The following is a 104,113-nucleotide window of genomic DNA, read 5'->3' on the forward strand; positions in this document are numbered from 1 at the left end:
ATCCAAATGCGCATTGCGTCTTCGGAATCGAATCGATTATGTTTACCACTGATGGGATCGTGTACGCACCAGTAGTTCCCTTGTTTGGTTTCTTTCACCCAAATGCGTAACTGATCTCCTTCAGTCAGGGATTTCACTAACCATTGACCAGCTGAATGCAGCCATTTGCTGGATGTTTGTCTGATTTTTTGGATTGGGGTAGGCTGCCACAGTCGCTCTAAGTACCGACGTTTAACTTCAAGTTCTTGCAAATTGGAGGGGTAAGTATTCATGGAAGCCTCCTAATGGAGTAGCGATTGCATATCCCTAATCTATGTACGAAATTTTGAATCATCAAAGCATAGGATAGATGGGAACTATCTACGAAATTAATAGCGGTGAGTATTGGGGCTTAATGATGGTCTCTGGCAGTCTTAGGAACTATGCAATCAATCCAGGTATCTGCCGTTCATCCTGTAAAATACTGGGCGGCCCATACTCCATTTGTAATGAGAAAGCTTTATTTTCTCCTGCCTGGAACTACTCGTACGTTTTACTGTGGTGGTCTTTTTGCTGAACTGAATACTCTGCAATTAGCTCAACAGATTTGTGAGGCTGACGTGGTTACCTATCGGCAGCGAGAAGACGCTTATCCCTTGCTTGACGATCTTTTACAGGAGAATGATCTCAGTCGTTTTATTTTTGTTGTTAGCTGGGGGTTTGATGTTCCTAAACAACTTAAAAAACTTTCTCATTGTCATGTGGTATATCATGCCCATAGCTCGGGGTATGGTTTTGTATTACCGCCTCAAGTGCCGATTCTTTCTGTGAGTCGTAACACTATGGGGTATTGGGGGATGCGATCGCAAAATTCCCTTATTTACTGGCTCCCCAATCAGTTACCTGCCAATGTTGTTAATCATCAGGTTAATCGAGATATTGATATTCTAGTGCAGGCAAGAAAATCGTCAGAATATTTAACTACTCAGTTAATTCCTGAATTACAAAAGAGCTTTAATGTTGTTGTGATCGACTCCTTTGTAGATGATTTAATGGCTCTCTTTAACCGAGCTAAGGTTTATCTCTACGATTCAGCTGAATACTGGGCGCAGTATCGCTTGACCGAAGGCTTTGGTTTGCCGCCTATGGAAGCATTGGCCTGTGGTTGTCAGGTCTTTTCCAGTGTCAATCATGCCCTGGCCGATTATCTTGACCCTGGGATAAACTGTCACAAAATTGCAGGCTATGCCACAGGCTATGATTGCCAGCGAATTGCAGCCGTGCTAGATAATTGGCAGCCTAATGATTTACCAGATGCCTTTTTTAACCCTTACCGTACTGAACAGTTAGTCCCTCGCATGGAAACTATTCTGATCGAACTCAACCAATTCTTTGACTATCGGCAAAAACAGCCATCAGATATTCCTGGTCTGACTCGCAAGCGACAACTTTACCTTTTTTACAAACGCGTGCAAGCAAAACTGGCAAAGCTTCAGACAAGGAGATAAAGCGGTTTTGAGTTCCTAGTTTTGAGTTGATCACCCGTTGTCAGGAATTTCTTAGTCAAAGGCTACTCATTCAAAAATCAAAACTGACTTGTGCCACATTTCTCCTGCATCTTTCTCATCTGATTCACAAGATAGTCTGTGCGTCCTAATTTAGCTTTTTGGTAGAGGCGTTCAAATTCCTGTTTGAAATGTTGTGCAACAGTGGCGTTTTCGATGATGAGGAGATTTTCATCATTTTTGTTGTTAGCGGCTTTACTCCAGTTATGAGATCCAATAACCACTGTGCGATCATCAATCAGGGCAAATTTGTGATGCAGCTTATCGCCGTCAGCTAGGTGTGGATAACCGACGGTTTTGATGGGCACATGCCACGGTTGATTATCTTTTTCATACTTGCAACGGTGATCGGGTAAACTCAGGCCGAGCATATCCAATGCCTCACTGTGGTAGCGATAGATGAAGCTGCGATCAATCAGGGTGCGGAGTTGAATTTTAGGGTTGGCAGCTAGTGTATTGGCAATGCCTTGATCGGTCAACACAAACAAAGCTAGATCAGCGGACTGTTGTGCTTGACTAAGGGCTTGGGCAATGATGCCATTGGTCGTCTGTTCCCTGGGGGTATCAGCTCGGTGTGGTGAAAACTGCACTGTGATTGTGCTGCCTGGAAGAGAAACTGTTTTTAGAGATCGCATTGGCTTTGGAGATCCAAAGAGACTATCGGGTTGCCCTTCAGGACCGTCACCCCACATCAGATTAAATTCATCTGTGTAGGCAGTGGCGAGCTCTGCACTATTGATGTGTAAGAGTGCATTGGCATTGCCTTGGCTCTCAGGAATTAACCAGTCTCCATGAATGCCTGACAGGGTAAAGTTGGCAGAACCGGTGACTACCGTGCGATTGTCCACCACGATAAATTTATGGTGCATGAGGCCGCTGCCTTTGGTGCCGTCGGCAGTATCGTCCACGATGGGAATGTCAGCCTGGTGCAACATGAGGATGGCATCGCGTTTAGCTGCTTCATCGGGGGAAACGTGTCCGTCTGCATCTATGTCACCAAATGCAAACAAATTTTCGTATTTGCCTCGGCTGTAACTATCTTGTTGACGAATCCAGTTGCGATCGCGCCCGCTCCAACCCTCACTATATTGATTATCTAGAATCACCCTCACCGCTATTCCAGCCTGAGCCTTATTGATCAAGGCATTTGCCACATATGGCAGGTTTAGTTCTTGTACAGCCACATCAACCGAGATATTTGCCTGGTCAATGGCATCAAGCAATACTTGTTCTAAGTTTTCACCAGACCGTCGAATTTGACGATAGGGATCCTTATATCTATGGGTTTCTGCTTGATTAAAAAAAACTTGAACATAGGGGTTTTGCGGTAAAGGGCTGGGATCTCTATTACTTTTTTTCCAGCCTAGATAAGCTAATCCAAGGCTGCCAAGGGCAAGGGCAAGTAGGCCAAAATGTCCCACTTGAAATCGGTTGAGCATTGCACCTGATGAATTCTTTAGACAGTCTTTAGTGAGCCCTGCCAAGCTGACCAATTAGCAGCAGATTGCTGCCTAATGCCCACGCTCAAAAACGTGTCCACTGATACGATTAATCACGTTATGCTGATTACACACAAAAAGCGCTAGTTTGCTATGCCAACTCCCGAATTTTTCCTAGAGGCAACCAAGTGGATGGGCCTCACTACGTTAGCCTTTGCGGCTCTGGCAGCGCTGGCGTTTATAGTCCAGTGGGGTATTCGATTCAGACTAGTAGGGGTTACTGGGTTTTGTGGTGTGCTGACAGCAGGTCTGTTTGGTCTGAGTTTTCAGCCCTTAGTGTCGACTACGATTGAAGGCTCGGTCTCCTACACAACTGTTTATGATTCTGGGGCAGCTCAGCTTGTTATTTCAGTTCCTGTAGATATTACAGAACCTGAGTTGGAAGCGACTTTGCGGCAGGCGGCGGTCAATTCGTTTAACCCTAGTCGTTTAGGTGGTGGACAAACTCCGATGATCCGGGCTCGTACGATTGTGCATCGTGACCCAGGTATCTCAGACTTGTTGTATCTGGGTAAGATTCAGCCAGATGTTAAATCAGAATCTGGCTATGCCATTACCCTTTCTCGTTCTGATTTGGCTAGGGCGCGAGCGGCACTCCAGAACAGTTAGCTTGAATTGGGATGCCGTCGCTGCTGTTCTGGAATAACTGGATTTGATCCCTGGTATGTAGCTCTCCGTTACAGATTATTTTTGTAGCTGCTGCTAAATCTCTTAGGACTTTTATCGATTTGCTGAGAATCAATTATGTCTACGATATCGACGCTGATGGTGGCACCGTCTCAGGTGGTGCGCGGCTCCGGGATTTTATCTGGCAGTGGGTCACTGGTCGCCAGATTGGGGCAACGGCCATTATTAGTGGGGGGTGATCGCACCCTACAGGCGGCAGCTCCCTTTTTGACTGAGATGCTTCATGGTCTGAAGGTAGTCCAAGCGTCCTACCGAAATGACTGTTGTGAAACATCATTGGCCCAATTGCGTCAGGCAGTGACGGATCATGGAGCTGACCTAATCATTGGTGTCGGTGGTGGTAAAGCCCTTGATGCAGCTAAACTGTTGGCCCATCAAACACAGTTACCCGTGATCACGATCCCCACTTCGGCGGCGACCTGTGCTGCTTGGACTGCACTATCTAATGTGTATTCTGACCAGGGGGCCTTCCGTTATGATGTCGGGCTGCCGGTTTGTCCTAATCTATTGTTGTTGGACTATGAACTCGTTGCAACCGCACCTAAACGCACACTTATTGCGGGGATTGGGGATGCGATCGCAAAATGGTACGAAGCCTCTGTCAGCAGTGGCCATTCTTCTCAAACCTTAATTATTGGTGCAGTGCAACAGGCTCGGGTCCTGCGAGATATCCTTTTCCAAAAATCAGCGGCTGCTTTAGAAAATCCTGGTGGAGACGATTGGCGGGAGGTGGTCGATGCTTCGGTGCTGATGGCTGGTGTGATTGGTGGTATTGGGGGGGCTCAATGTAGAACTGTCGCCGCTCATTCGGTTCATAACGGTTTAACCCAGATCCCATCAAGCCATAGTATGCTCCATGGCGAAAAAGTAGCCTATGGTATCTTAGTGCAACTGCGCTTAGAGGAAATGGCAGCGAACAATGCCCTAGCTGTAGCTGCTCGCCAGCAATTGCTTCGGTTTTATACCCAAATTGGGTTACCAATGACCTTAAACGATCTGGGTTTAGAAGAAATGTCTGTCATGGAGCTGCGGCAGGCTGCCGAGTTTGCTTGTCAGCCCCAATCAGATATTCACCATTTGCCATTTGCTGTCAGCCCTCAGCAGGTAATGGCTGCCATGGTTTCAACCACAGCCCCCTGTCGCCGCAGTCCGCCCGAGGCATCCGTGTCCCCATTGCCCAGCAAAGCCCAATCACCGTCACGCAAGTCATGAGGAGGTAGGCCATGACCCTAGCTTGGATGAAAAAAGCACAGAGACTTGAGCAGTTACCTCCCTACGCCTTTGCGCGTCTGGATGAGCTGAAGGCCAATGCGCGAGCCCAGGGCCTTGATTTAATTGATCTCGGGATGGGAAATCCTGGTGGTCCCACACCTGCTCCAGTGGTAGAGGCGGCTCAGCAGGCCCTGGCTGATGCTAGCCAGCACGGCTATCCTCCCTTTGAGGGGACTGCCAGTTTTCGAAATGCCATTACAGCTTGGTACCGTCGTCGTTATGGTGTGAACCTTGATCCCGAGGGAGAAGCGCTGCCCCTGTTGGGTTCTAAAGAAGGTTTGACACACTTGGCGTTGGCTTATCTTGATCCCGGCGATACGGTGCTAGTGCCGACACCTTCGTATCCGGCTCATTTTCGGGGACCTGCGATCGCAAACGCATCTATCCATCCCCTGATGCTAACGCCAGAAAATGACTGGCTGATCGATATCTCCACCATTCCAGAAGCGGTTGCCCGTCGGGCCAAAGTTCTGTATTTCAACTATCCCAATAACCCAACAGGAGCTACCGCTCCCCGCGCCTTTTTTGAAGAGATCGTAGCCTTTGCCAAGCACTACGAAATTATGTTGGTGCATGATCTATGCTACGCCGAGCTAGCTTTTGATGGGTATCAGCCCACCAGCGTTCTTGAAATTCCCGGTGCTAAAGAATTCAGTGTCGAATTCCATACGTTATCTAAGACCTACAACATGGCAGGTTGGCGTGTAGGTTTTGTTGTCGGTAATCGCCACATTATTCAAGGATTACGTACCCTCAAAACCAACCTCGACTACGGTATTTTCTCCGCCATTCAAACTGCTGCGGAAACGGCCCTTAATCTGCCTGACTCCTACTTGGAAGAAGTTCGGCATCGCTACTGTACCCGGCGAGACTGCCTGATCTCAGGTTTGGCAGAATTGGGGTGGGATGTACCTAAAACCAAAGCTACCATGTATCTGTGGGTGCCGTGCCCTCCCGATATGACCGCCGCAGATTTTGCGTTCTATGTGTTGCAAAATACTGGCGTAGTCGTCACCCCTGGTAGTGCCTTTGGTGAGGGTGGAGAAGGATTTGTCCGCATTAGCCTGATTGCAGAAGAAGATCGCCTGAAGGAGGCACTCCAACGCTTGAAGGATGCGGGTGTACGTTACCCATCGTCAGTGACTGTCTAGGGCTAGTTTCACTAGTGATTTTGGCGCTGGGCATCCACAAGGGAGTGCCCCTACAGGACTGATGCAATCGCCTGTGCCGCTTGCAAAAATATACATCCTCTCTAAGCAACCAAGCGTTTTTGAGGATCTGCTGTTGTTTCCAAAATGGCTAGCTCAAAATTTCGAGCTAGCCTTAGGTGTATATTTGCCAAATCTTGAGCTTGACTAAAGTCAGTTTCTTTGACATCGGCTTGACCAAAATAAGTCTGATTAATCAGACTGTTCGTTAAGTTCGCTTTTTCTAGGTTTGCATGCCCAAAATAGGCCTCCGTCAGGTTTGCCTGGGACAGATAGGCATGGTACAAATTGGCATTCGCAAAATAGGCCTGGGTGAGATCAGCACCAATCAAGCAGCAGTGGCTAAGATTAGCTCCCTGAAAATTGGTTTCACATAGATTGGCTTCAAAAAGATAGGCGCGACTTAAATTGGCACCACTCAGGTAGGTGAGTCGTAGGTTAAACCCTGCTAAATCAACTCCTTGTAAGTCAGCGGCTCTCAAATTTGGTCGAATTTGAGCATTTTTCTGACGCCAGCGGTTCCATGCTCTGACACCGCTTTGCAAGATGCCTAGGTGTTCTGGGTGGGCCATATCTGTGACAGTGTAGACGGTTCATAACTGATTACAACGCTGGTGACATGGCTGTCGGCCAGGTTGTTATTAGGAACACTACCGTTGCAATAATAGACAAAACCCCAGCAATCACGTTTCCCAGTAGAGAGCTGACCACGATTGCCAAACTTACCTTTGCACCCAATTTGCAGCGTGCGGCTAAGGCTAAATCACGGCGGTATAACATTTCGCCAATAAAAGCCCCGATCATGGAGCCAAAAAGAAGACCAAAGATAGGACCGCCTACGGGAAGGGCGGGTAGTAGCCCCAGCAGTCCGAGAATCATACCGATGATGGCTCCAATTTGACCCCAATTACTGGCTCCAACCTTTTTGGCCCCTAGGTAGCCGGCCAAGTAGTCAATGGCGGTAGTGATTAGAAAAATCGCGATCGCAACGCCCAGGGCAATGAGCACAGCTTGACTGAAGCCTGAAACAGCACCCCAAATTGCAATAGCTGCGACAATTAACCCAATGCCAGGAAATGCAGGAACAAATGCACCGACAATGCCAGCTACCATGACAATGATAAGGACCCAATAAAGAACCATCAGCCCTATAGTCATATTTGCTTATCTATTCAAAAGTGCACGCCTACTTTTTACTCTAGCGGTCGATTGATAGACATGACAACGGTTTTTGTTTCGGGGATACCGTAATGTGTTGTTCTCTATTGACTCAAAGCACGCAGGAACTTTTGCACTTCACCCAGTAAACTCTTCTTGGGTTTGGGAGCCGCCTTCCCTTCGGTGTCTTCGCTGCCGTAGAGAATTTTTTCTAAGGCCTCGCTAGATGGGCGTTCAGGCAATTCAGCTTTAAGCTCGTAGTCATCCCCGACGTCTTGCCAAACTTGCCAACCTTGGGGATGGCGACGCAGTACAGCAGAATCGGTCATGGGTCGGTAGTAATAGCACGAGGTCAGGGTGCTTAAAAATCGTTCGCGTAACTGACGCGCAGCATAGCCAATGCCGACAATACTGACATCTTCTAACTGAGGATTAAGCAGAACAACAGGACGATCTTGCGCCTCATTACAGAGTTTTTCCACATCCTGAACTTCCACCGCTGACGGATTGACAATTAGAAAGGCTTCATCATCGGGCGTAATAGCGGCTTGAATTTCGTTGATGCCACGGATGGTGAAGTCTGGGTTGTCCCAGTCGCGTCTAGCGAGGGCGGCTGCACCAGCATCAGGGAAATAGACTTTGAACTGCAGACCCAAGTCTTGGAAGAGGGTTAAGAAGCGTTCTGCGATGGGTTGTTGCTTGAGTTCTGGAATGACCATTTCTACCTGTAGGCGGATGATGCCATCTTCAATGGCTGCCTTGGTAGAGGCAATGGCTTGCTCGATGGTTGCTTCAAGGCTACTCGGCAGGTCAGACATGGTTGGATTTGTCGTTTTCAGAAATCAATCACCCTCTGATTATCTGCTTTTTTGGCAGCCTAGCATTTGAGTTTAATGATGGGGTTACCATTGACGTCCTTTTTATAAACGTCATCAACGTTCTCGTGGGTGGCTGCAAGCGTTGGAACTGATGGCTTCGTTATTTGCCCCCTACTGATGGCTTCGTTATTTGCCCCCTACTGATGGCTTCGTTATTTGCCCCCTGCTGTAACCAGCTGCCTCATCATTACCCGTTCAATAATCTGTCTTACCACCATTGCTGTCCAATCTACATCAGCCTCCGTAGTCTGATGTCCAAGGGTTAAGCGAATGCCTGTTTTAGCTGCTGTATTACTAAATCCCATGGCCTGCAGAATCGGACTCGGTGTCAGTTTTCCGCTATGACAAGCCGATCCTGCGCTGATGCCGATTCCCGCCAAATTCAACTGACGTACCAGGGTTTTACCAGAGACCTGCTCCCCATTGGCATTGGGCAGATAGAAGCTGACATGATGCGGTAGCCGCTGCTGTGGATGTCCCGTCAGTAATAGTTCAGGATGACATTGCAACTGCTCAATTAAGCGATCGCGCAGTTTTAGCAATCGTTGTTGTTCTTGAGAGAGTTCTTGCCTGGCCAGCTCCGCGGCTACACCAAAACCCACAATGGTGGGTACTGCTTGAGTCCCTGAGCGCAAGTGATTCTCTTGACCACCCCCGTTAATTAACGGCATCAAGTCAGTGCCCGGTTTCACATACAGTGCTCCCGCACCTTGTGGGCCGTAAATCTTATGGCTGGATATGGAGAGTAAATCTACACCCAGTTTTTGTACATCAATGGGCAAGCGCCCAGCTATCTGCACAGCATCGGAGTGGAAAAGGGGTTTAGAAATATGCTCACTGGCTTTAATTATTGCCGCAAGCTCAGCAATGGGCTGTATGGTACCTACTTCACTTTGTCCGTAAATAACAGAGACCAGTACCGTATCCTCTCGCAGTGCTTTGGCTAAATCTATGGGATGTACCTGACCATAGCAATCCACAGGTAACCGAGTGATTTGCCAGCCCCACTGTTCGAGAAGCGTGATGGGTTTTGCGATCGCAGAATGCTCCACCGCCGAAATAATCATATGGCGAGGCTTACGATACTGCTGCGCCACCCCCATGACGGCCAGGTTATTTGCCTCAGTGCCACTGGCTGTAAATACCACAGCATCTCCAGACGCACCCATTAGATCCGCCACCTGCATCCGTGCCGTTTCCATGACCGTAGCCGCCCGACTACCCCAGTTATGTAAGCTCGATGGATTCCCCCAGCTACTTTTCATAGCCGAGCCCATCGCCGCCATCACCTCAGCTCGCGGTGGCGTAGTAGCGCTGTAGTCTAGATAGATCTGCATAACATGCCCTGTCCTGCCTGCTTATGATATGCCGTCTTTCGACTGGTCAGAGCCCAGTTAAGTAAATGCCAGCATTGCTCACAAATTCGCCTTATGGCCCCCTGGGTACCTACAAGGGCTTCATGGCCCAAGGGCACCCACAGGGGGATGTCCCTACCTAGATCTCCTCTGGCTCTTTACCCGAAACCACCGGAGCCGTCTTACTTAACGCTAGTTTTGGATGTTCTCCTTCCACTTGCTGACAGTTCCACTCATTGCGGAATAGCAACACCGGACGTCCATAACTATCCTTAACCGTTACTGTATTAAACAGCCGACCTGCATCGTGTAATGCGTCCCAGCCACCCGTCACCCAGCGAGCCACACTATAGGGCAACATTTCTATCATCGTATCGACGTTATATTCATTTCTCAGACGAAACTGCACCACCTCAAATTGCAGTTGACCTACAGCTGCCAAAATTGGATCTCGCTTTGACTCGTCTGCTGAGTACATAATCTGGACAGCGCCTTCTTCTCGCAGCTCTGTTACACCTTTGCGAAACTGCTTGAACTTAGAAGGGTTGGGGTTTTTCAAATAGGCAAATAACTCAGGCGAGAAAAATGGAATGCCTTCATATTCCAGCTTTTTGCCTTGGTAAATGGTATCGCCAATGGCAAACACACCAGGGTTATTGAGACCAATAACATCGCCTGGATAGGCCGCATCTAAAGACTCCCGTCCTTGGCCAAACAACTTTTGTGGATGGGATAGCCGTACATTTTTGCCGGAGCGAGCATGATTAACCACCATGTCCTTTTCAAAACGGCCAGAGCAAATGCGAACAAAGGCAACGCGATCGCGATGTCGTGGATCCATATTGGCCTGGAGCTTAAACACAAACCCAGAAAACTCTTCCCGGGTGGGGGGGACCAAGCCTACGGTACTTTCCCGCGGACCAGGCTGTAGGGCAAAGTCTAAGAATGACTCTAAAAACAGTTCCACGCCAAAGTTCGTCATAGCACTGCCAAAGAACACAGGGGTCATGTCACCTGAGTGCACGAGTTCCAAGTCTAGTTCGGGACCCAGTTCATCGAGCATTTCTAGTTCTTCTAAAAACTGACCGTAGACATCATCATCGCCAATCAGTTCTTCAATGCGGGGATCTCCCCATTCCAGAACCGTTTCCGTCGCAGCCTTACTACCGTGAGCCGAACGCTCAAACAAATGCACTTGTTTCTTGCGACGATCAAAGACTCCCTTAAATCGATCACCCATGCCAATGGGCCAGTTAACGGCGTAGGTAAATAGCTCTAGCTCTTTTTCAATTTCATCCAGTAGTGCCAGCGGTTCCTGACCAGGGCGGTCTAATTTGTTGAAAAAGGTAAAAATTGGCAGCCCACGCATCTTGCAAACCTCAAACAACTTACGTGTCTGTGGCTCCAAACCTTTAGCCGCATCTTCCAACATGACCGCATTATCTGCCGCTGCTAGAGTCCGGTAAGTGTCTTCACTAAAGTCTTGGTGACCGGGTGTATCCAGCAGGTTTATCCGATAGCCACTGTAGTTAAACTGCAGCACCGTCGAGGTAATGGAAATACCTCGCTGTTGCTCTAGCTCCATCCAATCAGAAACTGCATGGCGTTGAGCACGACGAGCCTTAACTGAGCCCGCTTCATGGATAGCCCCTCCATATAGAAGGAGCTTTTCAGTCAGGGTCGTTTTACCGGCGTCGGGGTGGGAGATGATGGCAAAATTTCGGCGCTGCTCAACGGCAGCATCGATATTTGCTGGAGACGATAGGGTGGAGGTCATGGAGATGTTTCAGCTCAGTGAGCATTGCGCGATCCCCAAGCTAAGGCACTGGGGTATCCGTCATTGTACTGTCCGGGGCCTATTGTCTGGGAGGCTACCAGTCAGCATCGTGGTGCTCAATTATCTCTCCTTGGGTGGTCACTATCGTTAAAGGGAGATCTGCTTCTGACTCATGCCGAGCAAACTGAACCACTTGCATGCCTTGATTATCGGGTTCCACAGTCATGATGTAGCGATCATCTTGCCACTGTAGATCGACGACGTGATGATGCATTAACCAGGCTTCAGCGAGGGTACCTCCGTTAATAGCACTGCCTTCATCATGGCTATAGCAGTTTGCCCACACTTCATCTGCCACGGACCACAGGCCTGACAAATTCACGGGCTCCATACGGGCACTGAGACCATAAGTGGTAAAGCTTAAAACATTATGCTGCCAAAACTGATTGGCAAATTGCTGAAATTCTTTATCCTGTAACAGATCGCTATAACGCTCGTCGGTAGCTAGCTGCTTTTGCTGTTGATCCAGACTGGGGCGTTGCCAATCAGTTGCTTCACTACAGACTGAAAACTCTGCTGTATTTTGAATGGCCGTAGATGTCGTCTGGGGTTGAGTCACGACAGCGTCAGCCACATTGATAAATTTACTTACAGCTTTGATGCCTCCCATCAGGCTGACCATTGCCATAATCAGCAGCCCTTGCTTACCTAGCTGCTTGAGTTTAGATGCCACCATAGCCAATTGCTGATTCGCCCCTCTAACAAATTTTCTCTAAAACAAAGTGACGATGTCTAAAGCGCTTGGAGACAGGCTATAAAAATAGCTTACCTCCGAATGGGATAGCCGATCCCCTCGAATACGGGAACAGATCGGGGTAAGCATACGCTTTAAAATCCGATCAGATGCGATCGCGAAGTCAGAGCGTCACTTGCATCTCAATGAGATGTGCTTGACACGAATACGACCTGCCTAAAATTAGCGATCTTCCCGCTCTAAATAGCAACCCCCGGATCTTTTTGAGGTTTTTTGACACAGACAGTGCCAGTCACACTTGGGTAAAACCTCAAATTGTCAGAAATCAAGGGCTCAACCAGACAACATCTTGCTTGGGAATACTTAAGGTGACAAGCACCCAATTCACGCCTTCAAGACTTTCAAATTAAGCCTAGTTGATGATTGCCGCTCAAGATCAAAACAATGTTTTGCTGCTCTGAATTCTGAGCCTGTTCCTTACGTACACTTTCGCCAAAATTATGTCCCTATTATGAGGTAATCCTTGCTGTACGTAAGTATCCCTAGGACAGTTTTTAGAATTTGTAATGACTGTCCCCAAGAATCATAGGGAGGCCTTAAGATTTAAGAGATCAACGGATATTTTTCAGGTTTTTTGCCGATGCAAACTTGTCAGACTTGTCCTGAATCTATAGAACAATCAAAACTGATTGAAATCTCCAACAATTGAAATCTCAAACAGTCAAAACCGATATAAGTCTGAGTCAAGTGCCTGTTCTCTCGAATTATCCTGGCATTGCCCTAGCTTTTCTGCTGCCGTCGGGCCTGCTGCTGTGAACTGAGACTATTTCTTTCCCAGAAGTAGCCACCAGCATATCCTTGAATATTACGTTGTGTGTTTGCTATTTCCAATCGCTTTTCAGCGATGCAGGCATAATCCTCATCCAGTTCGATCCCAACATAGCGACGGTCCAGTTTCTTTGCGACGACTGATGTTGTCCCTGAGCCTAGAAAGGGATCAAACACCATGTCCCCAGGTTGACTACTGGCCAAAATAAGTTTCGCTATCAGCTTTTCTGGCTTTTGGGTTGGGTGATCAGTATTTTCAGGCATTGACCAGAATGGAATAGAAATATCTGTCCATAGGTTAGAGGGGTGGGTAATGCGAATTTTGCCCTGCCCTGTAGTTTGCCAATCCTTGGGATTGCCGTTGCGATCGCGATATGGAGCTAGTACCCGACGTTTCAGCTTAACGGCCTCAACATCAAACCAATAGTCTTCGGATAAGGTGCCAAACCAGATATCCTCCGATGAATTTTTCCAATTTTGTTTGGATCCCCGTCCCTTCTCCCGTTCCCAGGTGATACGGCTACGCACAATAAAGTAACGCGAGAAAACACTGTACACCGCAGGTGATGATTGCCAATCACAGCAAATATAAGCAGAGGCATCCGGCTTGAGCAATCTGATCAGCTGTGACATCCAGCTATCTAACCAGGTTTCGTAATCCTGTAGGGAACGATGAGCAAATGTGGACTGATTAAAAACCTTGGAGCGATTGTAGGGCGGATCAACAATTAACAGATTGACAAAATTATTGGGCAATAGAGGCAAGGCTGTGAAGGCATCTTGCCAGATAGTAATATTTTCAAATGGCAGGTTTGCTATGGGTTTGGTGAGGTTAACGAGCTGCTGACGATATCTGCGATGATCCTCTGCGCTTAAGACCAACGTACGATTATTGGGCGCTCGTTTCTTGTCACCATTCATCCGTTTGCAATTTGCATCTACAGCAGCATAGCAAGTGTTTGTCGGTTGGATATTCGGTAGACGGGAGCAAAGCGATTAGTATGGAACAATACTCCGGTTAATCGATTTCCCTTCTTCCCATGTTTGAAGCCCTCTCAGAACGATTTGAATCCGCCTGGAAGACCCTGCGCGGTCAAGATAAAATCTCTGATTCCAATATCAAAGAGGCACTGCGGGAAGTTAGACGTGCATTATTAGAGGCCGATGTCAGCTTTAACGTTGTCAAAGACTTTGTAGTTGATGTTCAAGAGAAAGCTCAAGGTGCTGAAGTTGTTTCTGGTGTTGCTCCAGACCAGCAGTTTATCAAGATTGTCTACGATGAACTAGTTGCCTTGATGGGGGACGCCAATGAGCCCCTAGCTGATGTTGAAAGTAAGCCTACCGTGGTGCTCATGGCAGGTTTACAAGGAACCGGTAAAACCACTGCATCGGCTAAATTAGCCCTTCATCTGCGTAAGCAAGAACGTTCAGCCATGCTGGTGGCTACAGATGTTTATCGTCCAGCCGCCGTCGATCAGTTAATCACCCTGGGTAAGCAAATCAAGGTACCCGTTTTCGAAATGGGTACAGACGCAAATCCTGTTGATATTGCCAAAGCGGGGATCGCCAAAGCCCAAGAAGACGGTGTCGACACAGTGATCGTGGATACTGCTGGGCGATTACAGATTGACCAGGACATGATGGCTGAGCTGGAGCAAATAAAAACAGCCATTAGTCCTGATGAAGTACTGCTGGTAGTAGATGCCATGACGGGCCAGGAAGCAGCCACCCTGACCCAAACATTTCACGAACAAATTGGCATCACGGGCGCAATCCTCACCAAAATGGATGGTGACTCCCGCGGTGGTGCAGCTCTGTCGATTCGCCAGATTTCAGGCAAACCAATTAAATTCATCGGCATCGGTGAAAAGGTAGAAGCGCTTCAGCCCTTTTATCCTGACCGCATGGCTTCTCGCATTTTGGGTATGGGAGATGTTCTCACCTTAGTCGAGAAGGCCCAAGAAGAAGTCGATATTGCAGATGCAGAGAAGCTTCAGGCCAAAATCTTAGAGGCACGGTTTGATTTTAATGACTTTCTCAAGCAAACCCGCTTGATGAAAAATATGGGTTCCTTAAGCGGGATCATGAAATTGATTCCGGGGATGTCCAACAAATTATCGGCAGACCAACTGCAACAGGGAGAAACCCAGCTACGCCGCTGTGAGTCCATGATTAATTCCATGACTAAGCAGGAGCGGGAAGACCCTGATCTGCTGGCCAACTCTCCTGGTCGTCGTCGCCGAATTGCTAAAGGCTCTGGCTACAACGATAAAGATGTCAGTAAGCTAGTCAGCGATTTCCAAAAAATGCGCTCCATGATGAAACAAATGGGGCAAGGGGGCATGGGCGGTTTCCCTGGCATGGGTGGTATGCCGGGTATGGGGGGTATGCCGGGTATGGGGGGCGGCATGCCCGGCATGGGTGGTATGCCGGGTGGTGGTCGACCTGGTTTTCGTGGCTACAACGCAGGATCTAAAAAGGGTAAGAAAAAGAAAAAGAAAAAAGGCTTTGGCACTCTTTAGAAATTGCATAAAGAGTATGTTGACGGGCTTAGGGAGGTCACCTAGCTGGGAAAGCTAATCAACATACGTTGAAATCACAATGGGATCTATGAAAAACCGCATTGCTTTGGGGCTATTGGTTCTAGGTGTTAGTTGGCCGAGCATTTTATCTGCTGGCCCCGGCTATGGGTTACCTGGGGACTCTGTCAATGAAGTGAAAACCTGGATGCAAGGACACCCCACGCTGCGGGCCAATAGCCGTGAGGGTTTAAGAGTTCATCGGGCTGATATTCCCTCCCGGCGGTTTACATTTCAGGCCAGTGTTTTTCCTATAGGTGGTTTTCAACGCCCTGAAAACAATGCTGTTTGGTCCTCAGCCAACAGACAGCGAGACTTAAGTACCGTACGTCGTGAAGAATTTATTTTGGTGGATTACGATGAGCCGGTAACCATTGCCCGATTAGAAGAGTCCTTGCGAACCCTTTATGGGCCAGATACCTACGCTGACTATCGTCGTGCCCCGTCCGTTTATAATTACACCTCCGAGACTAACACCATTCAAGGCGAAGTCCGCTTGGGTAATAATTATGCCTATTGGGTTGAAGTGACTCCCGATATCCATGGTGTGATTACCACCGGCAGACTAAATGTGATTTTGTCTGAAGATGTTGACCGTTTGCAAAACTATCTGCAGCGACAGTTATCTGTTCAGTAGAGAACGGTTCAGTGTGAGTCCTATTTTGTTGAGTTCCTTTTTAATACTGCGCTTTGCCATGAAAAAAGGGCTAATGAGGCTAGCCGTGTATAGAGTGAGCTCACAGGATGCAACATCATCGTAAATAACCTCTTGGCGATAGCGGAGGCAGTGGCGTAGTATCTTGCGGATATCATTCATCACATACAGGCACAGCATAGTTGGGCGCTGCCATGGTGAGGTGCTCAGCATGCGAGTCCGATAGCGACTGAGACCGATCCCACGACATAGTTTTTGCAAGTATTGTCGCGTCAATCGAGAACTAGGAATTTGATGCTGTAAACGCATTTGGGGGTTGTACCAGATTTCCCAGCCTGCTCGCTGAATGTGCAAAATCGATTCGGTATCTTCTCCAGTCAGCATGCTGGTACCTGTACGGCCTGTGAGGACAAGTTCTTCGGGTACATTTTCTAGCCATGCCTGCCGTCTAACCACCATTCCAGCTGATGGTGGAATTACTTTCTGTTGTGGAACATACATCAGTGGTTCCGAACCACGTTCAGTCAGGGCGAGTAGGGCAGCTATCCGCTCAAAATTTTTAGGGGGCTTCGTTTCAAAACTTCCTCGAATACGGCTGGCAATGACCCCAGCTTCTGGGTGCTTTTTGGCAAAACGATAGGCCGAGCTCAGCCAGGTCATATCAGGTAAGGTATCGTCATCTAGAAAACCAATTAGTGGACTAGTGGCGATTTTGATGGCCTTTTGCCGTGCATAGGCAGCCCCTTGCTTCGACTCAAATGCATAACGTAGTGGTGCTTTCTGGTCCCATTGCTGTTGATACTTTTGGACGATATCGGCAGTATTGTCTGTACTGTTGTTATCAACAATAATGATTTCCCAGCTAAGGTCATGGGCATTTAACTGCCAGCGTAATGACTCCAACACAGGAGCTAAGCGCTGAGCTCCGTTATAGGTGGGAATAGCAATGGAAAAATCGAGACCGACTTTTTCAGGGAAGAAGCGACTGAAGATAGGTCGTAATCCCACTAGGCGATCAACATGTTCCAAAACATTAGTCATTTAATCAAGAACCTAGAGAAGAGCGGCATTGCATTGCCCTAATTGCCTCAGGTCGAAATTAAGGTCAGCAAATGTTGCTTTCAGCATTCCCCTCAATGAGTTTGAAGTTGCAAATTATACCTGTATGTTTCTGTATGAGCATGTACTTATTATGCTGATGCAGCTTAGGTTATGACTGCTTTTAGGACAATGAGTACCTGGATTAGTTGGCTGCTACTTATGGAAACTCAGATGTATTAATTAGCACTTGGTTGGGTATTCTTGGCTTTGGTACAGGCTTAGGGATAAGTGCTGTAGACCTTGCCATCAGGCGATCCCCGTTGACAGTCCAAAGTCGGTTAGCTATATTGTTTGGCCACACCATAGGTTGACTCACCATGAAAGCATCTGACTGGCTAGAAAACCTACCTGATAGATTAATCGCGGCTAGAAAGCTCGTATTTCCAACCATGACTGATGCTGCTAATGCACTTGGTGTTAGCAAACAAGCTCTGGAACAACGCGAGCGTAAACGTTATAAGGGCGCAAAGATAGAAACCTTGATCACGATGCTGAAACTGCTGGAAGAACAAGCTATTATTAGCCCTCCTACTGAACGTGGTCAGACTCTGGATTGACTATGTAAATATGTCTTGTCGCGTAAATGCCAGTTACAGGTTGAAAGTAGCGTCTTTTCCCAACCAAACTTCTATTGACTATCAAGCAACTTGCCGGTTGAAGCAGTAAATAGCTGGCTTTCTAGGCTGCTTTGTAAAGAGTAATTGTTACAGTTCGTCAAAAGTTCGTCTGTTCTAGAACATTGAATAACCTTCTATGAAGTATTGAAGGTCTGTTTAGGGAAATCTATTGGAGCAACTGTAGTGAAAGAATAGGCGGACATACTGCCACTTATTTCACATTATATTAACCATTTATAACAAAACAGCCCCCGGTGTTCTATGAACTGGGGGTTATTTATTGGAGCGATTCTAAAGTATCAACGGACCCTACTGGATTCGAACCAGTGACCGACCGCTTAGAAGGCGGTTGCTCTATCCACTGAGCTAAGGGTCCTCAACATAACGCAACAGGCTGTACTAGGATAGCTGACATTGACCGTTAATTTCAGGACAAGATGCAGCCTGATCACTAAGTTTAGGCGATCTTAGCCAAAATCTATCATCGCTATGAATTACCTAGAATTTTTGCTGTGTCATTGCAGAATGGCGAACTGGGTACGCTGGGGTCACAAAATGGTTTTAATCAACGGTTTTTCTACTATCGTATTTCTACTATCGTAGTGAGTTAAGTTCATCTTACCCACAGTACAGAAAAGCAAATTGACAGGCTAATGGTTTACTTGCTCAAGCTAGTAGCGTGGGCTCCTCGGGTTAGCATTTATCAGTGGCACCATGTTCATCTTAAAGCGCCAGGATGTAGAAATCGGTAGTTTTCAGCATCCGTCTAAAGAGCAAAAGATTCCAATCTTGTCTTATCAAGGGCAGACATTTCGCTTGCTGAGTGTGTTTAATGCTGCCCAGGAAGAAGAGGCTCGTATCCTCTGGCGAGATCTAACGGATAACCGAGGTAAGGCTTGTGTCCTGCTTGAAGAGCCTGAACGTTTTAGTGTGTGGGGCAAGATTCAGCTTGAGCAGGTGTCAGGAGAAAGCGCTGCGGCTGAGACTACAACTGCCAATGGCGTCAGTGCTGTATTTGTGAAAGCGGGTGTGCTGATCATTCAGGCAATGCATGAAGATATCGAAGATTTAATGGGGGGCAAGCAGGCCAAGCGTTTTGCAGGAGACTTGGCAGACATTGGTGAGCAAATGCGTTTGCCTCAAATGACATCCGCTGAATTAGTGGCCGGGCTGCTAAAACTAGATCCCTTTTCTGCCTCATTGCCACCATGGCAGACTAATCATCTCAATACCATATTCAAAGAACTGCATCGTATTGGTAGAAACTATTTTGGGCGTTCTAACTTTACGGAGCGTGCCTTAGAAGCTTTAGATGACCTATCACCCACAGAACGGGATGCTTTTTTGACTTGGCTGAAACAGTTATCTAGTGGCCAACTTTGGCAGTCTTGAAAATGCCTGATTCTGGATTCATTTGGCGTTTCTTTTTTTTGCGAACCGGTATTTTTGATTAGCATTGCGGGTATGCTTGCGGATGCGCAAAACAAGTTCCTGATTCAACTTGATGGTTACCATTGGATGGTTTCAATCGCTGTAATCATGTGGGTTAAATCATATGAGTTAAACCGTGGGAGGATTCTTTATAAGAACCCCTCATCACTAACGTATAGTTACTTACTCGTTGTGGTTAGTCATACATGGGATAAAGTTTTGTCCCAGTGCTAGGTGGGTCAACAAAATAGCCTACGGCATTATCTTTGGTGTTATCTCATTAGGGAGTAGAGCATTGACTCAGTCCTCCAAGGCTTCTCCAACCAACTCAGCCCAGTCTACTTTGATGCTTTGCCTTGGTTGGGGCATTGTGTCTATCCTTTTCTTCTTACTTTTTGGAGCGTTGGCACCCGGAGAAGATTCGCGGCCAGACTGGTTTTTAATCTCAATTAGTTTTTTAGAGATTTTTGCATTTCTGTTAGCAGCTCTCCTATGCTTTCGTAATTCTGGCAGTTCGCAGATTATCAGTGGGCGTACTGTCTGGCTGTGGTTAGGCATTGGTATGTTGGCCTATGTAGCGGGTAATATCTTCTTTTTCCTATGGGGTACGGTTTGGGGGTTAGATCCGTCGGTATCTTTGGGAGATGGATTTTATTTTATTAGCTATGTTGCCATGGTGGTTGGCATGTTGCTGGCGGCGTTGCCCCGACGGATTGATTTGACTGTGTCGCAATGGAGCATGATTTTTGCCATTGGTGCAGTGGGTGTTGTCCTTGCCTGTGTTTTGAACTACGGTCTACCGTTTGCGACAGCCCAGCTATCGCCACAGCCAGTAATGGCTGCTGAGATCCAGTTAACTCAAGCACCACCGGAATCTGAGCCAGTTGTAGAACCTGTGGAAGAGGCGGCTGAACCTGTGGAAGAGGCGGCTGAACCTGTGGAAGAGGTCGTGGAATCTGAGCCTAACGAGGTTGACGAAATAGTGGCTGGAATGGTGCCTGCTCCCGGATGGGCGCAGGCCTTAGATGCCACCCTTGAGCAGTTTGCTGATCCCGTGGCACTCATGTATGTTGTAGCCGATTGCTTTTTGGTGGTGATTGCGGCTACCCTATTAGTCGCGTTTTGGGGTGGGCGTTTTTCGCAATCGTGGAGATTAATTGCGATCGCAACCTTCTGTCTATACATTGCCGATATGGCCTTCGCTGCTGCTGGGGATAATTACATTGAAGGCGCTTGGTGGGAGACCTTTTGGACATTATCCGCGCTTTTCTTTGCAGCGGGAGCGGCCATTGAATATGACGTTTCTAAACGGTCACGTCGGGGATCGCGTCGTCGCGCATGACATCAGGCCTAAACCTGGCATACTAGAAAAACATTTTTAACCTACCCTTTGGGCTGTTGCTAGTATGGCACCGCGAAAACTGTCTGACGCCGATAAGCAAGACGTAATTGAAATCTATCGGCAACCGGGAGAAACAACCTCGACCATTGCCAAGCGCTATGGTGTCAGTACCAGTACAATTAGTCGCATTCTGAAAACACAGCTGCCCGAAGACGAATATCGGGCACTGATTTCTCAGAAGCGTTCGGCACCTGCTGAGAAGCCGGCAGTTTCTCCTCCACAGCCGGTTAAAGATGAAAAAACGACTACACCTGAAAAGCCGGTGCGTCGTGCTCGTAAACGTTCAAGGATCGTAGAGGCTAGTCCTTCCCAGGCTGAAGAAGATGGCCAACTAGAGCTTCTGGCTGCTTCTGAAGAGGTAAATGACACTGCAGATGAGAGGTCCTCTTCGGCACAAGATGACGTGTCAGCTGTGGCTACTGAGTTGCTTGAGCACTCTTCGGATCATGACGACGATGATTTGGGCGAGGATCTAGATGATTTAGATGATTTAGATGAAGATCTAGATGATTTGGACGAGGATGAGCTCGATGGTGAATTTGACGATGATGACAGCATTGACAATGATGCTTCTCTTCTAGGAAATTCTGTCGAAATTATGCCTATTGCGGATGCAGTCTTTCCACGCACCTGCTACTTGGTAGTGGATCGTCTATCTGAATTAATTACGCATCCCCTTAATGAATTTGCCGAACTTGGTACAATCCCTGTCGATCAAGCATCAGCTCTGACGCTGCCGATTTTTGATAACCATCGTGTGGCGCGAAGATTTTCACGGCGAAATCAGCGGGTCATCAAGGTACCTGATGGTCAGCTAATCACTAAAGCGACGTCCTATCTTCAGGCAAAGGGAATTACCCATTTGCTAATTGATGGCAATATCTATTCTCTGTTGGGCTAGGGATATTGGGATGATGTAGTGGCGTTCCGTGGAACGCCACTACATCCGTGATTACACCTACAAATCAAAATTGAATCCCGTTTTTTGGCGCTCCATATATTTAGCCTGGTCAAACTGATAGAGCTGCGCTGCGCGGTGGGTCACATTGGTTTCTTTTTCGTCTAGAGGTATGAGGATATTCAGTTTAAGCAACTTTTTACGAAAGTTACGCTTATCAAATGGGCGAGCTAGGACAATTTCGTAAAGTCTCTGGAGCTGGGTCAGGGTGAACTTTTTGGGCAGCAACTCAAACCCAATGGGCCGATGACAGATGCTGGCTTGTAGGGTTGCGATCGCATCCTGCACAATTTTTTCATGGTCGAATGCTAATGACGGCAGCTGCTCCATTGGCCACCAGCGAGCCTGCTTAGCATCAGTTGCCGCTTTAATCTGATAACTCCAAAGATTGACCAGGGCATAGAACGCCACAGTAACTGTATGTCCCCTAGGGTCTCTATGGGGTTGGCCGTAGGCTTTTAGCTGTTCTAAGAAGAGACCACTAATGCCACTCTCTTCCTGGAGTTCACGACGGGCAGCCTGTTCTAACGCCTCGTCTAACTGTACAAAACCACCGGGGAGAGCCCACTGTTCGACAAACGGTGGCAGCCGTCGTTGAATCAGTAGCACTTGCAAAGAATTTGTTGGATCCAGACCAAAAACTACACAGTCTACTGTGACCGCTGGTCGAGGATAATCATAGCTATAGGTCATGGGTTGCAGTTGACGTTTCAGAACGCCTTGGTTATAACCAAACTACACCTTAGTGTAAAAAGTACACAATTAAGCTTTTCTGCTACTTTTCCCTATGCTCGGCGCAATCACAGGCGACATTATTGGCTCTGTCTACGAGTTTGACGGCCACAAGACCAAGGATTTTCCTTTATTTACAGACGAAAGTATTTTTACTGATGACACGATTCTGACGGTGGCTGTGGCTTCAGTGTTGCTCCATGGTGGCACCTATACTGAAGCTTTCAAGCGTTATTACCAGCTTTATCCCAATCCCTGTGGTGGCTATGGTGCACGCTTTCAGGCTTGGGCAGCAGCAGATAGTCAGCCTTATAACAGCTGGGGCAATGGAGCCGCTATGCGCGTGAGCCCAGTGGCCTATGTCCACCAAGATTTAGCAAGTGTTCTACAGACGGCAGAGCAGACGGCCATTGTGACCCACAACCACCCTGAAGGTATTAAGGGGGCCCAAGCTACGGCTGCGGCTATTTTTTTAGCTCGTCAGGGTGAGTCGAAGGCCGCTATTAAAGCGTATGTGGAAACTAAATTTGGCTATGACCTGAGTCGTAGCCTTGAGAAAATTCGACCTGCCTACCGGTTTAATGAGTCCTGCCAGGAAACGGTACCTGAGGCCATCATTGCCTTTCTGGAGTCCACAAGTTTTACAGATGCAATCCGTAATGCAGTTTCCCTGGGGGGAGATGCCGATACCCTAACTTGTATCACCGGGAGTATTGCTGAAGCCTTTTATGGAGAAGTGCCGGGGGCAATTGTCGATCGTGTTTGGGGCTTGCTGCCGGATGATTTAAAGACTGTGATTGTACAGTTTAAGGCCAACTATATGCCCGTACTCAAGGCATAACCGCCTAAGAAATACCCTGGAGAAATAAGCACTATGTCCCATTCCGTGCCAATTCCTGAGTTTTTCGCCCCGAATCGTGTGGGTGATGTGTGGCGTGTGCCCTATGAAGAGCGTGCGGTTCAGGCTCAAGCTTGGGCTCAAAGCCACGGTATTAAACCTGCAGACACCGATCGCCCAAGGCTGTGTCTGTTGGCAATCGATGTGCAAAATACCTTTTGTATTCCTGGGTTTGAGCTATTTGTAGGTGGTGCTTCAGGGCAGGGGGCTGTGGATGACACTCGCCGTTTGTGTGAGTTTATCTATCGTAATTTGGGCCAAATCACAGAAATTGTGCCCACGATGGATACCCATCGGGCCATACAAATTTTTCATGCCGCTTTCTGGGTGGATGCGGAGGGGCAGATGCCTGCTCCGATGACCATGGTGAATTTAGACGATGTGCAGAGTGGTCGATGGCGGGTAAATCCGGCAATTGTCCCGAGTCTGAATGCGTCTCTCGAACAGCTAGAGGCCTTTGCTCTGCATTATGTAAAACGACTCAGCGATAATGGTAAATATCCGTTAACGGTGTGGCCTTACCATTCCATGCTGGGAGGGATTGGCCATAGTCTAGTCTCTGCGTTTGAAGAGGCTTGCTTCTTCCATAATTTGGCCCGGCAGTGTCAAACACGATTTGAGCTGAAAGGTAACAATCCATTAACGGAAAATTATTCGGCACTGCGGCCAGAGGTGTTGGATGATCCCAAGGGTCAGCCAGTGGCGAAAAAAAATCAGGTGCTGATTCAGCATTTGTTGACATTTGATGCGGTTGCGATCGCCGGCCAAGCCAAAAGCCATTGCGTCGCTTGGACTATTGACGATCTGCTGAATGAAATTCAGCAAGTGGATGCTTCTTTGGCCCAGAAAATATATTTGCTCGAAGACTGTAGTTCACCCGTGGTAGTGCCTGATATTGTAGACTTTTCAGACGCTGCGGATGCTGCCTATCAAAAATTTGCTGCTGCTGGTATGAATATTATTCAGTCAACTAGCAATATCTCTAGTTGGTGGTCCAGCAGCTAGATTGTCGGTAAAGATGAATGCATTCCATGGATTTTCTCATTGCTTTCTTGAGATAACTCAATATTGAGATAGATATTTATTAGTGATAGCTTAAAAATACTTAGATCTGAACGTTTATTGATGTTGCTAATTATTATTAGACTCTCTTCAGAAGACGGTTCGTTGTTTGTTAGTCAGTATTGTAGAGTTACAGACTATTAACTCGATGGGGTCGTTAATCAATTTTCTAGATGAAAATTAGAGCTTTGTGGAGAGTAGTCAATATCGGGAGCCTTTAATGGATATAATTGGCTGGAAGCCTTTTAATTTAAGGGCTCTTTTGTTTAATTTATTTATCAAAATTATTTAATAAAGATGATTTAGTGAGCTAAGAAGCATGTTTTTGTCTCTTCCTATTACCTGCCATAAAACTTAGCTACTTATCAAAATGTGGCAAAAATATCATTATTCTGCCACCTCTTGAATAATTCAATTACAGTGAAGTTAACGTGGTTAACTTGATGGTGACTTCACAAGTTTTTTGAAGTATTGAGCTGGTGCTGTTCACGTTAATACGTTGTTTTATCTATCGTCAAAGCCATTTAATCAGGCCCCTGTTATGCATTGCCCTTGTTGTCAGACGTCCACTTTAAAACGCATTCGATTAGATGAGTATTTGGCAGCTCATGCCTGTGAAACCTGTGAGGGGCAATGGGTCTCTTCCTATGACTATTGGCATTGGCTAGAGTGGCAACCAAGTAGTGGAAAAATCAAGCAATGTGACTCTCCAGAGTTAAGAGAGTCGGTTGTCGATAATCGTCGCGCGTCTTTCTGCCCTGAATGTAATCATTTGATGCGACGTGCCAAGGTTGGTCATGGTCTGAAATTTTATCTAGACCGGTGCTCCCACTGCGGCGGTCATTGGTTTGACAAAGGGGAGTGGGAAATCTTGCAAGCCCATAATATACATGACAAGGTGCATCTGGTATTTTCAGAGCCTTGGCAGTCCCAGCTCCGCCAGGCAGAATTTAATCGTGTTTTAGAAGAAACCTACCGTAATGCCCTGGGAGATGACGACTATACTCAGGCATTGACGATCAGAGCTTGGCTTGAGCAGCATCCCCATCGAGACTACATCTTATCTGTCCTGAACCACCTACCCCCTGCTACGGATGAATCGCGTTACATCCCTGTACAAAAGCCATTGCCTCAGAATCCCGTGCCTAAGGCGCAGGCAAATCATTGCCCTGTAACCTATGGGCATGGAGGGCTATCTCAGAACTGCGACTATCCCAAACCGGCGAAGTAATTGCTTTAAGCCTCAAGCTATCTCAGTTATTTTCATAGGTAGTAAGCGTCAGCACCTGAGGTGGTGTAGCGTCGGGGGGATATAAAAATTGAACTTCTACGGAACGTTCTTCTCCAGGCTCTAGGGTTAGCTCTACTAGGGGTGAACCTAATTGTCCTCGCCGTTGCACCAGATGAATGTAGTCAGCTCGCCGCTCATCCTGGTCGTTTGTGTATAGAAACAAAACGGTCCCGCGAAAGAAAATGCGCGAGTCGTGGGCAGTCAAAAAGGTGAGTGCGTTTTTGATAGTTTCGTTTTGTAGTGGGGTTTGGACAGATAGGGCAACAGTTTTTGGCTGATCTGTGGGGTTATGAAGCGGCAGGGTTAAATCGTATTCAGTGCCATAGTTACCATGGGCTCGATATGCTGTATCGCTATAACGTCTAAGCATTCGGGCGCTTTGGATTTGGCCTGTACCGAAGGTGTTGTGATCAACGGTGCTAATGGCATAGGAAATTTGTTTGCCCGTTTCGGGAATTTTGAGCCTTGATGAGCGTCGATCGCTCAGGCGAGCTTGCCAACTGGAACCCTGGCTGACACCGGCCACTCGGCCATATATAAAAGGGTTGGCCTGACGACCGGGACGTGTAGGCTTGAGGTCTCGAGGAGTGGCAAGATTACCATTAATAAGAACCTGCAACCATTCATCTGTCGTAGGGACCCGCTCACCCCCACTTTCCGTTAGGGGAGCGAGCATTGTGAGGCTGGCTGCATACACCGGACCATCGCTAGACAGGCGCAGCAGTGTGGACCTGGCATTGCTGCGATTACCGTTGAGGTTGCTAGGCAGCGGTGGCAATAGCTCGCTACCAGCTGGGACACTACCATCAGTCGCTACCGATAACCTCCGTACCGGCAACGGTGCATTCAGAAGCAGGTAGCTTGCTTGGGGAGGGATGACGACATCATTGGGCCAAAATGATTGGCGACGATCTCGCAGGATTTCATTCATCAGGCGGCTGCCTGGTCCTGAGAATTGATTGCTAGCTAAGTTAAATTCCACATCATTACGACCATGCCAAGGGGCTTCTTGGCTAAGGTAGCTGGCGGCCTCGCGAAATTTGAGGGTGACAGGTCGGCGACTGGGGTTATGCAGCAGAATTCCTAAGTATCGGGTGCGAGTGTCACTATCGTCTCGAGCCCTGACAACATGGTGGTCAAAAATATCAAAACGTCCCTCAAAGGCATAATCCAAGTGTGCTGATGGTTCAGCCTTACCTTGAGAGGGAAAGGTGGATAGAAGAATTCCTTCAGATTCAATGAGTTCGGGGCTATTGCTGTTAAAAACAGGCACATTATCCAGTCTCCCCGGTAAAGGGCGAACTTCCTGGATTTGTGGAATGATCTCTGGAGCCCTGTTTTGAGCAATTGCTCTGTGGTTAGAGAAGTCTGTTGCTGAAACGTCGATTGTTTGGTCTGAGGAGGTTTCCAATTGCTGCTCTAACATCAATGGTGAAAATAATGGAGCAGCTAAAAGCGCAATTAAAAACGGCAATAGACCCATGGAACTAACAGTTACTCAAATTTCTACGGCAACAGTCGCATGACTGTCGCCTAACCTACCATTCAAGCGGTAGCTGATGTGACTGACTGTGCCGTTCAGGTGACTGGTTCCTGGAGCTTGTTAGCATCCTTTAGGTTTGATCAAGGTTTGAATTTTTCCGGCAGTTAATTGCTCCACATGGGATAGCACTATGGATGCCCCTGCTTCTTTTAGGGTATGGCTATAGCGATTTTGGTAGCCGGTGTCCGTTTGTACGTGAGGAGGTAATACCCCTACTCCTAGCCAGACGCGCTCAGGGAATTCCGCTTTAGCAGCCTCGATAGTGGCCATGTCAGCCACCGTATCTCCGGCATATAAAACCGGTAGTCCGGCAGGGGTGCTTTTTTCTAATTGCTCCACAGTCATGTAGAGTCCTGTAGGATCTGGTTTACTCGGAGCATCTGCCATGGCAATGAGTATGGGCTGCACTAAGCCAATCCGTTGTTGCAAGATGTAGTTGGCTGAGCCTCGAGTTGCCCCACTAAAAAAAGCAGAGGGTACGCCACCGCTGGCTAGCTTAGTCAGATAGTCAACAGTCATTAGAATGGGTTCTTGAGTGATATAGCCCGTCCATTGACTCGGATCGTCACCAGAACCCCGGTAGCGTTCTTGAAAATACTCCACAACAGCATCATAGTCACTGCTGTACGTCTGTCCTGAGGCTAGACCGTGGCGATGGATGAGTTCTTGGGACGCTTTCCAGTCGTTGTTCCAGACGCCTTCGCTTTTGAGCTGGTCAATATCTATGGGGCTAGGTCGATAGTGCCCTTGTGTAAAATGCTCCACTGTATCTGCAATGGCTCGACGATATGAACCACTGACGTCACGAACAACGCCATCGATATCAAATACAGCTAGGGCGATAGGGATAGACATTTTTTACGTAGAAGAGACTAATTTCGATGTGCTTAAAACAGCAAATGCGATAGAATTATAGACCGTGTAGTTTTGAAGCCAAGAGGCGTACAGCGGAGGTTTGCATTGTCTCGATTTATCTTAAAGGTTCTCTGGCTCGACAAAGATGTGGCTCTTGCCGTAGATCAAGTAGTGGGCAAGGGATCGAGTCCGCTGACCTCTTACTTTTTCTGGCCTCGTAATGATGCATGGGACCAGATGAAGCTAGAGCTTGAATCCAAAACTTGGATTGCTGAAGAAGAGCGTATCGATCTTTTGAACCAGGCAACAGAGATTATTAATTACTGGCAAGAGGGTGGAAAAGCTCAGTCTATGCAAAAAGCAGCTGAGAAATTTCCTGACGTAGCTTTTACTGGTAGTTCATGATTTAGGTTTAGTCCATCGTAATTTCTCAAAGAACCGACCCGCCCATTGAGCGAGTCGGTTCTTTATGGTTGATCGACTATTTCTGCAAGAAAAGAACTGGGAGACATCAAGGTCTCCCAGTTCTTTTCTTGTGTAGTCTTCAGTGTCTAGGCGCTGCTCGTCGACTAGATGCTGCCGCCAGCAGCTTGAACACGAGCCCGTGCTCTCTTCAAAGACTTTCTTGCCTGGATAACGGCTTGCTTATCGTCGGAAGAAATGCTATCGGCTTTTGACTTTGCAGAGGTATATTCTGCTTCAGCTTCGGATAGGTCAATGCCTTCACCGCGCTCGGCACCGTTTACCAAGATGGTAACTTCGTTGTTTTCCACTTCGGCAAAACCGCCCATTAGTGCGATCGCAACCCAATCCTTGTCAGCCCGTACCCTTAATACGCCGATATCAAGAGCTGTCAGCAGCGGAGCGTGACCACTCAAAATACCCAATTGACCAGTCGTGCTAGGTAGCACGACCTCTTCTGCCTCAGCATCCCAGACAGTTTTGTCGGGAGCTACCACACGAACTGCTAATGACATAAAACTCAAGAAGTAAAAATGAATTGTGAATCGTGAACTGTGAGTAGTGAGTCGTAAGACCTGAAGATCTTCTTTGACTCACTCAGAGCTAACTGGTTTAACCACTCACTACCCTTAGACAAGCTCAGGGCAAACTCGCAACTCACCACTCACAAAGCTGTAATCTGTGCCACAAGAAATAAGCGACTGCTTAGCTCTCAGCCTTCATCTTTTCAGCAGTCTCAATTACTTCATCAATGCCACCCTTGAGGTAGAAAGCCTGCTCAGGAATATCATCCAGCTCACCAGAGAGAATCATGTTGAAGCCCTTAATGGTGTCCTCAAGACTAACGTACTTACCAGCCAGACCAGTAAAGATTTCCGCTACAAAGAAAGGTTGAGAAAGAAACTTCTCAATCTTACGAGCGCGGGCAACCGCGAGACGATCATCTTCAGAAAGCTCATCTAGACCCAAAATGGCAATGATGTCCTGTAGTTCCTTATAACGCTGCAGGATAGATTGAACTGCACGAGCAGTTGTGTAGTGCTCACCACCAACAACGTCAGGCTGGAGCATAGTGGATGTAGAATCCAGAGGATCCACAGCGGGATAGATACCCTTAGAAGCCAATGCACGAGAAAGTACAGTGGTCGCATCCAAGTGAGCAAATGTAGTTGCAGGTGCAGGATCAGTCAGGTCGTCCGCAGGAACGTAAACTGCTTGAATAGAAGTAATAGAACCCTCCAGAGTAGAGGTAATGCGCTCCTGAAGGTCACCCATATCAGTACCCAGAGTGGGCTGGTAACCTACCGCAGAAGGCATACGACCTAGCAGGGCAGATACCTCAGAACCGGCCTGTACAAAACGGAAGATGTTATCGACGAACAGTAGAACATCCTGTTTATTAACATCACGGAAGTACTCAGCCATCGTTAGCGCAGACAACGCCACACGCATACGAGCACCAGGGGGTTCATTCATCTGGCCGTACACTAGAGCAACTTTGGACTGCCCCAGGTCATCAGCGTTAATTACACCAGAATCAATAAATTCGTTGTACAGGTCGTTTCCTTCTCGAGTACGCTCACCTACACCAGCGAACACAGAAACACCACCGTGCTGTAGAGCGATGTTATTGATCAGCTCCTGAATCAATACGGTTTTACCCACACCAGCACCACCAAAGAGGCCGGTCTTACCACCCTTACGATAAGGTGCTAAGAGATCAATAACTTTAATACCCGTTTCAAATACTGAGGGCTTTGTCTCCAATTCAGTTAGCTTGGGAGCAGCTCGGTGAATGGGCAGTGTGGTGGACATATCCACATCACCCTTCTCATCCACGGGCTCACCAAGAACGTTAAAGATGCGACCCAACGTGGGAGGGCCAACAGGTACGTTGATAGGTGCACCCAAGTCAGTGACCTCCATTCCCCGTACCAATCCGTCGGTAGAACGCATCGCTACGGCTCTTACCTGGCTGTCTCCTAGTAGCTGCTGTACCTCACAAGTAACAGAAACAGCCTGACCAGCGGGGTTAGTGCCTTCAATCTTGAGGGCGTTATAAATGCTGGGCAGCTCGCCAGCGGGGAACTTAACGTCTACAACAGGGCCAATAATCTGAGTGATATAGCCAGTATTTGTTTTCTCTGCAGTGGTGACCATGCTTGCGCCTTATCCTAAGGGTATTAGCTACTGCGGCGACTTTTAATTTTATTTTTACTTTCAAAGTGCCATGTAAAAGATTATCACTAGATGTATCACCCATGGCACTGGTATTTGCTATAGTCGGGGTTCTTTTGCGTTTTCACCAAGATTGTATTTGTGCTGCTCCAAGACAATAGGTTTGGTTAATTTGGTGACTTACGCTGGTCTATTGATTTACTAAATAGCAGAGCTAACACGCCCATAATGACCGTTGATGGTTCAGGAACTGCTTGAGGTAAGGTCACAGGTTGGGCTTGGGGGGCGAGAACCTTGGGTGGTGAAACACCAGGTTGAGGTGGCACAGCTGGCGCTGGTGTAACCGGTGCTGGTATAACCGGTGCTGGCGTAACTGGCTGAGGTCTTTTCAGAATGGGTTGGGGAGCTTTGATAGGTCTGGGGTTGGTTGGCTGAGTCTTAGGGCGTTGTGGTGAAATGACGGGTGTCTGTGTGGCGTTGGTCCGGTAGTCGGGACGCTGTCTGATATAGAACCGCTGATTGGGAATCGTATCGGTAATGAAGTAGTTAAAGCGGACCGTTTCGCCTGGGTTTACTCCATTCCCCCGATAGAAGTTAATAAAGTCGCGTACATCCGTAATTTCGTCAGCTCTTTGATAGTGACTAGATGTGTAAGGACGAACAGGACCTATAGCTTGGGCAAAGGATAGGCCATCGTTTTCGCCACTGGCGTACCCTGCCGTCTCTTGCAATTCATGGTCATAAAACCGCCAGAATGCCCCTGTCAGGTTGCGCGACACAATACTAATTGCAAAGCCTGGCCGATTAAAAACTGAATGCTGTGGAGCATTGGGTAAATTGCTGACGGCCAAAGAGATGTCTAGGCCCCATACATCTTGGTAGACCACAAATGGGTTGTTATGGGTACCTCTGCCGGTCACATTCGTGATTCTAAATTTGGCTGATGCTTCGCTAAATATGAGGCCATTTTGACTACAACGTCCCGGTAGGCAAGCGGCTTCAGAGGCGTCACCACCAAGTGCTAATAATCCGATACTCAAAAGGCTTGCTGCACCAACTTGTGGAGCAAAAGTAAAAGGTATTCGCATGGGTAAAGTTTCAGGATTTGGGCAATACGATACTTTTGGTTGCCGAGTATCAAAAAATACTGATTCTATGGCGCACCATTGATGTTTCGAAGAGATTTTGTTGAGGGGGGTATAGTCTCTTTAAACTTTATTTTTAGGGGTTTTTCCAGAGTGACACTTTTTCTTGAGAAGCTCCTTGAAAGTACGTAAGCTTTATGAAAAATACACATCAATCTTGGTTGAATTCAGGTGGTATTACGGATATGATGCATGCTTGATGGAGTCTGTTTTTGACGGATCTGCTTGCTAAAAAAAGCGGGTCGTTAAACTAACGACACCGCTATGTGGTGTATTCAATTGCTGAACTGATTGAGTGGGTCGGGCTGCTGTAGCAATGTGTTTATCGGCTGACGGCTGGTCGACGCACATCCAGTGAGTTGCCTGCATTAATTGATATGTCACCATCTAAATCTGATGAGGCCCCATCTGCGGTTGCTTCACCATAGAAACGAACAGTGTCACTAGCCCATACGTTAATAACACCCCCGTTGGCCTCTGATGAGTCGACAGAAAGCTCAGAGCTACGGTCAATTAAGACATAGGTAGCACTGAAGGTATCTACAACGGGCATGCCACCGATAGAGATGGTGCCTGCTTGGTCGACGGCATTGGCATAGATGCTGCCTCCAATGAGGTTGATCTGATCTCCAAGGATATTGACCTGACCTGGGAGTCTATTGGGGGCAGGTATGGCGCTGTCGGAAATATCCACAGTGCCGCGAATTAAAACTGTGCCTGCGGTTGGTGTTAGGGGTGGGGTGTTGTTTAAGACAAAAGCACCGTCAGCAGTGATTGCGAGTTGAGTTGCATTATTATCTTCACCACCGGTCAGCATTTCCGCTAGATTCGCGGCTGGTAATAGGGTTATGGCGGACTGTGCTTCAGTAGAAGCGATGGTTTGGAGAGTGTCGGCCGGAATTACCTCCAGGCCGAGAATATTACCTGGTTGGGTGAGTCTCAGAAGGTTGTCTCCAGAGGCCGCGACTAGATTGACATTGCCACCGGGGGCAGTCAAATTGCCGTCATTTTGAATGTATTGGCCAATTAAGGTGATGGATGCTTGGGGAGGGACTTGAAGGGTGCCTTGGTTTTCGATGCTACCTGTAGGCAGTGCGGTGGAGAATGGGGCTGATATTTCTGAACTGGTTGATCCTGTGAATAGTAGATAGCCATTAGGGTTACCAACGAGATTCCTAATGCTGGGTGTTCCTGAATGGTGCTCAGATTGGTGGTCTGAGAGAGCTATTTCACTAATGGATCCATCTACAGATAGGAGATATCTATCGTTAAATAAAAGACCGGAACTTGTGGTAGCAGTCAGATTTGCAGGCAGGTTCAGGGTGACATCTTGCCCAAAAATAATGCCCGCCGGGTTGACTAGAAAAAGATTGGCGTTGCTTGGCAGGTTTGGATCATCGCTAGTGATTTGGAGTAAGCCATCGATAGCTGAAGGCTGAGTGCTGTTGATCAGGCTGATGACGTTGGCAACATCTGGGGCAACGATGAAGTTGGCGGCATTGTCAGAACCTACATCAAACTGGTGAAACTGATGAACTAAATTAGGCTCAACCCCGCCTGAAGACTGCCCACCTAAAATATTGAGCTGATGATTAGACTGCCTAACAACGCTTGTGTCGGACGTTGCTGGTTGGATATGGGTTGGTGCTGTAACGGATGCTTCTGATGATGGTGAGACCTGTGCAGAAGCTACTCCCTGTAGACCGATTATCCATAGTGGCAGGGCATTTAAGAGCAGGGAAAATTTGAAATTCATGGGACTAGCAATTGCTAGACAACGTGTCAGCATATGCACTAGGTGAAAATGTATCAAGAACTACAGATGGCACCCATTCATTTAAATAATACGAGGAATTTTTAATACAACCTGAAGCAGCTGTGAAGATCACTGTGTTGAAACCATAAAGTTTGCTAGGAGTTTTGAGGAATCACTAAGTTCGGGAACCCGTACCCCTCTATCTGTTGCGATCGCTTCTCTTCAAGCGATAAATTAGCACTCGGCAATAGAGAGTGCTAAACCGTGTTCAGGTTGCGGCTCCTTTCCCTATCAGATCCTTCAGTTGGAAAAAGGGACTGCTCAGGCGAACTGATATCGCCTTGGTGCAATTGCCGAATGATTGATCTATCAAAGTTCGGAGAAAACTATGGCAGCCATTTCTTTGAGTGTTTCAAGTGTCACTCCCCTAGGTGATCGCGTTCTGATCAAGGTCAGCGCATCTGAAGAGAAGACAGCTGGCGGCATTTTGCTACCTGATACCGCTAAGGAAAAGCCCCAGGTTGGCGAAATTACTGCAGTGGGTCCTGGTAAGCGTGGCGATGACGGCAGCCGTCAAGCTCCCGATGTAGAGGTTGGTAACAAGGTCCTCTATTCCAAGTATGCAGGCACTGATATCAAGCTGGGTGGTGAAGACTACGTATTGCTTTCTGAGAAGGATATCCTTGCAGTCGTTGGCTAAGCACCAGCTCAGTTATGAGTTTTAAGTTTTGAATTTTGAATTAAAGGTATTCCAAAAAGTCAGAGGTAGTTGACTTTTTGGTGGGTGACATAAAGCCTAAAAGCCTTGACTAAGAGCCCAAAACTCAAAAATGCAAACTCAAAGAAGCTTGCTTCTTGTACCCACCCCAGATCCCTCTCAAACGTTCTGAAACATAGGTTGATTCATGGCTAAGCGCATCATATATAACGAGAATGCTCGTCGTGCCTTGGAAAAAGGCATGGATACTTTGGCTGAGGCCGTTGCTGTTACCCTTGGCCCCAAGGGACGTAACGTCGTTCTTGAAAAGAAATTTGGCTCTCCTCAAATCGTTAACGATGGTGTCACCATCGCTAAGGAAATTGAACTAGAGGACAACATTGAAAATACAGGTGTTGCTCTGATTCGTCAGGCAGCTTCTAAGACTAACGATGCGGCTGGTGACGGAACTACCACTGCAACCGTATTGGCTCACGCCATTGTTAAGGAAGGTTTGCGTAACGTGGCGGCTGGTGCAAATGCGATCGCACTCAAGCGCGGTGTCGAGAAAGCAACTGCTTACCTCGTAGAGCGGATTGCCGAGAAAGCCCAGCCCGTTGGTGACTCTACTTCCATTGCCCAGGTAGGTACTATCTCCGCTGGTAACGATGAAGAAGTCGGCAAAATGATTGCTGAAGCCATGGAGAAAGTTGGCCGCGAAGGCGTCATCTCCTTGGAAGAAGGCAAGTCTATGACGACTGAGCTGGAGATCACTGAAGGTATGCGTTTTGATAAGGGCTATATCTCCCCTTACTTCGCCACCGATACTGAGCGCATGGAAGCGGTTCTAGATGACCCCTACTTGCTGCTCACTGACAAGAAAATTGCCCTGGTACAGGATCTAGTTCCCGTGCTTGAGCAGGTTGCCCGCTCCGGCAAACCGTTACTAATTATCGCTGAAGATATCGAGAAAGAAGCCCTGGCGACCCTTGTGGTTAACCGTCTGCGCGGTGTGCTTAACGTAGCTGCTGTTAAAGCGCCTGGCTTTGGCGATCGCCGTAAGGCCATGCTTGAGGACATTGCTGTTCTAACTGGTGGTCAAGTCATCACTGAAGATGCGGGTCTTAAGCTCGACGGTGTCAGCATCGACATGCTGGGTACCTCCCGTCGCATCACCATTACTAAGGACAACACTACCCTGGTAGCCGAAGGCAACGAAGCCGATGTGAAGGCACGCTGCGAGCAGATTCGTCGTCAAATCGAAGAGTCTGATTCCAGCTACGACAAGGAGAAGCTACAGGAGCGTCTGGCTAAGCTTTCCGGTGGTGTTGCTGTCATCAAAGTTGGTGCAGCGACTGAAACTGAGATGAAGGACCGTAAGCTGCGTCTAGAAGACGCCATCAACGCAACCAAGGCTGCCGTTGAAGAAGGTATTGTTCCTGGCGGTGGTACTACTTTGGCCCACCTGGCTCCTGGTCTAGAAGAGTGGTCTAATGCTAATCTCACTGGCGAAGAGCTGACTGGTGCTTTGATTGTCACCCGTGCTTTGACTTCTCCCCTCAAGCGCATTGCCGAGAACGCTGGTCAGAACGGTGCTGTTGTCGCTGAGCACGTCAAGGAGAAGGACTTTAACATTGGCTTCAACGCAGCAACTAACGAATACGTGGATATGTTGCAGGCTGGTGTTGTTGACCCTGCTAAGGTAACTCGCTCTGCGACTCAGAATGCTGCGTCTATTGCTGCGATGGTATTGACGACTGAGTGCATCGTTGTTGATAAGCCTGAGCCTAAGGAAGCTGCTGGTGCTGGTGCCGGTATGGGTGACTTCGACTACTAAGCTGCTCCTACAATCCATTAGTCGATGCTTTTGAGTGTCGATAACTGTGAACTAAAAGCGGTTGGTGTTTCTCACCTGCCGCTTTTGTCATTGGTGATTGAGGGCATGCACCGATATCGCTCTACGGGGCTATAACTACTACCATGGCATCAGGAGTCTGGGATGGTGCAGATTGCAGAGACTGATTTTTGGGTCTGCGTTGTGGTCTGAGTCATGGCTGAGCTGTCACCGCTTAACACTTAAAGGAACATACCTGAACTAATGCAGCCACTCATTGAAGGATATCAATCAGTCAATGGTTTGGAGGTGATTTAGCGGGGCAAACTCATTTTGAAGGAGCACTTAAATTATTGTAAGCAAAGGTTTTTCCGAAAACCTGTGTAATTTAGTCAATTGCCTCTACAATGACAGCAAAATTTTGGTTTAGTCGCTGGATAGCTTTGCTAACCCAGTCAATGCTTTGTAGGAGCAAGTAGCCTGAAGATGGGCTAATCCATATGAATTTTTAAAGGGTGGCTTTAGCAAGTTAAGCCAAAAGCGATATTTACATCCCTGACGGCTCGCGTTAGAACAGTCAGACCCAGTGTGGATATTGTTCCTTCCCATTGATTTTTTCCCGATTTTTTCGGGGGAGACCTATCCGTTAATGGCCTGCACTGTCTGGGACGCTGTTGCTAATGACTGCTACGCCTACTGATCCACAACAATTTAATTCATCGCCCGCAGACTCTACGGGGAAAGACTTGGTAAGTCTTGAGGGTAGACGTAAATCGAGAGGGCGACAGGCTTGGTTCTGGTCAAGTGTGTGGTTGATGTTGCTGGTAGCATCAAGTGCTCTGGGTCTATGGGCGGTCGCCTTGATTACCCGTTTACCCCCTTTGCCCAACTGTGATCGAATATCTGTATTTAGTGCTGACAGTGAGCGACTTTACTGTGCTAGGCAATCGGCAGTATCGGGGGCTGAGCAGGATTTGGTGGCTGGGATACAGCTAATTTCTGCTTGGGATGAGACCCACCCTCTTTATCAAGATTCTCAAGAGGTGGCTAATCGTTGGTCTAAGGGGTTATTGAAGCTGGCACAACAGCGCATGCAGAAGGGGCATATAGACCGAGCGACCCAATTGTTGGGCTATATTCCACCTCGGGCTGAAATCTATGCAGAAGCCCAGGTCGCTTCAGGGCGTTGGCTGCAAGAATGGGCGAAGGGTGAAGAAATTTCGGCTGTGGTGATAGAAGCCGTGGGTAATCAAAATTGGAGTGGTGCCCGTCAGCAGCTACGAGACATTAAGCGTTTGACCAGTGATTATTGGCTCAAAGATCGGCATCGCTATCTGGGGCAGCATATCCAACGCGAAGAAGATGCTCGTCGTACCTTAATCAAGGCACAAACTCTGGCTAGCGATGGTCAGATGGAGAGTCTGGCAGAGGCGCTGACCTTGATCCGACAGATTGAGGTGCAAAGCCATGCCTGGCCTGAGGCTAAACCGTTATTGACGGACTGGGCTGATGTGCTACTGACCTATGGATTGCAAAAGTGGGAGCAGGATGATTTAGCTGGAGCGATCGCAATTATTCAAAAAGTGCCAGCGGACTTGGCCACTAAGTCAGAAGCTCAAGATTTGGTTCAATTTGCCCATGCTCAGCGGTTAGCCGCATTCCAGCAAGATTGGGAGCCCACCTATGGAGATGTCCTAAATTTGATGGATGCTATCCAGGCGGTGCAAGACATTGGTCGTGAGAGTCCGTTTTATCAAGATGCCCAGGCAAAGTTAGAGCTATGGACGAAACAGCTCAGCGATCTACAGCAGCTCTATGGAGCTACGCTCATGGCTCACCTTAATCAAAAGGCTTCCTTGAAGCTCGCTATAGAGCAGGCGCAGATCATTACGACCGACCGACCCCAGCGTCAGCAAGCTCAAACCTTGATATCCCATTGGTCCAAAGAGATTCAACGCATTGAAGATCGGCCTGCATTGGTTCGAGCTCAGCAGCTGGCGGACAGTGGAGATAAGGCGAGTTTACAGGCGGCCATTGTTGAAGCTAGAAAAATTCAACAAGGTCGAGCGCTACGGATCGATGCTCAAACAAAAATTGCCCAATGGTCTAAGCAAATCCAGGTCTTAGAGGATCAGCCCCTCTATAGCAAGGCGCTTGATTTAGCGAGTAAGGGCAAGCTACGGGATGCGATTACGGAAGCTCGCAAGATCCAAAAAGGACGAGCTTTGTATAGTCAAGCACAGGACTCGATTAAGAACTGGACTAATCGGATTCAAATTGCTGAAGATCGACCAATTTTAGATGAAGCTGAGGAGCTAGCTTATCAAGGTCGGTTGTCGGATGCGATCGCATTGGCTGCTCGCATTGCCTCTGGTCGTGCTTTATATCGTGAAGCCCGAAATGCAATCTCTATTTGGGATGCTGAACGCGCTTATATTCAGTCGCTACAGCAACCAATAGATGATGACTACTACGAAGAAGATGGCCATTCCGATCATGAATAGTCATTCATCCATATCCTAGGCCTGTGAGGGATACTAGAACTGATTAAACCGATAAAACGACATCAGGCGGCATGAGTGAACGGCCCTTGCAATTAATGCTGGTGGATGAAGATCCCACCTTTCGATTGGGGTTACGGGTCTGGTTAGAGCAGTTACCTGGGTTTCAAATTGCAGCTGAGGCGGCTAATGCATCTGAAGCCATGGGGATTATTCGGAAATATGCCCGCACCCAAGCTAATGCATTTACGGACCCCACGCTGCGTGGACAACGACCCATTAATTTAGTCATTGTAGACTTGGGGTTAGGTGCCAGTGATGCCAGCACAGAGCCCGTTAGCAGTTCAGGATTACAGTTATGTAAATCCATTAAAACTGAGTTCTCAAATCTTCCTGTATTAGTGCTGAGCGCTCGCGATGAGCCTGTGTTAGAAGCGGCTGCTCGTCAGGTCGGAGCCGATGGTTATGGTACCCGCAGTATGCCTGTGCGCGAACTCGCCCAGCTGATTCGTACAGTCGGTCGAGGGGCTAGTAAAACCATAGAATCCAGTTCTAAATCATCGCTTCAGATTCCAGGACCGCTGACAGCGATGCGTTTAAGCATGCGGCTGTCGGGTTTAGAACAAATCGATCAACAGTTGGCCAAAACATCAGCTGAACTGCGTCGTCCCCGCCTGTCCTGGTTAGAGCGCCAAGTTTTAACTGGCAAAATGCGTGAGCTCAAAGCAGCTCGTTGGTTGACTAAGCAGCTGTGGGCCACTCACAAATACACCGATGCTGGTTGGGTGAAAAAGAATGTCAGACTGCAGAGACGCACCAGTGCGCCCATGGCATCACGACCACGCCCCAACTCTGTCGGGGCGGCGGCAGCAATTACTGTCCCAGGGCCCAGTTCTTTGAGCCTTCGCAGTGGTGATGTTCAAAATATGGTGTTTGAAGCTGTTTTTGCGAAGCTTCAGACTGGTTTAGAAAATACAACATCGGAGCCGCTGGAAATTGACATCCTCCGCCTCGATAAAAAACGGGAACTGCTGTTTATTGTTCTTCGCCGGTTTGAAGATTTATTGGATGATCTGCGGCAATCGTCCCTACAACCAGGGCAGCTACGTTTTAAATTCCCTCAGCTTTTGCGGGATCTGTGGGTAGCTACCATCGAAGAATTTTTTGGCCGCTATTACATGGTGCCTCTAAACGGTGTTGAACAAGAACTGGTGGCAGTGCTGTATCAAGAAAAAGATAGCGTTGAACAGGAAATCCTCAATCACATTCCATTAGTCCCAGAACTGCTGAGCCATTGGCTATTTCAAGATGCCATGGTGATAGATGGAACGAGTTATATTGCCACCACGCCTGAGGCTTTAGCCCATAGTGAAAAACTTTTAGAAAACCTGCTGATCCAAATCGGTAATGCAGTCATGCAACCCTTGCTTAATCGCTTGGCAGATGTGGAGGCGATCAAAAAGGGATTGTATAGTCGTCGGATTATCTCTACTCGAGATATTGAACGCTTTCGTAATGACCTCTCTTGGCGCTATCGCTGGAATCGTTTAGTCGATGAGCCAACGGCCATCTTTGAGAGCCAGTATCGTTTATATACCTTAGGACCGAGGGGTATCATCAGCTCCTCTATCTATGCCCCCCGTCGCCAGGAGTTAGACCAGCTTTCAGGGTTACCCTGGGCCATGACTTTATTGCTTGAAACCCGTGATGCCCTTAGTCCAAGGGTACGAGCGTTAGTTTCCTTGGTGGGTAGCAGTGTAGTTTATGTACTCACTGAAGTGGTGGGTCGCGGCATTGGTCTCGTGGGTCGCGGTATCTTGCAAGGCATTGGTAGTGCCTGGCAAGATACCCGTCGCACGAGGCAACGGCAGGCTCCACCGACATTTAATGAGTGGGAGTAGAGTTTTAATCTGCTCAGTTTTAGAGAGAATTGACTGCTGGAAGCGATAAGCTTCCAGCAGTCAGGTACTTACTTCTTAGATCTTTAACCAGCCAAACCAGGATAGGATGACGGCCAAGATTCCGCTGCTTAGGACTATAGCGCCTGCGATTGTAATAACCGCACCGACTTTTCGCAGTCCTTCGGGAGGCATACCATCGCCAAAGAGGAAGTCGCTGCCAGTGGCAGAAAAGTCATTACCTAGGGCAGTGAGCTGTTCTAAATGATCGCTACCGTAGCGAGGCATGCGTTCAAAGGGAACTTCACCCATGGCTTGCTGAGGTAGAATGCGTCGCCGCTGATAAGGCACAGTCTCTTCACCAAAGTTATCCAGGTACTCATCGCTGTTTAGCAATGCGTCAACAAATCCTTGGATACCCTCGGTGGCTAGCACAATTGACCAGGCGAGAGTTTCGCGCCGATCGTAAACCTGACGCCCCAGCACCCGCTGAACACACATGTCAACAAAGCGATAATTGTTGCTGCACTCGTAGTTCAGTCGTCTAAAAGATTCAGAAAGTAGCAGGCCACGAATGAATTCTCGTACAGATATTTGGGAGCTACGCAGCTGAGATTCTAAAAAGCGATCGCGATGGCAGGCTAAGAGCTGCTGCTCATTAAAAATGCGGCGGTAGGCCGCAAGAATCAGAATGTCAACTTCCTGGGCATCGGGTAGCAACGCGGTGGAAAAAATACGGGGCTGCTCATCACCGGGGATTTCAAAACCGCTCACACGCTGGTTTTGGCAACTGGTGGGATAGCTTAACAAAGGTAAAGTCATCAGGGTCAAGTCCTTTTGCGTTTCAAATCCTTGTTATGGGCAATGCCAGAAAAAAAACTGCAGGGTAGCCATTGAGACCACCCAAATGCAGTTATATAAGGAGTTCTCGTCCTCCATTCGTTATTTATCCTATGGATATGAAGGGAGTAGTCAGAAAAACACGTACTGAAACGCAATTAAACACAACAAAAGTAAATAATTTACTAATTAACCGTCGAGGCATGCTATGGATAGCGTTTGGTTTTATATATGAACAAAAACGCTGAGTTCGTTAGGCCTAAGTAAAAATACTTATTTAATCTACGGGCAAAATATATTATTTGGTTTCTGAGTGGGAGAGGCTCGTAATATGAAAAGCTGTAATATTCCGTTACCTTTATCGGCGACGCAGCTTGCTCATCATTTTGCGAGACCAGCGCAGCTGTAAGTCTTCTTGGCTGGCCCAGTCTTGGAGGATGCGAAAGAAAATTTGGCGGTCGTTGGTTTGTAACACAGCCGTTTGATCAGCGGTTTCAATGGCGTAGGGGTAGCCGCCACCAACGATAATTTCAGCCCGTACCCAGTTAAGGACGCGGTCGATAATGCCAGCTTTATGGAGCCAGCGGGGCATTTCAAGGCGGGCTGGAGGGCCCTGGTTGGTTTTGAGATAACTGAATATGATGCGGTCAGAGTAGTCTTTATCTCGGGTTTTGTATTCAGCAAGGATGCCGGTGCGATCGCACTGAAAAATCGGCGTACAGTCACCCCATTGCATGTATCGATTCAATAGCTGAGCATCGGTCACCTTCGGAATGGCTGCGACGCTGGCAGAATGATGCTCTAGCAATGTGGTCAAATCGTGGGCAGAGCTAGTGTCTACATAGCCCACCAGCGGCACACGGTATTCTTCGCTAGCCTCCAATAAGCTGATTAAAGCCTCGACATACTCTTTACGATCCTCATCTTCATAGGCATCGGCAAACGTGGCGACCAAAGCCCCATCAAAAAACACCAGACAGTGTTCAGGATCGCTGACCTGTTCGATGTACTCCACCAAACGCCGAATTTCCATCCTAAATCGATGTTTATTGACCAACCGATCTAGAGGTTTTGATGTATCCCCCAGTTCTAAATCCCTGGGAGTCATCACATCGAGCTCAATATCTTTGGTGTAATCTGCTGCTGAGGTATGGGGATTTTCAAACCAGCCAATTTGTACCAGAGCAATGGGAGGGGACAAATCCTTGCTCGGAAAAATCTGAGAACCGTCTACGGCAAATGTGGTGATGCCTTGCAGGTGTTCATTAACCCATTGCAGACTGTGTTCTCGATTTCCCCACTGCAGCCTACTACGATGAATGCCTTGCTCTGTATCACTTAGAGATGCCAAAGGCCTTGCACCAATGGTGCCATTCTGACGTGCTAGCCAGGCGTCTAGCTTTTTTTTAGGTGTCTCGCATAATGCCTGCCAGGCCGTTTGGTAAATATCCAGACTCGATTGTTGCCTCTTTTCAAAGGTTTCAAAATGGGTGCGTTTATTTTGCAGAATTGCCTGGATTTGAGACGGTTTGATGGCCATGGCACCATAGGGCATTTGTACTGCTATTGTGCCATGGGTTGATTATTTAGAGACGTTCCATGGAACGTCTCTAAACATGGCGTTATCGACGTGATTGCAGCTTCCGATAGACGTCCTTGATATCTACGTTGTGATGGGCCAGAGCGACAAGGGTGTGATAGAGCAGGTCGGCAACTTCTCCGGCAATATCATCAGGCTCGTCATCTTTACAGGCCATGACCACTTCGGCAGATTCTTCGCCGATTTTTTTGAGGATTTTATTGTCGCCACCTGCGAAAAGTTTGTTGGTATAAGAGTCAGGTTGAGGGTTGACTTTGCGATCGCAAATCACCCCATACACCTGAGATAGCGTATCCGCTGCCGGTGGTGTAATGCCCCCATCCACCTGGTGGAAACAGCTGCGTTCCCCTGTGTGGCAGGCGATATCGCCGACTTGCTCAATGGTTAGCAACAGGGCATCACTGTCGCAGTCATAGCGAATAGCCTTTAGTTTTTGTAAATGACCGGAGGTGGCTCCCTTATGCCATAGCTCCTGACGGGAGCGGCTCCAGTACCAAACGTCGCCTGTTTCCAAGGTTTTTTGTAGGGATTCTTGGTTCATCCAGGCCATCATGAGCACGGTGCCATCTAAATAGTCTTGTGCGATCGCAGGTACCAGGCCCTGGTCGTTGTAGCGAATTTTTTCAGTGGGGATAGCGCCAACAAAAGAAAGCGGGGTACTCATGATCCGTGTTAGTTCAGTATCAATGCAGCTCAGTGCAGCTCTATTGTCGCAGTTGGCGAGCTTTTACTGTTTTGCTACATTCCTTAACATATTGCAATCGGTGTAATCACAAACGCTACGATTGAGAATACTGCGATCTTCGCCATCCTGATTAATGCCGCTCTGAGAGGCGCAATCAGTTGCCTGACGAGGTATCCATCCAAATTATGGATTCAGGCATTTCACTCGTATCCTTTCACAATGGCAGCCATGTAAGGTTGTCATCCTAACCCTTCGACAAACGACTTTTAACCATAAGGAGAGCCCGTTGGTTACTACCACATCTTTAAAAACGACAAAATCAGATGAGATTTTCGCGGCTGCCCAAAACTTAATGCCTGGGGGCGTTAACTCTCCCGTGCGTGCTTTTAAGTCCGTTGGCGGCCAACCCATTGTATTCGACCACGTTAAGGGCTCTCATATTTGGGACGTTGACGGCAATGAATACATCGACTATGTCGGTACTTGGGGGCCTGCTATTTGCGGTCATGCTAATGACGAAGTGAATGCAGCCCTGATGGAAGCCCTACAAAAGGGAACTAGTTTTGGAGCACCCTGTTACCTGGAAAATGTGCTCGCTGAGAAGGTGATTGCCGCCGTTCCCAGCATCGAGATGGTACGCTTTGTCAACTCTGGTACCGAAGCCTGTATGTCGGTATTGCGAGTGATGCGGGCATTCACCAAGCGTGAAAAAGTGATCAAGTTTGAAGGATGCTATCACGGTCATGCAGGTATGTTCCTGGTTAAGGCAGGGTCTGGTGTAGCCACCCTGGGTCTACCGGACTCTCCTGGTGTACCCAAGAGCACCACAGCAGCTACATTGACTGCGCCTTACAACGATCTTGAGGCTGTCAAAACCCTATTTGAGCAGAATCCCGGTGAAATTGCTGGTGTTATTCTGGAGCCCATCGTTGGTAACTCTGGCTTTGTGACGCCTGATGCTGGGTTCCTTGAGGGGCTGCGTGAAATAACTCAAGACGATGGTGCATTACTCGTATTTGACGAAGTTATGACTGGTTTTCGCATTGCCTATGGTGGTGTGCAAGAGAAGCTTGGCGTCACTCCTGATTTGACCACCTTGGGTAAGATTATTGGCGGTGGTTTGCCCGTGGGTGCCTATGGTGGTCGCCGCGAGATTATGGAAATGATCGCACCTGCGGGTCCTGTGTATCAGGCTGGTACCTTGTCAGGTAATCCTCTGGCCATGACTGCCGGTATCAAGACTCTGGAAATTTTGAGTCGCCCTGGTGCTTACGAGCAGCTTGAAGAGAAAACCAACAAGTTGATCACAGGCTTGCTAGAAATTGCCCGTGAAAATGGCCATGCTGTCTGTGGTGGCAACATCAGCGCTATGTTTGGCCTATTCTTCACTGAAGGACCTGTGCATAACTATGACGATGCTAAACAATCTGACTTAGCTAAGTTCAGCCGTTTCCACCGTGGCATGTTGGAGCAAGGGGTATACCTGGCACCTTCTCAGTTTGAAGCTGGATTCACGTCTCTTGCCCACACCGATGATGACATTGCCAATACGTTAGCTGCAGCACGTACTGTTTTGTCTGCGCTCTAAAAAGTAAGGGTCGCTTTCAATAAGCGGCCCGCTATTAAAGCCGCCCGCTGTCAAGGCGGTTCGAGGTCAATTACTTTTTATAAACGCATGCTGGGTAATGGTTCATGTGGGCCATTACCTAAGTTTTATTCCTTCCTCTTTCAAACATGGACGATATAGATGCTCTCAAAGTTTTAGAAACTGAGGTCGGCTTAGAAACACCTATCGATCCTTTAGATGACATTCCGTTAGAGGACGATAGACCTCGCTATAACCCTGACCAAATGCTGCCACTGCTAGAGTCAGATGACTTGCAGCAGCGGATGTTGGCAGCCCGTGCGTTCTATAAAATTCAAGAGCCCCGTGCCATACCTCGTCTGATTGACCTATTAGGTGACGAAAGCCCTCTGGTACGAGTCAATGCGGCCTATGCCCTGGGTCGAAATCCCAGTGAGACGGCTGTGGATGCTCTGATTGCGCAATTGCAAAATGACTCCCATGGCTATGTGCGTAAAGCTGTGGTTTGGGCCTTAGGTAACTGTCGTAATGAGAAGGCGGTTGTGCCCCTGGTGGAGGCCATTGAGAATGATATGTCTGTGGTCAGGCTCTGGGCGGCCAGTGCCTTAGGCCAAATGGGAAAAATCAGCTTTGAGGCGATTTTGAAAGCTATCCCAGCCTTGGTTAAAACCATGCGCAATGACCCAATTGCCATTGTGCGTAGCAATTGTGCCTGGTCCATTGGTGAACTGTGCAAGGACTTAACCTATAACGTGGTCTATGCAACGGCCATTGATGCACTGATCGAAACCTTTGCCGACGATGAGGATTTAGGTGTGAGGGATGATGCCCGAGCTGCCATACTCAATTTGGGTGATCCGCGTGGTTTACAAGTCGTCGAAGAAATTGAACAAGAACAAGATTTTTAGCCCGATTGTCAGTCGGTACCTAATCGCCTGCAGTCCAGCGAACATAGGGATACTGGCCGACAATTTCCTGATGAGTAATAGTCGCAAAGTACCAGTTTTCATGAGGCTCCGGTGCAATTGGACTGATATCAAAGTGAAAATAAACATGTCCTTCCTCAAACCAAAGGCTGTATAGAGGTCGGTAATGTTCTTCGCTTTCGCCAAGTTTGCCAACGCAATTATAAAATTCCGGCGCAAGGGGTGTTCTGAAGGTAACAGAGTACTCCTGGCTATCGATAAATTCGGTTTTTCCTCGGCTGACGCTGGAGACATCAAGCATAATGCCACTATTCTCACCAGCTTCGAAGTTGCGATGGGTTTCTTTCCAAAAGCGAACTTCTTGGGGACAACTGCCTGATGTGGCCTCGATTGGAATAATCAAATCGTCTAGTCGCTCAAAGTCATCACGGCTGGAGGGTGAAAGGCCTTGTGCGAACTGACCAGTCAGCGCTTGCGCAAGCGCAGCTGGACCCATGAGCAACAGGCTACCCACAAGCAACACAGGGGTACGAAACATAGAGAGAGCTATTAAGGAATTCTGGAAACAACTTCAGTAAGTGATTAGGCATTTTCGTATTGCATGGCTGCGAAGGGCGTAAGCTTCACAAAAATCGTCAACCTATCAAAATTTCCCGGATGAAATCATCAGGTATCCAGGTCGTACATTGCTTAACGCCCTTTTGCGACAGTTGATCACCGTGTGGGATGATTTGGGCTGTCGCTTCAGAATCTCCAATAGTTCACACCCATGCTGCTAATTGATTGGCTGATTGTGTTGGCCTATCTCATTTTTACGATGGTGTTAGGCGTCTACTTATCGCGTAAAGCCTCTGGAAGTTTAGTTGACTTTTTTGTCTCGGGTCGGTCATTGCCATGGTGGTTAGCGGGCACAAGTATGGCTGCTACCACATTCTCCATCGATACTCCGTTATATGTGGCAGGTGTGGTCGGCTCCCGTGGCATTGCTGGTAACTGGGAGTGGTGGAGCTTTGGCATTGCCCACGTCGTGATGATTTATATTTTTGCGCGGCTGTGGCGACGGTCTGAAGTGGTGACCGATGCTGAACTCACAGAAATTCGCTATGGCGGCAAAACGGCTGCCTTATTGCGAGGTGTGAAAGCATTTCTGTTTGCGGTACCCATTAATTGCATTGGTATCGGCTATGCCATGTTAGCCATGGTCAAAGTGGTGGATGCTCTTGAACTTTGGCAAAGTTTGGGCATTGAACCCAATCAGAGCATGAAGCTCTGGAGCGTGATTGTTGTCAGTATTTTGGTGCTGTTTTACGCAGGCTTTTCGGGGCTGTGGGGGGTGGTCGCTACGGATTTTTTCCAATTCTTCCTGGCTCTCTTTGGAGCGATTGTGGTTGCGATCGCATCCGTCATCTCCGTTGGTGGCATGCAAAACCTGATCAATCAGGCCCAAACCAATACTGATTTCGATATTCTTAGCATCTTACCCATCACCTTTAACGGTGGCCTTGGTTGGAGTACGGTCGCCGGTATTCCCGCCAGTGCCTTTACAGCCTATGTCTTTTTACAATGGTGGGCCTTTCGTCGTAGTGATGGGGGTGGAGAATTCATCCAGCGTCTGGTTGCCGCTAAAAACGAGAGTGAGGCTGAGAAAGCGGCCTGGTTTTTCAATATTTTGCACTACGTCATTCGCACCTGGCCCTGGATTATTGTGGCGCTGGCTGCTGTGGCCATTTATCCAGACTTGGCCGATCGCGAATTGGGATATCCCAAGCTCATGCTCGACTTTTTACCTCCTGTACTGCTGGGCTTAGTGGTCGCATCGTTGATTGCCGCTTTTATGAGCACGGTGTCAACGCTCATTAACTGGGGGGCTTCATATTTAACGAATGATCTCTACGGTCGCTTTATCAATCCAGACGCTACCCAGGCTGAATTAGTCAATGTTGGTCGCATGACGTCAGTAATGGTGACGGCCCTGGGAGCCACAGCAGCCTTTTTTGCCTCAGATGTGGCGACTGTTTTCCGCCTGGTGATTGCCATTGGCACCGGTCCTGGATTAGTTCTGATTTTGCGCTGGTTCTGGTGGCGGATTAATGCGGCAGCAGAGCTAAGTTCGATGGTTGCTGGATTCCTGATTGGTTTATTGACTAGCAGTGCACCTTGGTTTCAAATTGATGATTTTGGTTTGCGTCTACTCGTCACGGCTGGTATGACTACTGTGATTTGGGTGATCGCTATGTTTGCTACCCCCCCAGAATCAGACGAAACCTTGGACAACTTTTATCGTCGTGTCCGACCCGGTGGTCCTGGTTGGCAAAAACAGCGACAGCGTACAGGGGTAAGACCGTTGCAAAATCTGGGTTTAGAGTTTAAGCGGGTAATTGCGTCACTACTACTGCTTTTTGGTGCCATGTTTGCCGTGGGCGGTTTCTTATTGCTCAATTCTTTAGGGGGCTGGCTATCGCTAATTGTGGCCGTAGCAGGGTGGTTCTGGTTACGCCACTTAAATCGGCAACCCATCGTACCGGTGCCTCGCCCAGGGTTAGACGACGATGATATTTTGCCGTAGCCAGTCAGGCTTACCCTCAACAAAACGTTACGATACTTAATAGATAACTGTTAACCCACTCTGAGACTCGGATCTAAATCATGTCCATCATTCGCTCCTACGTTATTCCGTTTCTGATTTTGCTCGTCTTTCTAGTGGCGATGGTGGCTGTTAGTGCGCGAATCTGGCTGCCGAGCGACATGCTGGCCCCAGCTCCCATGGATGGTGATGACCTGGCTATGATGGGTAAAGCCCTACTGCTGAATGGATTTGGAGTTTGATTGGCCCCCAGGGTATCGCTTAGTTCAAGGATCTAGTTTGGATCGGGCAAGGTTGCTTGCCACCATGGGTAATGCCTATGCAGAATTAGGTGCTACCCAGCTAGGCCATTTGACGAAAACCGTTGAACTATATCTTGAAGGCCCTTCAGCCCTGTGGTGGTTAGAGAAGTCGGAGAGCGGTGCTCGTGTCGGTTTCACGGCTACTACTACGGGAGAATCCTTGGGCTGTCTATGGTTAGGGCAATCTATGAATCAGTTAACCGGGGCATTGCAGGCCTATATTTATCTGGTCTATGTCTCCCCTGGCTACCGCCGCCAAGGCCTGGGTCGTCAGCTGATGCAATACGCCAAAAACTGGGCCAAGGCTCAAGGCTATGACCAGCTTAGCCTTCAGGTATTTACAGATAATTTAGCTGCCCTCAGCCTTTACAACAGCCTAGGTTATGAGTCTAAGGCGACGCTGTTAACATTAGACCTATAGCGTAAAAGCTGCTCTTTGAGACTCTACTATGCCCGTAGCCTAACGATAATTTTGGAATTGCAAAGCAACGGGCCAATCTTCTTGCTTAATTAGCTGAATTGCATTTTGCAAATCATCCTTGGACTTAGCTGAAATTCGCACTGCATCCCCTTGAATCGATGCTTGAACCTTTTTCAGGTTGTCACGAATCATCTTGGAGATTTTTTTTGCAACCTCCTGGCTTAAGCCCTTTTTCAACTCAATATCCTGGCGCACACGATTGCCACTGGCCGCATCAATATTGCCAAAGTCGAAAATCTTCATAGATAGATTTCGCCGGGCGGCTTTGGTCTGAATCAGCGTATGCACTGCTTCAAGGGTCATTTCACTGGCGGTTTCAATGGCAATATTGGTCTCACCTAAGTCCAGCGTGGTTTTAGTATCTTTGAGGTCGTAGCGGCTTTTTAGTTCACGACGTACCTGATCAAGGGCATTGACTAGTTCTTGACGGTCAAAATCGCTGACCACATCAAATGAATAGGTAGAAGCCATTAGCAAGGTGAATGGAGAGTATTAGGCCGTAGGGTGGGCATTGCCCACCATCTAGAGATGGAAAGCGCGAGGCTAAAAACTATTGTAGCCAGATGGTTTTACAACTCATGAAATAGAGGCTGAAGATGCTGAGACTACCGATGCCAAACATTAGCGATCGCAACGATGCCACATTCAGAATGTAAAATACCGAAAACAGCAGCCGAGCAACTAGATAAGCGACAACAGCTGATAGCGCAGCCGTACTGTCTTGCCCTGTAATGTAGGCCATGACAGCAGCTGGAGAATAGATAATAAATGACTCAAACGAATTTTGATGGGCCCAGTTAGCCCGCATCGCATAGTTCGGTAGCTTATCCGTATAAAAGCGTGGACGAGCCAAAGCCTCTATGGGATCGTCCATAGATTGAGCTAACTTAACTCGCTCTGAAGCCACCACCAGGTAGGGCACATAAATTAGAAAGGCCGCCACTGGCAGACTATACAAAAAAAGATTAGGCAGGGATAGTAAGCTCACAGATCCAGTGTTCTAGCATTAATAAGGAAATGATTCAGGTCATAAAGCTTCAGATTCATGACCAACGACTTACCTAGAGATAGTCATCTATAGACAATTGGATAGGACCTCACCGTCCTAATCAAAATAGAACAGCGTTACAATCTTGCGCTGTTCCTCAGCATCCTTACAGGTTTGCAACAGTGTATTACTGTCATGAAATGCAAAACAGATCAGTTGTTGACAGCGGGAAATAATTTCTTGGTTGCAGAGTGAACTGGCCTCTGCCAGCTCTAGTCGATCATTAGCCGAATTTTCAACCAGGTGAATCACTGAATCCAGCTGTTCACGAGATTCACGCGGTTGACGTTCTAAACTTTGCGGCAGAATAACCGTCAGCAAGTTCGGATCTGCCTTCATTGCCCCACGGATGGCTGCGGCATTAGTCCCAGTCGCCCCAGAGGTCAACAGACGATTGCCGCCAAGTACCAATGCGTAGCTCATGAGCTCAATGAGGCGCAAATGGGTAATAGGTACATGTCTGGAACCCAAGATAGCAATGCGCTTAGAGCCAGACTGCTGAATGGCAGCAAGCTCCTGCAAAAAATCATCTACCTTAAGCGATTCGATGGGAGTATCAAGGGACTGACTCAAGGGTTTATATAGTTTTAATGAAGGGACTGGCCAATTCTACCAAACCCTTGTCCCCAAGCCTTGATATCCATAATTTCTGACTGACTTCTAATGGCTTCCTAGGTCAGCCTTAAGCCGTTACCGCCGGTGATGACAAATTTAACTCAGCCATGAGTCTATCTACATCAAAGTGTTGTTCCATCAGTAATTGAATGCATTGCACCTTAATAGGCTCCTGCAATCGAACTTCCTGAAATGACTTCTCAATGATTTCGACCGTCGTCAGGGTATCTAGGTCAACTGACAAGATGGGGACTTCTAGATCTTGAGCACGGCTAGTGATATCTGGGCGCGGAGCAATATGTCCTGTCAAGATCAGGCACTGGGTCGACGTTTCCAAAGCAGCCAGCTGAATATCAGCCCGGTCACCACCCGTAATAACGGCCATATTGTCAGCTTTGCGGAAATACTTGAGGGCCGAGTTGACGTTCATGGCTCCAATGCTTAAGCTCTGCACCATCAGATCCATACGCTCTTCACAGCAAAGGACCTCAGCTTTGAGTTGATGCACAAGCTCTCCGACACTGACGCTGCGCATTAGCGGAGTGCTGGGTAAAATACCCAAAACTGGTATCCCATGACGTTCGAGACAGGTCTTAACGTTGGTGTTTACATCCTGCAGTTGATCCATGGGGACATCATTAATCAAAACACCCATGAGTCGATCACCGAGCTTTTGCTTAGCAGCCAAAAGACCATCAACAATCAACACAGAATGAAATCTTGCCACCAGCATGACTTGAGCTTCGGTTACCTTCGCTAGCTGAGTGAGCGACAAGCCAAACAACGTCCCTTCCTCGAGGGTGCCTGGTCCTTCAATCAGCAATAGATCTTCCCCTTGACCACCTAGATATGTAGCCATTTGTTGGGGGTCGATCGCAGAGTTTTCTTCCGTCAACTGTTTCTGGATTGTCTGCGCATCCAGAGATAGCAGCGTTGGACGCAGCCGCGATGTCGGTAGCTCTAAAATTTTGGAAATGAATCGAACATCTTCATCGATACCAGCCTCATCGCTAGGACAAGTACCAACGGGTTTGGCATAGGCGATATCAATACCGCGATCCTGAAGCTGCAAGGCCAACCCGGTTATGGTGGCCGACTTGCCGCTGTAGGGCTCTGTTGAGCCAATCAGCAGGTGCTTTGATGGATTGGGCACACTATAACTCCTAACTACCAATAGGGCTACCCCCCATTGTGCCATGGAGAGCTGTTCGCAATTGGACAAAACCTTAACTTTTACCGAAGTGTTTTGATTAGGTGCTTAACATGTTCAGGGCCTAAAAATAAGCGTCGTGCAGTTGACTACAGTACTACACGACGCTTATTGGTATATGACTTAAATCAGGTTGAGGGCTTAGTGAACACCGAACTCATTAGCGGTGCCATAACTTACTCATCCATTCTTAGCAGCCTGCGGTAAAAGGATTTGGAAAAGTCAGGAGACCGCTTTAGACGCATAGCAGTCACTACATCGATTAGAAAATCAACAAATTCAAAGGTGGCCATGGTGATTTCATAGGTTAGTTCGGCATCACCATCAAATTGCATCCGACATTGAGTTAAGTCAGCAGGCAACATTGACACATTCCAGGTTGCTAAAAAGGCAATGCTTTCACCGCCTTCGATCCGGCGCTCCCCTTCAAGGTTTCCACGTTTATAAAGGCCAATGGCATAGGGGAGAGCCTTACGTTTATTGCCCTGGTAATAGGGCATATAAACACCGACATCTTGTTTGGGAGCGGGCTGAATGTCTGCAATAGGCATGGCGTTTAGCAGTGGAATCTGTCTCAAGACATAGTGAACTTAGGCAAATAGAGGCGTCAAGTAAACGCCTCTAGGTCTGGCTAGACCTTGGTTCTTATCTGTTGCAGGGGCGCAGCGCGTCAGTAACCAAGATGTCTGCAACTTAATTCTGCCGAGCACTAGTGTACCCACAGAAACCTTTGCCTCAAGCACCTCAAAATAAGAGGATTTCAGAGAAGGTGTGTCTAAAGAAGATACTGTGTAACAGATTTTAATAAGATATTAATAACCTGTAACCCAACAACCCTATTACACGGAACCTATGGCGATTGAAACGGTATCTGATGTTTTACTGGATGATCTTTCGGAGGGACGTCGCCTGAAAGCTTTGGCTGCTTTAGTGTTTCTGTGGAGTGTAACGGTGATGTTGCACTGGGCAATGTGGGGCGCGCAAGTGGTTTGGGCCGTTACTGGGCTGGTTGCACTTTATATGGTGCGCATTGTGAGTGCTAATGCTACTTATGCCATTAGCCCTAATCGGGCTGCCGTACCGTCTGCATTGGCTGAACCGGACTGTCCGCCTGTTTCCCTGCTAGTGGCCGCTAAAAATGAAGAGGCTGTCATTGCCCATTTAGTGGAGTCTCTCTGTAATTTGGACTACCCCGAAGATCGTTATGAGCTTTGGGTAATTGACGATAACAGTGATGATGATACCGGCAGAATATTGGACGAGTTAACCCATGAGTATCCCAGGTTAAGGGTTCTGCACCGTGGCCCAGAGGCAACTGGAGGCAAGTCTGGTGCGCTTAACTTGGCTTGGCCAAGGGCTACCGGAGAAATTTTGGCTGTATTTGATGCTGATGCTCAGGTCCCTGCTGATTTATTGCGTCGAGTGGTGCCGCTATTTGCCAATGATCGCACTGGGGCAATTCAAGTGCGCAAGTCCATTGTTAACAGTGCCACTAATTTTTGGACCCAGGGGCAAGCTGCTGAAATGGCTTTAGATCGTTACTACCAGGAGCAAAGGTCAGCCCGCTGTGGCATTGGAGAACTGCGGGGCAATGGTCAGTTTGTGCGCCATACGACCATCGCTCAATGTGGTGGATGGAATGAAATGACCATTACCGATGATTTAGATCTGACCGTTCAGTTGCATCTACATCAGTGGAATATTGGTTTTTTGGATATGCCAACTGTGGGTGAAGAAGGGGTGACTAGCGGTGTCGCTCTCTGGCATCAGCGTAATCGCTGGGCTGAGGGGGGCTATCAGCGTTATTTAGATTACTGGCGGTTACTTGTCCGCAATCGGCTGGGCTGGAATAAGTCCGTTGATATGCTGATGTATTGGATATTGCAATATATGTTGCCGATTGTGGCACTGCCAGACTTTATTGTTGCGATCGCACTGCGCCAGCCACCTGTGTTTGCTCCCCTAACGACTTTGGCGGTTGGTGTATCGTATTGGGGAATGACCATGGGCATATACCGCACTCAAAACGTATCATTACCCATGGCAATGGTGCGGGCAATTAAAGGCACCTTATATATGACCCATTGGGTTGTGGTTATGGCTTTTGCAACGACCCGTATGGCTGTACGACCAAAGCGGCTGAAGTGGGTCAAGACTATCCACGCTGGTGAAACGGCCAGTGCCTAATGGGTGAAGCCGACTTTATAAAATAAAGACTGGCGTAAAGACTGGCGTTATGAGTCTAAAGAAAACGTTGCAATGCTTATATCGCAACGTTTTTTCACGTTTTTTACTGACTAAATCGGTTAGCGTTGGGACATACCCATCTATTATCTGGTTTAATCCATGACACATTTCACGTTGTCGCTACCCAAGCTGTCTCCACGACAGTTTGCTTGGGATAGTGCTGTTCTCTTTCTTGCAGTTTTTTGGATTGGTGGTAGCCTGATTCTCGATTTTGTGGTCATGCCGATGCTTTATATGAATGGCATGATGACTGCTCCGGGGTTTGCCAGTGCTGGCTACAGTTTATTTGAGCTCTTCAACCATGTGGAAATGCTTTTATCAGGGTTGATCTTAACTGGGGTGTTGGCCATGCGCCAGGCCCATGCTGAATACTCCGTTGAGGTTAGCGGCAGCCGTAGCCGATGGGCGTTGCTGTTGGCGATTAGTTTGGTCGCGATCGCTCTGACCTATACCTATGTATTGACTCCCTACATAGGCTCTATTGGCATTGTTTTGGATATGCCAGGGACCATTCACATCATTCCCCATGCCATGGTCTGGATCCATGGAATTTACTGGGGTTTGGAAGCTATCAAAGTATTGATTCTTGGATTTCTATTGCGTCTGTGCTATGTCGATATTGCTGCTCAGTTTAGTGAGTAACGTGAGTCAGCCTATCCGTCGGTTTCCCCATCAGGCCACAGTAAGCGGATTGCTAGTAGTGCAAACCCAATAGCTGCAGCGCCTTTAACAATTTGCGTTGGTAATATTTGTGCTGTGCCTTCTCCCAATAAAACCCCTAGAAAGCTAGCGAACACCAGGGCACTGGCAGTCCCCAAAAATACGGCCTTAGGTGATGACGAGCTACCCCCTAAGGCAATGGCTGCCAGCTGACTCTTATCACCTAATTCTGATAGGAAGACGGTGATAAAGCTAACGCTGAGTAAGTTCCAATCAAATGACATGATGGCAATAATTCTCTAAAGACCAATAACTTCAGCCGTTAAGCCGACGGAAATAATTAGGAGTAAAATCCCAGCTAAGGTGTCCAAGGTTTCAGGGGAAATCCGACGCGCTAACCATTGGCCCACTATTACTCCCACGAGGCTCGTTGAAATCAAAGCTAACGCTGCTCCTACAAATACCGTAAGTGGCTTGTGGGATTCAGCGCTAATTAACAAGGTTGCAACCTGTGTTTTGTCTCCCAATTCCGCCAGAAAAATTGTGACGAATGTTGAAAGAAAGACGCCCCAAAAGCTTGCTTTGGCTTGGGGCGTCTTTTTTGTGGGCTGCTCAGTGCCCGTAGGCTGTATGGAGGTGGAGGATGTCACAGAGAAGTCTTTCATATTTGCTTCATTATCTGTCAGGAAGATTGCAAGAGCAAGGGTTAGGAGAACTATGAGCTATGTTTTTTAGCTGTCTAAAGTGGCATGCATGCTCACATGCCCCCCTTAAACAGCAACTGAACGCTCAAAATAAAACCATTACTTTTTTCAGTCTTCTATGCCGACAGCAGCTACAAACCTATCCAGTTCTTCACTTTTGTTGCCATAGACGCCACTAATTTGTTCTTGACAGCAGTCGATGGCAAAGTCATTGAGTGCATCCTCAGTGACCCCAAACATTTGCTCAAACGTGTCCGCCTGTACACGGCAAAAGCTGGGACGCTGGTCGTAAATCTTACATACACGCTGTTCTGTGTCGTAATTGATGCACCAACCGTCTGGACCCACCAGGCCCATATAAACTTTTAGCTGTTCTGGCGTGAGATAGTCGGCTAAATTCGGTCGATCGGCTGGGGTGAGATTGCAGCAAGCACCACAGGTTTTTACACATTGCCACGTGGCCATATTGTCTTTGTCCTTAGCGGGATGAGGCTTATACAAGAATAAAGGGCCAGGGGATTAGACGTCTGACCAGGTTTGTTATCAAAGTTTTTGGAATTTTGTAAACTTTCTTAAAAGCGGTGGGATCGAACCAGGTAAAATGACGGTGCGCTTGTGTGCGCAGAGGTCACGGTTAGTTGATTATCGGAGGTTCAATGGGTCTTCTGGGTATCTTGGGTCTGGGTTTTCTCAGCAATATTGATTTTCTGGTAGTGGCTCAGCTCACTGTCTTGGCAATGGTAGTTATTTCTGGTCCAGCAATCATCTTTTTGTTGGTTGCACGAAGCGGCGATCTTTAGTCATCATCAAGAACCCGGTTTATGTAGCAGATAAAATGCTCATGATTTCAAATTTGCTAGAAACCGGGTTCTTGATGGTTAAAGGCGCTGAAGTAGAATAAATTCTGCGATCGCAAGATCCATAGGTGTAGTCACCTTCAAATTAGTTTCTTCTCCTTCCACAATGTGGACATTGAAGCCACATTTTTCAAATAAAGCAGCATCGTCAGTGACAGACCAACCCTGGGTTTGACCTTTTTGGTGAGCTTCCTTCAGTAGTGCAACATCAAATCCCTGGGGAGTCTGAGCCGCCCACAGATGAGAACGATTGGGGGTGGCTTCGATGATGCCAAAAGTATTGACTTGTTTGATGGTGTCCTTGACGGGCACCGCTGCAATAAATCCCTTGCAAGTTGCAAACGCTGCGGTACAGCGATCAAAAAGCGCTGGAGTAGCGAGGCAGCGAGCTCCATCATGAATTAGCACCTGTTTTGCGTCCTCAGGTAAGGCCTGTAAACCATGGCTGACCGATGCCTGGCGAGTATCTCCACCACGGATGAATGATACTGGCTTATCTATTTTCAGTTGAGTAACAGTCTCTTGAAACACCGGCTCATCCATGGCTTGGCAAATAATGCCGATCCATTCAATACTGTTGGCAGCGACCGCAGCCTTTAGGGTCCACCCCATAATTGAATGATCGAGCAGGGGTAAAAGCAGTTTGTTGCCGTCAGCACCCATGCGTTTGCCACTGCCTGCTGCCGGTATAAGTAGGTGCATTACTGTCTCCAAAAAATATTTTAAGGACGCATGTGAACGTTGCCTGTTGAGGTGAGAGATGCAAATTTTTGTCACCCCATCGGTGTTTGTCACCCCCGGTGTTTGTCACCCCATCGGCACCCTACATCCTCTCAAAAATCTTAACCAAGGAATAATTTTTACAATTTCGCGGTTTAGTGACCTTTCTTCAGCATTAGCGCTGCCAGCTTAATCTAGAATGAGTAGCGAAGTATTCTCCAAAGTCCATGCACGTCCTGGCTTTAGTTCCTGGTGGAATTAGCGATCAGCTTCAGTTTTTTCCAACGTTAGCAACTATTCAAGAAATTTATCCCAGCGCTGAAATATCAGTGGTCGTGGAGCCCACGTCTAAATCAGCTTACCGGGTGTCTAAGGCTGTTAGTGAAGTCATTCCGTTTAACTATCGAGGGCAAAATAGTCCGGCTGATTGGGCTAATTTGTTGGGTATTATTCGCGATCGCGAATTTGAATTGGTTCTCTCAGCTAGTGATCGTTGGGAGGAAGGTGTGTTGCTTTGGCTGAGTGGTATTCCCACTCGAGTTGGCTATAGCAACGCCCAAGCTCCATGGCTTTACACCAATACCGTGACCGCTGACAAAGAGCCGTATCAAGCCAGTCAGTACCAGGCGCTTTTAGAAGGCCTGGCAGAACCCTCTAAATCTGCGCCCATTGCCCTCAATGTGCCAGCAGGGGATATTGCCTGGGCTGATGAACAACGTCAAGGCTTGAATTTGTCGGGTAGCGGCGGCTACGTGGTTGTGTATCCTGGCCTGAACGTGCAGGCAGATGCCTATCCTTTAAGTAGCTGGCTTAGCATTGTGGATGATTTTCAGTCTAAACAGCCACAGATGCCGATTGTGCTGTTGGAAACTCTCGATAGCGAAGAGTTAGTTGCCACGCTGAGTCGTCAGCGTACGCTTAAGGCCGTTAAGGTGGAAAATCTTGGGCAGGTTGCCGCTATCCTAGCTGGCGCTGATTTAGTGATTACTCCTGATAGCTATATCAGCCAAGTATCTATGGCTCTTCAGGTATTTACCCTCGTACTGCAGACAAAACTGAGCCAGGCCTTACCAGTTGTTGAGGGCGAAACACGGATCCTAGGTGTGCAATCGGCGACAGAGCGGCTAGCTGATCTAAAGCCAGGGGATGTTTTACAAAAAGTTTGGGGTGGTTAACCTTGGGTATACTCAAGAACGTTTGATAAAGCATTGCATCCTATAGCAACGATGACTCGTCTTTCGAGGAGAAAGCTTAAGACTATCCACCATGTCTAACGGCACGTTAGATATCTTTCGATAGGATGACCCTACTGAGTGGTAGTCAAAGAATAGTTTCATCAAGTTTTTTATAAATCATTTAGATGAGGTAAAACCATGGATCGCGTTAAGTCTCAAGCTGCTGTGGTGTCTCAACTACTTTTTGATCCCAAGACGGCAGACACGTATAAGAGTGTTTTTGTATTGACGGGGACCATCATTAAGGAGTTAGCTCTTTTAGTTTGGTTAATTATATGTTCTGTATTTGTATTTTTTGCTTGGTTTGGCGATATAGCTCTTAACTCCGGACAGAAAATGCGAGCATGGTGGGACACTCAACAGGCAGAACCAGTGGATGGTAACCAGGCTGCTGCGGCTACTGGTCAAGCATTTTTGGAAGTTAGCCAAAATGGAGCTAATTTTCTATTAGATAAAGCGCGTGAGCAGCTTGGTCTAGAAAAAATTGAACGTCCTGCTAAAGCCGATGTAACTGTTAAGTCTCCAGCGAAAGCGGTTGCTAAGAATGTCTCAACTACGACTAATGCTGTTGCAGGCGGGGGGGCTGCTGTTGCCAAAGATGCTCAAGCGGTCGTTGAAAAAGAAGCACCGCAGTCAAAAGCAGCCTCGGATACCTCTGTGGTTGAGAAGCATTAGATGCCAATAGCTGACTATTAACAGTGATGGATAAAGGTTGAAGTTACTGTTGTTTATGTATAAAAAAGGCTCGCTTCAAAAGCGAGTCTTTTTTATGGGGTGACATTGTTCTCCAAACCAGATGGCTTTGCAGGGATGGCTTCCAAGGTTCTAATATCAGTCGCTAAATAATTTAATGACTCGGCGACAGTCATAGCTTCTTTGACCGTAAGGTTACTGCAATCGCCCTGGCCATAGTCTTGGGCGTTTATTAAACCGGCTCCTATTAAGCGGTAGAAGCCGTCCTCACCCGTTAGCCAATCGGTAAATAAATCGGGCTCTGGTAATTCTCCACTTTCACCATTAGGAAATTTACCGTGGTAAAGACGATAGCCTTCTCCAAATAGCATACTGTCCAAGGGCTCTTGATTTTCTAGAGAAATATCATTGGTTCCACTGGCCGCATATTCGATGGCAAAACAACGCTGTTGGTCGTCTCGATATACCAACCAATAGTAGGGTGTGCTAGTTTCTGATGTTTCACCGACTCCATAGCTGGCCAAGGTCATATTGGGTGTTAGATATGTAGGGATCACGATATTTACACCGAGATTGACCAGCTGATTAGTCACGTCAGGCGGTATCTGTGCCAAATAGGAGTTAGACGGTGGCGGTGGCGGTGCCTGGGTCTCTGGTGGCGGTGGGGCAGATGGATTTTGTACGTTGGGAATGTCCGTAGCTGGTGGTGTGCGTTGGCAACTGGCTAGCAGAACGCAGAACGGCAAAATTTTTCTGACTATCCAGCTAGGGTAATCCCTATGGGCAGATTGTCTCAAACCAGCCTTCGCCAGTCCCTTCGTTAATTGCATTGGTTATCTGTCGAAGGTAAAGGTCTCGTATATCAAGGGTTTTACCATAGCTTGTGGGCACCTCAGTAGGGAGCACCGCTACGGTGGGTGAAACAGTAGCCACCTCCATCTTTAGGTTGGGCTAACAGATCATCGTCGGGATATTCTGCGCGGTCGCCAGGGGTGCGATCGCCAATTTCAAGGTATGTTGCGATCACACCCGAGTGATTAATTAAATGGTGACCATCGGGCACCCCAGCTGGAAACCCAGCCATCATGCCCGGTGTGAGTAATGTTTCTCCAGCCTCAGTTACTAGTGTGAGTTCTCCTGAAACCATGTAAATAAATTCATCTTGGTGGCTGTGCCAGTGCCTCAGGGCTGACTGCGCTCCGGGCGCTAACGTGGTCAAGTTAATGCCAAAATTAGTCAGCCCAGCCACATTACCCACGCGTTGCTTAGAGCGTCCTGTCACAGCAGCCTTGAAAGGTTCTGGATACCCAGTACCCTGGCTAGCGGACACCTTAGAAAGGTCGATGATCATAGGGCCAATACATATAAACAAATCTTAGGGGCGTTGCATGCAACGCCCCTACGACCAAATCTAATCGGCAACTTCAGCCATTTCAATGATTTCGCCATCATAGTCTTTGACCAAGAAATTGAGGGGTCTTTCACTCCGAATCTTATGGCGCACTCTGTTGGCCTGCACCTGCATGAGTAAAAGTTCGAGGCAGTCTCGATCAAAACAAACGTGGCGTTGACGATCTTTATGGCCACGGCTGGCACCTGAGATAACGTGTAGCTGAGTATTTTTTTTCAGCTGATACCAGAGGCCATCAGGGCTGTTGCCCAGTTCTGTGGGACGAGGCATAGAGCCCATGCCCATCATTGGATCTAGTCCTGTCCCCATGGTTTGCTCGTAATTGTAATAATAGTGGAGCGGCACATCGGCAGCAGACAGGCCTAGCATCCCTTCATAAAACTGTTGGGCAATATTTAAGTCAGAAACCATCACCGTATGCACCTTAGGGGCGCTGGTGAGAAACATCCACATCGCGCCTGCATAGGCCACCAGCAGCATCACCATAATGCCTTGGGTAGAAACGAGGCTATCGAGGGGTAGCCCTTGCCAGATGGAGGCCAGTGGTGATGAAAAAATGATGGCGCAAAAATCCATGGGCAGTATTCGGAAAGAGGGTGCTGTTAGCTTAAGTAGAGTTAGGACACTGGGATTGACCTTAGTTTATCAAGGCTCAAACCGACTAGCTGTTAGAAAGATGCCGGGTTAACCGATCCTTTACCGTAGTCTGATGGGGCAATTTACGGTAGGTGTTCACTAGTGTCAGCTTGGGATTTATCTCCGAATCTTTAAGATTCGACGGATCCTGGGTATAGTAGTTGCTATTTATACGGTAGTCTCAGTTTGGTTAATGCCAGTCTGTCTATTCTGCCGATGATTGGCAAGAGCGCCGTTTTCAGTACTGTGGATATTCCTAATTTTCCTGAATGTGATCATGCTGTCGTCAAGTCGCTTTTTGAGTACAGTGACTACGACCTAGTGCAGCAGCTTAAGCTGCATCCCGAAGACGGCAAGTACTTTACCGCTGTGTTCTGTCGCTACAGTCCGGTGGTGTATACCCTGATTCGTCACTCGGCTCGCTCTACAGTGCAATCAGAGTATTTGTTTGCACTGACATGGCGGCATATTCTGTATGAATTGAGTGGCCTTGACTTGCCAGCTAAGCCTCCAGAAAACTTTTCTTTGCAAGCTTGGCTCGTGAATTTGACAGCGGCCTGTATTAATCAAGCTGCTTTGCCTGATGTTGAAGAGATTCACTACAACTTGCAAGAAGCTTCGCCCCCACTCTGGTGCTATGTTACTCAGGCACTTGAGCAGCTTCAGCCTCTACACCGTTTGGTTATTGTCATGGCGCAGACATTTCGATGGAGTGATACTCGAATTGCTGCCTATTTACAGGCTGAGGGGCAGCGTATTTCCCCTAAATCTGTGAAAACCTTGTTGACAGATGCTCAACAATCTTTGAGCAAAGCGTTACCACGTGATATTCAGGTGATTTACTTTGGGGATACTGAAACTGTAGCGGAGGAGAATTTGGCAGAGGATTTGTCAGAGCTATTGGATGTATCCGATCTTGACTTAGAACAGCCAAATCTAGCTTCTGAAGCTTGATCGCTCTAGTTTTTGGGCGCTAGTGTTTTACATAGGGAGAGATCTGGTCGTGCACTGCACAGTTCGATTTGGTTACGGGTTAGTGCTGACGGCGTTGCTGGGTATGTCAGCAGCCTATGCCCAAGGGACGCTTGATGACCAGCTGCGACAGCCGGTTAACCGAGAGGCCATTAATCAGCAACGCGACGTGGCTGATCAGTTGTTCCGTTTGGGGGACCGCCAGGCGGAACAGGCAGACTATCAGTCGGCACTGCGTGCCTGGCGTCAGGCCGTAGAACTCTACTATGAGATTGGCGATACCGCTTCCATGGAGCAGGTCTATGGCAAAATTGGCAGTGCTTATGCCCAGCTGGGTGACTATACCGGGGCTGAGACGGCTGTGCGTCGCCAGCTTGCGATCGCCCGGGACAATCAAAACTTCAGTACCCAAATATTTGCTTGGAATACCCTGGGAACCTTGCGATTGCAGCGGGGGGGAGTGGAGTCTGCCATCCAATCCTATGAAGAAGCCTTGAACATTGCCTACAGCATTCAAAACTTTGAAGGCATTGGTTTGTCCCTCAGTAATCTAGGTTTATTGGCCTTTGCCCAAGGAGAGTACGACGCTGCCATTGAATATTACGAACTTGCTGGCAACTACCGTATTCGGGCCGGCAACTTGGTAGGCCGTGCCAATACCAGCAACAATCTCGGTGATGCCTATTTAGCTCAAGGTATACAGGGTAAAGCTATTGGCGCGTATCGTCTAGCCCTAAGCTATGGACGTGATAGCAATGATGTCACATCACAGCTCCATGCCATTGATGGTCTAACTGATGTTTATAGCGCTAGACGTGATTGGAACCAGGTGCGTACTTACCTGGATGAACGTATTGCCCTGACGAGCAATAGTGATAATGATTGGTTCAGATTAGTCACCTATAAGCGTCTAGGGGAGTTTTATGAGGCTACAGGGGAGCTAACGTTAGCCCGAGACCAGTATGAGCGAGCTTATGAGTTGGCACGTTTACTAGAGCAAACTAATCTCGAAGTGGAACTATTTAACCGGTTGTTGAATTTTTAGAGCCTGGGGGCAGTAATAATTAATGCGATTTGACCTGATCAGTTTATTTCCCGACTTTTTTACATCACCCCTCAACTCTGGACTCATCGGCAAGGCACTACAGCGGGAGATTGCTCAGGTTCACATCACCAACCCTCGGGATTTCACCACTGATAAGCACCATAAGGTTGACGACGAACCCTATGGGGGGGGCGTCGGGATGGTGATGAAGGTTGCTCCAATTGTGGCAGCTCTTGAGAGCCTACCCCAGCAGGCTCGCCGTGAAGTGGTGCTAATGACTCCTCAGGGGGAGCCCATGACTCAATCTCTGTTGTGGCAATGGTCAACGAGTCTTGATCAACTCGTGATTATCTGTGGCCATTACGAAGGTGTGGATGAACGCATTCTGAATGTAGTCACGCGGGAAGTGTCCCTGGGCGATTTTGTCCTCACCTGCGGTGAAATTCCAGCCCTGGCATTGCTCAATGGTGTCATTCGATTGCTGCCAGGCACTGTGGCAAAACGAGATTCTTTGCATTACGACAGTTTTGAGTCTGGTTTGTTGGACTATCCCCATTACACTCGACCGGCTGAATTTCGAGGCTGGACTGTGCCAGATGTGTTGCGCTCCGGTAACCATGCTGCCATTGCCCAATGGCGTCGCCAGCAACAGATCGAACGCACTCGTGAGCGTCGCTGCGATCTTTATGAGCGTTGGCAGCAGCAACAGTGGGAAAATAAAGATAATTAAAGGCTGCTGCTGTCTGCTTCCGCATTGATAGTCACTAAGGAGTTTTCCATGGGTGTTCGCATTGGTAATGGCTATGACATTCACCGCTTAGGTCCAGAGCGACCCTTGATTTTAGGTGGTGTCACCATTCCTCACACGTTAGGGTTGTTGGGTCATAGCGATGCTGATGTGCTAACCCATGCAATTATGGATGCCATGCTGGGGGCCTTAAGCTTGGGTGATATCGGTCTCTATTTTCCCCCCACTGACCCTAAATGGAAGGGCGCTGATAGCTTGATGCTGTTGGACCAAATTTACCAAATGGTAAAAGAGCGAGGGTGGAGCATTGGCAATTTGGACACAGTGGTGGTTGCTGAAAAGCCTAAGCTGAAGCCACATATTGCGGCGATGCAACAATCTTTGGCTGCACGGTTGGCAGTCGCAACCGACCAGATTGGTATCAAAGCGACGACCAATGAAAAACTAGGCCCTACTGGACGTGAAGAAGGAATCGCAGCCTATGCTGTAGTACTGCTTGTGAAGGCCTAGGGCGCAGTTGTGTTAAAAAGTTTCTAGGAACACATAATCCACCCTAAGTATTTTCTAAAATTTATAAGCGAGTGTTATCCGGATTCTGCAAAATTGTTATGCGTTAATGCACGCTTCAGCGCTTTTCATTAATAGCCTGGTGATCGAGGTGCATAAGAAAAGCGGATGCAACGTATTTGATGGTAACCAAGTAGGGTGTCAAGGTGGCTTATGAATGGCGTGGCTGTTGTAACTACTCTAGGTGGCGGATATAGGACCTGCGAGCTATCTGATAGTGAAGTTGGTCGATGTCGTTGGTTCTCTTCTATTCCACCAGAACGGATCGGTTTGCATGGGGAGTTTGATTATTATGGTTTATCTAAGCGAGTGTCCCACTGTCTAAGCAACTATGTGGATAATTCTGTAGAACGCTTGAAAGTCCGCCAGCGTGGGCGCGTTGTGGTTTTAAGTGGTCAACTAGGCTCTCCGTATAAGCTCAGTAAAATTGTTGACTTAGCCCTCTCTGTCGATGGTGTGGATGCGGTAGAAACCAGAGGTGTTGCTTTTTCTGAAGCGTTGTAGAGTTTTAAAGTAATGTCTTTGTATCTTGTTCGGGAGCGATGCGAAGTCGGATAAGAGACAGGGTCAAGATTAGGATGAAAAGTACCAAGCCAATAGTGCAGGCATAGCTCATCTCGAGGTCTACAAACGCTTGCTCATAGACGTAGTAAACGACAGTTTTCGAGCTACTACGGGGTCCCCCTTGGGTCATGATGTAAATTTCTTCGAATACCTTAGTCGCTGATATAGCGGAAATCACTGCCACAAGAAACATGTAGGGACTCATTAGTGGCAGAGTGATATCCCAGTGTTTTTGCCAGCGGTCAGAACCGTCGATGGCAGCAGCTTCGTAGAGATCTACTGGAATGCCCTGTAGGCCGGCCAGGTAGATCACCATGTAGTAACCTAATCCCTTCCAAATGGTGACTGCCATGACGCTAAATAGTGCCAGATTAGGGCTGGTCAACCAGGGAATGCGGATAGTCTGCCCGATTAAGCTGGACAGTACCTGATTAAATAGTCCGGTTTCGGCATAGAGCCAGCGCCAAGCGATGCCAGCGACCACCATAGAGATGACGACTGGGGTGTAATAGGCTACGCGAAACCAATTCATGCCCTTGAGTTTCTGGTTGACTAGAATGGCTAGGATCAGGGGTGCGATCGCAAGTATGGGCACTACGCCAATCAGATAAACCAATGTATTACCCAGGGTTTGCCAAAACGTTTCGTCCTGCCATAGACGCACAAAATTAGCCCACCCGACCCATCGGGGAGGCTGAGTGATGTCATAGCCATACTCAGTAAAACTTAAGTAAAACGCCTGTAGCGCTGGCCAAAAGACAGTCAAACCGAGCACCAGTAACGCTGGTGTTAAAAACGCATAGGGAATAAACCAACGGGGAAACGGACGCTGCACTTAGTCTTATAGAAAACGTCGATAGTCTTGTCCTAAAAATAGGGCCCTCTCAGCATTCCGCCGCCGAGTTAAACCAGCCAATACTCTACCACCAGCACGATTCCAACGAGGGAACTCGTTAGCAGCTCCATAGATATCACGACGATTAAGCTTCTTCAGCAAGGTAGAGCTCCGCAGAGCGCCAGAGCCCACGTTATAGGTAAACGATACAATGGCTGCAAACTGATTGTCATTAATTGATACGCGGACGGCTTGATTAACGGCTTTCTCAAATCTGTCTAAATCAGTTTTAAGTAATGCCTCGGCTTGTGCCTCAGTAATTTCCTGCCCTGGTTTTACACCTCGGGTGGTGCCATAGCCAATGGTCCATACGCCAACAGCATCTTGATAGGCCTTGAGCCTTAACCCTTCAAACGATTTGATCAAACCTACACCGCTGGCATTCGTTTGTCTTGTGCTGCTACCGCCGCCACTGGTGGGGGGACTGGTGGGGGGAGCCACTTGCCTTGGCATGGGCTTAGGCTCCGGTCCAGTTTGGGAAACTGTCATTCCTCGGGGGGAATCAGCTCGTCTAAACCACGATTTCATGCCACTAATATTGAGCACTTTTTCGTTAGGGTTTGACTTAGAAGGATATTTGGAGATTTTGGAGATGTAGTACCCCCCCTGCATCAGATAGATAGCCTTATCCGTTTCCTTGATCCAAGTGCCCATAAAAGTTTCCCTTGGTTGTTTTTACCCAGACTTTACTGTATCTAGATGACTAGAATAAAAAAATAGAAATATCACGAAATTTTAGCTTGCCCATGGTTACAACGTCGGTTTTCTCTGAAATTACTAATCAACCCGTTGTAAAACGCTTAGCTAATGGTCTAACGATTATTGCTGAGCAAATGCCGACGGCTGCTGTCAACCTGAATATTTGGCTGGGGGTAGGTTCTCGGGTAGAGTCTGATGCCATCAATGGTATGGCTCATTTTCTGGAGCACATGATTTTCAAGGGTACGCCTCAACTTCAATGTGGAGAATTTGAGCGCTTGATTGAGGAGCGTGGGGCAATTACCAATGCTGCCACCAGTCAGGACTATACTCATTACTACATTACGACGGCTCCCAAGGATTTTGCGAAGCTAGCTCCGCTCCAGGTGGAACTTTTGCTCAATGCCAAGCTGCATGACGGCGATTTTGAACGTGAGCGGCCCGTCATCTTAGAAGAAATCCGTCGCTCAGAAGATAATCCCAGGCGGCGTGTATTTCAGCACTCCATGGCCTTAAATTTTGAGCAGCTTCCTTATCGGCGCACTGTTTTAGGGCCAGCATCAGTGATTGAGCAGCTATCTGCTGAGCAGATGCGAGATTTCCACCGGCGTTGGTATCAACCTCAAAATATGACGGCTGTGGTTGTGGGCGATTTGCCCACCGATCAGCTAATTTCTATTGTGGAACAGAGTTTTGAGCAGGCTTTAGCGAATCGTCGTCAACAAGCTTTGACAGGCCCCTTGGAAGGTGTGCCAGCCAGTACGCCTGAATCTCCCTTTGAATCGATTGCGCGGGTTGATTACGCCGACGCAACGCTACAGCAGGCTCGCTTAGTAATGAGCTGGCGCGTACCCGGGTTACGACAACTGTCTGAAACCTATGCATTAGATGTTCTAGCCTCAATCTTGGGTCAGGGGCGCACCACTCGCTTGGTTCAGGATTTACGGGAAACTCGAGCCTTAGTGAATAGTATTTCCACCAGTAACATTACCTATGGTGAGCAGGGAGTGTTTTATATCTCTGCTAATTTGGCGATTGAGCAGCTAGATACGGTTGAAGCGGCAATCTTAGAACATATTCAGTGTCTTCATGAGGAACCAGTCAGTGGGGCTGAGCTCAGCCGAGTGCGGACCCAGGTAGCTAATCGTTATGTGTTTGGTAATGAAACCTCTAGCGATCGCGCCAGCATGTATGGCTATTACCACGCAATGACAGGCGATATTGAAAATGCACTGAACTATCCAACGGCTATTAAAACAATTAATGCAGAGACCGTTCAAGCTGCCGTACAGCGCTATTTGCCCATTGATGCCTATGGCGTGTTGAGGTTGTATCCAGAGGCTAATTAGATAATAAATGCGTTAATAAGTGCGTTCGCTGCGCCAGGGAGTAGGACATTCACTGGGTATTGTCTTGGGGGTGTAGTTAGGGATTGAGGGGGCTGACCTTAACCATTTGCTTGGGTGGAGAATAATTGTAGTGTTTCGAGATAGAGGGTATGGCTGAGGTGTGGTCTGAGATTGCGGCTCAGATTAGTCGCGTGACTGGTCAGTCCTTTCGGGTAGAGCGGACACGATCTGTTGGCGGAGGGTGTATCAACCAGGCCTATGGTTTAAGCGATGGCCAAACTACATTTTTTGTAAAGTTGAATCAGGCTAGCAAACTGGCCATGTTTGAGGCTGAGCTGGATGGCCTCAAGGAAATGTATAACAGCCAGACTATTCGGGTACCGCAGCCAGTTTGTTGTGGATTGGCCGGAGCAAATTCCTACATTGCAATGGAATGGTTAGATCTGGGGAGTCGTGGCGCAGCCTGGGCAACCATGGGGCAACATTTGGCAGCCATGCATCGCATATCTAGCGACTTGGGGTTTGGCTGGCACCGTATCAATACCATTGGTGAAACTCATCAACCCAATGACTGGCAGGAAAGCTGGCTAGTGTTCTGGCGAGATCAGCGGTTGGGGTATCAGTTTCGTCTGGCTCAACGACGGGGGAGGGCTTTTCCTCAGCAGGATGCGCTGCTAGCGGCTTTGCCTGAGCTGTTGGCTGGTCATGATCCCATGCCATCGCTGGTGCATGGAGATTTGTGGTCTGGGAATGCGGCGATTACAACGGCAGGTGAACCGGTGATTTTTGACCCGGCTACGTACTATGGCGATCGCGAAGTCGATCTGGCAATGACAGAGCTGTTTGGCAGTTTCCCAAGGGACTTTTACGATGCCTATGAGGTAGTTTATCCGCTGTCAGAGGGCTATCCCACACGTAAAATTCTTTATAACCTTTATCACATACTCAATCACTTCAATCTATTTGGCGGTGGTTATGCATCGCAAGCCAACCGGATGATTCAACAGCTGCTTGTTAAAGTGAGGTGATATTTGTGGACCTACTTTTCTTGTTGTAAAAGAAAAGTAGCCTTTAATGGCGAATCTAGGTTAGAACGCGACGAGAATTTGATATATTTAAGTTCGGCAATTCGGCGGCATGGCCAAGTGGTAAGGCAGAGGATTGCAAATCCTTTATCCCCAGTTCGAATCTGGGTGCCGCCTTTAACGATTCAAAACTCCTATACCTAGCCTAGTCCACGTCGTAATAGGTGGCATTAGCTCGTTTAGGACGAACGGGCGGTGGTAGAAACTCTTGCTCGTAGTACCGATAGCCAGCGGGGGGAACGGGCATTTGGAAAGGGTATACCACTGGAACGGTGCGTTCCTCACGGCGACGTCCCGAAATTAAAATCATGCAGAGGATAATGACGCCCCCGCCTGCAACCATTACTAGTAATAGGCCACCACCAATCCATAACAGGGTGGTTTGAATATTATTACTACTATTGGATGTGTTTCGCTCAGACTGGGCCGCAGCTAGCTGACCATTTTGGAAAGAAAGGGTATCGACCGAACGCTGATATTCCCTGAGCTGTGACAGAACTGCCCGTGTTTCTTCCTGCTGCTGCTTGAGTTGATTCTCTAAGTTGCGAGCCAGCATTTCTTGCTGCACTAGCTGGTTCTCTAGCTTGGCGGTTAAGTCGCGCTGTCGATCTAGCTCTTCTTTAATGTCTTCATTGAGACCCTCATTAACTGTCTGTATCGGTGACTGAGGGACCGGAACCACGTCCTCTAACGTCGTGGAGCTGGATTGTGTTTCGGGGGAGGATGTCTGAAACCCAACTCGTGCTAATAGCAATACTAAAACGGCTACCCCGGTCGTTGCACACCCAGCAACGAACGCAGTGGTATCAGTCATAGATGATTTGGGTGACATTAATTAACAACTGCCCCCGACAGTTCACGACTATTATTGAGCTCTGTCACGGCCTACGGCATCGGTTAAAACTAACGTTTGCGGTCTATTTCCGTGTTTAAACATCTTGCTGGACGACGTTCAAACATCTTGCTGGACGACCCTACACCCATAGAGGTTATCTAGGCTATGGTGTCAAGGTCTACCTATACTACCGCACGCGATTAAAGGAAAACCTTTATTCGAAAATGGTTTTCTTAAATGCGTTTAGTAATGCAACACCCCTGATCAAATCCACTGACTGGAAATGTACGCTTCAATGTACATTATGGCATGGGTAGTATACCCTATGAATTCGATAAAGGCGTACTAAAAACGTAATTGAAATCTAATTATTAAGTACTTTATTAAGTACCTGATAACCGTCTAAAAGCTATATAGCTGGTGACAACCTTAATATCAGGAAGAAATGCACCTGGGAAGTGTACTTTCGCTACAGTATGGCACGGTTTCATAGAATCTCCCCGTTTTTATATAGATCACCTGACATTGTGGGGAAAGTGTAAAGAACAATAGATTAAAATCTAAGATTTTTATTTCATCTCTTTATGATTTCAAACTTGACAACAAAAGGTTAAATCAATAAGTAATAAGCTCTCTTCATTGGTTAGGCGTTCTTAGGATGAAGGGGTTATTTGAGGATTTGCTAGCTCATGGATATTGCTCCAGAAAAAGTAGTGCATTTATCAAATCGGGTCGATACCTTGCATCAGCTCCTTGAGCAAATAGACTGCAAAGTGTCGAACCTGTTAGTGCACCAGGATGCGGTTAGCGATGGCAGTAGTCGGCCTAAATTTGGTGTTAGTCCTCCTGCACGGATGGTGGCTAACGGCTTAGACGAAGCCTTTGACCATAAGGACATTTTGAATGATGAACCCCACTTCGGTCTTGATCAGTTGACGGGTAATCAGTCGCTATCTCCCGAGATTCAAGTTCAGCGGTTGACGGCTCAGTTAACGGCTGCTTATAACCGTATTGCTGCGTTAGAGGAACAGCTGTTAGCCTATCGGGCACATTAAATCGTAGTGAATGCTATGGGTAGGGTCGGAAGTTGCTAGGTTGAATGAGATCGCATCACTGAGCCGTGGGTGGTGGTGCGGATATTTGAAGGCAGCTTTCTAGCAATGCTTCCATAGCGTTTAAGGTTTGAGCTTGTTGCCAGGATTGATATAAATGTCCTGCAATTAGACAGCCCCCTGCTCCTACACCTTCCTTGACATACCCTTGTTCAAACAAGTTGAATTGCTGGTAGCGTGATTGTTTGAAAGAGAACTGACTACTCATGATGGGGGGTGTTGGAACGGTGTGGGCTAGTGTCAGAAATTTACTAGTCGCATCTTTCACGATCCACTGAGTTGTCCCGATAACGACATTGTTTAAGTTCCATGGGTATTGATGGCCTAGCTTTTGTAGCATTGTGTAAATAGCAATCATTTGGCTGCCGCCAGCGAGCAGCACACCGCTGTGGTGGCTGGCGGCTATGGTCATTCCCAAGACAAATGGCTGCATTGGATCGCCGACAGCTGCGATCGCATCCCATATACTCCACTGCTCACTGTCCAGAGGTTTTGCCATCAAGCCTGTTTTAATCAGTGCAGCTTTTTGATCGTGATTACAGGTCAGGTGGCTGCTCCCCATCAATCCAGCAACATTAAACCCGAGTGCTGTTAACACGGCTTGGGCGGTTGTGGTGCCTGCCACAACGCATTCGCCAATGATGAGATAACTATGGGCAAAGCGACGTCCCAAGGTTTCACCCCATTTCAGCCCCGCATTAAAGAGTGACCTGACACTATCAGGTGGGAGGGCCTGCCCAGAACTAACACAGCGAGCAATAGCTCCACATCCTAAATCTATGTGAGGAACGCTGGGAGTATGGGGCAGCCCCGCATTAAATAAATACACAGGTAGGGTCTGACCTGTGATCACTGCCCGTGTGAGTAAGGCTGGCGATACGCCTGCCGTCAGCGGAGGTAGCGGATACTGGGGAACTGAACTCGGTCCTTCATAGATAAATTCAGCATCAGCTACCGCTGTCATCATCCGTGCTTGAGGGCTATTACCCGCTGCTGAAATGCCCGTAACTAATGCTGTTTCAGTAAATCCTAAAACACATATATAGCAGGGCCTTTGTCCTTGATATCGCCGTTGCCACTGCTGGGTAATTCCAGTGTTGCTGTGGTGGGCAATTAGGGGGTAAGAATGGCACGAATCAAGCGGCATGGTAGGAGTGTAAATCTACTCCTCAAGAATTTGCTGTACCCATTGGGGAGGTGAGGGTATGGCGATCCCCATCCGCTCTAGCAAAAGCCATGCGGTCAAATGTACGGTAAAGAGATAGACAATGCTACTAAAGAACACCATAGATATGGCCACAATTTGAATAATGCCTGGGCTTAGTTGGCCGCTAGCTCCAAATCCTAGCAGGCCAAAATCTAGTAAGCGATTAGTAATCCAGTCAGTCAGCTGGATGACCTGAGCAACAAGATATCCCCAAAGGTCCTCACCAGCCATCCATGACAACAGCCAGATCCGAAAGAAAATACCTAACGTAACGATGAATGCTCCTATGGGTAGTGAAATTAACCATGAGGTTTGATGTCGCCAGTGATACCCCAGCTGCACACCTAGTAAACCATAAGGAATAACGTATAAAAGACTGCGGGGCGGCCCAAGCAAAATCGCGAGTAGTAAACCGGATACCAATGTCGTCATCCATGCAGAGCGACAATTCTGACGCAGGTATACGATGGCAATCGGCACCGGAAATAAAATGCGCAGCAATGGACCGGGTGGAAAATAGAGATTGATCAACCACATCAGGCTGGCAGCACTTGCCAAAAAAGCAGTTTCAACCATGGCAACAGGCCCTTTATCACTAGGGGGCGTCATGGCTTTCCGCATGATAGGAGGAACACGGGGTTCATCCTCATCTTCTATCCAAGGGCTATCTAGATCAATGTCGTCAAAGTTTGTGGAGTTGCTGTTTTCAGGCAAATCCGGCGATTGTGCCTCTGCCTGATAATCCTCTGGCTGCCCCATAGTGTTGAGAATGAACTCCTAACCAAAATTTTAATCGTTAGATAAGCAGGATGGCTAGACAAGTAGGCGGTCTAGGGCATCGATCGAAGGGATACGAATCACGTCCCGTTCCCGATTAATCAGCCCCTTCTTTTCAAGTTTGCTGAGCACACGAGTTACAGTTTCCCTGGCTAATCCGCTCAAGCTGCTGAGCTCACGATGGGGCAGGTTAGGAATTTCTACCCCCTGGGAGCCGAGGGTCCCCTGTCCGTCTGCCAGAAACAGTAAAACATCGGCAACGCGGGATTGGCTATCGGATTCTCGCAATCGCAGTCGACGGTTCACCTGACGTAACCGTCGTGCCATTAACTTCGCTAGCCGAATGCCTGCTTGAGGCTCAGTGTTAAGTAGGCTAACAAAATCTTGGGCTGGCATGCTGCCAATCATCGTGGTTGCCAGCGTAATAACATCTGTCGATCGTGGCACTTCTTCTAAGGGAGCCATTTCACCAAATAATTCACCTTTACCCAAAATGTTTAAGGTGACTTCTTTCCCATCAAGGTTATAAGTGCGAATTTTGACCCATCCATCCAAAATGAAATAAACCGAGTTGCCCCAGTCATTTTCCAACAGCAACACTTGGCCCGCAGGGTGGCGGCGCGTCACGATCTGGGCGGTTGCTTGTTTAACCGTAGCTTCAGGTAAGTCCTTGAAAAAGGGGGCCGCTACAATCAGACTTTCGCTAGCTGAATTATCTCGGGCACCGTATCTACTATCCATAGGGGGAGAAGCCACGGTTGGGTGGACTCAATTATGACGATAAAAAATCAACGGTAGAGGCTAGTTTTCTGGCTATAGACCAGTTAGTTGCAGGCTTTGGAAATTCTTAGCTTGCTAAGAGAATGGCTAAAACCCGCAAGACCTCAATGATATCTGGGAATATTCAGTAAACACTAGAGGCTACGATCCCAGACGCTAAAGTTTTAGGCTCTTTATATCAACCCATAGCTTAATCGTTAAAACGTTACCTTACCGAAACATGCAGGATTAGTTTGTTTTTAATTTGACTCTGGTTTGCCTAAATTAGGGTACAGCACGAATGCACCATCCCCCTAACGTCAAAAAACGGTTAACGTAACTTCACAACTGGGGCGTTAGGTCTGGGTGCATCGATTAGGATGGCATCCATCTGTAGGTGTTACAGCCATTTTGATATACATAAGCCACGATGGCTTCGTCAGGATTTTTCCCTATAAGTCTGTAGATAGGAGGAAATTGTGATTTTTAAGCCAGCCTGCTTTACACTTTGGGCATTCCGTTGGTAGAAGCGGTTCTGTTCGTATTCGAACTGAATATTCTCCACCCTGCAGAGTTTGTTGTTGAAAGGCCGCACTGTGACTTCTCAAAAGGATCAAATCCAACGTCTTATTACTGAAATTGAAGCTACCCTGGCCAAACCAGCTTCCCGTTTGCCGTTGGGTTTGTCAGGAGAAGCTGAGCGGCAGCGCCAGCTTCTGAGTAAGTTGTTCAGCTACTTACAATCCCTGCAGCAGACCTTTGATTCGCCAGGGGGGTGGGGGCCAATTGACCCAGAAACCGGTCAGTTTGTCTCGCCACAGGCTGGCTCCTCAGATGTGGAGGAGTCTGCGTCCCAAGTGTTGCAAGGACTCCTGCTGGAGATGCGCTATCTCAGAGACAACTCTCTGAAACCTATGCGTCAGGAGTTAGAGACACTTCAGCAGAAGCGGGATAGTTTGCAGGCAGAGATTAACGTTTTAGAAGCGCAACGGGTTACGACTCCATTACAGTCCGAGGAGCAGATTGCTGCATTTTTAGAGACCTTAATGCAGCGTCTACAGGAGCAGCTATCAGCGCAGATGGTGCAGAGCTTTGCTGCTATGGAAGCGGCGACCTTGGAGCAATTAGCAACAACGGATGAACCAGCACCCTTATTAACAGGGCAGCGGCTGGAACAGGTGCGATTGCTACAGGCGCAATCGGATCAGCTGCTACTAAAGCTAGATAGTACTTTGACAGCGGTATTTGATTCTCTGCAAAAGAGCGTTGATAGCTACCGTGAGTCCCTGGAAGATGGTCTGGATCAAATGCATGGGTTAGGTCGGCAGGGTGAAGTGATTTTCCATGCCTTTGTGAATCATCTGGCTCAACAGCTGGGGCAGGATGCGTCGTCTTACCTGGCTGGTGATATCGCCGATGCTGAACGCCAAGGAATGTTGCAAGACCCAGAGGATTCTGTAACAACTGAGGTTGATTTAGATGCTGTCCAGCTAGATGAGTTGGATCAGGCTTTAGAGAATTTGTCACTAGAGGAAAGCATTGCCGAGGATGCAGTGACTGTTCCCCTGGAACTTGATCCTGACTTGGTGTTACCTGAGGATGCGATCGCATCTGAAGCAGCAGACGACTTTGACGACGACATTACGTTGATCCAAACCGATACCTTGTCTGAGCAAGCCTTGTTGGAGGAGGCTATGGCCTTTCATGGGGATATTGACGAGGATATTACCGTTATCCAAGCCGATAACGAATTGGTTGCAGATATTCAGGTTGATCTGGATGAGGAAATCACGTTGATTCAAGATGACGAAACCTCTGAGCTAGGATTTCTAGAGCAGGCAATCTCATCTTCCGAAGAGGCCCCTGAAGCCACATTTGTCGATAGTGACGACGTTATAGAGCTAAGCGAGGATTCAACATCTACAGAAGCAACGCCTGCAGCGGCCTCTGACGATGCAGGGGTAGACATCGGCTCTGACTCACTGAACCTGGACTTGCCCCTAGGTGATATTGATGAAAATCTTAGACTGTTAGCTTTAGGCGCAGACAGTGGCGAACTAATAGACAGCGACAAAGCCAGTGATGAACTCAATCAAGACGGATTGGCGGCTGCAGAGGCTGAAAACGAACTCTTTAGTTTTGATTTTGATACAGACCTCGACTTAGGCTTGGAAACCGACGAAGAGGAGGCCGAAGCCGAGACTGTTGATCGCTTGGCCGCGGCCTTGTTTCCAGAAGAACCAGTTGAATCTGACGTAGTTGTGGATGAAGCCTCAGAAGAGGAGACTGTTGATCGCTTGGCAGCAGCACTATTCCCAGAGGAGTCAGTCGGCGTTGACGATGTTTCAGGGTCTGAGGCCTTCGATGATGTACCTACCTTTGACCCAACGACCATTGCTATTCCGGAGCCTCCCTCATCTGAGACAGATATGTCGGCTGCCGGTCAGTTAGTTGATGATTGGCTATTTGCCCGCCCCTCACCTGAGGGTTCCTCGACTGAAGGAGACGATAGTGCTGCAATACCTTCGGAGCTATTGGATAACCTAAGTAGCGATGAATCAGCGATGACCAGGCCCATGGAAGATAGCCAAGAAGCTACTCCTGAGGTAACTGTCGAAACGATATTTGGCGATAGCCTGGTTGATGATGAAAATGATCTGAACGACGAAGGGCCTGATGACAATACGGTTGCTTCCTTGTTCGATCTATTGCCCGATGAGCAACCCTCAGGCGCTGTTGAAGAGTTCCCAGAGAATGTTCCAGATGATGTATATATTGCGGCCTCAGCGGATGAAGATTTAATCAACCTGGTGGAGTCGGGGGCTGAGCAGCGCCTATTAATCGATTTTGATGATGGCAAACTAGTGGAGCAGCTGGATGAGGATCTACAGAAACTGGCAGGGGATAACTTTGCCAATGACTATGGTGTAGAGGAAGATGACTCTCTTGAACCCTTAGATCAAGCAACGTTAGAAACCATTGTTCGAGATCTAAATTTAGAGGATTTAGATTTTGATGCTGACTCCGAGGCTGGTGGCGAAGATGAGCCAGTAGCTTCAATAGATATAGAGGCGTCAGAGCTTTCAGCATCCAGTCTACCTGATGCTGAAAGTGTTGATGAAGCGGCTGCCTCGCTGGTGCAACCACCCAGTGACGAAAGGTCAGGGTTTGACCTATTTGAGGGGTTTGCCACAGATGATGATGTTGACGATCCATCGGCCAATGAGCTAGATGTAGCTGCCATCACCTCATCTACAGCCACAGGTTCTGAAGCTAATTCTCAAGATTTAGATCTCTTGGGGCTAATGGCAGAGCCCATGACCGATGATTTGAGTGATTTTGACGATTTTGATGATGGATTAACTGACTCTCTTGCTGATGAGCTGGGTGGTCTTAGCGAACGCTCTAATGCTTTATCCCAAGAACCGATTACGGATGAGGTGGTTAATCAAATCCTCTCAGATTTGGAAGAGCCTGTCATTCAGCCAGATGACCCCTTAATCGTGCCTACTGTAGATTCCACGGAGCCGCATCTAGATTCAGCTTCGATGCCAGATTTACCTCCGGATTCTTTGGATGATGACGATCTAGATGCGGTGCCACCGGTTGACGATGACTTTTTACAAGAGGAACAGGAAGCCTTTTGGCAGACTATGGCTGACGAGGAGCGCCCTCAATCCTTGGCGGCTCAAGTGGCTGGTCCGGAGGTATCGGATGCAGACATTGAAGAAATGTTGGATGAACCTGAGGAAGCGGCTGATGTGACTGATATGCCGTTGGATGCTGCTTCGATATCTTCTGTGGATGATTTAGATGGCTTACTCAGACTAGATGAGGAGTTGCCTCTGCCAAGTCAGGAAATGGTGGCAGAGGAAAGTCTTGATTTAGGTGGCTTAGATGAGCTGTTTGGAGAGTCGGTGCCCGAGTTAGAAGCGCTTGATCAAGCCATGCCGGGGAGCGAAGAGGAGGAGGCGACGGTTGACCCATTAGCGGCATTGGGTCTAGATGCGGATATATCTCCTGAGACATCCCCTGATGTATCCCCTGAGGGTCTGATACCAGAAGTGCCAGAACTTTTAGATGTGGGCATGACGATTGACCCCATTGCTGACTCGACCATTGAGACGTCAGAGGCGGTTGAGATGCCAGAGGCACCCATCACTATGCCTCCCGAGCCAGTGTCTGCAATGGATCTGGAAGGGCATTGGTTCTTGGGACTGGATGTGGGCTCAACCGGTCTGTCTGCGGTGCTCATGAACCGTCAAACTGGTCAGGTTTATCCCATTTATTGGCAGGCCCAAGGCGCTGATCCAGAGACTAAGCATTTTCGGTTGCCCGCCATGGCGGTTGTGACGGCAGCTCAGGAAACCGTGGCTGTGGGCTATAACGCCTTGGGAGATTTGGAGGGGTTGCTCAATCAATCTGGTGCAGAATTGGTGGGTCTTAATCGTCTCAAGCCATTGCTCAAGGTGGCCGTAGGCCATGGTCAAACTCTCCCTAATTCTGATCCTTGGTTACGCTGGTCCGATACGGTTGAGTTACCTATGCTGCAGGTTTTACAGGCGATGGTGGCGCTCCTGAAATATGTTGTGGATCAAGGCCAGGCTGTCGGTTTAGAGGATGAGGGTCTCGCGCAGATTTGGCAAAAATTGCAGGGAGTCATCGTTGGTTACCCTACCAATTGGCCGGATACTTACAGCTTTAATCTACGAGAAGCTGTGTTGGCCGCTGGGTTGATTGACCAACCTGAGCAGATTGTGTTTGTTGAGGATGCGATCGCAACCATTCTTTCTGGCCTGCCAGACCCCAAGGAAATATCTTTAACAGAAACAGTTTCGCTATCGCGCCAACCTAGCCTGTACAACTGTAAGTGGCAGGAAGGTACCGTGGTCATCAGCGGCGGAGCCGTTATGACCGAATTAGGCTTAGTTAGCCTCCCTAAGGATCTGACTCATCTCAACTATGCTGATTTTGCTCTGCGCGGTTTTGCCTATGCAGGGGATGCCCTGGACCAAGATATTGTCTGTCAGCTTCTATTGCCAGAAGAGCGTTGGCAACCTTTGTCTGAAGCCGATGCAACCATTGCCTGGGATTGGCAGGGCCATCTGGCAGAGGATGCGGACTGGCAGCAGTTCGACAATCTAACGCTACCGGCGGTGGGGCATGTTGATTGGGCTCAGCGCTATAGCTTACAGCAGCGTTTGTTAGGCTCTAGTTTAGGCCAGAGTTTGCTAGCGGCGGCACGTCATCTCAAGCTGACCCTACAGCAGCAAAACCAAATGCAAATAACCCTGGCTGGGAAGCACTGGTTAATTAAACGCCGTCATCTTGAGAACCTCATCTTTTTGCCTTACATTCAGCGCATTAATCGCTATCTGAATGTTTTATTGAGTCATCATAGTGTTGATAGCCAAGGCATTAAACAGGTGATTTGCACTGGTGGTTCAGCATCTTTGCCAGCCATTGCCCGTTGGCTGCGACAAAAATTCCCCAATGCCACGATCATTCAAGATACCTATGCCAGTGAGCTCCCCCATAGCTGTAGCCGTGTTGCCTATGGCTTGGTGAATCTGGCTCGCTATCCCCAGGTGCTCAATGTCACGCGCCAGCAGTACAGCGATTACTTTTTGCTTATGGAATTGCTACGGGTCTTTCCACAGCAGCCGTTGCCTGTCGGAGCCATTATGCATTTGCTAGAACAGCGCGGTATCAATACCCAAGCCTGTCACTTGCATATCTTGGCCCTGTTAGAAGGCCACTTACCTCCTGGGTTGGTGCCGACAGCGGCAGATCGAGGGTTGATTTGCGATCGCACTGCTGATTTACCTACCTATCGTGCACTGCTACAAACTCCGCTATTTAGTAAAACTGTTACTGAGTCAGGTGGGCAGATGTATATTCCTAATGAAGTGCAAGCTGAACAGCTGCGTGCTTACGTCAATCGCTTACTGGTTAATAAGGTACAAACCCTTGACGAGCCGTTGATTGCTCATCTTGAAGTCTTGGCTTAAACCGTCCCTGATCGCAACAGCAGACGGTAAGAACAGCAGTCATTGAGCTGATTGAATACCCCTTTCCCAGCTATGGCAAGCAGCTATGACGGGTGTAATAGTTTGTGCAGGGTAATGATTTTATCTTGACTATTTCAACTTTTTAGATAAAAACAAGCATCTGGTCTCAAAATCTGTAGAAATGTTTTTTGTGCTTGTAATCCTAATAAAAGAAACGGAGTAATTAGCTAATTACTCCGTTTCTTTTGCTAAATATTTTGCAAACTGTTAAACAGGTGTATGCGGTCGGATACGAATAACACTGAATACACGCCTAGATTCTAATTTAAACCTATGCTCAATGCTTAATCCTCATCCTCATCATTTTCATCCTTATTATCACCCAACTGAATCAAGTGGATATGCTTATAACCCAGCTTGATTTCAAACTCGTCTCCTGGCTTTAACCCCATTTCTTGGGTGTAAGTAGACCCAATAACAATTTGACCATTTTTGTGTACACTCACTCGATAAGTCGGTTCACGTCCGCGACCATCCTTAGTACTTTCTGGTCCTAGAGGAATCCCTCTAGCAGCTAGTAAAGCATCATAAAAATCAGTCAGATTTACCCTGACTTGATTGTCCTTAGTAATGCTGTAGTACCCGCACTCCTTAGCTTTCTCTCGCTTTGGTAGATGGGTGATTTCCTTCATTTTCTGAAGCAGCGCTTTCCCTGTCAGTGGCGTGGTTTTAGTATCAGCCATCGGATTTGAAGAATTAATGGTTAGATCTAGAAAGAGGCGATGTCGGTGAATTAATGGGATTAGAACTATATAACTCTCAATATTCGAGTTGTGTAGATCTCATTATTAGTGAGAGGACCTGATTATAACAGACGTAAAACCTGTTTATCTAGGAGTACTTAAACCCCAAGCTCCATCTAAATTGAAACTCTGAGTTTTCTCTACAAAAAACTACAGTTCTGACTACAGTTGCATCTAATATGCAAACTCTAGTGATACTAACAAATTATTGTCATTGTATATTCTTTGCATCTTACCTCTGATAGGTTCTTGACGTGAATTTTTTAACTGTGTTGTTCTAAAACGTATTTATTCTATCTAGAAAAAAACTAGTTTGGCTATGTCTAATTTTGGCTAAAAAGCTTTAATCTAATTTTTGCTAAGAGGTTGATTGGATTTTATTAAAGATATAAACGAAGCCTATCAACTGTAATAATGTGCTAGCTGTTAATAGTTCAGCAACTAATTTCTCTACCCTACAAAGGTAATTGATTTGTAGCTACACTAGTGATAGTTACTGGGTGCTATGGAATTGGCTATCATTTCGATAGAATGGTGAAGCTTTTTGACCAATGTTTTCTAGATTTGTAGCATTGGCCTTTTGTTTGTTTTTTATTTTTCTGATTGTGATATGTCTAAACCACTAGAGCCCGATACGTCACAATCGACTCCAGAGACATCCAACGATGCGCCCGGTTTTGGTTGGACTGCTTATGCTGAACGTGTTAATGGTCGTTTTGCAATGGTGGGTTTTTTGGCCCTATTGTTGCTGGAGTTATTTACACGCCAAGATTTTTTTACCTGGATAGGGTTGCCTTAGAGTCTACTGAACTCTCATTTGATATTGCCCCTGTCCAGTTTGGTCATAAGCATTAACAATTATTCGATACTCACCGGTATAGGGTAGTTTTATCTGAATCGCTGCATCGCTGTTGTTTTGTGCCGTGTCGTCATTCTCAGCGATTTTGTTACCCTGCTCGTCAATGAGTAGTAAATATGCATCAAAATCTTGACTTGTGAGGGTAATGGTCACATCTTGTCCCTGTTGACCATTGAAATAGTATTCATCATAGAGACTGTTGTCCGTCAGCCGATCATCCTGCGTGCTTAAGCTCCCATTCTCGCTCAATAGATAGGTATTGCTATGGCTGGTTCCATTATTTGTCAGATTGCTAATGCTTAACTGATAGTCTCCTTGCTCACTGGCTCCATAAGAATTGGCGAATACAAAATAGGTGCCATTGGCGGGGAGGGTAATATCTAAACGGGCGTTACGACTATTGCCAGCGTCGTCGTTTTCGCCTAAAAATTCTTGATTTGGGCCATAGAGTAACAGGTAAGCGTCAACCTGATTGCTACTCATGGCGATGCTAATGCGCTGACCGGCTGTGCCCTCAAACGTATGGGCATTGAAATAGCTATTGTCCGGTAAAAGATTACTGTTGCTATCAAGGCGACCTAGCACCGCCCTGCCGTCAATGGCAATGGGTGAGGGCTCTTGCATCGTTCGATTTTGGCGAGATGCAGTTGTGTTAGCCGTGCCATTTCTAACAGCCGCAATGAAAGGGGTGATTTGGGGTGTTGCGATCGCAAAACCAATACCAATACTGCCTGCGTTTTCCCCCGTTGTAAAAATAGATGTATTGACGCCAATGAGTTCGCCGTTGCGATTGAGTAAAGGGCCACCTGAGTTACCGGGATTAATGGCCGCATCTGTTTGAATTAATCCGCGCTCTGCGTCGATACGGCTGACGATGCCCACTGTAAACGTTCCTTGTAGCCCAAAGGGATTCCCAATTGCAAACGCTTGCTGTCCTACTTGAGCATTGCTATTAGCTAAAGGAATAGTGGGAAATGTTGTATTTTCAACGTCAATTTGAATAGCGGCCAAGTCCAAATTCTCATCAGCATATCCAATTACCCGACCTGGAAACTGACGCCCATCTGCCAGGCTGACAGTAACTTGGCTGGCAGTGCCAACCACATGGGCGTTTGTAAGTACTAAACCGTCTTGGGTGATAATGCTGCCACTGCCAGTACTGTTGCCTGCATCAATAGCCACGACTGCGGGACTAGCTTGTTGATATACCCGGACATTCGTTTCTTCATTAAATCCTTGAGCCTGTGCTGCAGGAATCCCTTGGTGCAAGGTAAACGGTGTGTTTCCAAGAACACTTAGACCCAGGGTGCAGGCTAAAACACCTGAAAAGGATTTCAGAAAAATGGATGTCATTGCTTTTTCAGCAGAAGGGGAAGTTTCCTATAAGATACTCGTAACTATCAAACGATTCCGGTAACCCCAGATAAGATTTCACAAGAGCTTCCCGACCGCTTACGTAAACATTACTAACTAAAAAGGGAGCAACTTAAGTTACTCCCCTTTTTAGTTAGTAATAGAAGCTGTTGAGTGTATGACCTTAGGCTAAACCAGTATTAGCTCCAGGCTTACCAGTTGCCAGTTCTACCTTAACAATCTTGCCGCCCATCTTTTGAATTCGCTGCTGCTCGCGAAACCAGCTGTCGTAGGGAACGAGCTTAGTAAAAAAAGTATTCTGTAGCTCGCGCTGGGTGCGAATGCGAGATTGACTCGGCACACAGGCAGTAATCCGAAACATACGCATAGCAGAGATGTCTCCTACTCTTAAACAAAAACTAATTTTTCAAATCAATTGCGAAAGGCCCATTAACTGGAGCAATGTTTATTTTGCTTTAGATTAATTGGGCTAACTATCAGCTGAGTGAGAGTCAAACTAGCACTGCTTAACGTTGCTAGGTGTTCAGTCTCAAACTGCCCAAATAGATGGATGTGTCTATGACTTAGTCCTTAGGATGTTTGTAACAAGAACCCAAATGCTAACCATAGAGTTAAAAATTCGGAAGTCCGATAACCAATGACCAGCTGTCATAATCCCTCAGCATAGACAGATTGTGATCAGCTAACACTCGCTTCAGACTTCCGAAATAGCGCTAGATTGGTTTTACCAATCTAAACCACATGAGCTTGACCTAGCTAAGGCCAGAGCAGATGTAGTCAAAGTAAATACCCATTTCCTTACCAGCGTCAGCGCCAACAAGGCTAGCAGTTACTTCTTTCATAGCCTGAATAGCTTGGACAGTCGCACCTACGGGTACACCTAGAGAGTTGTAAGTCTCCTTCAAACCGTTAAGCACACGCTCATCCAGGATGGAAGGATCACCAGCCAACATAGCGTAGGTGGAATAGCGTAGATAGTAGTCCAAGTCGCGGATGCAAGCAGCATAGCGACGAGTGGTGTACATATTGCCACCAGGGCGAGTGATGTCAGAGTACAGTAGAGCCTTTGCTACAGCATCCTTAACGATTTCGGAAGCATTTGCACCGATTGCAGTAGCTGCACGAACACGCAGCTCACCAGTCTGGAAGTAAGCAGCCAGCTTATCCATGGAAGACTGATCAAGGTACTTACCCTGAACGTCCGAAGAATTAATTACAGAAGTAATCGCGTCTTGCATGATTTGAATTCCTTAGTGAAATTTGACGATGTGGCTAAATAGCGTAATGGGAAAACCGAGTCGCTTAACCCAACATCGCGCCAACAACGTAATCGAAGTAAGAAGCGGCTTCAGCAGCATCATCACCAGATAGCAGAGAAGATGAAACACCCTTCATAAAGCGAACTGAATCAGCTACAGCAGGAATGGATGTACCTAGAGAGTTGTACATCTCCTTAGCACCTACTAGACCAATCTCCTCAATGGGAGTCACATCACCAGCAACAATACCGTAGGTGATAAGACGTAGGTAGTAGTCCATGTCACGTAGACAAGTTGCGGTCATTTCTTCACCGTAGGCGTTACCACCGGGAGAAACAACGTCAGGACGCTTTTGGAAAAGCTGATCACCAGCCTGCTTGATGATGCGCTCACGGGACTCAGTTAGAACCTGAGCAATGCGGAGACGACGCTCACCAGAAGTAACGAATCCCTTGATTCGATCCAATTCACCAGGGCTAAGGTAACGGGCCTCAGCATCGGCATTCACGATTGATTTCGTGACAATACTCATCTATGGATTCCTCCGAAAGAATATATTCAGGTGAAACTATCACTGTTCACCTTGAAAAAACTGATATCACCTTTTTAAAAAGTAACAGCAGTCTCATTTCCACTCTAAATCAAATCAAGCAGGCAACCTATGGGCCGATTCAATGCTTAATTCGACGATTGAAGCATGCCAAATATCAGCTTAGATTTCGAGAAATCTTTTATCAGCTTAGCTACCTTCCGAGAGTATTTTCCGGTATTCGGCTGACCTTCTTAGGGAGTGCGTAATATTTTGTAATAGTATCCCTCAGAATTGCTCTATGTTATCTAACATCAAGCTATCTAAAACTAATATGACACCCACCAACAGCCAAGCTTTAAATCGGCTTAGCTATTGCTGGGTGTTCTTAGACGCTGCTTAATGGGACCTACGCACAAACTAACTAGGTGTCAATAGATGCTGTTGGTGAGACTGAAGGCGCAAAGCTGGGAACGACAACATCATCATTTTGACGAGTGAGCTGCTGATATAAGCGCTCAGTGTTGGGGAAATTAGCTGCTGGCAATGTTGGGAAGCGACGATAGGGGACCGTATCTTCGCCAAAGAATTCAGCATATTCAGGCGTTTCGACCATGGTTTGAATAAAGCCACGGATGCCCTGGGTTGCCAGAATCTGGTTGTATTTCCGAATCTCTATCTGATTTAGAGGAGCACGCCCTAGGAAGTGCTTGGTGCCTAGCTCAATCACTTTAGTGTTGGGATAGGGGGCATAGAACTCTTTCTGATAGAGATCAGAGCAGCCTAGGCCTTCAATAAACTCCTTCATGTTGATCTCACCGTTGCTCAGCTGACTCTCAAGGGAGGTGAACTCGGTCTTGATGACATAGGGAGAAATGTCACGCTCAAAGACCTGACGGTAGGCTGCCTGAGTGACCAGCTTGATATTGGCCTTGTCATACAGGCTAGTGAGCTTGAAGACTTTGGACTGAACACGACGTAAATTAACGCCTTGGCCCATGCGCTTGTTAACTTCGATATCGCCTCGAGAGGAGTTAACGGCACCTAGTTCAACAAAGCGGGGAACCTGGGGCTTAGATACAGGCTTAAGACCAGTAGCATCAACGGTCCCAGTACGGAAGGACCTGAGGGATTGACCCGCTGGAGTCACGTAACGCTCGTAGGGAATGGTGTCATCTCCGAAGACCTCGGTGTACTCCGGGCTATCAATCAGCGTATCCACCAGGGCATAGAATCCTTGCCTAGCACAAATGTCGAAGTACTTGTTGGTTTCTTGACGACCGTAGGTGGGGCGGCCTAACAAACGACGATGAATATATTCAACAGCCTTCATAACATAGAGAGAAGACCAGTAGGTCTTGCGGAAGGCTTCTGATTTTGCGATCGCACGCACAAAGTCGCGCATACAGATGTCACCATTTTCGAGGCGATTCTCAGCGGACTTAAGCTCTTGACCCGCATAAACATCTCGACCAAATACCTGACGATAAGCGGCCCGAATGATTGTTTGGGTGGAGCTTTCAGCAAACTTGATATTGGCCCCATTACCCGCTGGTATCTGGTCTAATTTGAATACCTTGGGTCCTAAGCTCCCTGGAGATTTAGGACGAGCACCAGGATTGCTCACCTGACTATCAATACCGGCACCCCGACGAATTAGGATACGACGGGTATCTTTGCTGAAGGGAGCAGGGCTGCCGCTGGGATTACGAGTTTCCTTAGGAAAGATCGCACCAAACTGAATTTCTAGCGGGTCGTTACCAGAGCCATAAGGGTGCTGATCGGGTAAGGGCTGATCATAGGAGGCAAACGTCGTCAAAAACTCAGGGTTTTTGCGGAAAGGTGCACTGTAGTTCAGCAAGTTTTGCTGAGGTCCCCAGTTGCGACATTCCTGCGCTTCCTGGCCCAAACCCCGGAGATACGGTACCGTCTCTTCCCCAAAGTAGTCGCCGTACTCATCAGAGTCGATCAGAGCATCTACGAGTTTGGGGAGACCGCCTTCAGAAACGATGGAGAAATATTTCTGAACTTCTTCACGGGAGCCGGGACCACGGCCCAAAATGTGACGAAATGCTAATTCTAGAGCACGACTGTTGATGTAAGGCTCAAAGAAGTTCTTGCGGTATAAAGGCGACTTCGCTAGGCGACGAATAAACTCTTTCATCGCGATTTCGCCATTTTTAACCTGAGATTCCAGATTAGAAATGTCTAAGGAATAGGCTCGCTTAATATCGCGCTCAAAGACCTGACGATAGGCCGCTTTCACCACTGTATTTTTTTCAGCAGTTGAGAGGCCCGGCTTCATTACGAACTTGGGGCGACGCTCAGCCGCATTGAAATAGATTTGGGGTAGTTGCAGACCTTGCAGATCCTTGGATGGACGCTGACGTAGCTTATTGGAGGGGGCGGGAGCCTTAAATTCATCAATCAACAGATTGAAATAGGACCGAATCAGCTCTTGGGCTTCGGTGTCCCCTCTGAAGTAGCCGATGCTTGCCGCGCGCATAGTTTGGAGAGCGACCAAGGTAGCTGCGGAAGAACAGGCGTCTTCGATGATTTCCCGCAATCCACGAACGTTAACCGCAATGATGTTAGGGTCGCCAGCAACGATGGCATAGGTCAGGTAGCGCAGGAACCAGCTCATGTCTCGTAGGGACTTTTGCATGTTGCTGGGACCGTAGCGACCTACGTTGATGGGGCGAAATCCAGGGGGAATTGGACCAAGGTCGCCAGCACTACTAACCAAGCCCCTTAATCCAGAAAACAGACCACCACTGTCCCCCTTTTCAATGTAGGTTTCTGTACCTGAATCTCCTTGAGCTGCCATAGCCATGTCGACCGGCTCAGGTGCAACTCTCTCCAGGTAAGACAGGGGGGAGCCCCCAGTAAAGATACGGTTGGCGGCTTGAGAAACGATCAGCTCGGAATATTGAGTAATAATCTGTGCGATCGCAATACGCTTCCGACCCGACTTAAAGAAGTCAGATAGTTCAGATAACTCACCCCGCTCCATGTAGCGGTCTTGCTGCTCGGCCTGAGTAATCGCGGTAACCGGCAAGGTTTGATAAAGTTGTGGCCGCACTAAGGAGCTTCCACCACTAGCAGTTACAGTCATTCCTTTTCAAAGGCTCCCTTCTAAAATTTGATTGCAATAGGTGATTGCATCAGACCCCTCCCTCAGCGCCGAGCAACTCCAGATCTTAAAAATGATCTAGAGCATTGGTTAATACCATCAGGCAGCGCGATGGGCCGATAGGCTCTTGTGACAGTTCCAGATTAAATCGATTGCGGACACTAAGATGCCTGTCTAAAGACTGTGTAACATCTTGTTATTAGCCCACTGAGTCATCATAAAAGAAGGCGTGTAAGTGGATGAGAATAAAGATAAGTTTTGTTACTTGAATTTACGAAGCATTTCTCGAAAAGTGTCACCCTTAAAGGGTTAGAGTTTTGAGTTTTGCGTGCCTAGGTTTGAACTCTAGGTATTTGCGGTGAGGAAACATGGCTGGGTAGAGCTATGGAGTTTGACGCATTCAAAACTCGAAACTGAGAATCCTAAACTATGTCTCCCATGACTTCCGAAAACGAAGCTGCTGTTAGTGCAGCGGTTGCCAAGCTGTATGACACATACCCATTTCCACCCGAACCCCTGATTGATGAACCCCCTCCTGGTTATAACTGGCGATGGTATTGGCCCACGGCTTACAACTTTTGCACCGGCCGATTACCTGAAACTGAGCAGGTCAGGATTCTAGATGCAGGCTGTGGTTCTGGTGTAGGTACTGAATATTTGGTTCACCTAAACCCTCAGGCTCAGGTTACCGGAATTGATCTGAGTGCTGGCACGTTGAAAGTGGCTCGTGAGCGTTGCCAGCGTTCAGGGGCTGATCGAGTAACGTTTCAAAATCTCAGCATCTATGATGTTGACCAGATTGCAGGACAATTTGATCTGATCAACTGTGTAGGTGTGCTCCACCACATGCCCGATCCGATAAAGGGCATTCAGTCGTTAGCTGCTAAGGTCGCGCCAGGCGGTTTACTGCATATTTTTGTCTATGCAGCGTTAGGACGATGGGAAATCTCCTTGATGCAAGAAGCGATCGCCATGCTTCAGGGCGAAAACCGTGGCGATTATCGTGATGGCGTATCTGTTGGCCGTCAACTCTTTGAGGCGTTGCCTGAAAACAACCGCATCGTCAAACGTGACAAAGAGCGCTGGGCCTTAGAAAATCATCAGGACGAATGCTTTGCTGATATGTATGTCCATCCCCAGGAGGTGGACTATACCATCGATACTCTATTTGAATTGATCGATGCTTCTGGATTAGAGTTTGTGGGATTCTCTAACCCTCAATATTGGAGCCTAGAACGTCTGATTGCTAAAGCTCCTGACGTGATGGAACGTGCTCAAAAGTTAGATCGGCGAGCCCAATATCGATTGATTGAGCTGCTTGATCCTGAACTTACCCACTATGAATTTTTCCTGGCTCGTCCCCCCCTCCTTTGCATGGACTGGTCCGATGATCAGCGCCTGCTAGCTGCTTATCCAACGCTGACCCCCTGTCTGTCTGGTTGGCCCAGTCGGTCATTTTTTAATGCCGATTATCAGCTGATTCAAGTCAGTGATAGCGAATATGAATTTTTGCAGGCTTGTGAAGCAAGTGCGGGCAAAAAAGAAACCGTAGCCGATGTGTTGGCAAAATCCCCCTTAGAGCTGTCGGAAGTGCGCTCATTACAATCACGACAACTGATTCTGCTAGAACCATCCGAATAGCATCAGGATAGGAACGCCGATACTTGACTCAACTAGTTGAGTCAAGTATCGCTTTTGCTAAATATTATTTTTATATATGAGTGGTAAAAAAATGCTTACCTGTGGTACGCCAGGGGATTCGTATTAAGTATTGTTAGCTTTAAATGATATGATTGACCTCGGCTTGCAGGAAGGACTTCGGCCCCTATTGCAAGTTTGCCTAGGCTAGTTTGAGTGATTTCTGTGAATTTGCCAGACGAACCTCTTAGAGACTCATCTATGGATGAAAATGATGGTGCAACGGATGTTAATTCCGAAGCCTTGGTGACTGGAGAAGTTTCTCCAGAGCCTCACTCTTCTATGGAAGAGTACTACCAACTTCAAAACGAGTTGTTTTTGTGGACACTCTTGCTGATGTTGGTAACCTTCATTTCGGTTTGGATGGCCTACTCCCTCAACACAGCCCTAAATTACTTAATTGGGGCATGTTCGGGCGTGGTTTACTTGAAGTTACTGGCTAAAAGCGTTGAGAAACTTGGTAGAGAAAAATCTAAAGTGGGCAAGAATCAGCTTGCTCTTTTTATTGGGTTAATAGTAGTTGCATCCCAGGTGGATCAATTGCAAATCGTCCCAATTTTTTTAGGTTTCCTAACCTACAAAGCTGCCCTCATCGCATACATGCTCAAGTCATTGTCAACGACCTAAACAGTCTGTGATTTTGCCCTGGCTGAATTAGCCGCTAATCATTTGGCCTACTGTCTTTTTGGTCAACCTAACCTGAATTAAGATGCTAAGTTTGCTGCACTTTGATGTGTTGCCGTTAGCGGAGCTAGAGGTAGGTCATCACTTCTATTGGCATCTGGGAGGACTTAAACTCCATGGCCAGGTCTTTTTGACCTCTTGGTTTGTGATTGGACTGCTTCTTATAGCTTCTGTTCTGGCTACCCGAAATATGCAAAGGGTGCCTCAGGGTATGCAGAACCTGATGGAGTATGTCTTTGAGTTTGTCAGAGACATTGCGAAGAATCAGCTCGGCGAAAAGGAATATCGTCCTTGGCTGCCGTTTGTAGGCACATTGTTTCTGTTTATCTTTGTGTCTAATTGGTCGGGGGCACTTCTCCCTTGGCATGTAATTGAAATTCCTGAAGGAGAGCTTGCTGCTCCAACCGGTGATATCAATACAACGGTTGCTCTGGCTTTACTGACGTCCTTAGCATATTTTTATGCAGGATTTAAAAAGCGAGGTTTAGGATATTTCGCGAAATACATTGAGCCAACTCCAATTTTGCTACCGATCGCAATTCTTGAAGACTTCACCAAGCCACTTTCACTGAGCTTCCGTCTCTTTGGAAATATCTTGGCAGATGAACTTGTAGTTGCCGTTCTGGTGCTATTGGTCCCTTTGTTTGTCCCCCTGCCCGTTATGATGTTGGGGCTGTTTACTAGTGCCATCCAGGCATTGGTGTTTGCTACTTTAGCGGCAGCCTATATTCACGAGGCTTTGGAAGGGCATGGTGACGAAGGTCACGAGGAGCATGCTTAGCCCCTATTGCTAGAGCGCTTCTAACCTGCAAGTGGCTTTGTTTACTTGCTTTTACTGACTCTCAGTCTTGTTTGTTTCGTATATACCGAAAAGGAAATACATTATGGATCCGTTAGTTGCTTCTGCTTCAGTTATCGCCGCTTCTCTAGCAGTTGGCCTAGCCGCAATTGGCCCTGGTATTGGTCAGGGTAATGCTTCTGGTAAAGCTGTCGAAGGTATTGCTCGTCAGCCCGAAGCAGAAGGTAAAATTCGCGGTACTTTGCTGCTGACTCTTGCATTTATGGAGTCTCTTACCATCTACGGTCTGGTTATTTCTCTGGTACTTCTGTTTGCAAACCCCCTTGCTTAAAGAAGGTTGGCTTTAGGGGCGTTATCTGTGTTCATGGTCCGCATAGGGATTGAACCCTTTGCAGGTAACGCCCTAGTAACTACATTGTGTTGGATTACACCTGAGTTGGGCCAATAACTATTTGTTTCTTCAACTTTTTTGAATGTTGATGGGTTCTCAGGTTTAGGGAAATCGAAAAATGTTTGATTTTGACGCAACGCTGCCTTTGATGGCTTTGCAATTTGTGTTACTCACGTTTCTTCTGAACGCAGTTTTTTTCAAGCCGATTTCAAAGACGCTTGATGATCGTGATGGCTATATTCGAACTAGTAAGTCCTCTGCTGTAGAGTATTTAGAGGCAGCTGAAAAGCTTGCTAAGCAATACGATCAGGAGTTGGCCGACAGTCGGAGACAGGCTCAGCAGTTAATTGCTCAGGCCCAGGCAGAAGCAAAAGAGACTGTTGATAAACAGATCGCTCAGGCTCAGGCAGATGCGCAGCAGCAGCGTGAGCAGGTTCAGAGGGAGTTGGATCAGCAGAAACAGGAGGCTTTGCAGGCTCTTGAGGGGCAAGTTGATTCTCTGAGTCAACAGATTTTAGGCAAGCTTTTGGGTGCTTCGGCTGCTTAGGCTGAATTATTTTGTCCTTCTGACTCGCTTGAGTTTGAGAAGCTGCATTTATAAAGGGATTATTGGCGCGCAGTGATAGCTATGGTTGAAAATTTTTGGCTACTGGCGACAGAAGAGAGTGGGTTTGGTTTAAATTTCGATATTTTAGAAACCAACCTTGTTAATCTTTCTATTCTGATTGCCCTAATTGTTTACTTCGGACGAAGCTTTTTAGGCTCCATCATGGCTGAGCGTCGCTCCAGCATTGAGGCGGCCATTCAAGATGCTGAAAAACGGTTGAAGGAAGCTTCTAAGGCGCTGGGTGAGCAGCAGAAAAATTTGGCCGAGGCTCAGGCAACGGCTGTTCAGATTAAATCTGATGGTGAGGCCGCCGCTAAGGTAGCCAAAGATAATATCCTAGCTCAGGCGTCCAAGGATGTTCAGCGAATGAAGGATGAGGCTGCTCGAGACCTTTCTTCCCAAAGGGATCGTGTGGTGCTTGAGTTGCGTCAGCGCATCTCGGCCCTTGCTGTTGAGAAGGTGGAGTCGCAATTACGCTCCCAGGTGGATGACGGGCTTCAGCAAAGGCTAATTGATCAGAGTATTGGTCTTTTGGGGGGTAGCTTGTGAAAGATAGTGTAGTGATTGAGGGCTTGGTTGCTCCTTACGCTCAGGCATTGTTGTCTGTTGCACAAGACGGTGATTTGGTTGATCGCTTTAGTCAGGACTCTTATGCGTTGACTGAGTTGTTGTCGGCATCTTCTGAACTAAGCCAGCTACTTGAGAATCCGATTATCAATCCTGATATTAAAAAGAATGTTTTGCGCCAAGTGGCATCAGAGCAACTGCATCCGACGATGCTGAACTTTGTTATGTTGCTGGTTGATCGGGGACGCATCGCATTTTTAGGACGTATTTGTGAGCGATATCAAGAATTAGTGCGGGAAATTAATCAGACTGTTCTAGCTGAAGCTACCTCTGCTATTGAGCTCTCTGATTCCCAGAAAGATTCGATTCGCCAGAAGGTGATTGCTATGACCGGTGCTCGTTCTGTCGAGCTTAAGACAGCTCTGGATCCAGAGCTGTTAGGGGGGGTGATTATCAAGGTTGGTTCCCAGGTGATAGATGCCAGTTTGCGGGGTCAGCTGCGGCGTATCAGCATTCAGTTGAGTAGCGCTTCTTCTCGCTAGGGTGTTTGGCACTTGAGCGTTTATCAAGTGTTAGAGTTCGATTTGGTTGAGAATGCTTGTTTTTAGCACCAATCTTATATCGAACATTGTTTAGATGATTTTTTGTTGATATCTGAGTTAGTAGAGCAACTCCAATGGTAAGCATCAGACCTGACGAAATCAGTAGCATTATTAAGCAGCAGATTGAGCAGTATGACCAGGATGTCAAGGTATCCAATGTCGGTACTGTGCTGCAGGTAGGTGACGGTATTGCCCGAATTTACGGCCTGGACCAAGCAATGGCGAGTGAGCTGCTTGAGTTTGAGGATGGCACTGTCGGTATTGCCCTTAACCTTGAAGAGGACAACGTTGGTGCGGTTTTGATGGGTGACGGTCGCAACCTAAGTGAAGGCAGTACTGTTAAGTCAACTGGCAAGATTGCTGAGGTCCCAGTGGGCGATGCGATGCTAGGTCGCGTAGTGGATGCCCTGGCCCGTCCTATTGATGGTAAGGGTGATATCGCTACCACGGATAGCCGTCTGCTAGAGGCACCTGCACCTGGCATCATTGCGCGGAAGTCGGTTTATGAGCCTATGCAAACCGGTATTACCGCAATTGACGCCATGATTCCTGTGGGGCGTGGTCAGCGTGAGCTTATTATTGGTGACCGTCAGACTGGTAAGACTGCGATCGCAATCGACACCATCCTTAACCAGGCGGACCAAGACGTTATTTGTATCTACGTTGCCATTGGTCAGAAGGCAGCTTCTGTCGCCCAGGTAGTTGGCGTGCTCGAAGAGCGTGGCGCTATGGATTACACCATTGTTGTTTCCGCCAATGCTAACGACCCTGCCCCTCTGCAGTTCTTAGCTCCCTACACTGGAGCAGCCCTAGCTGAGTACTTTATGTACCAGGGTAAAGCGACATTGATTATCTACGATGACCTGACTAAGCAAGCCCAGGCCTATCGTCAAATGTCCTTGCTACTACGTCGTCCACCCGGTCGTGAAGCCTATCCTGGAGACGTATTCTTCATCCACTCTCGTTTGCTAGAGCGTGCAGCTAAGCTCAGCCCTGAGCTAGGTGAAGGTAGCATGACAGCCCTGCCCATTATCGAAACCCAGGCAGGTGACGTTTCCGCCTATATTCCCACCAACGTCATTTCCATTACCGACGGTCAGATTTTCTTGTCATCTGACCTGTTTAACTCGGGTCTACGTCCTGCCATTAATGCAGGTATTTCAGTCTCCCGAGTCGGGGGTGCAGCCCAGACCAAGGTAATGAAGAAAGTCGCCGGTAAACTCAAGCTTGAGCTAGCTCAGTTTGACGAGCTACAGGCCTTTGCCCAGTTTGCGTCTGACTTAGATGCAGCTACCCAAGCTCAGCTAGCCCGTGGTGTACGTCTAAGAGAACTTCTAAAACAGTCTCAATACGCTCCTCGGTCCTTGCACGAGCAGGTAACCGTCGTCTATGGCGGCATTAATGGTCTGTTTGATGATGTACCGGTGGAGAAGGTTGCTCCTTTAGTTGCTGAGCTATGCAACTACATCAATACCAGCAAGCCTGAGTTGGTTAAGGAAATCAACGAAGGTAAGAAACTAACTGACAAGGTTAAGGAATTGGCAAGTGAAGCGATTGCTGAGTGCAAGCAGTCCTTCATGGCAGCATAGGAGGAGGTTGGCCTGTCCCTGGTTGACTGATTCAGTCAACTAGGGACATTAGGCTGAGAACAACATATATGCCTAATCTCAAACTGATTCGTGACCGGATTAAATCGGTCAAAAACACTCGTAAAATTACCGAAGCGATGCGCCTGGTGGCCGCCGCGAAGGTGCGTCGTGCCCAGGAACAGGTTGAAGCAACCCGCCCTTTTGCCGATCGCTTAGCTCAGGTGTTTTACGGCCTTCAGACTCGATTAAAGTTTGAAGATGCTAACTTGCCCCTGTTGCAAATTAGAGACGTTCGCAATGTTGCTTTGGTTGTTGTGTCTGCCGATCGTGGTCTTTGCGGTGGCTACAATGCCAATATTATTCGTCGTGCTGAGACCCGTGCGAAGGAACTCAAGGCTGCAGGTATTGGTTATCAGATGGTGTTGATTGGTCGTAAGGCGATTCAGTATTTTCAGAATCGTGATTACCCCATTGATTCAACTTTCGATGGCCTGGAGCAGATTCCGACAGCGGAAGAGGCCTCTAGTATTGCCGATAAGGCTTTGTCGCTGTTCTTATCTGAAGAGGTAGACCGAGTAGAGTTGATTTATACAAGGTTTGTATCCTTGGTTAGTTCTCGTCCTGTCACTCAGACGTTATTGCCTCTGGACCCCGAAGGTCTGGATAAGGAAGATGAGATCTTTCGCCTAACGACTCGCGGTGGACAGTTTAAGGTAGAGCGTGAACCGGTTGAGACCCAGCAAGTGCAGTTACCCCAAGATATGATCTTTGAACAGGATCCGGTTCAAATCTTGGATGCACTGTTACCGCTGTATCTGAATAACCAGATCTTGCGAGCTCTGCAAGAGTCCGCAGCGAGTGAGCTTGCGGCTCGAATGACTGCAATGAACAACGCCAGTGACAATGCTAGTGAGTTAGTTAAGACGTTAACTCTGGACTATAACAAAGCTCGTCAGGCGGCCATTACCCAAGAGATCCTTGAGGTGGTTGGGGGTGCTGCTGCGTTAGGATAAGCAGTCATACAGTTGAGTTGCTCTCAGATTTAACCCCATATGTACTGGCAGTGCGTAGCACTGCCTTTTTTTGCTTGGTAGGGGCGTTCCATGGCACGATCCTGCCTCTATATTCAAGATTTAAGGAACCCTGTACATTTTTTAGAAAAAGGCTATATCCTGTAAACCAATTGTCTCGGACAGAGCCCATGGTCAACGAAGTATCTCAGTGGCTAGCGGAGATTCAGACATTACAGCAGCAATTGAATGTTCTAAATCAAGAGCGTGATCAGGCCTATGCTAGTGCAGCTAACTGGCGAAGGTTGTATGAGTCAGAATCCGAGCAGCGTCGTAACGATGCTGAGAGAAGTCAAACACGGATTCGGGTATTGGCCAATGAATTAGAAAATTTAAAACAGTCACCTGCTGACGGTGAAGTCTCTCGTGATTTGCAAAAGGCTTTGGCCCAGGTTGAACATCTGGAGTCGGTAGATGAGTTGAGATCGCAGTTAACTCAGGCTCTGACCCGATGTGCTCAGCTGTCCAGTACCCTTAAAGCTGAGCAGGTAGCCCACGAAGAAACTCGCCAAAGCTTGACCACAGCCCTTGGAGATACCATTGACTTGTTAGCTAAAGATCAAACGTCCCAGAGCGATGAATCGTTAGATTCTACAGAGTAGTTCAAAACGTATTAACCTGTCGTTCATCTGTTTAAAACAGAAGATTGACTCTATGTCCCTACAGAGTCAACCTCAAAAGAATTTAGCCATACCGTAGTTCAGTGTTGTCTTTGTGGGATGCTTGCTGAATTCTGGTCCTGTCATCCTCGACAACCATCAGTTTAATGATCCCTCTGGCATGTGCAGGCGTATTTGGCCTAGCTCAGATTTATCCCTTTACCGGTGTGCTAATATCAGTCCTGCATAACGGGCCTGCTAGCGCAGCCACAGCCGTGTCTGGAGCCCCCCTAGAAAGCCCATTAGCGATACGGTGGATGTTCTTGGGGGCAATGTGCAGATGTGGTCAACCCACACTAAAACCTGGATGACCATAATATTTCTTGGTGTGGAATTTTTAGCTTCATAGTCCCCAAAGCCTATAACCCTTTGTGTAAAAGGATACTCAGGCTTTTACTGGGTGACTTAAGGTCTAGCCAATGCGTTATGCATAGGAAATATCAAGGGATAGATTAAATATTGGTATCTTTTGATTAAGTTATGGTGGGAACTTTTGGGTTAAAATTCCGATGCTACTTCGCTGAGTAGTTCTTACTAGCGACATAATTATGAAAACTGTTTCTAAAACCAAGGCGATTTCTGAGTCTGTGCCGAGTAAAAGCGCTTCTACCCGCGAGACTCAGCCAGCGTCTGACGATAAAAAAATCTACCTCGCTGAATTAAAATCTTACCCATATCAGCCGGACATTCAGGTTGAAATCTTGCACTTACAAGCCGAGGCAGATGCTTTGCTATTACAGCTCAAAGCTATGGGCTGCCAGTAATTTTAGCGATATGCCCATTGTTGATTTGGGGCGGTGCTCAGGGCTAATGCTTGGGTCAATAGCTGTTCATTAGGGCCATCGTGTTAAGGCATATTGCTTAGACGATGGGTGCTGTGTTAAGAAAAGCAGCGCATTCGATTCGGACCTCGTCGAAAACGCATACGTTAGGGAAATGTTGATCCATTCGTATGCATTTCATGAGCTACCAGCGCTATCCTTTGTCAACTTTCAACCCACCGTCTGACAACTCGCTGCGTACACTAAACTATCATGACACCTACAAATGCCCGGTTTGTGGTCATGGTGAATTGTCAGAGCTGACATTGACAGAAGCATTTGCCTGTAACTTTTGTCGACATATTTTCTCGGCTAACTTAGAAGCTCAGTCTGTTCAAATGGTGGACAACGTTCAGCCTATGGTTTGGTTTTGGACGGGGGATCGATGGCGTCATAACCGTCACTCTGATGGCCATGTGACAGCTGTTGTCTGGAGTTTTGCCCTGGCTATTGCTTGTTTGCCCGCCTTGCTGATAATGGTGTCGAACTATATGTTTCCACCGATTGATGGTGTTGGGCTGAATCAGTTTTCTATTGTTTGGACGGTAATTACCCTGTTGGCTCATGCCACTATTGTGCTGTGGCTAATTGCTGAACATTATCAGTGGCCCTGGTATGTGACAGCAAAAATTAAATTAAGTCGCTGATGGGAGATTGACTACAAATCAAACATTCGTTTCAAACGCTTTCTAGCCCAGATTACGGGATTAGCATCGTCCTCGCTGGAGTCAACTAAGTTGAGCGATCGCATTTCCCGTTGGCGTTTTGCAAGTTCGTCTCGATGGTGTGCCATGGCTTGCACCACTTGGTTTGAGAGGTCGGGATATCGCCGCAGTAAATCAGAGAAACTAGGCTGATTAATAACGAATAGCAGGGCGTCTTCAGAAACTCGTGCCATGGCGGTGCGGGGTACCCCCAACAGCAATGCAACTTCACCAAAAAATTGTCCTGGTCCAAGGGTGGCGAGATGACGGTTGAGTTTTTCAGCTAAGATGTCGACTTTGCCCTCCAGCAAAATGTAAAACGAATTGCCAGAATCTCCTTCATGAAACAGAGTGGTACCGGCATGGCTGCGCTGACGATGGCCAATCTCAATGAGTTGTCGAATTTCTAGGTCGTTAAAGTTAGCAAAGTAGCTCACCTGGCGCAGCATGTCTTTTAGGGTGATGGGGGTGGGTGAGACAACAGGGCGATGCTCTAGGGCAATTTGTCGATTAAAGAAGGGCGGCTTGCTATCCCCATTGTTTTGGGGGGCTAAGTTTCGAATCCATACATCTCGCTGGGGGAAGGCAATTTCAACATTGTGCTGGCGTAAATTATATTCAATGGTGAAATGGAGCGAGCTTTGCACGTTGAATCGCTTATTCACATCCACCCAAACCCATAACTCAAATTCGAGGGCATCTTCGCCAAAGGATAGAAACATGGCTTTGGGCATCGGTTTACTGCACACTGCCGGCTCCATATGGGCGGATTTTAGCAACAGTTCAGTCACCAAGATAGGGTCGCTGTCGTAGGACACCCCTACTGGAATTTTGAGACGGGCAATGGAGGTGTTGTAGCTCCAATTTAGAACTCGATTTTTGATCAGCTGGTTATTGGGAATGACGACATCGCCATCATCGAGGGTGCGAATAATGGTGGATCGAAGATTGACTTCAATAATGCGACCCACTAAACCTTGAAAGCGGTGGTCATCGAGTTCAATGAGATCATTGACCTTTAGGGTGCGCTCAAACAGCATGATCAGACCGCTGATAAAGTCATCCGCAATGTGCTGTAGACCAAACCCAATACCAACGCCTAAGCCGCCCAGAATAATGCCCAGGGAGCTTAAGTTGATGCCCGTGTATTGAATGGCGATGAAAATGGCGATGACACCGACTGCATAGCTCACTAAGGTGGCGATTGCCTCGCGGTTATTGGCGTCAATGCCTGCTAATAGATGCCGTTTGAGGACACGTTTGACTAACCCAATGGTGAAGAAAATCACGGTTAGCCAAATGCAGAGGCTGACGATTAGCTTGGGTGTGATGGTGGTGTTGCCTAACACCACTAGCTTGGTGTTGAACAGTTGGCTAAGCCGCTGAAGAAAATCTGAAAATAAATCCATGGGGCAGAGATCAATGGCTCACTCGTCTGTATCAACTTGAAATGCGAGGGCAGTGGCGATCGCATCTACTACTCTGCCCACTTCAGTGATCTCCATGTTCAACCCTGGTATTTTCTGGCCTTTAGGGACTAATGCCCGTTTAAATCCTAGTTTGGCGGCTTCTTTGAGGCGTAATTCCATTTGGGCAACGGGGCGTACTTGACCGCCAAGACCCACTTCTCCAATGAGGACTAACTCAGGATCGACGATGCGATCGCGAAAACTAGCAGCAACGGCAATGGCAATTCCCAAATCTGCCGCCGGTTCTCCGACACTCAACCCACCTGACGAAGCCACATAGGCATCCAGCTTAGACAGTGGAATCCCCACCCGTTTCTCTAGCACGGCTAGAATCTGTAGCAAGCGATTGTATTCAATCCCGGTGGTCGAACGCCGGGGTGAGCTATAGCTGGTGGGACTTACCAGGGACTGAAGCTCCACCACTAGAGGCCGTGAACCCTCACAGGCCACAATTGTGGAAATTCCTGGCACCTGTTCATCTCGATTTCCCATAAATAGAGCAGATGGGTTGGGAACTTCCTCTAACCCCTGGGAGACCATTTCAAAGACCCCCAGCTCATGGGTAGCCCCAAAGCGGTTTTTGACCGACCGCAGCAGTCGATGGCTTGCAAACCGATCGCCTTCAAAGTACAACACTGTGTCTACCAGGTGCTCTAGCACCTTAGGGCCAGCAATTGCCCCTTCTTTGGTGACATGACCGACGATAAACAGCGTGATATTTTCTCGTTTGGCCAGCTGCATCAGCGCCGAAGTACATTCCCGTACCTGGGATACTGACCCCGGTGCAGAGGTGAGTTGGTTGTAGAACAATGCCTGAATACTATCGATGACGGCAACCCGAGGCCGTAGGGATTCCAGTTCTGAAAGGATGGTGTCCAAATCGGTTTCTGGCAGGAGATATAGCGATTCTGGGGAATTTTGAGTTGTCGGCTGGACACTGCCCACTTTATCCGATGTTTTTCCCTGATTAGCCGCGATGCCGAGGCGTTGCGATCTCAACTTCACCTGCTGCCCCGATTCCTCAGCACATACATATAAGACCGCCGTCCGCGCTGACAATTGATTGGCAGTTTGCAATAACAGTGTAGATTTACCGATGCCAGGGTCGCCACCCACCAGTACCAAAGAACCCGGCACAATGCCCCCCCCTAACACCCGGTCAAGCTCGCCATAGCCAGAGGTAATACGCGTTTGAGGGTGATCGGCAATTTGGTTAAACGTTTTAGAGAGACGAGGTTTAGTCTCTCCTCGTTTGCTGGTGGTACTGCGATGCCCTGGGCGGCTTTTGCTAGATGCAGGCTCTACTACCTGTTCCACCAGGGAATTCCAGCTGCCACACACGGCACATTTGCCAAAATACTGCCGCGATTCTGCGCCGCATTCATTGCATACGTAAATCGAGCGAGTTTTAGCCATGCCTGTTATTGAAACAAATGAACTATAGATATATGGTAAACATTGGCAGGGGCTAAAAACCCAATGGACCCAGGGGATAGATGCTTAGAGACGGACGAACAACTTTAAGTAAATCTGTGCAAAACTTGTTAACGAAAAAATCACCGATAATATACTCTACAAATTTTGACTGTTGGAGAACAACCTTAAGAAACGTTGAAAACCTCAGCAACAAAAGGTGATGGCTTGAAAAACGCAATACAATGTTAGGTATCTTAAATAAGCTCTAATTAAAGCTTTAATCAGGAGTCCTTCAATTACTGATGGGGTTTCGATCTTTTTTGAGACACCTAACAGTTGATGAATTTGTCGGTTTTTCAAGGGTTTGAGCCATATGCTCTGCCCTTCAACGGTCGAAGTCTTCTGCCGTCGCCGTTATGTAGGAGTTCAAGAAACTTTGGAAAGCGTAAAAGAGAAAATCTTGGTTGTCGATGACGAAGCCAGTATTCGTCGTATCCTGGAAACCCGCCTTTCGATGATTGGCTACGATGTCGTAACTGCGGCGGATGGCGAAGAAGCGTTAGACACTTTCCGGCATGAAATTCCTGATCTAGTTGTTCTTGATGTGATGATGCCCAAGCTCGATGGCTATGGCGTTTGTCAAGAGTTACGCAAGGAATCTGATATCCCAATCATTATGTTGACGGCGCTGGGGGATGTGGCGGATCGTATTACTGGCTTAGAATTGGGTGCTGATGACTATGTGGTGAAACCTTTCTCCCCCAAAGAGTTGGAGGCTAGAATCCGTTCTGTATTGCGCCGGGTTGAGAAAACTGGCACCTCTGGTATCCCCAGTTCTGGTGTGATCACCATCAACAATATTCGAATTGATACCAATAAGCGTCAGGTATACAAAGGTGATGAGCGTATCCGGCTAACGGGTATGGAGTTTAGTTTGCTGGAGCTCTTAGTTAGTCGTTCTGGTGAGCCCTTTTCTCGCTCTGAGATTTTGCAAGAAGTTTGGGGCTATACGCCTGAGCGTCATGTGGATACCCGTGTGGTGGATGTCCATATCTCCAGATTGCGGGCGAAGTTGGAAGATGACCCCAGCAATCCTGAGTTGATTTTGACAGCGCGGGGAACGGGGTACCTTTTCCAGCGAATTGTTGAGCCCGGCGAAGAGTAGTCTCCATCAGATCAGCTAATTGGCTGAAATGATTTGTGTCTCTGGGGATGTATCTGTGTATGGGGTTAATGCCCGAATATTTGGAAGCTTGGGGTTGAGCTTTTGTCAGAAAACTGTAGTTGTGGATTTTCACTCGGTTTCAGTCTGATAGAATTTCTTAAAGTTTCTATAGATTCAATTCGATGGGCTTAACTCAAGCGCGGATCGCAGTTGATGCAATGGGGGGCGATTATGCACCTGCCGAAATCGTTGCTGGAGCTATTAGGGCAAGGGAAGAGCTAGATGTTGAAATCTTGCTTGTCGGTAATCCTGACCAAATTAGGGCTTCTGTGGCTAACCCCGACAGCTTAAGTCGGATTGAGATTGTGCCATCTGAGGGCACGATTGAGATGCATGAGGAGCCACTTAGCGCTCTACGCAAAAAGCGTAATGCATCGATCAATGTCGCCATGGATATGGTGAAGAAAGGTCGTGCTGATGCTGTTGTGTCAGCAGGTCATTCTGGGGCAGCTATGGCAGCTGCCCTTTTGCGTCTAGGTCGGATTAAGGGGATTGACAGACCTGCTATTGGTGCTGTCTTTCCCACGGTGGTGGCTGGCAAGCCGGTTTTAATTTTGGATGTGGGTGCCAATGTTGACTGTCGACCCAAATTTTTAGAGCAATTTGCTCTTATGGGTAGTGTTTACTCCGAGTATGCCTTTGGGGCGAAAAATCCTCGGGTTGGTTTGCTCAATATTGGTGAAGAGCCCAGTAAGGGTAACGATGTTGCTGTGCAAGTGCATCAGGCCCTGCTCGATTCAACGACTATCAATTTTGTGGGCAATGCCGAAGGGCGAGACGTCCTTTCAGGCAATTTTGATGTGATTGTCTGCGATGGTTTTGTTGGCAATGTATTACTGAAATTTGCTGAGGCCGTTGGTGAGGTTGCTGTCAATATTCTCCGAGAGGAACTACCACGCGGTATTTTAGGAAAGCTGGGAGTGCTGATTCTCAAAGGCAATCTCAAGCGTATTAAACAACGTCTTGATCACGCTGAGCATGGTGGTGCTTTGTTGTTAGGGGTTAACGGTGTGGCTGTAATTAGTCATGGTAGCTCTAACGCACCTTCCATATTTAATGCTATTCGTCTGTCTAAAGAGGCTGTCGATAACGGTGTGATTGGGCATATCCAGGGGCAGTACCAAAAGGTTGCTGCATCAGTGACCAACGGAGACTAGAAACTAATGATAAAAGGTGAGGCCGGTGTGGCCTTTATTGGCAGCGGTAGTGCTCAGGTTGAGACAGTGCTGAGTAACGATATGCTCAGTCAAATGGTTGAAACCTCTGACGAGTGGATTTCTACCCGCACAGGCATTCGCCAGCGTCATCTGGCTAGCATGAACGAGTCGCTGGCTGAGTTGGCTGCTCAAGCTGCTCAAGCTGCGATCGCAGCCGCTAATCTCGCCCCTGACGACATTGATTTAATCATCCTGGCCACCTCCACCCCTGACGATTTGTTTGGTACTGCCTGTCAGGTACAGGCGGCCATTGGAGCAAATCGTGCCGTTGCCTTTGACCTGACGGCAGCTTGTTCAGGGTTTGTGTTTGGTATCGTCACCGCAGCTCAGTTTATTCGCACCGGTACTTACCAAAATGTTGTGGTTATTGGTGCTGACTTGTTGAGCCGTTGGGTCGACTGGCAAGATCGGACTACCTG

Annotated in this window: 101 protein-coding genes and 2 tRNA genes; 55 read left to right on the forward strand and 48 right to left on the reverse strand. The window is 47.7% G+C overall.

All coding sequences use genetic code 11. The features are described 5' to 3' along the window. Positions 1-272 (reverse strand): hypothetical protein (locus DXZ20_RS37890; protein WP_250565967.1); only part of this gene is annotated, 272 nt, incomplete at its 3' end. A 216-nt stretch (positions 273-488) separates the two neighbouring features. Here DXZ20_RS37890 and DXZ20_RS29175 point away from each other — a divergent pair. Beyond that, positions 489-1,487 (forward strand): glycosyltransferase, encoded by a 999-nt coding sequence (locus tag DXZ20_RS29175; protein WP_163671592.1) that lies wholly within the window; start codon positions 489-491, stop codon positions 1,485-1,487. 77 nt (positions 1,488-1,564) lie between these two features. Here the strand turns inward: DXZ20_RS29175 and DXZ20_RS29180 are convergent, their stop codons facing one another. After that, complete coding sequence (locus DXZ20_RS29180) at positions 1,565-2,983, reverse strand: phospholipase D-like domain-containing protein (RefSeq protein WP_163702562.1); 1,419 nt, start codon at positions 2,981-2,983, stop codon at positions 1,565-1,567. 153 nt (positions 2,984-3,136) lie between these two features. Here DXZ20_RS29180 and DXZ20_RS29185 point away from each other — a divergent pair, with 153 nt between their 5' ends. From DXZ20_RS29185 to DXZ20_RS29195, 3 genes are all read left to right on the forward strand, one after another. Continuing rightward, a complete protein-coding gene (locus DXZ20_RS29185; RefSeq protein WP_163662568.1) occupies positions 3,137-3,652 on the forward strand; it encodes a DUF2518 family protein in 516 nt (171 codons plus the stop codon). Between the two features lie 135 nt (positions 3,653-3,787). Next, on the forward strand, positions 3,788-4,942 hold the full coding sequence (locus DXZ20_RS29190) for an iron-containing alcohol dehydrogenase family protein (RefSeq protein ID WP_163702563.1): 1,155 nt from the start codon (positions 3,788-3,790) through the stop codon (positions 4,940-4,942). Between the two features lie 11 nt (positions 4,943-4,953). Next, positions 4,954-6,153, forward strand: a complete 1,200-nt coding sequence (locus DXZ20_RS29195; protein ID WP_163662564.1) for an aspartate aminotransferase — start codon at positions 4,954-4,956, stop codon at positions 6,151-6,153. 101 nt (positions 6,154-6,254) lie between these two features. On the opposite strand, the gene DXZ20_RS29200 is transcribed toward DXZ20_RS29195, so the two are convergent. The 7 genes from DXZ20_RS29200 to DXZ20_RS29230 form a co-directional block, all read right to left on the reverse strand. Continuing rightward, on the reverse strand, positions 6,255-6,782 hold the full coding sequence (locus DXZ20_RS29200) for a pentapeptide repeat-containing protein (RefSeq protein ID WP_163702564.1): 528 nt from the start codon (positions 6,780-6,782) through the stop codon (positions 6,255-6,257). 31 nt (positions 6,783-6,813) lie between these two features. Further along, positions 6,814-7,353 (reverse strand): DUF456 domain-containing protein, encoded by a 540-nt coding sequence (locus tag DXZ20_RS29205; RefSeq protein WP_250565968.1) that lies wholly within the window; start codon positions 7,351-7,353, stop codon positions 6,814-6,816. A 119-nt stretch (positions 7,354-7,472) separates the two neighbouring features. After that, complete coding sequence (locus tag DXZ20_RS29210; protein WP_163662560.1) at positions 7,473-8,186, reverse strand: DUF1995 family protein; 714 nt, start codon at positions 8,184-8,186, stop codon at positions 7,473-7,475. Positions 8,187-8,398: 212 nt separating this feature from the next. Beyond that, entirely contained in the window at positions 8,399-9,583 is a 1,185-nt protein-coding gene (locus DXZ20_RS29215) for a cysteine desulfurase family protein (protein WP_163702565.1), read from the reverse strand. Positions 9,584-9,740: 157 nt separating this feature from the next. Next, a complete protein-coding gene (locus tag DXZ20_RS29220; protein ID WP_163702566.1) occupies positions 9,741-11,378 on the reverse strand; it encodes a peptide chain release factor 3 in 1,638 nt (545 codons plus the stop codon). Positions 11,379-11,472: 94 nt separating this feature from the next. Further along, entirely contained in the window at positions 11,473-12,114 is a 642-nt protein-coding gene (locus DXZ20_RS29225; RefSeq protein WP_163662552.1) for a hypothetical protein, read from the reverse strand. A 798-nt stretch (positions 12,115-12,912) separates the two neighbouring features. Next, positions 12,913-13,881 carry a DNA-methyltransferase gene (locus DXZ20_RS29230; protein WP_163662551.1) on the reverse strand — a complete coding sequence of 323 codons (969 nt, stop codon included), beginning with the start codon at positions 13,879-13,881 and terminating at the stop codon, positions 12,913-12,915. A 119-nt stretch (positions 13,882-14,000) separates the two neighbouring features. On the opposite strand from DXZ20_RS29230, the gene ffh reads away from it, so the two are divergent. Continuing rightward, a complete protein-coding gene (gene ffh, locus DXZ20_RS29235; RefSeq protein ID WP_163662549.1) occupies positions 14,001-15,482 on the forward strand; it encodes a signal recognition particle protein in 1,482 nt (493 codons plus the stop codon). Between the two features lie 79 nt (positions 15,483-15,561). Next, positions 15,562-16,176 (forward strand): hypothetical protein, encoded by a 615-nt coding sequence (locus DXZ20_RS29240; RefSeq protein ID WP_163662548.1) that lies wholly within the window; start codon positions 15,562-15,564, stop codon positions 16,174-16,176. On the opposite strand, the gene hpsE is transcribed toward DXZ20_RS29240, so the two are convergent. Then, the gene (gene hpsE, locus DXZ20_RS29245) at positions 16,162-17,235 is read right to left on the reverse strand and encodes a hormogonium polysaccharide biosynthesis glycosyltransferase HpsE (protein WP_163662546.1); all 1,074 of its coding nucleotides are present in this window, start codon (positions 17,233-17,235) and stop codon (positions 16,162-16,164) included. The genes DXZ20_RS29240 and hpsE overlap by 15 nt on opposite strands. 377 nt (positions 17,236-17,612) lie before the next feature. Here hpsE and DXZ20_RS29250 point away from each other — a divergent pair, with 377 nt between their 5' ends. Next, on the forward strand, positions 17,613-17,852 hold the full coding sequence (locus DXZ20_RS29250; RefSeq protein ID WP_006516289.1) for a hypothetical protein: 240 nt from the start codon (positions 17,613-17,615) through the stop codon (positions 17,850-17,852). A gap of 363 nt (positions 17,853-18,215) precedes the next feature. Here DXZ20_RS29250 and DXZ20_RS29255 read toward each other — a convergent pair. After that, a tRNA-Arg gene (locus DXZ20_RS29255) sits at positions 18,216-18,288 on the reverse strand. A gap of 338 nt (positions 18,289-18,626) precedes the next feature. Here DXZ20_RS29255 and DXZ20_RS29260 point away from each other — a divergent pair. The 3 genes from DXZ20_RS29260 to DXZ20_RS29270 all read left to right on the forward strand — a co-directional run bounded on the left by DXZ20_RS29260 (position 18,627) and on the right by DXZ20_RS29270 (position 21,646). Then, positions 18,627-19,304, forward strand: a complete 678-nt coding sequence (locus tag DXZ20_RS29260; protein ID WP_163662544.1) for an Npun_F0813 family protein — start codon at positions 18,627-18,629, stop codon at positions 19,302-19,304. Positions 19,305-19,638: 334 nt separating this feature from the next. Then, positions 19,639-20,685, forward strand: coding sequence for a hypothetical protein (locus DXZ20_RS29265; protein ID WP_163702568.1), 1,047 nt, complete (start codon positions 19,639-19,641; stop codon positions 20,683-20,685). A gap of 64 nt (positions 20,686-20,749) precedes the next feature. Further along, a complete protein-coding gene (locus DXZ20_RS29270; protein WP_163662540.1) occupies positions 20,750-21,646 on the forward strand; it encodes a helix-turn-helix domain-containing protein in 897 nt (298 codons plus the stop codon). Positions 21,647-21,703: 57 nt separating this feature from the next. On the opposite strand, the gene DXZ20_RS29275 is transcribed toward DXZ20_RS29270, so the two are convergent. After that, positions 21,704-22,396 (reverse strand): NUDIX hydrolase, encoded by a 693-nt coding sequence (locus DXZ20_RS29275; protein WP_163662538.1) that lies wholly within the window; start codon positions 22,394-22,396, stop codon positions 21,704-21,706. Positions 22,397-22,490: 94 nt separating this feature from the next. Here DXZ20_RS29275 and DXZ20_RS29280 point away from each other — a divergent pair, with 94 nt between their 5' ends. The 3 genes from DXZ20_RS29280 (at position 22,491) to DXZ20_RS29290 (ending at position 25,626) form a co-directional block, all read left to right on the forward strand. Beyond that, the gene (locus DXZ20_RS29280; protein ID WP_163702569.1) at positions 22,491-23,276 is read left to right on the forward strand and encodes an ADP-ribosylglycohydrolase family protein; all 786 of its coding nucleotides are present in this window, start codon (positions 22,491-22,493) and stop codon (positions 23,274-23,276) included. 33 nt (positions 23,277-23,309) lie between these two features. Then, on the forward strand, positions 23,310-24,338 hold the full coding sequence (locus tag DXZ20_RS29285; protein ID WP_163662534.1) for a cysteine hydrolase family protein: 1,029 nt from the start codon (positions 23,310-23,312) through the stop codon (positions 24,336-24,338). A 598-nt stretch (positions 24,339-24,936) separates the two neighbouring features. After that, positions 24,937-25,626, forward strand: a complete 690-nt coding sequence (locus tag DXZ20_RS29290; RefSeq protein ID WP_163662532.1) for a zf-TFIIB domain-containing protein — start codon at positions 24,937-24,939, stop codon at positions 25,624-25,626. A 22-nt stretch (positions 25,627-25,648) separates the two neighbouring features. Here the strand turns inward: DXZ20_RS29290 and DXZ20_RS29295 are convergent, their stop codons facing one another. Continuing rightward, a complete protein-coding gene (locus tag DXZ20_RS29295) occupies positions 25,649-27,169 on the reverse strand; it encodes a DUF3370 domain-containing protein (RefSeq protein WP_250565969.1) in 1,521 nt (506 codons plus the stop codon). Positions 27,170-27,289: 120 nt separating this feature from the next. After that, a complete protein-coding gene (locus tag DXZ20_RS29300; RefSeq protein ID WP_163662530.1) occupies positions 27,290-28,084 on the reverse strand; it encodes a TIGR01548 family HAD-type hydrolase in 795 nt (264 codons plus the stop codon). A gap of 72 nt (positions 28,085-28,156) precedes the next feature. Here DXZ20_RS29300 and DXZ20_RS29305 point away from each other — a divergent pair, with 72 nt between their 5' ends. Then, positions 28,157-28,489 (forward strand): 30S ribosomal protein PSRP-3, encoded by a 333-nt coding sequence (locus tag DXZ20_RS29305; protein ID WP_163662528.1) that lies wholly within the window; start codon positions 28,157-28,159, stop codon positions 28,487-28,489. A gap of 164 nt (positions 28,490-28,653) precedes the next feature. Here DXZ20_RS29305 and atpC read toward each other — a convergent pair whose 3' ends face one another. From atpC to DXZ20_RS29325, 4 genes are all read right to left on the reverse strand, one after another. Next, positions 28,654-29,061 (reverse strand): ATP synthase F1 subunit epsilon, encoded by a 408-nt coding sequence (atpC, locus tag DXZ20_RS29310; RefSeq protein WP_006516278.1) that lies wholly within the window; start codon positions 29,059-29,061, stop codon positions 28,654-28,656. Positions 29,062-29,251: 190 nt separating this feature from the next. Continuing rightward, positions 29,252-30,706, reverse strand: a complete 1,455-nt coding sequence (atpD, locus tag DXZ20_RS29315; protein ID WP_163662526.1) for a F0F1 ATP synthase subunit beta — start codon at positions 30,704-30,706, stop codon at positions 29,252-29,254. Positions 30,707-30,891: 185 nt separating this feature from the next. Continuing rightward, positions 30,892-31,764: a hypothetical protein gene (locus DXZ20_RS38355; protein ID WP_284681697.1), complete on the reverse strand. Its 873-nt coding sequence runs from the start codon at positions 31,762-31,764 to the stop codon at positions 30,892-30,894. Positions 31,765-32,191: 427 nt separating this feature from the next. Continuing rightward, positions 32,192-33,625 (reverse strand): two-partner secretion domain-containing protein, encoded by a 1,434-nt coding sequence (locus DXZ20_RS29325; protein WP_163662522.1) that lies wholly within the window; start codon positions 33,623-33,625, stop codon positions 32,192-32,194. Between the two features lie 388 nt (positions 33,626-34,013). On the opposite strand from DXZ20_RS29325, the gene groES reads away from it, so the two are divergent. The 4 genes from groES to DXZ20_RS29345 all read left to right on the forward strand — a co-directional run bounded on the left by groES (position 34,014) and on the right by DXZ20_RS29345 (position 40,558). Continuing rightward, positions 34,014-34,325 carry a co-chaperone GroES gene (gene groES / locus DXZ20_RS29330; RefSeq protein WP_006516274.1) on the forward strand — a complete coding sequence of 104 codons (312 nt, stop codon included), beginning with the start codon at positions 34,014-34,016 and terminating at the stop codon, positions 34,323-34,325. A gap of 205 nt (positions 34,326-34,530) precedes the next feature. Continuing rightward, entirely contained in the window at positions 34,531-36,159 is a 1,629-nt protein-coding gene (groL, locus tag DXZ20_RS29335; RefSeq protein WP_163662520.1) for a chaperonin GroEL, read from the forward strand. A 677-nt stretch (positions 36,160-36,836) separates the two neighbouring features. After that, positions 36,837-38,660 carry a hypothetical protein gene (locus tag DXZ20_RS29340; RefSeq protein WP_163702571.1) on the forward strand — a complete coding sequence of 608 codons (1,824 nt, stop codon included), beginning with the start codon at positions 36,837-36,839 and terminating at the stop codon, positions 38,658-38,660. Between the two features lie 71 nt (positions 38,661-38,731). After that, on the forward strand, positions 38,732-40,558 hold the full coding sequence (locus tag DXZ20_RS29345) for a DUF3685 domain-containing protein (protein ID WP_163702572.1): 1,827 nt from the start codon (positions 38,732-38,734) through the stop codon (positions 40,556-40,558). Positions 40,559-40,633: 75 nt separating this feature from the next. Here the strand turns inward: DXZ20_RS29345 and DXZ20_RS29350 are convergent, their stop codons facing one another. From DXZ20_RS29350 to hisIE, 3 genes are all read right to left on the reverse strand, one after another. Beyond that, positions 40,634-41,377: a phycobilisome rod-core linker polypeptide gene (locus DXZ20_RS29350; RefSeq protein WP_163702573.1), complete on the reverse strand. Its 744-nt coding sequence runs from the start codon at positions 41,375-41,377 to the stop codon at positions 40,634-40,636. Between the two features lie 376 nt (positions 41,378-41,753). After that, positions 41,754-42,935: a DNA double-strand break repair nuclease NurA gene (locus tag DXZ20_RS29355; RefSeq protein ID WP_163703655.1), complete on the reverse strand. Its 1,182-nt coding sequence runs from the start codon at positions 42,933-42,935 to the stop codon at positions 41,754-41,756. An 82-nt stretch (positions 42,936-43,017) separates the two neighbouring features. Continuing rightward, positions 43,018-43,659, reverse strand: a complete 642-nt coding sequence (gene hisIE / locus DXZ20_RS29360; RefSeq protein WP_163702574.1) for a bifunctional phosphoribosyl-AMP cyclohydrolase/phosphoribosyl-ATP diphosphatase HisIE — start codon at positions 43,657-43,659, stop codon at positions 43,018-43,020. A gap of 307 nt (positions 43,660-43,966) precedes the next feature. Between hisIE and hemL the strand changes: the two genes are divergently transcribed. Together hemL and DXZ20_RS29370 are read left to right on the forward strand one after the other, a co-directional pair. Continuing rightward, a complete protein-coding gene (hemL, locus tag DXZ20_RS29365; protein WP_163662511.1) occupies positions 43,967-45,268 on the forward strand; it encodes a glutamate-1-semialdehyde 2,1-aminomutase in 1,302 nt (433 codons plus the stop codon). Positions 45,269-45,414: 146 nt separating this feature from the next. Then, a complete protein-coding gene (locus tag DXZ20_RS29370; protein WP_163702575.1) occupies positions 45,415-46,173 on the forward strand; it encodes a HEAT repeat domain-containing protein in 759 nt (252 codons plus the stop codon). A 19-nt stretch (positions 46,174-46,192) separates the two neighbouring features. Here DXZ20_RS29370 and DXZ20_RS29375 read toward each other — a convergent pair whose 3' ends face one another. Continuing rightward, positions 46,193-46,729 (reverse strand): hypothetical protein, encoded by a 537-nt coding sequence (locus tag DXZ20_RS29375; RefSeq protein ID WP_163702576.1) that lies wholly within the window; start codon positions 46,727-46,729, stop codon positions 46,193-46,195. 231 nt (positions 46,730-46,960) lie between these two features. Between DXZ20_RS29375 and DXZ20_RS29380 the strand changes: the two genes are divergently transcribed. The 3 genes from DXZ20_RS29380 (at position 46,961) to DXZ20_RS29390 (ending at position 49,498) form a co-directional block, all read left to right on the forward strand. Continuing rightward, the gene (locus DXZ20_RS29380; protein WP_163702577.1) at positions 46,961-48,757 is read left to right on the forward strand and encodes a sodium:solute symporter family protein; all 1,797 of its coding nucleotides are present in this window, start codon (positions 46,961-46,963) and stop codon (positions 48,755-48,757) included. A gap of 80 nt (positions 48,758-48,837) precedes the next feature. Further along, the gene (locus DXZ20_RS29385; RefSeq protein ID WP_163662503.1) at positions 48,838-49,017 is read left to right on the forward strand and encodes a DUF8624 family small hydrophobic protein; all 180 of its coding nucleotides are present in this window, start codon (positions 48,838-48,840) and stop codon (positions 49,015-49,017) included. Then, on the forward strand, positions 49,001-49,498 hold the full coding sequence (locus DXZ20_RS29390) for a GNAT family N-acetyltransferase (RefSeq protein WP_163662501.1): 498 nt from the start codon (positions 49,001-49,003) through the stop codon (positions 49,496-49,498). Before DXZ20_RS29385 ends, DXZ20_RS29390 begins: the two co-directional genes overlap by 17 nt. Before the next feature lie 39 nt (positions 49,499-49,537). Here the strand turns inward: DXZ20_RS29390 and DXZ20_RS29395 are convergent, their stop codons facing one another. The 5 genes from DXZ20_RS29395 to ebsA all read right to left on the reverse strand — a co-directional run bounded on the left by DXZ20_RS29395 (position 49,538) and on the right by ebsA (position 52,982). Further along, positions 49,538-50,029, reverse strand: coding sequence for a YajQ family cyclic di-GMP-binding protein (locus tag DXZ20_RS29395; RefSeq protein WP_163702578.1), 492 nt, complete (start codon positions 50,027-50,029; stop codon positions 49,538-49,540). A gap of 79 nt (positions 50,030-50,108) precedes the next feature. After that, positions 50,109-50,546, reverse strand: coding sequence for an MAPEG family protein (locus tag DXZ20_RS29400; RefSeq protein WP_006516258.1), 438 nt, complete (start codon positions 50,544-50,546; stop codon positions 50,109-50,111). Between the two features lie 117 nt (positions 50,547-50,663). After that, complete coding sequence (locus DXZ20_RS29405; protein WP_163662497.1) at positions 50,664-51,179, reverse strand: DNA recombination-mediator protein A; 516 nt, start codon at positions 51,177-51,179, stop codon at positions 50,664-50,666. 109 nt (positions 51,180-51,288) lie between these two features. Then, positions 51,289-52,374 (reverse strand): DRTGG domain-containing protein, encoded by a 1,086-nt coding sequence (locus DXZ20_RS29410; protein ID WP_163662495.1) that lies wholly within the window; start codon positions 52,372-52,374, stop codon positions 51,289-51,291. 233 nt (positions 52,375-52,607) lie between these two features. Beyond that, a complete protein-coding gene (gene ebsA / locus DXZ20_RS29415; RefSeq protein ID WP_006516254.1) occupies positions 52,608-52,982 on the reverse strand; it encodes a type IV pilus biogenesis protein EbsA in 375 nt (124 codons plus the stop codon). A gap of 301 nt (positions 52,983-53,283) precedes the next feature. Between ebsA and DXZ20_RS29420 the strand changes: the two genes are divergently transcribed. Together DXZ20_RS29420 and DXZ20_RS29425 are read left to right on the forward strand one after the other, a co-directional pair. Next, the gene (locus DXZ20_RS29420) at positions 53,284-54,618 is read left to right on the forward strand and encodes a glycosyltransferase family 2 protein (protein WP_163662494.1); all 1,335 of its coding nucleotides are present in this window, start codon (positions 53,284-53,286) and stop codon (positions 54,616-54,618) included. Positions 54,619-54,777: 159 nt separating this feature from the next. After that, positions 54,778-55,320 (forward strand): DUF4149 domain-containing protein, encoded by a 543-nt coding sequence (locus DXZ20_RS29425; RefSeq protein WP_163702579.1) that lies wholly within the window; start codon positions 54,778-54,780, stop codon positions 55,318-55,320. Positions 55,321-55,331: 11 nt separating this feature from the next. Here the strand turns inward: DXZ20_RS29425 and DXZ20_RS29430 are convergent, their stop codons facing one another. The 3 genes from DXZ20_RS29430 to DXZ20_RS29440 form a co-directional block, all read right to left on the reverse strand. Beyond that, positions 55,332-55,622, reverse strand: coding sequence for a TMEM165/GDT1 family protein (locus DXZ20_RS29430; RefSeq protein ID WP_163702580.1), 291 nt, complete (start codon positions 55,620-55,622; stop codon positions 55,332-55,334). Positions 55,623-55,637: 15 nt separating this feature from the next. After that, positions 55,638-56,003 carry a TMEM165/GDT1 family protein gene (locus DXZ20_RS29435; protein WP_163662488.1) on the reverse strand — a complete coding sequence of 122 codons (366 nt, stop codon included), beginning with the start codon at positions 56,001-56,003 and terminating at the stop codon, positions 55,638-55,640. Between the two features lie 147 nt (positions 56,004-56,150). Next, positions 56,151-56,507 (reverse strand): YkgJ family cysteine cluster protein, encoded by a 357-nt coding sequence (locus tag DXZ20_RS29440; RefSeq protein ID WP_163662486.1) that lies wholly within the window; start codon positions 56,505-56,507, stop codon positions 56,151-56,153. Between the two features lie 191 nt (positions 56,508-56,698). Between DXZ20_RS29440 and psb30 the strand changes: the two genes are divergently transcribed. After that, a complete protein-coding gene (gene psb30, locus DXZ20_RS29445) occupies positions 56,699-56,842 on the forward strand; it encodes a photosystem II reaction center protein Ycf12/Psb30 (protein ID WP_006516248.1) in 144 nt (47 codons plus the stop codon). Between the two features lie 78 nt (positions 56,843-56,920). Here the strand turns inward: psb30 and ispD are convergent, their stop codons facing one another. Then, positions 56,921-57,601 carry a 2-C-methyl-D-erythritol 4-phosphate cytidylyltransferase gene (gene ispD, locus DXZ20_RS29450; protein WP_163702581.1) on the reverse strand — a complete coding sequence of 227 codons (681 nt, stop codon included), beginning with the start codon at positions 57,599-57,601 and terminating at the stop codon, positions 56,921-56,923. Positions 57,602-57,659: 58 nt separating this feature from the next. Here ispD and DXZ20_RS29455 point away from each other — a divergent pair, with 58 nt between their 5' ends. The 3 genes from DXZ20_RS29455 (at position 57,660) to DXZ20_RS29465 (ending at position 59,529) form a co-directional block, all read left to right on the forward strand. Continuing rightward, entirely contained in the window at positions 57,660-57,812 is a 153-nt protein-coding gene (locus tag DXZ20_RS29455; protein WP_163662482.1) for a hypothetical protein, read from the forward strand. 34 nt (positions 57,813-57,846) lie between these two features. Next, positions 57,847-58,794, forward strand: coding sequence for a glycosyltransferase family 9 protein (locus DXZ20_RS29460; RefSeq protein WP_163702582.1), 948 nt, complete (start codon positions 57,847-57,849; stop codon positions 58,792-58,794). 198 nt (positions 58,795-58,992) lie between these two features. Beyond that, a complete protein-coding gene (locus DXZ20_RS29465; RefSeq protein WP_163702583.1) occupies positions 58,993-59,529 on the forward strand; it encodes a hypothetical protein in 537 nt (178 codons plus the stop codon). Between the two features lie 92 nt (positions 59,530-59,621). On the opposite strand, the gene DXZ20_RS29470 is transcribed toward DXZ20_RS29465, so the two are convergent. The 3 genes from DXZ20_RS29470 to DXZ20_RS29480 all read right to left on the reverse strand — a co-directional run bounded on the left by DXZ20_RS29470 (position 59,622) and on the right by DXZ20_RS29480 (position 61,534). After that, complete coding sequence (locus DXZ20_RS29470; RefSeq protein WP_163662476.1) at positions 59,622-60,377, reverse strand: hypothetical protein; 756 nt, start codon at positions 60,375-60,377, stop codon at positions 59,622-59,624. Positions 60,378-60,439: 62 nt separating this feature from the next. Next, positions 60,440-60,898 carry a cupin domain-containing protein gene (locus DXZ20_RS29475; RefSeq protein WP_163702584.1) on the reverse strand — a complete coding sequence of 153 codons (459 nt, stop codon included), beginning with the start codon at positions 60,896-60,898 and terminating at the stop codon, positions 60,440-60,442. Positions 60,899-60,958: 60 nt separating this feature from the next. Continuing rightward, positions 60,959-61,534 (reverse strand): glyoxalase-like domain protein, encoded by a 576-nt coding sequence (locus tag DXZ20_RS29480; RefSeq protein WP_163662474.1) that lies wholly within the window; start codon positions 61,532-61,534, stop codon positions 60,959-60,961. A 276-nt stretch (positions 61,535-61,810) separates the two neighbouring features. Here DXZ20_RS29480 and DXZ20_RS29485 point away from each other — a divergent pair, with 276 nt between their 5' ends. From DXZ20_RS29485 to DXZ20_RS29505, 5 genes are all read left to right on the forward strand, one after another. Continuing rightward, positions 61,811-62,548: an RNA polymerase sigma factor gene (locus DXZ20_RS29485; protein WP_250564877.1), complete on the forward strand. Its 738-nt coding sequence runs from the start codon at positions 61,811-61,813 to the stop codon at positions 62,546-62,548. 49 nt (positions 62,549-62,597) lie between these two features. Further along, positions 62,598-63,611, forward strand: a complete 1,014-nt coding sequence (locus DXZ20_RS29490) for a tetratricopeptide repeat protein (protein ID WP_163702585.1) — start codon at positions 62,598-62,600, stop codon at positions 63,609-63,611. A 22-nt stretch (positions 63,612-63,633) separates the two neighbouring features. Next, positions 63,634-64,341, forward strand: a complete 708-nt coding sequence (gene trmD / locus DXZ20_RS29495; protein ID WP_163662470.1) for a tRNA (guanosine(37)-N1)-methyltransferase TrmD — start codon at positions 63,634-63,636, stop codon at positions 64,339-64,341. Positions 64,342-64,389: 48 nt separating this feature from the next. Continuing rightward, positions 64,390-64,869, forward strand: a complete 480-nt coding sequence (gene ispF, locus DXZ20_RS29500; RefSeq protein WP_163702586.1) for a 2-C-methyl-D-erythritol 2,4-cyclodiphosphate synthase — start codon at positions 64,390-64,392, stop codon at positions 64,867-64,869. 219 nt (positions 64,870-65,088) lie between these two features. Further along, entirely contained in the window at positions 65,089-65,430 is a 342-nt protein-coding gene (locus tag DXZ20_RS29505; RefSeq protein WP_163662466.1) for a BON domain-containing protein, read from the forward strand. Between the two features lie 4 nt (positions 65,431-65,434). Here DXZ20_RS29505 and DXZ20_RS29510 read toward each other — a convergent pair whose 3' ends face one another. Both DXZ20_RS29510 and DXZ20_RS29515 read right to left on the reverse strand, forming a co-directional pair. Continuing rightward, positions 65,435-66,325 carry an ABC transporter permease subunit gene (locus tag DXZ20_RS29510; protein WP_163702587.1) on the reverse strand — a complete coding sequence of 297 codons (891 nt, stop codon included), beginning with the start codon at positions 66,323-66,325 and terminating at the stop codon, positions 65,435-65,437. Positions 66,326-66,331: 6 nt separating this feature from the next. Beyond that, positions 66,332-67,039: a lysozyme gene (locus DXZ20_RS29515; protein ID WP_250564876.1), complete on the reverse strand. Its 708-nt coding sequence runs from the start codon at positions 67,037-67,039 to the stop codon at positions 66,332-66,334. A 92-nt stretch (positions 67,040-67,131) separates the two neighbouring features. On the opposite strand from DXZ20_RS29515, the gene DXZ20_RS29520 reads away from it, so the two are divergent. The 3 genes from DXZ20_RS29520 (at position 67,132) to DXZ20_RS29530 (ending at position 69,635) form a co-directional block, all read left to right on the forward strand. Further along, the gene (locus tag DXZ20_RS29520) at positions 67,132-68,433 is read left to right on the forward strand and encodes a M16 family metallopeptidase (RefSeq protein WP_163702588.1); all 1,302 of its coding nucleotides are present in this window, start codon (positions 67,132-67,134) and stop codon (positions 68,431-68,433) included. Between the two features lie 149 nt (positions 68,434-68,582). Beyond that, on the forward strand, positions 68,583-69,461 hold the full coding sequence (locus tag DXZ20_RS29525; protein ID WP_250565970.1) for a fructosamine kinase family protein: 879 nt from the start codon (positions 68,583-68,585) through the stop codon (positions 69,459-69,461). A 103-nt stretch (positions 69,462-69,564) separates the two neighbouring features. Further along, positions 69,565-69,635, forward strand: a tRNA-Cys gene (locus DXZ20_RS29530). A gap of 28 nt (positions 69,636-69,663) precedes the next feature. Here DXZ20_RS29530 and DXZ20_RS29535 read toward each other — a convergent pair. After that, positions 69,664-70,332 (reverse strand): hypothetical protein, encoded by a 669-nt coding sequence (locus tag DXZ20_RS29535; protein WP_163702589.1) that lies wholly within the window; start codon positions 70,330-70,332, stop codon positions 69,664-69,666. Between the two features lie 710 nt (positions 70,333-71,042). Here DXZ20_RS29535 and DXZ20_RS29540 point away from each other — a divergent pair. Beyond that, a complete protein-coding gene (locus DXZ20_RS29540) occupies positions 71,043-71,408 on the forward strand; it encodes a hypothetical protein (protein ID WP_163662457.1) in 366 nt (121 codons plus the stop codon). 55 nt (positions 71,409-71,463) lie between these two features. On the opposite strand, the gene cobT is transcribed toward DXZ20_RS29540, so the two are convergent. From cobT to DXZ20_RS29555, 3 genes are read right to left on the reverse strand one after another with little or no spacing between them, the layout of a single operon-like run. Then, positions 71,464-72,612 carry a nicotinate mononucleotide-dependent phosphoribosyltransferase CobT gene (gene cobT / locus DXZ20_RS29545; RefSeq protein WP_163702590.1) on the reverse strand — a complete coding sequence of 383 codons (1,149 nt, stop codon included), beginning with the start codon at positions 72,610-72,612 and terminating at the stop codon, positions 71,464-71,466. 15 nt (positions 72,613-72,627) lie between these two features. After that, complete coding sequence (locus DXZ20_RS29550) at positions 72,628-73,431, reverse strand: DUF2232 domain-containing protein (RefSeq protein ID WP_163662453.1); 804 nt, start codon at positions 73,429-73,431, stop codon at positions 72,628-72,630. 54 nt (positions 73,432-73,485) lie between these two features. Next, on the reverse strand, positions 73,486-74,190 hold the full coding sequence (locus DXZ20_RS29555; protein ID WP_006516227.1) for a Crp/Fnr family transcriptional regulator: 705 nt from the start codon (positions 74,188-74,190) through the stop codon (positions 73,486-73,488). 614 nt (positions 74,191-74,804) lie between these two features. Here DXZ20_RS29555 and DXZ20_RS29560 point away from each other — a divergent pair. Then, complete coding sequence (locus DXZ20_RS29560) at positions 74,805-80,219, forward strand: hypothetical protein (protein WP_163702591.1); 5,415 nt, start codon at positions 74,805-74,807, stop codon at positions 80,217-80,219. 344 nt (positions 80,220-80,563) lie between these two features. Here DXZ20_RS29560 and DXZ20_RS29565 read toward each other — a convergent pair whose 3' ends face one another. Continuing rightward, positions 80,564-80,962 carry an AbrB family transcriptional regulator gene (locus DXZ20_RS29565; protein ID WP_006516225.1) on the reverse strand — a complete coding sequence of 133 codons (399 nt, stop codon included), beginning with the start codon at positions 80,960-80,962 and terminating at the stop codon, positions 80,564-80,566. Positions 80,963-81,632: 670 nt separating this feature from the next. Between DXZ20_RS29565 and DXZ20_RS29570 the strand changes: the two genes are divergently transcribed. After that, a complete protein-coding gene (locus DXZ20_RS29570) occupies positions 81,633-81,821 on the forward strand; it encodes a chlorophyll a/b-binding protein (RefSeq protein ID WP_163702592.1) in 189 nt (62 codons plus the stop codon). 3 nt (positions 81,822-81,824) lie between these two features. Here the strand turns inward: DXZ20_RS29570 and DXZ20_RS29575 are convergent, their stop codons facing one another. From DXZ20_RS29575 to DXZ20_RS29595, 5 genes are all read right to left on the reverse strand, one after another. After that, on the reverse strand, positions 81,825-83,234 hold the full coding sequence (locus DXZ20_RS29575; protein WP_163702593.1) for a trypsin-like peptidase domain-containing protein: 1,410 nt from the start codon (positions 83,232-83,234) through the stop codon (positions 81,825-81,827). Between the two features lie 184 nt (positions 83,235-83,418). Beyond that, complete coding sequence (locus DXZ20_RS29580; protein WP_006516222.1) at positions 83,419-83,622, reverse strand: phycobilisome linker polypeptide; 204 nt, start codon at positions 83,620-83,622, stop codon at positions 83,419-83,421. Positions 83,623-84,007: 385 nt separating this feature from the next. Then, positions 84,008-84,493: an allophycocyanin subunit beta gene (gene apcB / locus DXZ20_RS29585; RefSeq protein WP_006516221.1), complete on the reverse strand. Its 486-nt coding sequence runs from the start codon at positions 84,491-84,493 to the stop codon at positions 84,008-84,010. A gap of 64 nt (positions 84,494-84,557) precedes the next feature. Beyond that, positions 84,558-85,046 carry an allophycocyanin subunit alpha gene (gene apcA, locus DXZ20_RS29590; RefSeq protein ID WP_006516220.1) on the reverse strand — a complete coding sequence of 163 codons (489 nt, stop codon included), beginning with the start codon at positions 85,044-85,046 and terminating at the stop codon, positions 84,558-84,560. A gap of 421 nt (positions 85,047-85,467) precedes the next feature. Beyond that, positions 85,468-88,158, reverse strand: a complete 2,691-nt coding sequence (locus DXZ20_RS29595) for a phycobilisome rod-core linker polypeptide (RefSeq protein ID WP_163702594.1) — start codon at positions 88,156-88,158, stop codon at positions 85,468-85,470. A gap of 447 nt (positions 88,159-88,605) precedes the next feature. Between DXZ20_RS29595 and DXZ20_RS29600 the strand changes: the two genes are divergently transcribed. The 12 genes from DXZ20_RS29600 to DXZ20_RS29655 all read left to right on the forward strand — a co-directional run bounded on the left by DXZ20_RS29600 (position 88,606) and on the right by DXZ20_RS29655 (position 98,310). Further along, on the forward strand, positions 88,606-89,817 hold the full coding sequence (locus tag DXZ20_RS29600) for a class I SAM-dependent methyltransferase (RefSeq protein WP_006516218.1): 1,212 nt from the start codon (positions 88,606-88,608) through the stop codon (positions 89,815-89,817). Between the two features lie 258 nt (positions 89,818-90,075). Continuing rightward, positions 90,076-90,501 carry an ATP synthase subunit I gene (locus DXZ20_RS29605; protein WP_163662442.1) on the forward strand — a complete coding sequence of 142 codons (426 nt, stop codon included), beginning with the start codon at positions 90,076-90,078 and terminating at the stop codon, positions 90,499-90,501. Between the two features lie 76 nt (positions 90,502-90,577). After that, positions 90,578-91,339: a F0F1 ATP synthase subunit A gene (gene atpB / locus DXZ20_RS29610; protein WP_172642684.1), complete on the forward strand. Its 762-nt coding sequence runs from the start codon at positions 90,578-90,580 to the stop codon at positions 91,337-91,339. Between the two features lie 103 nt (positions 91,340-91,442). Further along, a complete protein-coding gene (gene atpE / locus DXZ20_RS29615; RefSeq protein ID WP_006516215.1) occupies positions 91,443-91,688 on the forward strand; it encodes an ATP synthase F0 subunit C in 246 nt (81 codons plus the stop codon). A gap of 178 nt (positions 91,689-91,866) precedes the next feature. Next, positions 91,867-92,295 (forward strand): F0F1 ATP synthase subunit B', encoded by a 429-nt coding sequence (locus DXZ20_RS29620; protein ID WP_163702595.1) that lies wholly within the window; start codon positions 91,867-91,869, stop codon positions 92,293-92,295. Between the two features lie 81 nt (positions 92,296-92,376). Next, the gene (locus DXZ20_RS29625; protein ID WP_163662438.1) at positions 92,377-92,904 is read left to right on the forward strand and encodes a F0F1 ATP synthase subunit B; all 528 of its coding nucleotides are present in this window, start codon (positions 92,377-92,379) and stop codon (positions 92,902-92,904) included. Next, a complete protein-coding gene (gene atpH, locus DXZ20_RS29630; protein WP_163702596.1) occupies positions 92,901-93,464 on the forward strand; it encodes an ATP synthase F1 subunit delta in 564 nt (187 codons plus the stop codon). Before DXZ20_RS29625 ends, atpH begins: the two co-directional genes overlap by 4 nt. 134 nt (positions 93,465-93,598) lie before the next feature. Next, positions 93,599-95,113, forward strand: a complete 1,515-nt coding sequence (gene atpA / locus DXZ20_RS29635) for a F0F1 ATP synthase subunit alpha (RefSeq protein WP_163662434.1) — start codon at positions 93,599-93,601, stop codon at positions 95,111-95,113. Between the two features lie 68 nt (positions 95,114-95,181). After that, complete coding sequence (locus DXZ20_RS29640) at positions 95,182-96,126, forward strand: F0F1 ATP synthase subunit gamma (protein WP_163662432.1); 945 nt, start codon at positions 95,182-95,184, stop codon at positions 96,124-96,126. A gap of 188 nt (positions 96,127-96,314) precedes the next feature. Then, positions 96,315-96,785: a hypothetical protein gene (locus DXZ20_RS29645; protein ID WP_163662430.1), complete on the forward strand. Its 471-nt coding sequence runs from the start codon at positions 96,315-96,317 to the stop codon at positions 96,783-96,785. 605 nt (positions 96,786-97,390) lie between these two features. After that, positions 97,391-97,606, forward strand: a complete 216-nt coding sequence (locus DXZ20_RS29650; protein ID WP_163662428.1) for a hypothetical protein — start codon at positions 97,391-97,393, stop codon at positions 97,604-97,606. Positions 97,607-97,803: 197 nt separating this feature from the next. Continuing rightward, positions 97,804-98,310: a hypothetical protein gene (locus DXZ20_RS29655; protein ID WP_163702597.1), complete on the forward strand. Its 507-nt coding sequence runs from the start codon at positions 97,804-97,806 to the stop codon at positions 98,308-98,310. Positions 98,311-98,321: 11 nt separating this feature from the next. On the opposite strand, the gene DXZ20_RS29660 is transcribed toward DXZ20_RS29655, so the two are convergent. Further along, the gene (locus tag DXZ20_RS29660; protein ID WP_163702598.1) at positions 98,322-99,776 is read right to left on the reverse strand and encodes a cyclic nucleotide-binding domain-containing protein; all 1,455 of its coding nucleotides are present in this window, start codon (positions 99,774-99,776) and stop codon (positions 98,322-98,324) included. Between the two features lie 18 nt (positions 99,777-99,794). Further along, a complete protein-coding gene (gene radA, locus DXZ20_RS29665; protein ID WP_163662422.1) occupies positions 99,795-101,252 on the reverse strand; it encodes a DNA repair protein RadA in 1,458 nt (485 codons plus the stop codon). Positions 101,253-101,688: 436 nt separating this feature from the next. Between radA and rpaB the strand changes: the two genes are divergently transcribed. From rpaB to DXZ20_RS29680, 3 genes are all read left to right on the forward strand, one after another. Further along, positions 101,689-102,417: a response regulator transcription factor RpaB gene (gene rpaB, locus DXZ20_RS29670; protein WP_031294240.1), complete on the forward strand. Its 729-nt coding sequence runs from the start codon at positions 101,689-101,691 to the stop codon at positions 102,415-102,417. Positions 102,418-102,599: 182 nt separating this feature from the next. Next, positions 102,600-103,634 carry a phosphate acyltransferase PlsX gene (gene plsX / locus DXZ20_RS29675; RefSeq protein ID WP_163662420.1) on the forward strand — a complete coding sequence of 345 codons (1,035 nt, stop codon included), beginning with the start codon at positions 102,600-102,602 and terminating at the stop codon, positions 103,632-103,634. Positions 103,635-103,640: 6 nt separating this feature from the next. Next, a partial coding sequence (locus tag DXZ20_RS29680) for a thiolase family protein (RefSeq protein ID WP_489670950.1) occupies positions 103,641-104,113 on the forward strand: 473 nt, incomplete at its 3' end.

The sequence above is a fragment of the Adonisia turfae CCMR0081 genome (assembly GCF_011009555.1).
In the GTDB taxonomy this organism is placed as follows: Bacteria; Cyanobacteriota; Cyanobacteriia; order Phormidesmidales; family Phormidesmidaceae; genus Leptothoe; species Leptothoe turfae.

What these genes read in the sequence shown, in the direction of transcription:
- DXZ20_RS29175 (WP_163671592.1), top strand. Translation starts at nt 489, where the DNA reads ATGAGAAAGCTTTATTTTCTCCTGCCTGGAACTACTCGTACGTTTTAC.
- DXZ20_RS29180 (WP_163702562.1), bottom strand. Translation starts at nt 2,983, where the DNA reads ATGCTCAACCGATTTCAAGTGGGACATTTTGGCCTACTTGCCCTTGCC.
- DXZ20_RS29185 (WP_163662568.1), top strand. Translation starts at nt 3,137, where the DNA reads ATGCCAACTCCCGAATTTTTCCTAGAGGCAACCAAGTGGATGGGCCTC.
- DXZ20_RS29190 (WP_163702563.1), top strand. Translation starts at nt 3,788, where the DNA reads ATGTCTACGATATCGACGCTGATGGTGGCACCGTCTCAGGTGGTGCGC.
- DXZ20_RS29195 (WP_163662564.1), top strand. Translation starts at nt 4,954, where the DNA reads ATGACCCTAGCTTGGATGAAAAAAGCACAGAGACTTGAGCAGTTACCT.
- DXZ20_RS29200 (WP_163702564.1), bottom strand. Translation starts at nt 6,782, where the DNA reads ATGGCCCACCCAGAACACCTAGGCATCTTGCAAAGCGGTGTCAGAGCA.
- DXZ20_RS29205 (WP_250565968.1), bottom strand. Translation starts at nt 7,353, where the DNA reads ATGGTTCTTTATTGGGTCCTTATCATTGTCATGGTAGCTGGCATTGTC.
- DXZ20_RS29210 (WP_163662560.1), bottom strand. Translation starts at nt 8,186, where the DNA reads ATGTCTGACCTGCCGAGTAGCCTTGAAGCAACCATCGAGCAAGCCATT.
- DXZ20_RS29215 (WP_163702565.1), bottom strand. Translation starts at nt 9,583, where the DNA reads ATGCAGATCTATCTAGACTACAGCGCTACTACGCCACCGCGAGCTGAG.
- DXZ20_RS29220 (WP_163702566.1), bottom strand. Translation starts at nt 11,378, where the DNA reads ATGACCTCCACCCTATCGTCTCCAGCAAATATCGATGCTGCCGTTGAG.
- DXZ20_RS29225 (WP_163662552.1), bottom strand. Translation starts at nt 12,114, where the DNA reads ATGGTGGCATCTAAACTCAAGCAGCTAGGTAAGCAAGGGCTGCTGATT.
- DXZ20_RS29230 (WP_163662551.1), bottom strand. Translation starts at nt 13,881, where the DNA reads ATGAATGGTGACAAGAAACGAGCGCCCAATAATCGTACGTTGGTCTTA.
- ffh (WP_163662549.1), top strand. Translation starts at nt 14,001, where the DNA reads ATGTTTGAAGCCCTCTCAGAACGATTTGAATCCGCCTGGAAGACCCTG.
- DXZ20_RS29240 (WP_163662548.1), top strand. Translation starts at nt 15,562, where the DNA reads ATGGGATCTATGAAAAACCGCATTGCTTTGGGGCTATTGGTTCTAGGT.
- hpsE (WP_163662546.1), bottom strand. Translation starts at nt 17,235, where the DNA reads ATGACTAATGTTTTGGAACATGTTGATCGCCTAGTGGGATTACGACCT.
- DXZ20_RS29250 (WP_006516289.1), top strand. Translation starts at nt 17,613, where the DNA reads ATGAAAGCATCTGACTGGCTAGAAAACCTACCTGATAGATTAATCGCG.
- DXZ20_RS29260 (WP_163662544.1), top strand. Translation starts at nt 18,627, where the DNA reads ATGTTCATCTTAAAGCGCCAGGATGTAGAAATCGGTAGTTTTCAGCAT.
- DXZ20_RS29270 (WP_163662540.1), top strand. Translation starts at nt 20,750, where the DNA reads ATGGCACCGCGAAAACTGTCTGACGCCGATAAGCAAGACGTAATTGAA.
- DXZ20_RS29275 (WP_163662538.1), bottom strand. Translation starts at nt 22,396, where the DNA reads ATGACCTATAGCTATGATTATCCTCGACCAGCGGTCACAGTAGACTGT.
- DXZ20_RS29280 (WP_163702569.1), top strand. Translation starts at nt 22,491, where the DNA reads ATGCTCGGCGCAATCACAGGCGACATTATTGGCTCTGTCTACGAGTTT.
- DXZ20_RS29285 (WP_163662534.1), top strand. Translation starts at nt 23,310, where the DNA reads ATGTCCCATTCCGTGCCAATTCCTGAGTTTTTCGCCCCGAATCGTGTG.
- DXZ20_RS29290 (WP_163662532.1), top strand. Translation starts at nt 24,937, where the DNA reads ATGCATTGCCCTTGTTGTCAGACGTCCACTTTAAAACGCATTCGATTA.
- DXZ20_RS29295 (WP_250565969.1), bottom strand. Translation starts at nt 27,169, where the DNA reads ATGGGTCTATTGCCGTTTTTAATTGCGCTTTTAGCTGCTCCATTATTT.
- DXZ20_RS29300 (WP_163662530.1), bottom strand. Translation starts at nt 28,084, where the DNA reads ATGTCTATCCCTATCGCCCTAGCTGTATTTGATATCGATGGCGTTGTT.
- atpC (WP_006516278.1), bottom strand. Translation starts at nt 29,061, where the DNA reads ATGTCATTAGCAGTTCGTGTGGTAGCTCCCGACAAAACTGTCTGGGAT.
- atpD (WP_163662526.1), bottom strand. Translation starts at nt 30,706, where the DNA reads ATGGTCACCACTGCAGAGAAAACAAATACTGGCTATATCACTCAGATT.
- DXZ20_RS29325 (WP_163662522.1), bottom strand. Translation starts at nt 33,625, where the DNA reads ATGAATTTCAAATTTTCCCTGCTCTTAAATGCCCTGCCACTATGGATA.
- groES (WP_006516274.1), top strand. Translation starts at nt 34,014, where the DNA reads ATGGCAGCCATTTCTTTGAGTGTTTCAAGTGTCACTCCCCTAGGTGAT.
- groL (WP_163662520.1), top strand. Translation starts at nt 34,531, where the DNA reads ATGGCTAAGCGCATCATATATAACGAGAATGCTCGTCGTGCCTTGGAA.
- DXZ20_RS29340 (WP_163702571.1), top strand. Translation starts at nt 36,837, where the DNA reads ATGACTGCTACGCCTACTGATCCACAACAATTTAATTCATCGCCCGCA.
- DXZ20_RS29345 (WP_163702572.1), top strand. Translation starts at nt 38,732, where the DNA reads ATGAGTGAACGGCCCTTGCAATTAATGCTGGTGGATGAAGATCCCACC.
- DXZ20_RS29350 (WP_163702573.1), bottom strand. Translation starts at nt 41,377, where the DNA reads ATGACTTTACCTTTGTTAAGCTATCCCACCAGTTGCCAAAACCAGCGT.
- DXZ20_RS29355 (WP_163703655.1), bottom strand. Translation starts at nt 42,935, where the DNA reads ATGGCCATCAAACCGTCTCAAATCCAGGCAATTCTGCAAAATAAACGC.
- hisIE (WP_163702574.1), bottom strand. Translation starts at nt 43,659, where the DNA reads ATGAGTACCCCGCTTTCTTTTGTTGGCGCTATCCCCACTGAAAAAATT.
- DXZ20_RS29370 (WP_163702575.1), top strand. Translation starts at nt 45,415, where the DNA reads ATGGACGATATAGATGCTCTCAAAGTTTTAGAAACTGAGGTCGGCTTA.
- DXZ20_RS29375 (WP_163702576.1), bottom strand. Translation starts at nt 46,729, where the DNA reads ATGTTTCGTACCCCTGTGTTGCTTGTGGGTAGCCTGTTGCTCATGGGT.
- DXZ20_RS29380 (WP_163702577.1), top strand. Translation starts at nt 46,961, where the DNA reads ATGCTGCTAATTGATTGGCTGATTGTGTTGGCCTATCTCATTTTTACG.
- DXZ20_RS29385 (WP_163662503.1), top strand. Translation starts at nt 48,838, where the DNA reads ATGTCCATCATTCGCTCCTACGTTATTCCGTTTCTGATTTTGCTCGTC.
- DXZ20_RS29390 (WP_163662501.1), top strand. Translation starts at nt 49,001, where the DNA reads ATGGATTTGGAGTTTGATTGGCCCCCAGGGTATCGCTTAGTTCAAGGA.
- DXZ20_RS29395 (WP_163702578.1), bottom strand. Translation starts at nt 50,029, where the DNA reads ATGGCTTCTACCTATTCATTTGATGTGGTCAGCGATTTTGACCGTCAA.
- ebsA (WP_006516254.1), bottom strand. Translation starts at nt 52,982, where the DNA reads ATGCCTATTGCAGACATTCAGCCCGCTCCCAAACAAGATGTCGGTGTT.
- DXZ20_RS29420 (WP_163662494.1), top strand. Translation starts at nt 53,284, where the DNA reads ATGGCGATTGAAACGGTATCTGATGTTTTACTGGATGATCTTTCGGAG.
- DXZ20_RS29425 (WP_163702579.1), top strand. Translation starts at nt 54,778, where the DNA reads ATGACACATTTCACGTTGTCGCTACCCAAGCTGTCTCCACGACAGTTT.
- DXZ20_RS29430 (WP_163702580.1), bottom strand. Translation starts at nt 55,622, where the DNA reads ATGTCATTTGATTGGAACTTACTCAGCGTTAGCTTTATCACCGTCTTC.
- DXZ20_RS29435 (WP_163662488.1), bottom strand. Translation starts at nt 56,003, where the DNA reads ATGAAAGACTTCTCTGTGACATCCTCCACCTCCATACAGCCTACGGGC.
- DXZ20_RS29440 (WP_163662486.1), bottom strand. Translation starts at nt 56,507, where the DNA reads ATGGCCACGTGGCAATGTGTAAAAACCTGTGGTGCTTGCTGCAATCTC.
- psb30 (WP_006516248.1), top strand. Translation starts at nt 56,699, where the DNA reads ATGGGTCTTCTGGGTATCTTGGGTCTGGGTTTTCTCAGCAATATTGAT.
- ispD (WP_163702581.1), bottom strand. Translation starts at nt 57,601, where the DNA reads ATGCACCTACTTATACCGGCAGCAGGCAGTGGCAAACGCATGGGTGCT.
- DXZ20_RS29455 (WP_163662482.1), top strand. Translation starts at nt 57,660, where the DNA reads ATGCAAATTTTTGTCACCCCATCGGTGTTTGTCACCCCCGGTGTTTGT.
- DXZ20_RS29460 (WP_163702582.1), top strand. Translation starts at nt 57,847, where the DNA reads ATGCACGTCCTGGCTTTAGTTCCTGGTGGAATTAGCGATCAGCTTCAG.
- DXZ20_RS29465 (WP_163702583.1), top strand. Translation starts at nt 58,993, where the DNA reads ATGGATCGCGTTAAGTCTCAAGCTGCTGTGGTGTCTCAACTACTTTTT.
- DXZ20_RS29470 (WP_163662476.1), bottom strand. Translation starts at nt 60,377, where the DNA reads ATGCAATTAACGAAGGGACTGGCGAAGGCTGGTTTGAGACAATCTGCC.
- DXZ20_RS29475 (WP_163702584.1), bottom strand. Translation starts at nt 60,898, where the DNA reads ATGATCATCGACCTTTCTAAGGTGTCCGCTAGCCAGGGTACTGGGTAT.
- DXZ20_RS29480 (WP_163662474.1), bottom strand. Translation starts at nt 61,534, where the DNA reads ATGGATTTTTGCGCCATCATTTTTTCATCACCACTGGCCTCCATCTGG.
- DXZ20_RS29485 (WP_250564877.1), top strand. Translation starts at nt 61,811, where the DNA reads ATGATTGGCAAGAGCGCCGTTTTCAGTACTGTGGATATTCCTAATTTT.
- trmD (WP_163662470.1), top strand. Translation starts at nt 63,634, where the DNA reads ATGCGATTTGACCTGATCAGTTTATTTCCCGACTTTTTTACATCACCC.
- ispF (WP_163702586.1), top strand. Translation starts at nt 64,390, where the DNA reads ATGGGTGTTCGCATTGGTAATGGCTATGACATTCACCGCTTAGGTCCA.
- DXZ20_RS29515 (WP_250564876.1), bottom strand. Translation starts at nt 67,039, where the DNA reads ATGGGCACTTGGATCAAGGAAACGGATAAGGCTATCTATCTGATGCAG.
- DXZ20_RS29520 (WP_163702588.1), top strand. Translation starts at nt 67,132, where the DNA reads ATGGTTACAACGTCGGTTTTCTCTGAAATTACTAATCAACCCGTTGTA.
- DXZ20_RS29525 (WP_250565970.1), top strand. Translation starts at nt 68,583, where the DNA reads ATGGCTGAGGTGTGGTCTGAGATTGCGGCTCAGATTAGTCGCGTGACT.
- DXZ20_RS29535 (WP_163702589.1), bottom strand. Translation starts at nt 70,332, where the DNA reads ATGACTGATACCACTGCGTTCGTTGCTGGGTGTGCAACGACCGGGGTA.
- DXZ20_RS29540 (WP_163662457.1), top strand. Translation starts at nt 71,043, where the DNA reads ATGGATATTGCTCCAGAAAAAGTAGTGCATTTATCAAATCGGGTCGAT.
- cobT (WP_163702590.1), bottom strand. Translation starts at nt 72,612, where the DNA reads ATGCCGCTTGATTCGTGCCATTCTTACCCCCTAATTGCCCACCACAGC.
- DXZ20_RS29550 (WP_163662453.1), bottom strand. Translation starts at nt 73,431, where the DNA reads ATGGGGCAGCCAGAGGATTATCAGGCAGAGGCACAATCGCCGGATTTG.
- DXZ20_RS29555 (WP_006516227.1), bottom strand. Translation starts at nt 74,190, where the DNA reads ATGGATAGTAGATACGGTGCCCGAGATAATTCAGCTAGCGAAAGTCTG.
- DXZ20_RS29565 (WP_006516225.1), bottom strand. Translation starts at nt 80,962, where the DNA reads ATGGCTGATACTAAAACCACGCCACTGACAGGGAAAGCGCTGCTTCAG.
- DXZ20_RS29570 (WP_163702592.1), top strand. Translation starts at nt 81,633, where the DNA reads ATGTCTAAACCACTAGAGCCCGATACGTCACAATCGACTCCAGAGACA.
- DXZ20_RS29575 (WP_163702593.1), bottom strand. Translation starts at nt 83,234, where the DNA reads ATGACATCCATTTTTCTGAAATCCTTTTCAGGTGTTTTAGCCTGCACC.
- DXZ20_RS29580 (WP_006516222.1), bottom strand. Translation starts at nt 83,622, where the DNA reads ATGCGTATGTTTCGGATTACTGCCTGTGTGCCGAGTCAATCTCGCATT.
- apcB (WP_006516221.1), bottom strand. Translation starts at nt 84,493, where the DNA reads ATGCAAGACGCGATTACTTCTGTAATTAATTCTTCGGACGTTCAGGGT.
- apcA (WP_006516220.1), bottom strand. Translation starts at nt 85,046, where the DNA reads ATGAGTATTGTCACGAAATCAATCGTGAATGCCGATGCTGAGGCCCGT.
- DXZ20_RS29595 (WP_163702594.1), bottom strand. Translation starts at nt 88,158, where the DNA reads ATGACTGTAACTGCTAGTGGTGGAAGCTCCTTAGTGCGGCCACAACTT.
- DXZ20_RS29600 (WP_006516218.1), top strand. Translation starts at nt 88,606, where the DNA reads ATGTCTCCCATGACTTCCGAAAACGAAGCTGCTGTTAGTGCAGCGGTT.
- DXZ20_RS29605 (WP_163662442.1), top strand. Translation starts at nt 90,076, where the DNA reads ATGGATGAAAATGATGGTGCAACGGATGTTAATTCCGAAGCCTTGGTG.
- atpE (WP_006516215.1), top strand. Translation starts at nt 91,443, where the DNA reads ATGGATCCGTTAGTTGCTTCTGCTTCAGTTATCGCCGCTTCTCTAGCA.
- DXZ20_RS29620 (WP_163702595.1), top strand. Translation starts at nt 91,867, where the DNA reads ATGTTTGATTTTGACGCAACGCTGCCTTTGATGGCTTTGCAATTTGTG.
- DXZ20_RS29625 (WP_163662438.1), top strand. Translation starts at nt 92,377, where the DNA reads ATGGTTGAAAATTTTTGGCTACTGGCGACAGAAGAGAGTGGGTTTGGT.
- atpA (WP_163662434.1), top strand. Translation starts at nt 93,599, where the DNA reads ATGGTAAGCATCAGACCTGACGAAATCAGTAGCATTATTAAGCAGCAG.
- DXZ20_RS29640 (WP_163662432.1), top strand. Translation starts at nt 95,182, where the DNA reads ATGCCTAATCTCAAACTGATTCGTGACCGGATTAAATCGGTCAAAAAC.
- DXZ20_RS29645 (WP_163662430.1), top strand. Translation starts at nt 96,315, where the DNA reads ATGGTCAACGAAGTATCTCAGTGGCTAGCGGAGATTCAGACATTACAG.
- DXZ20_RS29650 (WP_163662428.1), top strand. Translation starts at nt 97,391, where the DNA reads ATGAAAACTGTTTCTAAAACCAAGGCGATTTCTGAGTCTGTGCCGAGT.
- DXZ20_RS29655 (WP_163702597.1), top strand. Translation starts at nt 97,804, where the DNA reads ATGAGCTACCAGCGCTATCCTTTGTCAACTTTCAACCCACCGTCTGAC.
- DXZ20_RS29660 (WP_163702598.1), bottom strand. Translation starts at nt 99,776, where the DNA reads ATGGATTTATTTTCAGATTTTCTTCAGCGGCTTAGCCAACTGTTCAAC.
- radA (WP_163662422.1), bottom strand. Translation starts at nt 101,252, where the DNA reads ATGGCTAAAACTCGCTCGATTTACGTATGCAATGAATGCGGCGCAGAA.
- plsX (WP_163662420.1), top strand. Translation starts at nt 102,600, where the DNA reads ATGGGCTTAACTCAAGCGCGGATCGCAGTTGATGCAATGGGGGGCGAT.